Genomic DNA, 84,139 nt, shown 5'->3' with positions numbered 1-84,139 from the left:
TCTCTTATAACGAGCTTATCATGCGCTTCTATCGCGCATTGCGGCGCGCGGGCGTTTCGATCGACATCGGTCCGCCGACGGCCGAAACCGTCGCTGATCGCAAGCTCATTCTGCTGCCGGGGCTATTTACAGCCGGTGAGTCCCTCGTCGAAGGGCTATCGAACAGCGCGGCGGTGATCCTCGCCGGGCCGCGCGCCGGCTCCAAAACCGAGCATTTCAACATCCCGGCCGCCCTGCCGCCCGGCGCCCTTCAGAGCCTGATCGACTTGCGCGTCCGGCGTGTCGAAAGCTTACGGCCGGGCGCAATCATCCCGATGAGCGACGGACATCCGGGGCATTTCGAACGCTGGCGGGAGTTTCTGGTCCTGGGCGACGAGGCGGCGATCGCCATGGCGTCGCGCGACGGGGAATGCGCCCTCGCGCAATGCGGGCACCATTATTATCTCGCCGGTTGGCCGGATGAAACGCTTGCTGACGCTGTCGTCTCCCGCCTCCTGGTCGAAGCAGGCGTCGAAACGTCGAGATTGCCGCAAGACATCCGGATTCGCGATAACGGCGGCTTGCGTTATGTTTTCAACTATGGTCCCGAGACGGCGGATATATCTTCACTCGTTAGCGACGCGGGGCTGCTGCTTGGCGAAACGAAGCTGCCACCCTGCGGCGTTGCCGCCTTTCGTAAGGACTCGTTGACGGAAAAGTAGGCGTGACCCTTTTCGGGCATCATACGCGATCCGCTTGGTTGGTTCGCTCTCATTCCCGACGCTCGCGCAGCGAGTGATCGGGAATCCAGAGCAACCACTGCTATTTTGGCTCTGGATTCCCGGTCGGGCTTTCAGCCCGCCGGGAATGACCGGACCCCAATGCGAGCTATCTAAACGGAAATCTTAGCCGTCATGAAAAACAGCGCCTTTTGCATCCTTCTCGCCGCCCTGCTGCACGCATCGGCCGCTTCGGCGGAATGGCGGCTCGTATCGCAGGACGGCTTGTCCAAGATCTATCTCGACCCCGCGTCTCGCCAGAAAACGCCAGAGGGCGCCGTTTTCGCGCGCGCCCTCACCGATTACGATGCGCAATCTCCCGAGGCGGCGGCTTTCAAGCTTTCACAAAAGGGATTGTCCGAGATCGAGCGCGTGACGATCGACTGCGCGAAACACGCCTACCGCTCGGAAGGCGGAAGCTGGTTCGACGGGCATATGGCGACAGGCGCCCGCCGCAGCGATTATCCGGCGCAATCGACCTGGTCCAAAGTCCCGGCTTACTACCTCGGCCTCTCCAAAAAACTTTGCGAGACGGAGTGAGGCCCGCGCGTCATCTCAATACTCGTGCTCTATGCCAATGCCGAGCGAGGTCGCGCCGCTCATGCTGGTCTCGCTTTGCAGGCGCACGCCGCGCGTCACGTCGACGCCCACATTGACCGAGCTTTGCTGCGGGTTGGCGCCCGTCTTCACGCCGACGTTCACGCCATTGGCGATATAGCGCGACGCGCCCACCGTCGGCCCATTGCCGCCGCCCGCGTCGAGATCGAGCGAATCGACGCCGAGCGCCTTGCGCATTTTCTCGAAAGCGTCGACTCCCGCGCCTGCGCCGGAGAGCTGCGCGAGCGCCGCCGCGAGCTGCACGGCCTGAAAGGGCGTGAGCGCGCCTGAGGCCTTGGCGAAAAGCAGGCGCGAGAGCACTTCGTCCTGCGGCATCTCCGGCGTTGACGAGAAAGCGAAGGAGGGCGACGCCGCCGGCCCGGTGACGTCGATCTTCGCCGTGATGTCGGAGGCCGTGGTCTCCGCCTCGAAGTCGAGCGCCGGCGTCAGCCCGCCGGCGAAAGTGAGCTTGCCGCGCGTAAGATCGATGCGCTGCGTGAGGAGCTGCATCTTGCCGCGCCGCAGCTCGAAGCCGCCCTGCACATTGGGCTTCTGGATCGTGCCCGAGATTTTCAGACCGCCGCCGAATTCTGCATCGATGCCGCGCCCACGCACGAAAATCTTATTGGGCGCCGAAAGCGCGAGATCGAGCGCCGCGTCGAATCCGGATTTGTGCGCGGCCTTTTCCCGCTGCTTCTTTTCGAGCGCCAGCATTTGCGCAGCGAAGCCCTTGGCGTCGATGTGCGTCGAGCCCGGCAGCGGCTTCAGATTGGCCGGCAGGCGATCGGGAACGCTGACGTCCATCGAGTCGAGATTGACCTTGCCGGAGATTTTGGGATTGCGGGCCAGCGCGCCGCTGATCGTGAGATCGAGATCGCCGGTCGACGAGACGATGTCCGTCGACGCGAGCTGCGCGTTGTTGGCGCCGATGCGAATGGAGCCGGGCATACCGGCGTCGGGCGCGACCGTCACTTTGCCTGCGACGGCGATCCGCCCGCCGTTCTTCGTCTGCGCGGTGAGGCCGTCGATTGTGAGCTCCCGGCCGCGGCCTTCGATCTTTCCACTGATCTTCGTGAGGCTCACGCCGTTGAGCGGATCGTTGAAGGCTGCGTCGGCGATCGTGACCGCGCCGCCGATGATCGGGCTCGCCGCCGGGCCAGTGAGGCGCAGATCGACATTGGCTTTGCCGGCCGCCGTCTGGCCGTTCGCCGCGAGCACCGTATTGGCGAGCGCGGCGTCGAGCGCGCCTTTGACGGCGAGATCGAGCGCGCCCTCGCCGAGCGGCGCCGAGCCCGTGATCTTCAGCTTGCTCGACGCGCCGAGCCCGACGTCGGCGTCGAGGGTCGTGCGCTTATTGGCGAGGCGGCCATTGGCGGCGACATCGACGCTGGGGAGGCCGTTGGAGCGCAGTTGCGGCGCGCTGACCTTGGCCAGTTTCACGCGCCAGTCGCCCTCCGGCGCGGCTTTTGTTCCGGTGACGCGCGCCTCGGCGTCGAGCACGCCGTCGAGGCCAAGAGACGGATCAACGATCGAGGCGATCGAGAGCGGCACGGCGCGCGCCTTGGCGGCGATGTCGAGACGCTCCCCGGCGACGCCGTCTATGTCGAGGCGGCCGGAGCCGAGCGCGAGGGCAAGGCCTTTGAGCGCCACCGCGCCACGCTGCAGGGTGACGACGGCGGGCTGCGCCAGCGCGATTTTCTTACCGGCGCGTTGCGCGGAAAATTGCGCAATGTCGAGCCGGGTCGCCTCCCCCGGCGTGAGCGTCCCCCGGCTGGCGATGTTGAAACCGCGTGCCTCCAAGGTGAGATCGAGCGCCGCCGCGCCATCTGCGGCGGGCCGCGCGAGCAGACGCGCCTTGCTGATCGTCTCCTTGCCCAAACGCGCGTTATCGATAGAGACATCCCCGTCGAGCGCGGGCCGGCGCAGGACGTCGCGGGCCGAAAATTTTGCCGCGAGTTTCCCGACTGCGGCGCCTGCCGCCTCTATGCCGGCGCCCTGCGCGTCGATCGACGCGTTCTGCCCGCCGTTCGAAGCTTCCAGCAAAATATCGGCGTCGAGGCGTCCACCGAGCTTTTGTAAAGCGAGCGCCGAGAGATCGTCGAGGCTCGGCGCCGCGATGCGCAGGCGCCCGTTCGTGAGCCCGGCGCCGTCTATCGCGAGCCCGCCCTTCGCCGTCGCGCCGCCAATGGCGACATCGACATCGTCGAGCGTCCAACCCGCGTCCGTCCGGGCGAGAGAAAGGCGGCCGCGCGCGGGCTTGCGATCGACGACGCCGTCGAGCGTCGCGAGCGCCGTGAGACGGCCGAGCACATCATGCGCCTCGCCTTGCAGGGTGAGCTTGGGGATCGGACGGCCATTGGCGCTGGCGTCTTCGAGCGTCGCAAGAAGCGTCGCGTCGGGCTTTTCGAGACTTCCCGTCACCGACGCCGCAATATTGGCGCGGCCGGTGAGCGGCAGGCCGGCGTAGCGTAACTCCGGCAGGTCGATCTTGGCGTCGATAGCGGCTTTTTCTGTCATCGCGGTGCCATCGACAACGGCGGAGAGATGCTCGCCCGTAAGGGCAAGCTTGTCGAACGCAAATCCGCCGCCGGGAAGCATTGCGACCTTGCCCGTCAGACGCAGACGCTCGCCCGCAAGCCCATCCACGGCCGAAACGCCGGAGGCGAGCGACGTCACAGCGCCGTCGAGCGCCGCCTCCATCGCGCCGTCGAGCGGCGCCCCGGCGACATCTGCGGAAAGATCGAGGGCGCCGCGCAATTGGCGGCCGGCGAGGCGTGAGAAAGGAGCGAGATCGGCGGCCGCGAGATTGACCTTGCCAACCGCTTTGCCGTCGACGCCCATCCGGCCGGCGCCGTCGAGCTTGAAAGCCGAAGCCGCGAGCGCGAGGCGGTCGAGCGTCTTAGCGCCGTCGTCGGAGATATGCGCCGTTGTTTCGAGCTTCGTGGCGTCGGCGAAAAGCGATGCGAGGTCTTGCGGCAGGAGATCGGCAAGCCGCGCCGCGAGATCTAGGTCGAAACGGCGCGCGGCGCCCTCGCGCGTGATGCGGGCCGCGCCCTCGGCGCCCGCTTCGCCCGCCTTGGCGGCGATCTTCGCGACGAAAGCGTCGAGCGGGCCTTCGCCATCTATGGAGGCCTCCACCGGCGGCAGGCCAGGAATTTTGGCGACGCGCGCGATCAGGCCGTCGCCGGGCTCGGAGGCCGCGAATTTGAGGCGCAGCCTGTCGCCTTGCGCCGCATAAGCGGCATCGACGCCAATCGACCCCGGCGCATCGAGCCGTTGCGCCTCCAGCCGCACGCTCGCTGCGGACCCGGTGAGCTCGGCGCCCGCGTGAATTGAGAGCGCGGCGGCGGCGTTCAACACCGGCTCGGCGAGAACGAGCTTGGCCAGCGCTAGCTCGCCCAGCCGAACACCGATGGGCAGCTTCGGAGGGAAGGTTCCGCCGTCGCTGTTTTGTTCGGGCTTCTTTTCCGCAGCCGCAACCGGCGCGCGCAGCACGTCTGCTTCGCCGATGTCGATTTGGTCGACATCGAGCTTCATGCCAAGCAACGCGAGACGCGACCATTTGGCGGCGACGCGGTCGATCTTCAGCCAGGGACCGTCGCGGTCGGAGATGACGATGTCGCGCACGGACGGCGCCGCCGACAGAACGCCGTCGATCGCGCCGATCTCGATCTTCAAGTCGGGCGTAGAGGCCGCCTCGGAAACGATGCGCGCCAGCGAGCGTCCGCCCGAGGCGCTGTTGATCGAATAGACGCCGGCGCCGGCGGCGAGAATCACACTGGCCGCGAGGCCGCCGGCGATCACAAGGCCGCGAGAAGGCTTGCGCATATCAGAAGCTTTCTCCGATGCCGAGGAAGATGGCGAGGCGACTGTCCTGCGGCCTCGGGTTGAGCGGCGTCGCGACATCGAAACGAATCGGACCAATGCCCGTATAGTAGCGAAGGCCAACGCCAGCCGCTAAGCGCATTGTCGAGCTGAAATTCGGCACAGAGGACGAATAGGCCGCGCCGGCGTCGAGGAAGGGGACAATGCCGATTTCCTGCGTCACCTTCAGGCGCGCTTCGGCGGAGGCTTCGAAAAGGCTCAGGCCGCCGGTCGGAAAGCCGAAGCCATTGTCGGGGCTGATCGACCGATAGCGATAGCCGCGCACGGAGCCGCCGCCACCGGCGAAGAAACGGCGATTGGCCGGGACGTCTGCAATCGACGGACCGACGATGGAGCCGGCGGCGATACGCCCCGCGAGAATATACCAGGCGTCTTCATCGAGCGCGTGATAGGCCGACAATTGCCCCTTCGATTCCAGCATGCCGACGCCGTTGGAAAAAGCCTTCACATAAGGCGCGACGCGGGCCGTGGCGCGTATGCCGCGCGTCGGCGCGAGCGCATTGTCGGTGCTGTCATAGGCGCCCGAAACCGGGAACCCGAGCAGCGCGTAATTGTGCAGGCCGAAGACGTCGTTGAACTGGCCGCCTTCGACTTCGACGCCAGCCTGGATCGACGCCGTGTCGCTGAAACGATGGCGGATCGCGCCGTTGAAATTGCCATAGGAGGCCCAGTAGTAAACGGTGCGCTCGCGCACCGCCGCGGCGTCGAGCAGAAGGTCGTTGCGCGAGCCGAAGAGTGCGGGCTTCAAGAAGCTTACGCGCGCGGAGCCCACCAGATTGCTGGCCTTGAGCTCCGGAAAGGAGAGGAAGGCGGACGAATTATTGTAATAGGCGAGGCCGCCGTCGAGATCGAAGCGCAGGCGCTCGCCGCCGCCGAAGAGATTGCGATCGACCCAATAGGTGCGCAACGTCGGGCCGTTGATGTTGGAGAACATCGCCGAAGCGCCGATCGCATGGCGCTTGCGCTCGGTCGTCTCGATGAAGAGCGGCAGATTGCCGTTCTTGTCGAGATGGGCGCCGTCTTCGATCTTCACGCCGCCGAGCGCCTCGATGCGGGCGATGGATTTGCGCGTGTCGGCGATTTTCCTGGGGCTATAGGGCTCGCCCTCCTCCAGATAGATGAAGGAGCGGATAACATCGGGATCGACGCCCGGCGCGCCGGAGAGATGCACCTCGCCGATTCCGGCCTTTGGCCCCAGATCGATCGTGACCGCCACGTCCATCACATGGAGATCATGCAGGATCACCGGACGCGCGGAGACGACCTTGGCGAGCGGATAGGATTTCTCGCGCAGCGCATCGATCCACTCGGCCTCGCGCGCCCGTAGCGCGGCGGCGCGGGCGGGATCGTCCGGGTCCTGATCGAAGGCCTTGCGCGGGAAAAGCGCCGGATCGATCGGCGCATTGGCGCGCGCGTCATAGACGACGACGTGGCGCAGCTTGAATAGCGGGCCGGGGTCGATCTCGAAGACGACCGGCGCGAGGGAAGCGCCGCGATGGCGCTCGGCGGCGGCGGCGGCCGCGTCGGCTCCATTGCCCTCCGGCGAGACGGTTACGCCGGCGACGCTCGCGCGCACGGTTGCGTTGAAATAGCCGCTCGCCCAGAGCGCCTCGGTCAGGCGCGGATAGTCCGCGATCACCCGACGCGCCAGGCCGACCCCCGCCGCGGGCGACTCCAGGCGCAGCCGCCAGCTATTCGACGCGTCCTTCAGGGTCTGCTCGAGCTTATCGTCGTCGATCCCCTTGAAGATCACCTCATAGGCGACCGCGCCGGGGGTCGGCTCGGCCTTTTCCGGCGCGCCGAACAGGCCAAAAAAGTCGAAGGCGCGCGCGGACGACATTTCGCCACACGCGATACTGCAACAGATAAGCGCACTTACGAAAAGCCGCATCGGCGTCACGATGAAATCTCACGGATATCCTTGAACTAAACTATAAAATTAAACCGTAAGGGCGTCCATTCCATTAAGCTTAGCGAACCCTTCTTGGTTAATAACGCGTTGAAATAAAAAGCTCCGACCGGTCTTTACGGTGGCGTCGGCCGCCAAAAATCGAATAGCGACGCCGCGTTACTTGCGCGCCTCCTCCAGGAAGAACAAGGCCGAGCCCCGGAGCCGTTCAAATTGTTGACAATTCGGTAACTGTTTGCGCACAGCCGCTCGTCTATGCCGCCGACCAACGGTCCAGCTTAACTTTTATGGCACGAGCCGGCGCTAGGATGGCAGCCACTTGACGGCTGAAGCGCACTTCCGCCCGACCATTAACTTTTCGAGGCAAATATGGGTATTCAGCATCAGCAATTTTCTTATTTCGAAGCGGAGACGCAGCAGCGGCTGCAAATCACTTTCGAAGGTCGCTACATGCTGCTCAAGTCCAACGAGGAGTATCCTTGTCGGACTATTGAAATCTCATCTCATTCCGCGCGGCTTTGGGCGCCGGTCGCGATTCTGCCCGGCGAGAAGGTCGCGCTTTGCCTCAATGAGCTGGGCCGTTTCGCGGGCGTTGTCCTGCAGCCGACGCCAAACGGCTTCGACATGCGTTTTCATCTCATGCCGAAAAAACGCGAGAGGCTCGCCCGCCAATTGGAGTGGTACGCCAACCGCTCCGCCGCCTATAGCGAGGGGCGTCACGGTCGTGTCGTCATTCCTTTCATGGATCTCACGGTTCTACGGCTGACCTGCGGCGAAGAACAAATCGTGCGCATCAAGAGCCTGTCGAACTCGGCCGTCGTGCTGGAAGCCGATCGCGCGATCCCAATCGGCGCCGAGGTGGCGGTAGGGAATACGCCGGCGAAAGTCGTCGGAATTCTCGACGACGGCGTCGCCTGCGAATTTCTCAAGCCTTTCCGTCCAGGGGAGATCGACGAAACGACGCGCCTTTGAGGCGCGCCGACGGCGTCTATCGCTCGAGCCTTATCCAGGCGACGACTGCGCCTCCCGGCTCCGCCAGCACCGCCATGCGGCCGACGCCCGGAATGTCGAAGGGCTCCTTGCAAGTTTTTGCGCCGGCCTCGACCGCCTTCTTCAGACGCGCATCTATGTCGTCGACGGCGATGTAGGTCAGCCAATGCTCCGGCACGCCGTCGAATTGCGCGCCTTTCATCTCGAACATGCCGCCGACCCGCGCCTCGCCGGAGAAGATGATCCAGTAGGTCATATCCGGCGCAGCCATGGCCTCGAAGCGCCAGCCGAGCGTCTCGGCGTAAAATTTCTGCGCGCGCGCAATATCGCGGACGGCAAGTTCGCTCCAGCAAACGACGCCATGCGGGGCGGTCATTTCATTCGCCATTGCCGTCTCCGTCAGAATAGTGGACGCGAAGCTTGTCGCGCGTCTCGTGGAAGCCCAAACGACGCGCCACGAGCCAATCTACAAATCGCGCCGGCAGCAGGCTTGGCAAGGTGTGACCGATCCCATTGGCGACGGGGATGCGCGCGGGCGGGCGCGGCGCAGTAAGGGCGCGCAGCACGGCTTTGGCCACCAGCTCGGGCCCCGGCGCGGCGCGCCCGCCGTCGACGGCCCATTTCCGCATGCGACGCGCCGCAGGCCCGTAGATGGTCGCGTCGAAAGGGCTGAAATCGCGGCTGTCCGCCTTGTCCCAGATCGGCGTCGCAATCATGCCGGGCTGGATCACGATCAGGTCGACGCCATAGACCATCAATTCGCGGCGCAGCGCGTCGGACATGCCCTCCAGCGCGAATTTGGAGGCATTGTAGGCGCCCAGAAACGGCGAGGCGAAACGGCCGGCGACCGAGCTCATATTGACGATCCGCCCCGGCGCGCCCCGCTGCGGCGCGCGCGCGCCGAGCAGCGCCGCAAAGGCCTGCGTCACCTGTAGCTGGCCGATGAGATTTGTCTCGAGCTGATGCCGGAGATCGGCGATAGATAGATGCAGCAGCGGGCCGGGCACGGCGACGCCAGCATTATTGACGAGCCCCGCGAGCGTCGCGCCGCCGAGCCGGGCGTCGACCTCTTGCGCGGCGCGCGCGACGGCGCCCGCATCCGTGACATCGAAGAGAAGCGGTGAGAAATCGTCGCCGAATCGCGACTGCAAACGCTCGGCGTCCGCACGCTTGCGGACCGACCCAAAGACGAAGAAGCCTTTTTTCGTAAGAATTTCCACACAGGCGAGACCGATGCCCGTCGAAGCGCCGGTGACGACGACGGCGCGCTTTGCAATGGCCACGTAAAACTCCTTCAGGGCAAAAGACGTGTCAGAATGTCTATGGTCGAGGCGTCGGCGCGCCCGTCGACCCGCGCTGGCCGCCAATGACGCTGAAACGCCGCGACCGCCGACGCCGTATCTTCATCATAGACGCCGGTCTCACTGACTTTATAGCCGAAGGCGGCGAGCTGCCGTTGCAGCCGCGCGACCGCTTCGCCCGCGGCGGCGCATTCGAGCGCCGGGCCGTCGTCGGGCGGCAAGGGTTCGACATAACGGCCAACGCCGGCGGCGGCGAGGCGCGCCCAGGGAAAGAACTCGCCGGGGTCCATCTTGCGGCGCGGCGCGATGTCGGAATGGGCAAGCACGCGCTCGGGCGCGATCTTGTGACGCGCGCAAATGTCACGCGACAGTGCGATGACGGCCTCGATCTGCGCTGGCGGAAAATCATGCGGATCGATATGGCCCGGATGGACAATCTCGACGCCGATGGAAGCCGAATTCATGTCGGTTTCGCCCGCCCAATAGCTGGCGCCCGCATGCCAGGCGCGGCGCGACTCGGGCACGAGCTGCAGGATGCGGCCGTCTTCCTCGACGAAATAATGCGCCGAGACTTCCGCGATCGGCGAGCATAAAAGCTCGAGCGCGCCCTCCGCCGCCGGCATGCCGGTATAATGCAACACCAGCGCCGAGACCGCGCGCGCGCGGGGGCCGTGGTTGGGCGAGGGGAAGACTTTCGCGCCCGCGAAATCCGGGGGAAACGCGCGCGTCAGCTCCGGCGAATCGCGCCATGGCGCTGTCGTCGCCACCCATTCGACCGCCCGCGATTCCGGATCGCGGGCGCGCAGAACATCGGTGACGACGCAGGCGCTGTCGGCGCCCGCCGCCAGCGCGAGGCAGGCGCGGGCCGGCGTGAGGCCGCCAATGGCGACGAGCGGGATGTCGCCGATGCGCTTCTTCCAGGCGCCGAGCTTTTCGAGGCCCTGCGGCGCGAATTTCATTTCCTTGAGCAGCGTCGGCCAAACGGGCCCGAGCGCCACATAATCGGGCGAGATCGACAATGCGCGGTCGAGCTCGGCGTCGTCATGAGTGGAAACGCCGATTCGCACCTCGTGGCGGCGCAGGGCGTCGAGATCCGCGCCGTCGAGATCTTCCTGCCCGAGATGCACGAAATCGCAGCCGGCGTCGATCGCGAGCTTCCAATAGTCATTGACGACGAGCTGCGCGCCCGCGGTGCGGCAGAGATCGCGCGCACGGAGGATTTCGGCGCGCACCTCGGATTCCGGACGATCCTTGACCCGCAATTGCACGAGTCGCACGCCGAGCGGCAGCAGCCGGGTCAGCCAGTCGGCGTTATCGACGATGAGGTAGAAGGGGTCGAGCGTGAGTGTCGGCATAGGCGGCGGTTTATCATCTTTTCAACGACAGCGCGCCTGAAGGCGCGCGGTCCGAGAGGCCCCCAAGGACCGCGCGCCTTCAGGCGCGCAAAAACGAAAAAAGATTATCAGAGCATGTCCTCGAACGGCCGCCCGATCACCGGCGTCGAGGGCTCCGCCATGTCGCGGGGCGTCATCGGCTTGGCGCGGAACGCCAGCCGTCCGGCCTCGGCTGCAAGCCCGAAAGCGCGCGCCATGGCGACAGGATCGCCCGCCCGCGAGACAGCCGTATTCAGCAACACGGCGTCATAGCCCATTTCCATCACCGTCACGGCATGAGACGGCGCGCCGAGCCCGGCGTCGACGACGAGCGGCGTCTCCGGAAAATGCGCCCGCAAGGCGCGCAGCGCAAAAGTGTTGTTGACGCCGCGTCCCGACCCGATCGGCGCCGCCCAGGGCATCAACACTTTGCAACCCGCGTCGAGCAGCTTTTCGGCGACGACGAGATCGTCGGTCGTATAGGGAAAGACCTTGAAGCCGTCGGCGACGAGCGCCTTGGCCGCTTCCACAAGCCCGAAGACATCGGGCTGCAACGTATCCTCCTCGCCGATGACTTCGAGCTTGATCCAGTCGGTTTCGAAGACCTCCCGCGCCATTTGCGCCGTCGCAATCGCCTCCTTGGCCGTGCGGCAGCCCGCCGTATTGGGAAGCACGCGCGCCCCCAGATCGCGAATAAGGCCCCAAAAACTCTCGCCGGCGCGCGAGCCGCCCGCCTCCCGCCGCAGCGACACCGTAACGATCTCGCAGCCCGAGGCGCGGATCGCGTCGGCAAGGATCGCCGGCGAGGGATAGCGCGCCGTCCCGAGCAGCAGCCGCGATCTTAACGTCGCGCCATAGAAGGTAAGCGGATCAGCTTCGGTCATGAGCTCTTGCATTCATCCGCCCTGCCGCGGCGTGACGATCTCCACCGCGTCGCCCTCCTGCAGCGTGGTCTTTTCGCGATCCCTGTCGCGCACGAATTCCTGGTTCAGCGCCGTGCCGACCTTCTGATGCTCATAGCCCAATTCGCGCAGCAGGGCCTCCAATGTGGTGGCGTCCACGTCACGCGGACGCCCGTTCACCCGAATCTGCATCCATCACCTCCGGAAAATAGGCGCCGCGAAGAACAACCTCTGCGGCGCGCCGCGCCAGCGCGGGGGCGAGCAGGAAACCATGCCTGTAGAGCCCGTTGATATAGATCGTCTTTCCAAGCTGCGTCAGGCGGGGAAGATTATCCGGATAGGCCGGCCGCACATCCGAGCCCGTCTCGACGATCTCCGCCTCGGCGAAGGCCGGGTGAATGGCGAAGGCGGAATTGACAAGCTCCACAACCGAGCGCGCCGTCACCCGCGCGCGCTCTTCATTCTCGATCATCGTCGCGCCGACCATGAACACGCCCTCCCCGCGCGGCACGACATAGACCGGCCGGCGCGGATGCAGCATGCGGATGGGGCGGGAGAGAGAAATCTCGTCGCTGCGCAAAACCAGCATCTCGCCTTTTACGCCGCGCAGCCGGGCGAGCGCATCGCGCGCGGCGAACCCACGGCAATCGACGGTCCAATCGGGAGATGTGGCAAGCGATTCCGCCACCGCGCCATAATGCCGCACGACATTCGGCATTTCGGCAAGCCTGTCGGCAAGCGCCTTCATCGCGGCGCGCGGATCGAGATGCGCCTCCTGCGCAAAATAAAGCGCGGCGTCGAAGCGCTCGGCGAGATCGGGCTCCAGCCCCGCGACGCCCGCGCCGTCGAGCCGCTCGAAGTGATCCGTCCGCCGGGCGAAATCGAAAAGCTCCGCGCCTTCGCGCGGCGCGGCGACGACAAGAGTCCCAGCGACAGTGGCGACAGGAACGTCGGCCGTCCAGAAGGCGAGCGCCTCCTGGCCAAGCTCGGCCACGAGCGGCTCGGCGCTCTCCAGCTCGCACCAGGGTGCGATCATGCCCCCCGCAAAACGCGAGCAGCCCTGGCCAGCCGTCGCCTGGCGCTCGACAAGCTCCACCTGCGCCCCGGCGCGCGCCAAGGCATAGGCGGCGCAAAGCCCGGCGACGCCGGCGCCGATGACGCGCGCTAGCATGGCGCGCCTGCAAAGTAACGAGAGTTGAACACCATCCCTCCGCCAGCATCTGAACTGGATCAGGTTCGAAGGGTCGCCGCGCCCCACGTTCGTTACGAACGCGCTTCCGCAGCCTCTCAGCCCCCTGGCGGCGCGATCCTTCCGCCGCCGGGCGGGGCTCCCCCGGCCCGCCAAGACTCGCGCAAAACAACCATCCGCGTCAAGCGGCGCGGCGGCGGCGCGTGACGTTTGTGTGGCAGGAAGCGGGCTTGCAAGACCGGCGCGGATCGCCCAAGCTCTGTTCATAAGAAATCGCGCCAGGGAACAAACCGGCGCGCCTGATCGGGAGTGAAATCATATGCGCCTCGTCTCTATGTCGGCTGGTCTTCGCGCGGCCGCCGCCGCCTTGTTCGTCGCCGGCGCCCTCGGCTTCGCTGCGCCCGCAAAAGCCGCCAAGCTCGGCCCCTATTTCCCGATTCCGAACGGCTTCAACCTCACAGGCGTCGCCAAAGACGCGCTGCTGAACATCCAGACGAGCTGGCTGAAGAACGGCCTCGACAATCTGGAGAAGGCGAAGAAAGAGACGGAAGCCGCTCTGGAAAAGGCTAAGGGCGGCGCGCAGGACCAGGTCGCGGCGCTGGAAGCAAAGGCCAAGGATCTGGACAAGCTGATCGACGACACCAAGGCCGAGATCGCCGTCGCAACCGACACGACCGCCTCCCAAGCGGTTCAGAAAGACCGCAAAAACAAGCTTCTTCTCAATCTCAATCAGTGGATCAACGAACTCAACCACATGGCGACCGAGCAGATGAAAATCGCCATCATGTCGGACGGCGCCGTGGCCATGACGGCGGAAAAGCTCAATCACCAATATTCGCAAAATGCCGACGATCTCGAACATGCAAAGCGCGACGCGAGCGTCGAAAACTGGGGCAAGTGATCGACCGCCGATAAGCGACTCCCTCTCGTCATTGCGAGGAGCGGAGCGACGAAGCAATCCAGGGCAGCCACGGCGGCCGTGGATTGCTGCGCTTCGCTCGCAATGACGGAATGAATCGCCCGATACGCGAGCGTCGGGAATACTTGGAAGCCCTTCCTCAGAACGGAAAATCATCGCTGACGGCCGGCTTCCGCAAGTCGGCCTCGAGCCGCTCCAGCCGTTTCGCCGCGTCGTCCACCGCCGCCACCGCGCGTTCTTCCAGCGCCACAGCGGCTTTTTTCACCGCGTCGAGCTCGGCGCGCAAAGCGGCGACGTCCGCCTCCAAAGCCTGCGCTTTGTTGCGCGCGTCGGCGGCCTCGTCGGCGATGCTCAACGCCGCCATCACCACCACGCGCTGCTCGCCGATCTCGCGGAAATTATCCTTCATCGAGAGTATCTTGCCCTCGACATAGCGCGCGAGCTCTTCGAGGCGCGGCTCTTCGCCGTCGTCGCAGGAGAGGCGGTAGGTGCGCCCGGCGATGCTGACGATGACGGCGGCCATGGCGCTATTCCCCGACCGGCGCGCCGCTCGCCTGCCCCAGCGCGGCGGCGACGTCGGCCCCGGCGTCATCCAAGCGGCGCAGCACTTCGTCGCGCGCTTTCTCCAGCGCGCTGACATGCGCGAGCGCAGCGTCGAGCTCCAGAGCGAGGCGACCGCGGTCGTCCTGCATGATGTCGAGCTCCTCCTCCAGCTCCGCAGCGGAAACATCGTCTTCCAGCTTCACAGCCATGCTTCGTTCCAGCCGGTCGAGAGCGGCGCCAAGGCGACCGAGCGCCTGATCGAGCCTTTCGGCGGATTTTCCAGCAGGCTTTTCGGAATGCGTCATCGCCGGGCTGCGCCCTATTTCTCGCGGGGAAAAGGTTGCGGCCGGCCTGCGCCGATTCGCCGTAACAGGTTGGTAGCATGAAACGGGCGAATCCCAATTAGACAGCACGATCCATGCCGCACGGCGGCGCGCCGCGTTGACAGGGGGGCGCGAGGTGCTATCACACCCTCGCCTCGCATCAGGCCCGGCGCGCGGCGCAAGAGACGCAGCCGGGTGAAAGCCGCTTTCCTCATGGAGCAAGCGGCGAGAAGGAGATTTTCCAAATGACCGTGAGAGTGGCCATCAACGGCTTCGGGCGCATCGGCCGCAACGTCCTTCGCTATATCGTCGAATCGGGCCGCACGGATATCGAGGTCGTGGCCATCAACGATCTGGGCCCGGTCGAAACCAACGCCCATCTCCTGCGCTACGACTCGGTGCATGGCCGCTTCCCGCATCAGGTGACGGTCGAGGGCGACACGATCGACGTCGGCCGCGGCCCGATCAAGGTCACCGCCATCAAGAACCCGGCGGAGCTCCCCTATAAGGAGTTCGGCGTCGACGTGGCGATGGAGTGCACCGGCCTCTTCACCGCGCGCGACAAAGCGAAGATGCTGCTCGAAGCGGGCGCCAAGCGCGTGCTCGTTTCGGCTCCCGGCGACGGCGCAGACCTCACGGTCGTCTTTGGCGTCAACCATGACCGACTGACCAAGGAGCATCTGGTCGTCTCCAACGCCTCCTGCACGACCAACTGCCTCGCGCCGGTCGCCAAGGTCCTCAACGACGCCATCGGCATCGAGAAGGGGATCATGACGACGATCCATTCCTATACCGGCGACCAGCCGACGCTCGACACCTTCCACAAGGACCTCTATCGCGCCCGCGCCGCGGCGCTTTCCATGATCCCGACCTCGACGGGCGCCGCCAAGGCCGTGGGCCTCGTGCTGCCGGAGCTCAACGGCAAGCTCGACGGCTATGCGATCCGCGTGCCGACGCCGAATGTCTCCGCCGTGGATCTGAAATTCATCGCCAAGCGGCCGACGACCAAGGACGAAATCCACGCGGCCATCAAGGCGGCGGCGGATGGTCCGATGAAGGGCGTGCTTGCTTACACGTCGGAGAAGCTCGTCTCCTGCGATTTCAACCACTGCCCGGCCTCGTCGACCTTCCATCTCGACCAGACCAAGGTGATGGACGGAAACCTTGTCTCCATCTTGAGCTGGTACGACAATGAATGGGGCTTCTCGGGCCGCATGACCGATACGGCGGCGGCGATGGGGAAGCTGATTTAAGGCGCAACCAATCGGGGAGCCTGGCATGACGACGGGTGAGACAGGCTCCTCGACCCCACCGAGTGAGGCGTCGGACATCGAGACGCCGACCGGGGAAAGCGCGCTTCCGAGCTGGGACTTGCGCTGGAAAAGGCTTTCGCGGACATCAAATGTCTGCGGTGTGGCAATGAGACTTTCTTCCTCGCCACCCCGGCCCAATATGTCTATGAAGGCGGAAACGCCTATGCCGCCGACGCTCGCCTCCATTGCTATGGAGGCCCTATGATCGAGACGGTCAATTTGATTTGCAAGCGGTGCGGCATGGTCGAGTCGCACGCATTAAATATTCTCAGAGATTTTGCTACGAAAGCCCTGCCGGAAGGTGCAAATGGCGAGTAGGAAACTCGATGTTGTTCCCGGAGGCAAAAGCGACGGCGGCGGCCCGGAGGATCCCATGCTCGAAGCGCGTGTTGATCGTCTTGAAGAAAAGGTTGACCGCATCGAAGGCCTCCTCGTCAGGCTGGAGCCCAAAATTTCCGAAATGCTCCAGACGGGCGCGAAACAAGCCGACCTTCTGCGTCTCCAGATGGACGTCGCCGAAATGAAGGGCCGCCTTGGTGGCATAGAAAGCAGGATCGCGGGCGTCGAAGGGCGCTTCAATCAGGTTCCCACCATCTGGGGCATGCTCGGTCTCATCGGAACGCTTCTCATCGGCATCGCCGGCCTCATGTTCACAGCAGGAAAGTACTTCCACTCATGACCTCCTTCCGCACCCTCGACAGCGTCGACGTCAAAGGCAAACGCGTGCTGCTGCGCGTCGATCTCAACGTGCCGATGGAGGAGGGGCGCGTCACCGACGCGACCCGCATCGAGCGCATTCTGCCGACAATCAACGAGATCGCCGGCAAGGGCGGCAAGGTCGTCCTGCTTTCGCATTTCGGCCGCCCGAAGGGCCAGCGCGTCGATGAAGACTCGCTGCGGCAGGTGCTCCCGACCCTCGAACATTATCTCAAGCGCCAGATTCCCTTCGCCGACGATTGCATTGGCGCAGCGGCCGAGACGGTCGTTTCGGCGATGAAGGACGGGGACGTCGTCCTTCTCGAAAACACCCGCTTTCACAAAGGCGAGGAGAAGAACGACCCGGCCTTCGTCGAGGACGTCGCGAAGCTCGGCGATATCTTCGTCAATGACGCCTTCTCCGCCGCGCATCGCGCCCACGCCACCACGGAAGGCCTCGCCCATAAGCTCCCCGCCATCGCCGGACGCACCATGCAGGCGGAGCTGGAGGCGCTCGAATCGGCGCTCGCCCATCCGGCGCGTCCGGTGATGGCGGTCGTCGGCGGGGCCAAGGTTTCCACCAAGCTCGAATTGCTCGGCAATCTCGTCGACAAGGTCGATTACCTCGTGATTGGTGGCGGCATGGCCAATACCTTCCTCGCCGCGCAGGGCAAGGCGGTCGGCAAGTCGCTTTGCGAGCACGATCTCGCCGATACGGCGCGCGCAATTCTCGAAAAGTCGAAGGCCGCCAATTGCACGATCGTTCTGCCGGTCGACGCCACTGTCGCGCAGAAATTCGAGGCTCATGCGCCATCGCATATCGTTTCGGTGGACCATGTCGGCGCGGATGACATGATCCTCGACGTCGGCCCCAAATCGGTCGCTCAGGTCGAATCCCTTCTCGCCCAATGCAAGACGCTCGTCTGGAACGGCCCCTTCGGCGCCTTCGAGCTGCCGCCCTTCGAGGAAGGCACCAACGCCGTCGCGCAAACAGCGGCGCGCCTGACGGTGGAAGGGAAGCTCCTGTCGGTCGCCGGCGGCGGCGACACGGTCGCGGCGCTCAATCAGGCGCACGCCGCCCAGGAGTTCTCTTACGTCTCGACGGCGGGCGGCGCCTTCCTCGAATGGCTCGAAGGCAAGACCCTCCCCGGTGTCGCCGCACTAAAGGCTTGATTTAACGCCACTATGATTGCTCTCTCTCGGCGCCGTTGACGGCGCCGAGGGCGCTGCGCTACCAAATGCTGCAGTAAAATCTGCGTTAAAGGCGTCGTAAGAATGCCGCGAGAGAGCATTGCCAAATTTGCGATCGGCCAGGTCGTGAAGCACCGCCGCTATCCATTCCGCGGCGTCATCTATGATGTCGACCCGGTGTTCGCCAACACCGAGGAATGGTGGCTGTCGATCCCAGAGGATTTGCGTCCGAGCAAGGACCAGCCCTTCTACCATCTCTTCGCGGAAAACGCGGAAACCGAATATGTCGCCTATGTGTCGGAGCAGAATTTGATGCCCGACACATCCGGCGAGCCCGTCCGCCATCCGCAGGTCGACGAGACGTTTGCGCGCGATGAAGACGGCGTCTATCGCATCCGCGAGGCCAAGCGGCACTAATTCCAGCTCCCGTCATTGCGAGCGTAGCGAAGCAATCCAGGGCCACCGTAGCTGCTCTGGGTCGCTTCGTCGCTTTCGCTCCTCGCGATGACGGCTCCGATGGAGCCGGTTATGATGGGAGCCGCAAGTAGAGCGGCGCGCTCTCCTCGGGAGGCCAGGATGGAGCAGGAACGTCTGGCGCGGATCAAGTCCGGCGTTGTGGAGGAGGGAAAGCAACTCCTCGCCATCTTTCTTTATCTCTGGGTGCTGCTGACCCTGTTCACTTTGCACAAGGCTTTCATTTTCAACGAGGATTTCCTGACCTACCAGCAGGGTCTGGCGCTCGTGAACGCGCTGGCGCTCGCCAAGATCATCCTCATCGGCCAAAAGCTGCATCTCGGCGAGGCGGGAAAAGACTCGCCCGTCGCCGCGCCCGCGCTGCTCAAATCCCTGCTCTTCGGCGTCCTGCTCGTCGCCTTCCATGTCGTCGAGGAAACGGCGATCGGCGTCTTCTTCCATGACAAGACGGTCGCCGATGCCGTTCCCAAGCTGGGCGACGGCTCGCTGCAGGCGATCTTGATGGCGGCGATCATTGCGAGCGTCGGGCTCATTCCCTTCTTCGCCTTCGTGGAGCTCGAACGCGTGCTGGGCACAGAGGAGCTGCGCACGATCCTCTTTGGGCGTCGCGCGAAAGCCGCGTCGGGCGAACATGTCGAGCGGCATTTTCTCAACTCCGAGACGGTGCGCGACGTCGTCATCGGCATGGCGGACGGCTTGACTGTCCCCTTTGCGCTCGCGGCGGGCATTACGGCGGCGATCGCCTCTACCCGCGTCGTGGTGACGGCGGGCCTCGCCGAGATTGTCGCGGGCGCGACCGCCATGGGACTGGGCGGCTATCTCGCGGCGCGCAGCGATCAGGAGCATTTCCACTCCGAAGAGAAGCGTGAATATGCCGAGGTCGAAAAGCTCCCCGAGCAGGAGAAAAAGGAGCTGCGCGAAATTTTCGGCGAATATGGGCTCGGCAAGCCCGAGGTCGATACTGTCGTGGCGGCGCTTTCGGCGGACAAGAAACGCTGGGTCGATTTCATGATGCGTTTCGAGCTCGGCCTCGAAAAGCCCGACCCCAAGCGCGCGCCGGTGAGCGCCGCAACCATCGCCACGGCCTATTTCGTGGGCGGGCTGATCCCGCTCGCGCCTTACATGATCGAGAGCGACATCAAAAAGGCGCTCATTTACTCGGCGGGGTTCACCGGCCTTGCTTTGATCGTCTTCGGCGGAGTGAAGGGCAAGCTCACGGGCGTCGATCCGTTCAAATCGGGCTTTCAGACCTTCCTCGTGGGCGGGCTTGCGGCGGGCGCCGCCTATTATCTCGCCTCGTTTTTCGGCTGAGAGACGGGCGGCCGGTTGCATGGCGCTTGCATCGGCGAGGCTGTATTGCAAAGCGCGCGCGACCATATGAGAAGCCTGGAGGCGGCATGCAGACCACGGATGTCATCGTTCTCGGCGCGGGCATGGTCGGCGTCTCGGCGGCGTTGAGCCTACAGGCGCGCGGGCGCGCGGTGGTCATGATCGACCGGCGCGGGGCGGGGCTCGAGACGAGTTTCGGCAACGCCGGCCTCATCGAGCGCTCCTCGATCTTTCCTTATGTCTTCCCGCGCGACCCGGCGCGGCTCGTCAAATATGCGCTGAACCTTCTCCCCGAGGCGCATTATCATTTGACGGCGCTGCCCGGCGTCGTCGGCCCCTGGCTCCTGCGCTATTGGCGCGAGAGCGCGCCCGAGCGCGTCGCAAAAAGCATCGCCGCGCGCCGGCCGCTGATCGAGCACAGTCTCAGCGAGCATGAAGCGCTCATCGCCCAGGCGGGCGCGGATGCGCTGCTGCGCCACACCGGATGGATCAAGCTCTTCCGCAGCGAAGCGACCTTCAGGGCCGGGATCGCGGACGCCGAGAGATTGGCGAAATATGATCTCCATATCGACATTCTGGATTCGGCGGATGTCGCCGTGCGCGAGCCGCATCTCGCGCCTGTCGCGGGCGCGGTGCATTATCTCGACACAGCCTCGGTGAGCGACCCTGGCGCCCTGGCGAAGGCCTACGCCGATCTCTTCCTCGCGCGCGGCGGGCGTTTCATTCACGGCGACGCCTCGAGCCTGACGCAGGAGGCGGATGGGCGCTGGAGCGTCGCGGGGCCGGAGGGGCGCATTCTCGCGCGCGACGCCGTCGTGGCGCTCGGCCCCTGGTCTGACCAGATTTTCAAGCCGCTCGGCTATGTCATGCCTTTCGGCTTCAAGCGCGGCTATCACATGCATTATGCGCCGGGAGAAGGCGCCAGGCTCAACCATCCCGTGCTCGACGCCGACAATGGTTATCTCCTTGCCCCCATGGCCAAGGGCGTCCGGCTCACGAGCGGCGCCGAATTCGCGCCTCGTGACGCGCCGCCGTCGCCCGTGCAGATCGAGCTGTGCGAGCCGATCGCGCGGCGCCTTTTCCCGCTCGGGAAAGCGCTCGATCCGGCGCCATGGAAAGGCGCGCGGCCCTGCCTGCCCGATATGCTCCCGGTCCTCGGCCCCGCCCCGCGCCACAAGGGGCTGTGGTTCGACTTCGGCCACGCCCATCACGGGCTGACCCTCGGGCCGGTCAGCGGGCGGTTGCTCGCGGAGATGATGACGGGCGAGACGCCTTTTACGGACCCGTCGCCCTATCGCGCGGATCGGTTTTAGGCCGCACATTGCTCGGCCCGTCATTGCGAGCGAAGCGAAGCAATTCAGCACAGCCGATGCAACCCTGGATTGCTTCGTCGCTTACGCTCCTCGCAATGACGGGAGCTGCTGAACCGCAGGCTTCACATTAGCGTCATGATCTGAAATTTTCGGGCCTACCCCGAATCGCGCCACCGGGCGCCTATGGATCAGACATGCGCGCGCCTGCCACGAGACTTGCCTATATCGACGGTTGGCGCGTGCTCGCGATTATGCTCGTCTTTCTCGATCATCTCGGCGCGAACCGCGAGATCGGCGCCTTTTACGAGGCGAGCCCGATCGGCTTCATCTCCCAATATGGCGAGACCGGCGTCTTCATCTTCTTTTTCATCAGCGGCTATGTCGTCAGCCGCGCCTGCCTCGCCGAGGTCGAAAGCTCCGGCGCGTTCTCCGCGCCCGCTTTTTATGTACGCCGCTTCTTCCGCATCGTCCCGCCGCTGATGCTCTATCTGGCCTTCTGCCTCGCTTTGGGCGCAGCCGGCTTCATAGACTTCTCTCCAGAAAACTTCCTGAGCGCCGCGCTTTATCTGTGCAACACCACAGCGCCGGACGTTTCCTGCAACTGGTATGTCGGCCATACGTGGACCCTCGCCTTCGAGGAGCAGTTCTACTGGCTCTTTCCGGTCGCTTTCGCCTATCTCGAATTAGGCAAGGCGCCCCGGCCGATCGCCGCCGCCGCCCTGCTCTTTGCTGCCGCTCCTTTCGCCTTCACCATCTGGTGGATCGGCAAGACAGGCTTCCTCATCGCCTATGCCCTCTTCTTCGCGGGCTACGCGGCGGCGAAACACGGCGAGCGTCTTATCGCGGCGTCGCAGGGCTGTCGCGTCCCGGCGCTGATCGCGGCGATGGTGATCGTCTTCCTGCCGCGCGGCGTCGTCGCCTCCTTCGGGCAAGACGAAGCCGCGCGTGCCGAGTTCATCGCCTATTACCGGCTGCTTTATATCGCCGCCATCCCGGCCATGGTCCTGCTTTCGGGCGCGACAGGCCCGTTCCGCAGCATGCTCTCCAACCGGGCGTTGTCCTATGTCGGCCGGGCGAGCTATTCGATCTATCTCTGGCAACAGCTCTGCAACGGCCCGGTCTTCAACGACTTAGAGGCGATTGCCGAACTCGCTTTGACGGCGGCGATGGTCGGATGTTGCCTGCTTCTCTTCCCACTGGAATTGAAGCTTGCCGGCTACGGCCATGCGCTCTCGAAGCGGCTTCAGGCCCGGCGGGGCGCCGCCGTCTCGGCGAGCGCTATCCCGCCGGCGGCGGCAGCCGTTCTGGAATGAGATCGCGCGTTAGCGGATAAGGCGCGCCAGATCGCCCGGCGAGAAGCCGAAATTAACGCCGAAACGAATGCCGTGCATGCCGCTGTGATCGCCCACAGGAAAGGCCCCCGGCGCAGCGCTGGAGGTATAGGCCGGATAATGGTGCTGGAGCTTGATGTAGAGATATTCGGCGTTGACGGAGATGTTCTGCGTCAGCGCGTAGCTCACGCCGCCGCCCACCGACCAGCCCGGCAGGAAGGCATGGTCGAGGCTCGCGCCAGTCGAATAGCCCGCGCCGACCACGTTGAAGCCGGCGTATCTCTTGGGCGCGATAATATGGCCATAGGCGAGACCGCCCGTGCCGTAGACCAGGATGCGGTCGAAGGCGTAGCCGAATTTGAGGCGCGCCGTGCCGATATAGCCCGGCCGGGAGCCGGAGACGGAGCCCTCGCCGTTGGATGAGCCGCCGATCGACGACCGGAATTGCGCGTCGGTCTCGAAGCCCACGACGATATTGGCCCAGATCGGCAGCATATAGCCGATCTTGAGACCGCCGGCGAAGGCCGCGCCGTTGAGCGGCACCGGATCGGCGAAAGAGCTGTTGCCGACGACCGAGCCGGCGGTGAAGCCGATCGTGGGACCGCCCCAGTTGAAGCTGGGCGCCTCCCCGCCCGGCGGGGGCGGCGGCGCGGGTTCGCCGGGCGGCGGGTTGGAGCCATGATCCGAGGGCGGCGGCGCGCCCTTGCAGGTGTTGTCGAAGCTCCAATCCTTCTTGCCGACCTTTTTAGGCTCGGAGACGTGGTTGGGCGTGACCGTGACGGTGGTGCAGGGCTTATCCAGCACGCGGCACTGAGCGCCCGACGCGTCGCAGACCTCGATCGCGCCGGCGTAGAGGACGGCGTCTGTCCGGCCTGAGCTCACCCGCACGCCGTAATTGGTGCCGCGCACGCCGATCGTCGCGGTGGGCGTTCGCACGTCATAGGGCTTGTGCTCGCCGGGGGCGGAGACGAAGCGAAAGGCGCCCTTGGCGGCGTTGAAAGTCGCGCCCGCGCCGCCCGCATAGACGAAACTGTCGAGCTTCACCCGCGACGAAGGGCCCATTTGCAGATCGGTGCGGTCCGAGAAGACGAACTTGCCGCGGCTTGCCGCGCCGGTGGTCAGCACCTCGTCGAAATAGACCTCGTCGCCCTTCGAAAGGCGCATGCTGCGCCCGCTGGAGAGGCCCTGCACGTCCTTCTCGATGGCGGCGGCGGAGCCGATCGTGTCCTCGGCGACGGCTGGGAGCGTCAAAGCGCAGAGAGCGGTTGTCGTGATCGCAGTTCTGCGCATGAAGATCCCCCGGAAATGCCAGAATTCAAAAAAACGGCAGCGACTGCCTTTAGTTATAAAAGCTATCTCAATACCGGAGCGGGGGCGCAACCGGCCCGGATCAACCCGGGAGCTAATTTCTAGTTAAGTGGCTTTTTCGTCACATTGCCGCCGCAACGGGGGCGGCGTCAGAATCGAAGCCTGTCGGAGATCTGTCCTTCCTCGAAATACTGGTCGAATTCGGCGACGAAGCCGCCGTCGAAGATGCGCCCGACCACGGCGGTCTTCACCCCGAGCGACACCCGATCTCCAATCGAGGCCTGCGCCGAGGTCTCGACGCTGATTCCCGAGCAGGAGACGTCGTTGATCCAGGCCGCATTTTCCTTGCCGCCCTGCAAGCAGATGGTCGTCCATGGCATCCTCGGGACGATACGCTTGTGCCGGCGCGCGTCCGGCAGACCGAAGGCGTCCCGATTGGCGAACCAAATGAGCTGCGCGGCAAGCTTGCGGCGCCGTGTGACGATCAGATCGAGTCCGATGGCGAAACCGCCGTCGCTCTGCCGCTCGACACGTCCCTCGAATCGGCCAAGCTCGGCGCTATGAATGAAAATCTTATCCCCGTAACAAGGCTCGGCCAGCGCCGAGAGCGCCATCTCGCCGGTCGAGGCCTCGACGATGCGGCAGGAATGCTCCGACCCGTCGGGCAATCTGAGACAGGCGTCGAGATCGACGCGCACGGTCGGGCCGTGAAGCGGCGTGCGAGCAATGTCGATGTGAAATCCGGCCTGTAGCTCCATGCTGCCCACCGCGCCGACGCGTTTCCCGAAGTCAGCGTATCGGAAAATCCTTACATATGGTTAACAGATTAACGGAAATTAATCCCTTCGCCAGCCTCCTACGGGCGAAGCGCCTTTGCGCCGCGGCCTGGGCTATGGCAGAAACGTCTCCACCTTCCGAAAAATGATGCTTTAGGGGACCACCATGGCGGCGGACGTCACTTTTCCAGCGGCTGCGGCGGCTGGGCTTCTGTCCTTCCTCTCCCCTTGCGTCCTGCCGCTGGTGCCTCCTTATCTGACCTATCTGGCCGGCGTCAGCATGGAGGATCTTGAGATGGAGTCGCGCTCGCGCGCACGGCGCGACGTCCTCCTGTCGGCTGTTCTTTTTGTTCTCGGCTTCTCGACCGTTTTCGTCGCGCTCGGCGCGACGGCGAGCGCCTTCGGCGCGGTGATCCGCGCCAATCTCCAGATTCTCTCCTGGGTCGCGGGGGCGATCATCATCCTGATGGGCCTCCACTTCGTCGGCCTGCTCAAGGTAAGCCTGCTCTACCGCGAGAAACGCGCCGAAATCACGAAGCCTATGGGACTCTTCGGCTCCTATGTGATGGGCCTCGCCTTCGCCTTCGGCTGGACCCCCTGCATCGGGCCGATTCTGGCGGCCATTCTCGCCGTCGCGGGAACGCAGGACACCGTCGCGCGCGGCGCCGCGCTGCTCGCCACCTATTCGCTGGGCCTGGGCCTGCCCTTCATCGTCGCAGGCTTCGCGCTCGGGCGCTTCCTGGCCTTCGTCGCCCGCTTCCGCCGGCATTTCGGCAAGGTGGAGAAGATCGTCGGGGTGCTGCTGATCTTTACCGGCGTCGCCTTCCTCACCGGCGGCGTGCAGGAGATGTCGTTCTGGCTTCTCGAACTGTTCCCGGGGCTCGCGACGTTGGGATGAGGGACGTTCCCAGCAAGCAGCTAGACGATACGCGCCTGCCGGAAATCGACCGGCTGCGCGGCCTCGTCATGGTCATCATGGCGCTGGACCATATGCGCGACTTCTTCGACGCCGACGCCCTGCGCTTCAGCCCCACCGATCTCGACCACACCTATCCCTTTCTGTTCTTCACCCGCTTCATCACCCACTTCTGCGCGCCGACATTCGCCGTCCTGGCGGGCGTTAGCGCATATCTTTACGGCGCGCGGCGGAGCCACAAAGAACTCACCCTTTTCCTCGCGACGCGGGGCGTCTGGCTCATCCTGCTCGAGATCGTCGTGATCAGCCCGACCTGGGGTGGGCCAGGACGCATCAGCCTCGGCACGCTTTGGGCGATCGGTTGCGGGCTGCTGGCGCTCTCGGTCCTGTCGCTCGCGCGGCCGGCGGTCGTTTTCGCCATCGGCGCCGCAATCCTCCTCGGCCACAATCTGCTCGACGGGATCAAAGCGGCGGACTTTGGCGCCCTGGCGCCATGGTGGCGGCTGCTTCATGAACCCGGCGCCTTGCCGTTCGATCTCCCCGGCCACCTGCTGTATCCGGCCCTTCCCTGGATCGGGGTCCTGGCGCTCGGCTATGGACTCGGGCCGCTGTTCAAACGCCCCGCCCAGGAGCGTGACGCCGTCCTGCGAAAGGCGGGGCTCGGCGCGCTGGCGCTTTTCATCGTCCTGCGGGCGACCAATTTCTACGGCGACCCGCGAGCCTTCACTTTGCGGGCCGACGAGATCGGCTCGGCGCTTTCCTTCCTCAACGTCACGAAATATCCGCCCTCGCTTCTCTATTTGCTGGTCACGCTCGGCGGCGCGGCGCTCGCCCTGCCCGCATTGGAGCGTCTTCGCGGGGCGGCCGGGCGCGCGCTCGTCGTATTCGGCCGCACGCCCCTGTTCTTTTACGTGTTGCATTTATACGCCGGCGCCGCCGGGGCCTTGGCGCTCGCGGCCTGGCGGGGCTACTCGCTCCAAGACATAAGCGCGGTCATCAAGTCCGGCGCGCCGCCGGCCGATTTCGGGACAGGCCTCGCCGGCGCCTATGTCGCCTGGATTCTCGTGGTCGTGGGACTTTACCCGCTCTGCCGTTGGTTCGCTGAAATCAAACGGCGCAGGAGCGACCTCTGGTGGCTGAGTTATCTGTAATCCTTAACGATCGCCCGCATTTTCCTGTCCCGGCGCCTTGGTGGGTCGGCCGCGCTCGCGTATAGAAGAATACAATAATTAGCGGTTATTCCGTTAGGCGAACGTCGCAAATGTGGTCCGGGGTCAGGTAATGTTGGAAAAACTGGTGGCCTTCTGTCTTCGCTGGCCCTGGACAGTGGTTCTTCTCACGCTGGCTCTCACGGGCGGAGGCGTTTACCTCACCGTCGAGCGTTTCGCGATAGATACGGACACCACAAATCTTTTTTCGCCGAACATGGCCTGGCGGAAAAACCAGACGGCGCTCTATCGCGCCTTCCCCCAGCTCGAGAATTCGATTGTCGCCGTCATCGACGCGAAGACCGGCGAAGCCGCCGACGACGCGGCGGCGCGGCTCACCGCCGCGCTCGCGGGCAAGCCGCTGATGCAGCGCGTCTGGCGCCCGGACGATCCGGCCTTCTTCATGAAAAATGGCTTGCTCTACCTCGACCTGCCCGAGGTGGAGCATACGGTCGGCATGATGCTCGGCCAGCGCGACGTGCTGACGCCGCTGGCCCAGGACCCGACCTTGCGCGGCCTCTCCACCGTCCTCGTCGCCAACCAGAAACGCGCCGCCGGCAGCGAGCGCGCGACGGCCATGTATCTCGCGGGTCTCGACGAATTCTCGCGCGCCTTCGAAGAGACGCTTGCGGGTCGCCAGACGCAGGTCGACTGGGAGAAGCTGCTCGCGGGCGGCAAGGCGGACGCCGCCCCGGCGGGTCCGCCGCTGGAGAAGCGCCGCATCGTGCTCATTACGCCGACGCTCGACTTCACCGCGCTGCAGCCCGCCGCCGACGCGATCGCGCTTGTCCGCAAGACCGCGGCCGAGCTCGGCGTCACCAAGGAGAACGGCTTCCTTTTCCGCCTGACCGGCGAGGCGCCGCTCGCGGATGAGGAATTCGCCACGCTCTCCGAGAACATGGCGCTGAACACCGCGGGCACGCTCGTCGTCGTCTCGTTCATCCTGCTCGCCGCGCTGCGGTCGCCCAAGCTTATCCTGGCGGTGCTGCTCACGCTGCTTGCCGGCCTCGCCATGACCTCCGGCGTCGGCGTGCTGCTGATCGGCCGCTTCAATCTGATTTCGGTCGCCTTCGCCGCGCTGTTCATCGGGCTGGGGGTGGATTTCGGGATTCAGTTCGCGACCCGCTACCGTGAGGAGCGCCACGGCCACGGCGATCTGGAGCGCGCCCTTCTCGCGGCGACGCGCGGCATCGGAGGATCGCTCACCCTCGCCGCCGTCTCGCTGCTCGCCGGCTTTTTCTGCTTCCTGCCGACGAAATTTCTGGGCGTCGCCGAGCTGGGGCTCATCGCCGGCGTCGGCATGATCATCGCCTATGTGGCGACGCTCAGCTTCCTGCCGGCGCTGATCAAGATTTTGCATCCGCCGGCCGAGCATGTGCCGATCGCCACCCATTCGCTGGCCACGGTCGATCACTGGATCGCCCACCACCGCAAGCTGGTCCTTTTTGGCACCGCCGCCGTCGTTCTCGCAGGAACGCCCTATCTTTTGCGGCTGCGTTTCGACTCCAACCCGATGAATCTGCGCGACCAGAAAGTCGAATCGGTCGCAACCTTCCTGGACTTGAACGCCGATCCCAAAACCGCCCCCAACAAGATCGAGACGCTGGCGTCTTCCTTCGAGGCCGCCCGCGAGCTGAAGCAGAAGATACTGGCCCTGCCCGAGGTCGATCATGTCGACTCGATCGAATCGCTCATCCCAGTGGATCAGGACGAGAAGCTCGCGCTGATCGAGCGCGCGTCGAAGGAGCTGCATGACGCGCTCTATCCCAAGGTGAGACCTGCCCCGAGCGACGCCGAGACGATCAAGGCCCTGACCAACGCCGCCAGAACGCTGCGCGCGGCGGTCGCCAAAGCGCCCTCCCCTCAGACGCTCCGCTTCGCCGCGGCGCTCGACGGCCTCGCCAAGGCGCGCCCCGAAATCCGCGAAAAGGCGCGCGCCGCCGCCTTCACGGGCTTCGAAAAGCTCATGGGCCAAATGCGCGACGCGCTGAAAGCGCAGCGCGTGACGCCCGACTCCTTGCCGGAGCAGCTCCGGTCGGACTGGATGACGCCCACCGGCGTCCTGCGCCTGGAGACGACGCCGAAGGGCGATGGCAACGATCTCGAGGTGATGACGAAATTCGCGGACGCCGTGCTTTCGGTCGCGCCAGAGTCGAGCGGCGCGCCGGTCATTATTTCGGAAGCCGGGAAAACCGTGACCCAAGCCTTTCTGCAAGCCGGAATCTACGCTTTCGTGGCCGTCTTCCTGATTCTGGCCATCGCCCTGCGCAACGCCAAGGACGTCGCGCTGACGCTCGGGCCGCTCGTGCTCGCCGGCGTGATGAGCCTTCAGGCGGCGGAAATATTGGGCGTGCCGCTCAATTTCGCCAATATTATCGCGCTGCCGTTGATGTTCGGCGTCGGCGTCGCCTTCCACATCTACTACGTCATCGCCTGGCGAAAGGGCGTCGTCGATATGCTGGCGTCGAGCCTGACGCGCGCCATATTCTTCAGCTCTCTGACTACGGGAACGGCTTTCGGCAGCCTTTTTCTGTCGAGCCATCCCGGCACGGCGAGCATGGGCGAATTTTTGACAATTTCCCTCTTCTTCACTCTGCTCGCGGCCTTCATCATCGTGCCGGCGTTCCTCGGACCGCCGCCGCATCCGGCCGAAGGCGAGGCTGATGCGGCTTGACGGCGCCGGCGTTCGGTTTTTCGCTGCGTGAGGACCGATATATTCTGCAAATGCGAATCAGGGGCCGGGCGTCATGAAGAGACTAATGCTGAGCATCCTCGCCGTGACGGCTTTTTGCGCGCCAGCTGCGGCTTCCGGCACGGACATTTATGGCGTTTGGGCGCGCGACGGCCATCCGACGGACAAGCTGGAATTCTTCGATTGCACAGGCAAGCTCTGCGCAAAGGGCATACTCCCCATGCGCGACGGCAGCCCGCCGCCGCTCATTCTGCGCTCCGCCGCGAAGACCGGCCCGAATAGCTGGAAGGGCGACCTCTACAACCCCGAGGACGGCAAAACCTACACGGGCAAAATTACGCTCGATTCGCCGGATCAGCTTACGTTGAGCGGCTGCCTCGTCGCCTTCCTTTGCCAGAGCGAGACATGGACGCGCATCTCGGGTCCGACCAAGACCATCGCCCCCGCCGACAAGACGGAAGCCAAGGGCGCCAAGGCGCCTGATTCCGCCAAATCCTCGGATAAAGACAAAGAAAAAGCCCCGCCGAAAGCGGCGGCTCAGGACGCCGCCAAGAGCGCGAAACCTGCGCTGCGGCCGAGCGACGCCAAACCGTCGCCCGCAAAGCCCGCGCCGGCAAAGGCGGCGGCTCCAGCAAAGCCGGCGGCGCCCAAATCGGGCGACGCCGAGGAGTGAGCGGCTTTCGCCGCAGGTTAAAGATAGGTAACTTGACGCTTGCTACGCCGTAGGCGAGCGTCACCGGACAAACCGGCGCGACCTTCGCCGGAGTGGTTTTGTCGTTCGAGCCTTGACTGGCTAAATCCCACATGTTCGATAGAGTTATCTTGACCGCGGCCTGTTTTTGGCGGACAGACCTCAGCGGAACAACAAGGACAAGCTTCCGTTGACGGCCGACGTCGTGTTCGCACTTGCTGGGAAAAAACGGAGCGCCGCGTTCAGCGCGGCGGCTGCGTTGTGCCTATCGTCCTGCAACCTCGATTGGGAGAAGCCGGACCTCGCGACGCCTCCGCCCGAGAGCTTCCGCGAGGCCAAACCGGCTTCCGCCAAGCCCATCGCGCGGGGCCCGGACTTCGCGGTCAAATTCGGCTCCAGGGAGCTGACGATGCTGGTGGAGCAGGCGGTCGGCGACAATCTCGACATCGCCGCCGCCGTGGCGCGCATTCAGCAGGCGGACGCCCAGGCGCGCGTCTCGAGCGCGGCGCTCTGGCCGAGCATCTCCATGCAGGACATCGCGCGCAGAACGCGCACGCCCGGCACGACGACCAACATCGGCTCGGCGAGCAGCGGCTTCACCCCGGCGACGACATCGTCTTCGACGACAACGTCTTCCTCGAACACCTTCAGCGCGCGCGAATTCAATTTCTTCCAGCTCGGCCTGACGGCGAGCTACGAGATCGACTTCTGGGGCAAGAACGAAGACGCCTCCTATGCCGCGCGGCTGCTGGCCAACGCCAGCCGCTTCAACCGCGACACGGTGGAAATCTCGACGATCGCCGCGGTGCTGAACGCCTATTTCCAGGTGCTGACCGCCCAGGACCGCTTGGCTATCGCCCATAACAACGTCGCCATCGCCGAGCGCGTCTACCGCGCCATTCAGGCGCGCTTCGAGGTCGGCGTCGCCAGCGTGCTCGACACGGCGCAGCAGGAGACCGTGGTCGCCCAGCAGCGGGCGAGCATCCCGCCGCTGGAGCAGACCCTGCGGCAAACGCGAAACCAGCTCGCCGTGCTCGTCGGCCAGACGCCCGAAAGCCTTTCCGTTAAGGGCGGATCGCTCACTAAGCTCTCCTATCCGAAAATCGCGCCGGGCATGCCGTCGGAGGTGCTGCTGCGCCGCCCGGACATTGCAAACGCCGAGGCCCAGCTCGCCTCGCAGGAATTCTCGGTGCTGCAAGCGCGGGCGATGTTCTTCCCCTCGATCACGCTCACCGGCCAATACGGGGTGCAGACCGCCTTGCTGCACAATCTTCTGCGCCCCGAGGCGATCGGCTGGCAAATCGCCTCGAATCTCGCCCAGCCGATTTTCGACGGCTATAATCTGCAGGGAAATTACGAGCTGCAGAAAGGCCGCTACGCCGAGCTTGGCGCGCTTTACAAAAAACAAATCCTGACGGCGCTCTCGGACGCGGAGAATGCGCTCATCGCCTCGAAGCAGACCGCGCAAGCGGTCAGGCTGCAGGGCCTCGCCGTCGCGGCCGCCCAGCGCGCGCTGACAGCCGCCGAGATGCGCCTGCAGGAAGGCACGATCGACATCGTTACGCTGTCGACGACGCAGAACACCCTGTTCCTGGCCCAGGATCAACTTGCTCTGGCCCGGCTGTCTTATTTTCAATCGGCGACGAGCCTATATCAGGCTCTCGGCGGCGGATGGTCACCCACCACGAGAGACGCCGAAATCGCTTCCGCAAACGCCGCCTATGAGGCGGACAAAGGGATCCATCCATGATACGCGCCGACCGGCGTATTCTCATGGCGCTCGGCGCGCTCGCAGTCGCCCTTGCCGCGGGCGGAGCCTATCGCGCCGGCGTGCTGCCGGGTTTTCCCGCCGCGGATAAACCCGCCGCCGACCAGCCCGACGGCAGACGCGGACGCGGCGACGCCATCGTCACCGTGACGACGGCGCAAACGCGCGTTCAGGACGTGCCGGTGACGATCGACGCCGTCGGCACGGTGCAGGCGCTCAACTCGGTCACGATCCGGACCCAGGTCGATGGAAGGCTGCTGCGCCTCGACTTCACCGAGGGCCAGGACGTCAAGAAAGGCGACGTCCTCGCCGAGATCGACCCGGCGCTCTACAAGGCGCAATATGATCAGGCCGTCGCCAAGAAAGCGCAGGACGAGGCCAATCTCGCCAATGCCCGCGTCGACATGGCGCGCTACGAAAAGCTCGTCGCCGGCAAGTTTCTGTCGCAGCAGCAGTATGCGACCCAGAAAGCCCAAGTGAGCCAGCTCGAGGCGCAAGTGCGCGCCGATCAGGCGGCGATCGACAACGCAAGGACGACGCTCGATTACGCCACGATCCGCTCGCCGATCGACGGACGCGTCGGCATCCGCCTCGTGGACGTCGGCAATATCCTTCACCCGTCCGATCAGAACGGCATCGTCATCATCACGCAGCTCAAGCCGATCTACGTCGTCTTCACGCTGCCGCAGCAGGCGCTGCCGGCGGTGCAGAAGGCGCAGGCCAACGGCGCCGCCACAGTGCGCGCGCTCGGCCCCGACAATGCGAGCGTGATCGAGACGGGCGAGCTGAAAGTGGTCGACAACCAGATCGACCAGCTCACCGGGACAGTGAAGCTGAAGGCCGTTTTCGCAAATGATAATCTGGCGCTTTGGCCGGGCCAGTTCGTCAACGTCCGCCTGATGCTCGACACGATCCACAATGCGATCGTCGCGCCGAGCCCCGCCGTGCAGCGCGGACCGAACGGCGCCTTCGTGTATACTCTTAGCGAAGACGGTCGTGCGAAAATGAAAAGCGTCACGACCGGACGGCAGGATGAGAATCTCGTCGTCGTCACGTCGGGGCTGGAGCCCGGGACGACGATCGTGACCAGCGGTTTCTCGCGCCTTTCCGAAGGCGCCAAGGTCCATGTGGTCAAAGCCGAGGAGCCCGTCGCCGCGGCGGCCGGCCCCGAAACCAAGCCAGAGCAGATCAATCGCCGCCAAGGCGGCGCAAAGGGAGAGGGCTCTCCCGGAAAGTAAACAGAAAGCGGCATGAATATTTCGGCGCCCTTCATCAACAGGCCGGTGGCGACCTCGCTCATGGCCTTCGCCGTCCTGCTGTTCGGCCTGCTGGGATATTCGCGTCTTTCCATCTCGCCGCTGCCGCAGGTCGATTTTCCGACCATTCAGGTTACGACGCAGCTTCCCGGCGCCAATCCCGACACGATCGCCTCGCTGGTGACGGCCTCGCTCGAGCGTCAATTCGGGCAGATTCCCTCGCTCGCCGGCATGTCGTCGCAAAGCTCCTTCGGCCTGTCTCAGGTCACGCTGCAATTCGCCCTCGACCGCGACATCGACGCCGCCGCGCAGGACGTGCAGGCGGCGATCAACGCCGCCGCCTCGACACTGCCGCGCGATCTCCCCTACCCGCCCGTCTACGCCAAAGTGAACCCGGCCGACACGCCGGTTCTGACCCTCACGCTGCGCTCCAAAACCGCGACGCTGCGCGATTTGAGCGATCTCGCCGACACGCTGATTGCGCCGCAGCTCTCTCAGGTCTCCGGCGTCGGCCGCGTGTCGGTGCAGGGCGGCGTGCGCCCCGCCGTGCGCATCGAGGCCGATCTCGCGCGGCTCGCCGCCAATCGCATCGGCATGGAGGATTTGCGCCAGGCGGTCGCGGCCGCCAACAACGCCGGCGCCAAGGGGTCGCTCGACGGCAAGCGGCAGTCCTACACGCTGGACGCCAACGACCAGATTCTTCAAGCCAAGCAGTATGAGACCATCATCGTCGCCTGGCGCAATAATTCGCCGGTGATGCTGCGCGACGTCGCCAAGGTCGCGGACGGACTCGAAAACGCCCGCGTCGGCGGCTGGTACAATGGCGAGCAGTCCATTGTGCTCGACGTGATGCGCCAGCCGGGCGCCAATATCATCGCGACTGTGGAGCTCGTCAAAGAGGCGCTGCCGAAGCTGCGCGGCGAGCTGCCGGCCGGCATGAGCCTCGACATCGTCAACGACCGAACCGATACGATCCGCGCCTCGATCCACGAAGTGGAGATGACGCTTTTCATCGCCGGCGGCCTCGTCGTCGCCGTCGTGCTGCTGTTCCTGGGCAGTTGGCGGGCGACGCTCATCGCCGGCGTCAGCCTGCCGCTGTCGATCATCGCCACTTTCTTCGTCATGTGGGGAATGGGCTTCTCGCTCGACAATCTCTCGCTGATGGCGCTCACCATCGGCACGGGCTTCATCGTCGACGACGCCATCGTGATGATCGAGAACATCGTGCGCAACATCGAGCACGGGAAGAAGCCGCTTCAGGCGGCGCTCGACGGCGCGCGCGAGATCGGCTTCACGGTGGTGTCGCTGACGGTCTCGCTCATCGCCGTATTTATCCCGCTTCTGTTCATGACCGGCATCGTCGGGCGCATGTTCCGGGAATTCGCGCTGACGCTCTCCATCGCCGTCGTCATCTCGGCGGTCATTTCGCTCACGCTGACGCCCATGCTCTGCGCGGTGCTGCTCAAAAGCGCGCCGACGCGCCCGCATTCGACATGGGAGATCGTGTCTCTGTGGCTCGACCGCCTCTATTATCGCTCGCTCGACTGGGCGCTGAAGCGCGAGACTTTCATGCTCGCGCTGACCGCCGGCACGCTCGCTTTGACGGTGGCGCTTTACATCGTCATTCCGAAAGGCTTCCTGCCGCGCCAGGACACGGGCGTGCTGAGCGTCGTCATGGAGGCTGCGCCCGACGCGTCCTTCGAGCGCATGAAAGCGCTGCAGGCGCAGGTGACGGACGTCTTCCGCAAAGACCCTGAAGTGACCGGCGTCACCTCCGTGCTCGGCGTCGGCCCGCTCAACGCCACGACGAATGTGGGCCGCCTCACCGTGACGCTACGCAGCCGCGAGATTCGCGACACGAGCGCCGACGCGATCGCCGATCGTTTGAAAACCGCCGGCGAGAAGGTTCCCGGCGTCTCGCTCTTCGTCGAGCCCGTTCAGGACATTCAAATCACGACGCGGCCGAGCCGCTCGCAATATCAATATACGCTGACCTCCGCCGACGCGGGCGAGCTTCTGCGCTGGTCCAATCGCCTCGTCGACGAATTGCGCGGGACGCCTGGGCTGAAGAACGTCGCCGCCGAGACGCAGGACGGCGGACTGCGCGCGCTGATGAAGATCGATCGCGAGAAGATGGGCCGGCTCGGCATTTCGGCGCAGGACGTCGATAATGTGCTGAACGACGCCTTCGGCCAGCGGCAGATTTCGACCATCTACACGCAGTCGAACCAATATCGCGTCATCCTGGAGGCCGCGCCGCAATATTTGCGCGACATGTCGGCGCTGGAGAAGCTGTATGTGGCGCCGATCGGCGGCGGGCCGCAGACGCCGGTCGCGACCTTCGTGCGCGTCGAGAACAAAGCCGCGCCGCTTTCCGTGGCGCATCAGGATCAGTTCCCCGCGTCCACCATCAGCTTCGATCTTGCCGACGGCGTCGCGCTCGGCGACGCGGTGAAGCTGGTGGCCCAGGCGCAGACGGCGATCGGCATGCCCTCGTCGATCATCGGCGTCTTCAGCGCCGACGCAGCCGAGTTCAACAAATCGCTCGCGAGCGAGCCCTGGCTCATTCTGGCGGCGATCATCGCCATCTATGTGGTGCTCGGCGTTCTGTACGAGAGCTTCGCCCATCCCTTCACCGTGCTCACCACTTTGCCGTCGGCGGGCGTCGGCGCGCTGCTTGCGCTGATGATCCTTCGCATCGATATGTCGATCGTGGCGCTGATCGGCATCGTGCTGCTCATGGGCATCGTGAAGAAGAACGCGATCATGATGATCGACTTCGCGCTCGAGGCGGAGCGCGACGAAGGGATGTCGCCCCGCGACTCCATCGTCCATGCCGCGCATATGCGTTTCCGGCCGATCATGATGACGACGCTCGCCGCGCTCTTTGGCGCGCTGCCGCTCGCCCTCGCGACCGGGCCGGGCAGCGAATTGCGCATTCCGCTCGGCGTCTCGATTATCGGCGGCCTGCTCCTCTCCCAGGCGCTGACGCTTTACACGACGCCGGTCATCTATCTGCAGGTCGACCGGCTGCGCCATCGCTTCATGAAGCCGCGGCAAGATGACGAAGCGGAGGCTTTCGAGGAAAGAGCGAGGGAGACCTTGCAGCGGCGGGAGGCGGCGGAATGAATGTTTCCGAGCCCTTCATCCGCCGGCCGGTCGGCACCACGCTCCTCGGCGCCGCGCTCTTCCTGGTTGGGGCCGTCGCCTATTTCTTCCTGCCGGTGGCAAGCCTGCCTGCCGTCGATTTCCCCGCGATCGGCATTGGCGCGTCGCGTCCCGGCGCCGATCCGGAGACGATGGCCGCCTCCGTCGCCGCGCCACTCGAAAGGCGCCTCTCCGGCATATCGGGCTTGAACGAGCTGACGTCGACGAGTTCGCTCGGCAGCACGCAGATCATCGCGCAATTCGACATCGACAAGAATATCGACGCCGCCGCCCGCGACGTTCAGGCGGCGATCAACGCCGCCCTCGTCGATCTACCGACCGACCTGCCCACTGCGCCGAGCTTTCGCAAAGCCAGCCAATCCACCATGCCCGTCCTGGTGCTGGCGCTGACGTCCGACACGCTGCCCACCAGCGCCATTTTCGACGCCACAGATTCGGTGATCGCTCAACGCATCTCGCAGGTGCCCGGCGTCGCCGAGGCGCGCATCGCCGGAGCGGAGCAGCCGGCCATTCGCGTGCAAGTGGATTCGGCTCGCTTGGCCGCAATGAATCTCGGCGTCAACGAGGTCGGCAAGGCGCTCTTCGCCGCCAACGCGCATGCCGCCGTCGGCGCGCTCTCGGGTGGATCGCAGGAGATCACCTTCGATACGACGGACCAGCTCTCGACGCCGGAAGACTATCGCAACATCGTCGTCGCGTCGCGCAATGGCGCGATCGTGAAGCTCGGCGACGTCGCCAGAGTGGAGCGGGGCGTGCGCAATCGCATGTCCGCCGGCTGGTTCAACGGCAAGCCCGCGGTCATCATCATCGTCACCAAGCAGCCGTCGGCGAATGTCATCGAGACCGTCGACCATATCAAGTCGCTGCTGCCGCAAATGCAGCAGTGGATTCCCGCCGGCATCAAAATCCACGTCTTCGCCGACCGCACCCAGACCATTCGCGCCAGCATTCACGACATCCAACTGACGCTCGCGATCTCGGTCGGGCTCGTCATGATGGTGGTGTTTTTCTTTCTGCGTCGCGCGACGCCCGTCATCGCCGCGGGAATCACAGTGCCGCTGTCACTCGTCGGCACTTGCGCCGCCATGTGGCTCGCCGGTTTCTCGATCGACAATCTGTCGCTGATGGCGCTCACCATCGCCGTCGGCTTCGTCGTCGACGACGCAATCGTGATGATCGAAAATATCGAGAGCTATCAGGAGCGCGGCCTCAACCGCTTACAGGCGGCGCTCGAAGGTTCGAAGCAAATCAGCTTCACGGTCGTCTCCATCAGCATGTCGCTCATCGCCGTCTTTATCCCGCTGCTCTTCATGGAAGGCGTGATCGGGCGGCTTTTGCGCGAATTCTCGGTGACGCTCACCTTCGCCATCCTGATTTCGACGGTGGTGTCGCTGACCGTCACGCCCATGATCTGCGCCTGGCTGCCGGCGCCGAAGCGCGATCACAAGACGCGCTTCGATCGCCTGGTCGAGAACGGGCTCGATGCAATTGTCTCCTTCTATGCGCGCACCTTGCGGCCCGTCGTGGACCATCCCTGGATCACGCTCGTCGTCATTCTGGTCTCCGTGCTCTGGACCGTGCAGCTCTACCGGACGATCCCGAAGGGCAATCTTCCCCAGGACGACATCGGCCTCATCAATGGCACGTCGGAAGCCGCGCCCGACGTCTCCTTCGAGGAGATGGTGCGGCTGCAAAGGCAGGTGAACGATGTCTTGATGAATGATCCGGACGTCGCCAATGTCGGCTCCTTCATCGGCGCCAACTCTCTCACCGCGTCGGGGAATCAGGGGCGCCTTTTCGTCGCCCTGAAGCCGATCAACGAACGCAAGTCGTCGAGCCGCGAAGTCGTCGACAGGCTGCGCGTATCCTTCGCAAAGATTGCGGGCGTCAGCGTCTATATGGTGCCGTCCCAGGATCTGCGCTCGGGCGGCCGCGTCAGCAAATCGCAATATCAGTTCACGTTGTCCGACGCCTCGCTCGACGAACTCGAGGAATGGCGCGTGAAGGTTCTCGCGCGGCTCAAGCAACTGCCCCAGCTCGCCGACGTCACCTCCGACAAAGAGGTCGGCGGGCTGCGCGCCCAGCTCATCATCGACCGCAACGCCGCCTCGCGCCTGAACGTGCCGATCGCCGCCATCGACAATGCGCTCAACAGCGCCTTCGGACAGCGGCAGGACACGATCATCTACACACAACGCAACCAGTACCGCGTGATTTTCGAGACGCCGCCGTCGCGTCAGCGCGACATCCGCGACCTCGCCGGGATCTATGTGTCGAGCGCCTCTGGCGCGCAAATTCCGCTGACGGCTCTCGCGCGCGTGGAACGCAGCTCGATGCCGCTCGTCGTGAATCATCAGGGCGTGCTGCCGGCCGTCACCATCTCCTACAATATCGCGCCGGGCGCCACCCTCGACGCCGCGACCGCTGCCGTCGAAAAAGCTGTCGAGGAGATGAACCCGCCGAGCGGCTTGCGTACCGGTTTTGCTGGGGACGCCGCAGACTTCCGCAAGGTGGCGCGCGGCATGGCGACGCTCATTCTCGCCGCGCTGCTCGCGGTCTACATCATCCTCGGCATTCTCTATGAAAGCCTCGTGCATCCCGTCACGATCATCTCGACCCTGCCTTCGGCGGGCCTGGGCGCGCTTCTGTCGCTCGAAGCCTTCGGCGTCGAATTCACCGTGATCGCCTTTATCGGCATTCTGCTGCTGATCGGCATCGTGAAAAAGAACGGCATCATGCTCGTCGACTTCGCGCTCCATGCCGAGCGCGAGCGCGGATTGTCCATCCACGACGCGGCGCTGGAGGCGGCGAAGGAACGCTTCCGCCCGATCCTGATGACGACGCTCGCCGCCATGTTCGGCGCGCTACCGCTCGCTTTTGCTGGGGGAATCGGCGCCGAGCTGCGCCGCCCGCTCGGCATTACGATCATCGGCGGGCTGCTGCTGAGCCAAGTGCTGACGCTCTATTCGACGCCGGTCATTTATCTCTTGATGAGCAAGCTGCGTCGCAAACCCCGCGAAGAATCATTTGCGCGCGAGCGGGCGGCGCCCGCAGAATAAAGCGGTCAATTGATTTACGTCATTCCCGATGCTCGCGCCGTTTGGAGACACAGGGAATCACCGCCGTCATTGCGAGGAGGCGGAGCCGACGACGCACCAGAGCCGCATCGCCGCCCTGGATTGCTTCGCTTCGCTCGCAATGACGGGCTCTGGGCAAAATCATGTCGGGCTTTCAGCCCGCGGGGAATGACATGGCCCAATGCGTGCTGTTCAAACGGAAGCGATGCGAGAGCGCGCGCTCAATGCGCCTCGGTCTCAGGCTGTTCGAAGAAAAAGCGCAGCACCTGCGCCTCGCCGCAATCCTCGACCGGCACGTGCCAGAACTTTGAATCCATGAAAGGGAAGCGCTCCATCGGCAGTTGGATCTGCGTGAGGCGCGCGTGATTGTCGAAGCCCCGTCGCATGGCGCGTTCGAGCAGCTTTATCAGCTCTTCCTCACATTCGGGCACTTCTGTCACGGTGAGGATCAAATTATTCGCAATGGGGAATGTTTTGTCGAAAAGCTGCTCGAATCGCGCCGTCGCCATCTTTGTGGTCTCCGCTGCTCATCACATGGAGCGTCGCGATTATCTTTCGGTTATTGCCGCGCTCCAATCAGCGTCGTTTCCGTCGCTTAAAGGTGCGGTTGACAGCCGAATGACCCTTCGCTGAAGGATTTATTACGGAAATTTAAGGCGCCTTTGTGAACGGACAAGGCGCTCCCCAGCGATCTTCGAAGACGAGGCTTTCGAGCGGCAGTCGCGACGCCCAGCGTTTCACTTCGAGCTCCGGGCGCCGATAGGCGCGCTCGATAAATCCCACGCAGAGATAGGCGACGACGGCAATCTCGTCCGGGATTCCCAAAATTGAGCGCAGCTCCTCCTCGCGCATGATGCTGACCCAACCGACGCCGACGCCTTCGACGCGCGCCGCAAGCCAGAGGTTTTGCACCGCGCAAGCCGTGCTCAAGAGATCGGTGTTGGGCTGTTGCGTGCGCCCCAGCCCGGTTGGGCCGTGGCGGTTGCGGTCGCATGTGACGCAGACATTGACCGGAGACTTCAAAATGCCTTCGAGCTTGAGATTGCGATAATGCGCGCGCCGCTCGGGATCGAGCATGTCGATCTCGGCCTGCGCGCCGCGCAGAAAGGCTTCATGCACCGCGCCGCGCACCGAATTGTCACGGATCACGATGAAATTCCACGGCTGCATGAAGCCGACGGAGGGCGCGTGGTGCGCCGCGTCGAGAATGCGAATCAGCAAATCCTGTGGGACGTCGTCCTCCAGGAATTCATTGCGCACGTCCCGGCGGGTATAGATCGCGCGATAAACCGCCGCGCGTTCGGCCTCGTCAAAAGGCGCGGCGGCGCCGATGTCGCGCTCGGCCTCGGCCGCGTCGAAAGGCGGCTTATCATGCGGATTGTCCGCCATTAGCCGGTCTCCAATGCGGCGTTTAACCGCGCCCAGGCCGCCTCACTCCCGGGGAGTCCGAACCGCAGCCAGATCGGCCGCTCGGGAAAGTCCCGCACAAGGACGCCCTTCTCGCACAGGCGCAAAAACCAATGTTGCGCCTTGCCGTGACGGACGAGTCGAAACAGCGACGCGCCGCCGAGGAGCTCAAACCCGGCGCGCGCCAGCGCCGCATCGAGACGCTCGGCCTCGGCCGCGCAGCCGGCGGCGGCGGCGGCGCGCCATCGCACATCGGCGAGCGCTTCAGCGCCAATCGCGAGCGCAGGGCCGGAGACCGCCCAGGGACCGAGCGCCGCGCGCAGAATCGCCGCGCGGGCGGGCGCGCATAGCGCGAAGCCGAGCCGCACGCCGGCAAGCCCATAGGCCTTTCCGAACGAACGCAACACGACCACGCCTTCCAGCAACGCGAGCGACGTCGCGCTGTGCTCAGGCGTGAAGTCCATGAAGGATTCGTCGATGACGAGCAATCCGCCCTTGCGCGTCATCTCTTGCGCCAGCGGGCCGAGGTCGCGCGGGAGAAGAATGCGGCCGTCAGGGTTATTCGGATTGACGATGACCGCGACGTCGAAACCCATGAGTGCTTCGATCGTCGCGACCGTCTCGACTTTCGCGCCGTTCGCGGCCCAGCAGGCGCCGTGCTCCGCATAGGTGAAGCCCAGCACGCCGACGCGATGGGCCGGAAACACGCGCGGCAGCAACTGAATGAAAGCCTGCGCGCCGGCGCCCGCGACGATCGCGCTATCTTGCGGGGCGCGGTAAGCCGCGCGCGCGGCGACGTCCAGATTTGCGAAAGCCGCCTCATCAGGGAGCCGCATCCAGGCTTCGGGCGCGATCACCGGCAAGAGGTAGGGATTGGGATTGATCCCTGTCGAGAGGTCGATCCACGGCTCGGGCGCATGTGGAAAAGCGCGGCGCGCAGCGTCGAGGCGCCCGCCATGCGCAATCGGGGACGAAAGCGGGGCATGCGCGCTCATCGCGCAATCTCCAACAAGGCGTCGAGATCGATATGCGTTTCGCAATGCGCCGCGAGCGCATCGAGTGTTTCCTCGATCATGTCCTCAAAATGCAGCGGCGACGCCTCGGCGCCGATCCATTGCAAGAACGCCGCGCGAAAGCTGTCGTCGGAAAAGAGCCCGTGCACATAGGCGCCCATGACGAGGCCATTGCGCGACATGGCGCCGTCGTGACGACCGTTATCGAAACGCAAGACCGACCGCGCGCAATCTTCTCCTGAGGTCTCGCCCACATGCATCTCATAGCCGCGAAAGGGCGCAGCGAAGGGGATCGCTTGGCCCACGACGCTTGTGAGCGTCTTCTTCTCCGTGAGCGTCGTCTCTATGTCGAGCAGGCCGAGCCCTGCCGCTTGCGCCACATCGCCTTCCATGCGCTGCGGATCGCAAATCATGCGGCCGAGCATTTGATAGCCCCCGCATATGCCGAAGACGCGCCCGCCGCGCCGCGCATGCGCAAGAAGGTCAATATCCCAGCCATTGGCGCGTAGCGCAGCGAGATCGGCGATCGTCGCCTTGGAGCCCGGAAGAATGACGAGCGCCGCCTCCGCGGGCAAAGGCGCGCCGGGCTGAATGAGACGCAGATCAACTCCCGGCTCCGCCTTCAACGGATCGAGATCGTCGAAATTTGCGATATGCGGCAACAGTGGAACGGCGACGACGACGCCATTGCTTTTGTTGCCGCGCGCGGCGCGCAAGCCGAAGGCGTCTTCGGCCGGCAGCCTTGTGGCGGCCTCGAAATAGGGAACGAGGCCCAGAGCCCGCCAGCCGGTGCGCGCCGCGATGAAATGCATGCCGTCATCGAACAGGGAGGCGTCGCCACGCATCTTATTCACGATGAAGCCCTGGACCATCGCCGCGTCTTGCGGATCGAGCACGGCCTTGCAGCCGACGAGCTGCGCAATGACGCCGCCACGGTCGATGTCGCCGACGAGAATGACGGGCGCATCGGCCTCGCGCGCAAAGCCCATATTGGCGATGTCGTTCTTGCGCAGATTGATCTCCGCCGCGCTGCCGGCGCCTTCGACAATGACGAGGTCGCTTTGCGCCTTGAGGCGCGCGAAGCTTTCCATCACCGCGGGCTTCAGGCGCGGCTTCCAGTCCTGATACTCGCGCGCCTTCGCCTGGCCTGCAATCACGCCGCGCACCACGATCTGAGAGCCATTCACGCCCTGCGGCTTCAACAGCACCGGATTCATGTCGACGGTGGGCGCCAGCCTTGCCGCGCGGGCCTGCAACGCCTGGGCGCGGCCGATCTCGCCGCCATCGGCCGTCACCGCGGCATTGTTCGACATGTTCTGCGGCTTGAAGGGCGCGACCCTGAGGCCGCGATTGACGAAGGCGCGCGCGAGCCCTGCGACGATGAGCGACTTGCCGACGTCGGAACCCGTCCCCTGAATCATCAACACCCGGCTCATGACGCGAGCAGCGCCATGACAGCGTCGATACTATGCGCGACGGCGACGCCCGCGCGCGGCGGCGGCTGGATCATAACGACAGGCAACCCAAGCGCGCGCGCCGCTTCGATCTTGGCGTAGGTGAGCGCGCCGCCGCTGTTCTTGCTGACGACGACATCGATGCGTTTTTCGCGCATGAGCGCGATTTCATCGGCGCGCGTGAACGGGCCGCGCGCGGACATCACCGCGCATTTAGGCGGAAGGTCGCTTGTTTCGGGCGGCTCGATCACACGCAGCAGATATGCATGCTGGGGCGCGGCGCGAAAATCCGCGACGCCCTGCCGGCCGATAGTGAGAAAGACGCGGCGGGGCGCAGCGCCGAGCGCTTGCGCCGCCGCTGCGTTGCTGTCGACTTCGATCCAGCGATCGCCGGCTATGGAACGCCAAGGCTCTCGCGCGTAGACGATCAGCGGCAGGCCGAGCGCGTCACAGGCGGCCTGTGCGTTCCCGGAGATTTGCGCGGCGAAAGGATGCGTGGCGTCGACGACATGCGTGATGCGCTCATCGACGAGATAACGCTTCAGCCCCTCTACCCCGCCAAAGCCGCCGACGCGCGTCGGCAAGGCGAGCGCGATGGGCGCGCTGGTGCGGCCGGCGAGCGACGCGATGGCCTCAAAGCGCGCCTCGGCCGCAATGCGCTCGGCGAGCGAACGCGCCTCGCTCGTGCCGGCCAGCAGAAGGATGCGGCGGCGACCCACGTCATTGCGAGCGAAGCGCGGCAATTCAGGGGCCGCGTCGTGGCGCTGGATTGCTTCGTCGCCTTCGGCTCCTCGCAATGACGGCGGGGATGTTCTCGGATTGCCAGCCAATTTCACTGCGGCTTTCACTCTGCGGCGAGCTTCACGGCGGCCGGGCTGCGGAACTCGGCGAGGAGCCTCTCGCGCTCGGCGTCGGCGGCCGCGATATGGCGCGCCTTCACATTGCCGAAGCCGCGGATTTTCTCCGGAACGCGGGCGAGCGCCACCGCGACGGCATGGTTCTCGGGCGTCAGCGCGGTCAGAAGCTCGTCGATCAGCGCTTCATATTCCGCCAGCAGCCGCCGCTCGACGATGCGATCATGATTGAAGCGCGTGAAGTCGAAGAAGGAGCCGCGCAGCCATTTGAGTCTGGCGAGAACCTGCATCACCTTGAACATCCAGGGGCCGAAGGTGATCTTGCGCGAACCGCCGAAGTCCGTCTTCCGCTGCAGGAAGGGGATCGGCGGCGCGAGATGCAGTTCGAGCTTGAGGTCGCCCTCGAAGGTCTCCGAAAGCTGGCGCTGGAAAGCTTCGGTCGTATAAAGGCGCGAGACTTCGAACTCGTCCTTGAAGGCCATGAGCTTGAAGAGATAGCGCGCGACGGCTTCGGTCAATTGCTGCGAACCGGGAACGCGCGCCTTTTCGAGCTGGGCGACCGCCGCGACACGGGCGCGGTAATGTTCGGCATAGGCCTCGTTCTGATAATCGGTGAGATAGGCGGCGCGGCGCTCGATCACCTCTTCGAGCGTCTTGGAACGCTCGCGCGTCTGCGTCGGACGTTGCAGCGATTCGACGACCGCCTCGACGCTCTTCATGTCATGCGCGGCGCGGCGGCCCCAGAGGAAAGCCGAATGATTCATCGGCACGGATTCGCCGTTAAGCTCGATCGCGCGCAGGATGGCGGCTTCCGAGAGCGGCAGATAACCTTTCTGCCAGGCGTAGCCGAGGATGAAGACGTTAGCGGCGATGGAGTCGCCGAGCAGTGTCTGGGCGAGCGCCGTCGTGTCGATGAAAGTGGCGTCGGGCCCGCCGGCGCGGCGGATCGCCTGCCTGACCTCCTCCGACGGTAGAATGAAATCGGGATTGCGCTCGATATCGCCGGGGAAGACCTCCGCGCTGTTGACGAGCACATGCGTTTTGCCCTGCTCCACGGTCGCCAATACGTGCTTGGCGCCGGCGACGACCAGATCGCAGCCGAGCAACAAATTCGCTTCGCCCGCGGCGATGCGGATGGCGTGCACCTCGGCGGGCGTGCGCCCGATCTTCACATGGCAATAGACGGCGCCGCCCTTTTGCGCGAGGCCGGCCATGTCGATGACGCCGACGCCCTTGCCTTCGAGATGCGCCGCCATGCCGAGAAGGGCGGAGATCGTCACGACGCCCGTGCCGCCGAGCCCCGCGATGAGAATGCCGTAAGGCGTCTCGCCGATGTCAGCGATCGTGGGCTCGGGAAGCGCCGGCTGGCCGCTCGCGTCTTCCTTGGTGGGCAGCGGCGCCTTCTTCATGCGCCCGCCATGCACGGTCACGAAGCTCGGGCAGAAGCCCTCCAGGCAGGAGAAATCCTTGTTGCAGACAGATTGGTCGATGCGGCGCTTGCGGCCGAATTCGGTCTCCACCGGCTGCACGGCGACGCAGTTCGACGCTGTGCCGCAATCGCCGCAGCCCTCGCACACCAGCTCATTGATGATGACGCGCGCGTCGGGATCGGGGAAGAGCCCGCGCTTGCGCAGCCGGCGCTTCTCGGTCGCGCAGGTCTGATCATAGATGAGGATCGTAACGCCCTCGGTCTGCGCCAGCTCGCGCTGCACCTCATTGAGGACGTTGCGATGGTGGATGGTGAGGCCCGGCGGCCAGGCGATGCTCGGCGGGTATTTTTCGGGCTCGTCGGACACGAGCGCGATTTTTTCCACGCCTTCCGCGGCGACCTGACTCACGATCGCCTCGACAGTCAGCTCGCCTTCGTGCTTCTGGCCGCCGGTCATGGCGACGACGCCATTGTAGAGAATCTTGAAAGTGATGTTGGTCTTGGCCGCGACGGCGAAGCGTATGGCGAGCGACCCCGAATGATTGTAGGTGCCGTCGCCCAAATTCTGGAACATATGCTTGCGCGTCGAGAAGGGCGCCTCGCCGATCCAATTGGCGCCCTCGCCGCCCATATGGGTGTAGCCCTCGGTGGAGCGGCCCATCCATTGCGCCATGTAATGGCAGCCAATGCCCGTATAGGCGCGCGCGCCTTCCGGCACATGGGTCGAGGTCGAATGCGGACAGCCGGCGCAGAAATGCGGCACGCGCAAGGTAACGTCGGTCATCGTCTTGCGCCGGTCCTGCAAGCGCTCCAGCCGCCGCACGCGCGCTTCAAGTTCTTCGGAGGGATGGTATTTCAGCAGCCGCCGGCCGATGGCGATGGCGATGTCATTGGCGTCGAGCGCGCCCTTTACGGGAAACAGCCACTCGCCGCGTTCGTCCTTCTTGCCGATGCAGACGGGCTGATGCGCCGAGCCGTATAGCTCCTCGCGCAGTTGCACCTCGATGAGCGAGCGTTTCTCCTCGACGACCATGATGAGGTCGAGGCCACGCGCGAAGTCGTGCAACCCCTTGGGTTCGAGCGGCCAGGGCGCGGCGATCTTATAGAGACGCAAGCCGAGATCATTGGCGCGCGCCTCGTCGATGCCGAGATCGTCGAGCGCTTGTCTTACGTCGAGATAGGACTTGCCGACGGTGATGACGCCGATCTTGGGATTAGCGCCGCCCGAGGTGATGATGCGATTGAGACGATTGGCGCGGATGAAGGCGAGCATGGCGTCGCGCTTGCTTTCCTGCAGCCGCTCCTCCTGCGCGAGCACGGGATCGCCCGGGCGGATGTTCAGCCCGCCGGGCGGCAGGACGAAATCCTCCGGGATGATCGGCTGCACGCGATCGAGAGACGCGTCGATCGAGGCGGTCGACTCCACCGTGTCCTTCAGAAGCTTCAAGCCGACCCACACGCCGGCGAAGCGCGACATCGCAAAGCCGTAAACGCCGTAATCCAATATCTCCTGCACGCCGGCGGGCGAGAGGATCGGCATCATCACATCGACAAAGTGAAAGTCCGATTGGTGCGCGGTCGTCGAAGATTCAGCGGTGTGATCGTCGCCCATGAGCGCCAGCGCGCCGCCAAAACGCGATGCGCCCGCGAGATTGACGTGGCGGAGCGCATCGCCGCTGCGGTCGACGCCCGGCCCCTTGCCGTACCAGATGGAAAAGACGCCGTCGTACTTGCCTTCGCCGCGCATCTCGGCCTGCTGCGCGCCCCAGACGGCGGTGACGGCGAGATCCTCGTTGAGGCCCGGCATGAAGAGAATGTCATTGGCGTCGAAGAGGGCTTTCGCCCTGTGCATCTGCGCGTCGACGCCGCCGAGCGGCGAGCCGCGATAGCCGGTGATGAAGCCCGCGGTATTGAGCCCGGCGCGGCGGTCGCGCTCCTTTTGCATCAACAGCAGGCGCACAATAGCCTGCGTGCCGGTGATCAGCACGCGGTCTCGGGCAAGGTCGAAACGGTCCGAGAGCCTAGCCTCGGCGAAGGCGGAGCCGGGGTTCAAGGCGCCGGCGACGTGATCCGCCATACAACAACTCTCCTGCGCGAAAGGGCGCGCGCTTGGCTTACGCGCGACGAACGCAATGACGACTAGGAACGAGCATAGAAGCCCTCTCTCCGAGAGCCCAATCGCAAGGCGCGAGCCGCCGCCTATCTCTCATCCAATGGCCATCCGCTGGCGCCCCAGGGAGGCGCGGCTCTCCATGCTCGTATTTTATGACAGAGCGAATAATGTTTTCAAGAACCCATATAGAGAGACGCACAGGCGCTGGCGCCGCGCCCTGTTTTCGCCGATTTCCGGCCCTAAGCAGCCATTCCGTTGGCGCCCAACGGAATGGCTGCTAGATTCTCATTGACCGGCAGGATTTCTATCGGAAATCGCATGGCGCTTTTCCGAAATCCCGCTCAGTCGGAACAGACATGAAGCCCCTCAAAATCTCGATCCTTTCCGCTTTGGCCCTGGCCTGGGTCGCCGTGGCGCAAGCCCACCCGCATGTCTGGGTCGCCGTCCGCAGCGAGACGGTCTTCGGCCCCGAGGGGAAGATTCTCGGCGTGCGCCACGCCTGGGAATTCGACGAAATGTATTCGGCCTTCGCCGTCCAGGGGCTCGGCAAGGACGGCAAGCCGCCCACACGGGAGGAGCTTGCGCCGCTCGCCAAGACCAATGTCGAGTCGCTCGCCGAATTCGACTATTTCACCTATGCGAAGCAGAACGGCGCCAAGGCCGCCTTCAAGCCGCCGGAGGGCGTCTATCTGGAGGCGAACGACAAGAAGATCGTGACGCTGCATTTCTTCTTGCCGCTCGAGACGCCTGTCCCCGCGAAAAAACCCTTCTCTTTTCAGGTCTATGACCCGACCTATTTCGTCGCCTTCGCCTTTGAGAAGAAAGACCCCGTCAAGCTCGCGCAAGCGCCGAGCGGCTGTTCGATCAGCCTCGTCGAGCCAGCGCCGCTCGTCGCGACGGATAATCAGAAGCTGAGTGAAGCCTTTTTCCAGAACATGTCGCCCGGCGCCGATTTCGGCGTGAAGCTCGCGACCCGCGCCATCGTGGCCTGCCCGTGACGCCGCGGCGGTTGGGGTTCCTTGCGGCGGCTGTCCTGGCGCTCGCGGTCTGCGCGATCGAGCCCGCGGCCGCCCAGCGCCATCCCTTCGCCATTGGCGCCGGCGAGACGGCCTGCGGCGCCGGGGGCTTCGCTGGCCTCATGCTCGCATGGCAAGGCAAGTTCAACGCCGAGCTGCAGGCGGCCGCGCGCGCGCTGAAAACCGACCCCGGCGCCTTTCTCGCCCTCGCCGCGGCAAGCTTCGCCTATGGCGTCTTTCACGCCGCCGGACCCGGCCACGGCAAGGCCGTGCTGACCTCCTATATGGTCGCCAAGGAAGTGCAACTGAAGCGCGGGCTGACGCTGGCCGCCCTCGCCGCTTTGCTGCAGGGCGTGGTGGCGATTGCGCTGGTTCTCGTCGCGGCGGTCGTCTTTCGCGCCACCGCGGGGCAGATGACCAACGCCGCGCGCGTCATCGAAATCGCGAGCTATCTCGCCATCGCCGCGCTCGGCGCGAAGCTCCTATGGTCCAAAGGCTCTGGCCTTCTCGCCGCTCTGCGCCAACCGGCCGTGGCCGTCGCCGCTGCGAGCGGCTCCAGCCGGTTCCTGTGCGAAGCGATCGACGATCCCAGCCACACGCATGGTCCAAGCTGCGGCTGCGCGCCTGATCCAGCGACGCTGTCCGGCCCGGGCTTTCGTTGGGGAGACGCTCTTGCGACCGTGTTCGCGGCGGGATTGCGGCCCTGCTCCGGCGCGATTCTTATTCTGGTCTTCACGCTGTCGCAGGAGACGCTCGCGGCAGGCGCCGGCGCGGTTCTGGCGATGTCGGCGGGCACAGCCGTGACGACCGGCGCGCTCGCCGCCGTCGCCGTCTACGCCAAGGATCTGGCGCTGCGCGTCAGCGGCGGCGGCGCGCGGCGCATGGCGATCGTGGCGCGCACGGCCGAGCTTCTCGCCGCGCTTCTGGTATTTGGCCTCGGCCTCGCATTGCTCGCCGGCATGGGCGCTTCTTGCAGCGCATCGTAAATTTCGTGCGCCGCAGCACAATTCTCGCGGCTCGGTCGCCGTTAAACGCCTGACACACGCGCTATTTTGATTGCAGAAAACGATTCGGCGCCAGACCGTTCGAATTGCCAGATTCCTTTTTCGAGGGTGGAAAATGACGAGCCCAGAGCAACAGCACGACCCCTATGCGACGCGGCCCTGGCTCGCTTCCTATCCGGCGGGCGTTCCGGCCACGATCGACCCAGGCCGTTCGACCCTCGTCGATCTCCTGCGCAAAAGCGCCGCCGCCTATGCCGATCGCCCCGCGATGGAAAGCTTCGGCGCACGGCTCAGCTATCGCGAATTGACCCGCGCCGCCGAAGCCGTCGCGTCCTGGCTGCAAAGACAAGGGCTGGAGAAAGGCGATCGCGTCGCGATCATGTCGCCCAATGTTCTCGCCTATCCGGCGATCCTCTTCGGCGTTTTATTGGCGGGCGGCGTGGTCGTGAACGTCAATCCGCTCTATACGCCGAGCGAACTCGAATTCCAGATCAACGACGCGGGCGCGCGTTTCCTCTTCGTTTTCGAAAATTTCGCACATACCGCGCAAGCCGCCTGGCCGCGCATGAAAGTCGAACGGGCGATCATCGTCGCGCCCGGCGATCTCATGGGGCTGAAAGGCTTCCTGGTGAATTTCGTCTCGCGGCAGATCAAGCGGGCGGTTCCCGCCTATGCAATTGCGGAAAGCCTGTCCTTCGCCGAGGTTTTGCGCGAAGGCGGCAAGCGTCCGTTCACGCCGGCCCAAATCGCGCCCGAGGACGTCGCCTTTCTGCAATATACGGGCGGCACCACCGGCGTGGCCAAGGGCGCAATTTTGCTCCACCGCAACGTCGCCGCCAATGTCGAGCAGACCTGGGCCTGGCTCGACTCCTATCTCGGGCCGACCGGCCCGCATGTGATGGTGACGGCGCTGCCGCTCTACCACATCTTCGCGCTCACGGCCTGCTGCATGCTGACGATGCGGGCGGGCGGCTGCTGCCTGCTCATCGCCAATCCGCGCGACCTCAAGGGGCTTATCGCGACGGTGCGCAACGCCCGCTTCACCGTCTTCTCGGGCGTGAACACCCTCTATGCAGCTCTCGCCGATCACCCGCGTATCAGGGATGTCGATTTCTCCAATCTCAAGATGAGCATCTCCGGCGGCATGTCGACACAGCAGGTCGTCGCGCAAAAATGGAAGGCGATAAGCGGAAAACCGATCGTCGAAGGCTACGGCCTCTCCGAGACGTCGCCGATCCTGACCGTCAACCGCGCAGACATTGCGGAGTTCACCGGCGCCATCGGCTACCCCCTTCCCTCGACCGAGATTACGCTGCGCGACGAGCATGGCGACGCGGCGCCCTTTGGCGAGCGCGGCGAGCTCTGGGCGCGCGGCCCGCAGGTGACGCCGGGCTATTGGCGCCGCCCCGACGAGACCGCCAAGGCCATGACCTCCGACGGCTTCTTCAAGACGGGCGACGTCGCCGTCATGCAGCCGGACGGCATGTTCAAGATCGTCGATCGCCTGAAGGACATTATTCTCGTCTCGGGATTCAACGTCTATCCCAATGAGGTGGAGGCGGCGCTCGCCGAACACCCGAAGGTGAAGGAAGTCGCCGTCATCGGCGTGCCCTTCGCCCATTCCGGCGAAGCGCCCATGGCCTTCGTCACGGCACGCGATCCGAGCCTTACAGCCGACGAGCTGCGCCGCTTCGCCCATGAGCGACTCACCGGCTACAAGGTGCCGCGCTTCTACGAGTTTCGTGATTCCTTGCCGAAAACCAATGTGGGGAAGATTTTGCGCCGCGCGCTGCGCGACGAATATTTCGCGCGGCCCAAGGCGCCTGCCAATGAGGAGCAGGCGTAGGCCCCCTCCCCAGCCCTCCCGCGGGAGAGGGAGCAGAGCGCGTCCTTCATCGACAACGCTGATCGTGAGCGTCCCCTCTCCCGCGAAAGCGGGGGAGGGACAGGGAGGGGGTCAACCTCCGAATTGGCGCGCCGCCTCGTCGATCCCCGCGTGAACAAGATCCAGCTCCTCGCCCGTCACGCAATAAGGCGGCAGCACATAGATTGTCGGCCCGAGCGGGCGCAGCAGCAATCCGCGCGCGTTGAAAAAGCGCATGAGATCGAGGCTGATGGTGGCGAGATAGCCGCTCTGCGCGACCGTCATATCGAGCGCCACGATCGTGCCGAGCTGACGCACTGACGAAAAGCGTGAGTCTTGCGCAAAACGCGCGGCGCGTTCGGCCTGCATGGCGCAGAGATTTGCGACGCGCGCGCGCGCGTCGGTCTTTTCCCATACTTCCAGATTGGCCAAAGCGGCGGCGCAGCCGATCGGATTGGCGGTATAGGAGCTCGAATGGAAAAAGGCGCGGGCGCGATCCCGCGCATAATGCGCTTCGTAAATCTCGCGCTTGCACATGGTGACGGCGAGCGGCACGGCGCCGCCAGTGAGGCCCTTCGAATAGCAGGCGATGTCGGGGACGATATCTGCCTGCTCGCAAGCGAAGAGCGTTCCGGTGCGGCCGAAGCCCGTCATCACTTCATCGGCGATGAAGAGCGTCCCATATGTTTCGCAGATGCGCTTCATCTCGCGCAGCACCTGCGCGCTGTAGGTCAACATGCCGCCGGCGCCGAGGATCAGCGGCTCCACGATAAAGGCCGCCGCGCCCTCGCGACAAAACTTCTCGAGCGCGTCGAGCGTTTCCTGCTCGGCCCCCGCATGCGGAAATGGCGCGCGCGCAACGTCGAAGAGCAAGGGCTCGTAAGGCGCGTTGAAGACCGAGCGCGCGCCGGCCGACATCGTACCGACCGTATCGCCGTGATAGGCGTGCTCCAGCGCGATCACGCGCGCGCGCGTCTCGCCGCGATGGCGCCAATAGCCGAGCGCCATTTTGATCGCCACCTCGACCGACGTCGAGCCACTGTCCGAGTAGAAGACGTAATCGAGCCCCGGCTGGGTGATCTCGACGAGGCGGCGCGCCAGCGCTTCCGCAGGCTCATGGGTGAAGCCCGCGAAGATGATCTGATCGAGCGTCTCGGTCTGCTTGCGGATCGCCGCCATGATCTCCGGGCGACGATGACCGTGGGTGATCACCCACCATGATGAGATGGCGTCGAGAAAGCGCGTTCCGTCTTCCGCCGTGAGCCACGCGCCTTCGGCATGCGCAATCTTATAGGCGCCCGGTTGCAAGGCGTGTTGCGTGAATGGGCGCCAGACAGGCGAATCGGTGACGATGCTCATCTATTCGAAATCCGTTCGCGAGAAGGCCGCGTCGAAAGCCGCGCGCAGCGATTCTTTCGACAAGACGGGAAGGCGCGGCAGGCGCCCGAGCGCCTTCACCTCGCCGATGCGCACGATCGTATCTTGCGCCGCCCGCTCTTCCTCGCCTACGAAGGCGACGCCATGAATGGCGATATCGCGATGGCGCAAGGCTTCGATCGTCAGGAGCGAATGATTGATCGTACCGAGCCGCGTGCGCGCCACCAAAATGACAGGCAGGCGCCAAAGCGTCATAACATCGATCGTCAGGATATTATCCGTAAGCGGAACCATCACGCCGCCTGCCGTCTCGATGACGAGAGGCCCCGCGACATCTGGCGGCGCGAGGTTTGCGGCGTAGATTTCCACGCCCTCGGCTCGCGCGGCGATATGCGGCGAGGCGGGAAGCCGTAAGCGCCAGGCTTCGGGAAGAATGCGCTCTTGCGGCGCGCCGGAGAGCCGCGCCACAGTCTGCGAATCCGTCTCCTCGTCGAGACCCGCCTGCACGGGCTTCCAATAAGAGGCGCCGAGCGCCTGCACGAGCCCGGCCGAGAAGATCGTCTTGCCGACGCCCGTATCCGTCCCCACGATCACGAAGCGGCGCGTCACGCCTTCGCCTTCGCGAGTTCTTCGGCAAGATCCGAGATCATTTGCGTGGTCTGCGCTGCGCTGACGTTGAGCGTCAGCGACAGCCGCAGACGCGCCGTCCCCTCCGGCACGGTCGGCGGGCGGATGGCGCGAATATCATAGCCACGCATGCGCATCCGCGCCGCGAGCGACATCGCCAAAGCGTCCGCGCCGACGATGACAGGCTGCACCTGCGAGCCAGACGGCGCGACGTCGCACAGACGCTGCAACTCGCGACCCGCAAGCGCGACGCGATCGCGCAAGGCCGCGCGGCGGTCGTCGGCGCCTTCGACAATCTTCAAGGCGCCGCGCACGCAAGCCGCGACAAGCGGCGAGGGCGCTGTCGCGAAGATGAAATTACGGCAGCGGTTGACCAGAAAATCACGCAGCGGCGCCGCAAGACAGACGAGCGCGCCCGAGGCGCCAAGCGCCTTGCCGCAGGTATGAACGGAAATCACATTTTCACGCCCCTCAAGGGCCGCAGCGAGGCCTCGCCCGCCGGGACCATAGACGCCGGTAGCATGGGCTTCGTCGATCAGCAGAAAGGCTTCATGGCGGTCGGCCAAGGCCATCAGCTCGTGGAGCGGCGCGATGTCGCCATCCATGCTGTAGAGGCTTTCGACGGCGATCCAGGGACGCCCCTTGCCGCCTTTCGCGCGCCAGCCAACAATCGCGTAGCCGAGCGCGCCGACGTCATTATGCGCGAAGGCGGCGCAGGGCGCGCGGGAGAGCCGCATGCCATCATGCGCGCTCGCATGAATGAGCGCGTCGTAGAAGATCATATCCTCGCGCTGCGGCAGCGTCGACAGCAGCGCCTCATTGGCCGAGAAGCCTGCGCCGAAGAACAGCGCGCTTTCGGCGTGGAAGAAGCGCGCAGCCTGCGCCTCCAGCGCCTCGTGCTCCGGGTGATTGCCGCGCAGCAGCCGCGAGCCGCCGGCGCCCACGGGAACGCCGCGCGCGACCGCAGCCGCCGCGGCGGCCGAGAGCTCGCGCGATTCGGCAAGCCCCAGATAGTCGTTGGAGGCGAAATCAAGCCCGGCGCGCGGCGCGAGCGTCCGCAGCCGGTCGCGCGCGGCAAGGCCGGCAAGGTCCGCCTTGTAAGGCTCGAGCGTCTCCGCCACGTGTCGCTCCCTGATTTCGAGGGGGTTGGTAAAGACTGGCGCGAATGGGGTCAATGGACCGCGCGCCTCGGGACCGCGAGCCTTCAGGCTCGCTCCAAGAATGCGGGCCTGAAGGCCCGCGGTCCAGGGGCGCTCCGGCTTGGGCGCGGGGTTGAAAATTCGGGCGCGTCTCGCGATGTTAGGGGCGCTCGGAGTTCCGATCATGCCCTCTCCCGACGCCCCGCCCGCCCGCGCGCCCTGGCCGCCGATCCTGATTGCGCTGACGATTCTCGCCGGTCTCGCGTTCGACCGCGCGAGCGGCGGCGCCTTGGTGGGGCTTGTCGCCTTCCCCGGCGCCCGGCTCCTCGGCGGCGTTATTATCGCGCTCGCGCTCGCCAATGATATTTGGTGCGCCCAAGCCTTTGCGCGTCACAAGACGACGATCCTGCCGCACCGCGCCGCCGCGCATCTCGTGACGGACGGTCCTTTCCGCTGGTCGCGCAACCCGATCTACATCTCGCATATCGCGGTCGTTCTGGGCGTCGGGCTTCTCATCGGCTCGCCCTTCACCGTGCTTTTGACGCCGCTTCTCGCCTTCGGGCTCCAGAAGCTCGCCGTCGAGCCGGAGGAGCGGCATCTCGCTGCAAAATTTGGAAACGATTACCAGGCCTATAGGGCGCGCACGCGTCGCTGGCTTTGAAGGAGGAATAGTTGAGCGCCGAGACGACGCGGTTCGATTTCAACGTGCGCGGCATGACTTGCGCCTCCTGTGTCTCCCATGTCGAGAAAGCCTTGACCGCCACGCCCGGCGTCGCCTCGGCGAGCGTCAATCTCGCGACCGAACGCGCCGATGTCGCGCTGGCGCCGGGCGCCGACCCCGCCGTGATCGCCAAATCGGTGGCCGACGCCGGCTATGAGCCGGTCATCGAGACGATCGAGCTCGGCGTCGGCGGCATGACCTGCGCCTCCTGCGTCGCCCATGTCGAAAAGGCGCTCAAAGGCGTTCCGGGCGTGTTGGAGGCGAGCGTCAATCTCGCGACGGAGCGCGCGAGCGTGCGCGCCCTCTCCGGCCCCGGCCTCGCCGAGCGCCTGCGTCGCGCCATTACGGAGGCTGGCTATGAGCCGCGCCGCATCGAGACCGACGCCGGCGCGACCGACCGCGAACGCGCGCGGCGCGAGGCGGAGATGAAGACGCTGCGCTTCAATCTCATCCTCTCCGCCGTACTGAGCGCGCCGCTGTTCATCGTCGAAATGGGCGGGCATCTCGTCCCCGCTTTTCATCATTGGACGATGATGACGATCGGCGAGGAGTTGGTGCGCCAATTCTCCTTCCTGCTCGCGACGCTCGTCCTCTTCGGGCCGGGCGCTGTCTTCTTCGTCAAAGGCGTTCCGGCGCTGCTGCGCGGCGCGCCGGATATGAATGCGCTCGTCGCGGTCGGCACGCTCAGCGCCTATCTCTATTCCTTCGTCGCGACCTTCCTGCCGCAGCTTCTGCCGGCCGGCGCGGTCTATGTCTATTACGAGGCCGCGACCGTCATCGTGACGCTGATCCTTTTCGGCCGGTTTCTCGAAGCGCGCGCCAAGGGCCGCACCTCGGAAGCCATTCGCGCGCTTGCAAAATTGCAGCCCAAGACCGCGCGCGTCGATCGCAACGGCGACACGGCCGATGTCGACATCGACGACGTGCGCGTCGGCGATATCGTGCTGGTGCGGCCGGGCGAGCGTATCCCCACCGACGGCGTCGTGACGGCAGGCTCATCCTATGTCGACGAATCCATGGTGACGGGCGAGCCCGCGCCCGTCGCGAAAACCATCGGCGCCACTGTCACGGGCGCGACGGTGAACGGCTCCGGCGCCTTCTCCTTCCGCGCAACGCGGGTTGGCGCCGATACGGTCCTCGCCGGCATCATCCGCATGGTGGAGCAGGCGCAGGGCGCGAAGCTTCCGATTCAGGCGATGGTCGACCGCGTCACCGCCGTCTTCGTGCCGGCGATCTTCGCCATCGCTGCGATCACCTTCGTCGTCTGGATGGCGATCGGCCCCGAGCCGCGGCTCACTTATGCGCTGGTCAGCGCCGTCGCCGTGCTCATCATCGCCTGCCCCTGCGCCATGGGGCTCGCGACGCCGGCCGCCATCATGACCGGCACTGGGCGCGCGGCGGAGCTGGGCGTGCTGTTCCGAAAGGGAGAAGCGCTGCAAACCTTGCAGGATGTGACGCTCATCGCCTTCGACAAGACCGGCACGCTGACCTTCGGCAAGCCGCGCCTCACCGATCTGATCCCGGCGCCCGGCGAAGACGAAGCGGCGCTGCTGCGGCTTGCAGCGAGCGTCGAGGCGCAATCGGAGCATCCCGTCGGCGCGGCGATCGTCGCCGCCGCGAAGGATCGTGGGCTAGCTGTACCAGCGGCCGAGCAGTTCGAGTCTGTTTCAGGCATGGGCGTCGCCGGCCTTGTCGATAAGCGGAAGGTCGCGATCGGCGCCGCGCGTTACATGGCCTCGCTGGGCCTCGATACGACGGCCTTCGAGACAGACGCCGCCGCGCTCTCCGACGAGGGCAAGACGCCTTTCTATCTCGCGGTGGAGGGCGAGACGCGGGCGATCCTCTGTGTCGCCGACGATTTGAAGCCCACCACCAAGCCCGCGATCGACGCGCTGCACGCCATCGGCGTCAAAACCGCCATGATCACCGGCGACGAGGCGCGCACCGCCAACGCCATTGCGCGGCGCCTCGGCATCGACGAAGTGATCGCGGGCGTGATGCCCGACGGCAAGGTCGCCGCGCTCGAACGGCTGCGCGAAACGGAAAAAATCGCTTTTGTCGGCGACGGCGTGAACGACGCCCCGGCGCTCGCCGCGGCGGACGCCGGCGTCGCCATCGGCACGGGCACGGACATCGCCATCGAAGCCGCCGACGTCGTGCTGATGTCGGGCGATCTCGCCAAAGTGCCGGCGGCGCTGGCGGTGTCGCGCGCGACGATGCGCAACATCAAGCAGAATCTCTTCTGGGCCTTCGGCTATAACGCGCTGCTCGTGCCTGTCGCGGCCGGCGCGCTCTATCCGGTGAATGGCGTGCAGCTCTCGCCCATGCTCGGCGCCGGCGCCATGGCGCTTTCGAGCGTCTTCGTGCTGACCAATGCGCTGCGCCTGCGCCGGTTCAAGCCGCCGGTCATCGCCGAGACGCCTCCCGGTCATCGCGAGGAGCGTAGCGACGACGCGACCCAGGAGACTCATCTCGGCTCTGGATTGCTTCGCTCCGCTCGCAATGACGAGGCGGCGGCTGCGCCCGTAAAACAGGACAACAAGGAGGAAAGAATGACGGCTTTCAATGTGCAAGACATGACCTGCAACATGTGCGTCAAACATGTCACCAAAGCGGTGCAGGCGGTCGAGCCCGGCGCGGATGTGAAGGTCGATCTCGCGACCGGCAGGGTCGACGTCTCCCCGGCGCCGAAGGACCCCGAGGCGCTGGCGAAAGCCATCACAGACGCCGGCTACCCGGCGCAAGTCGCGGCCTGACGGCTAAAGCCAATCGGCGTCTGAAATTTACACAGCGCCTGCATGCCGCGTTCGATATTTCGAACAAAAGCGGATATTATGCCGGCCGACTCAAAACAGGGAGCCGGCCGGGGCGGCGTGAACGCAATGGGCGTCGAAGGGAAAGAAAAACACAAGATTCTCGAAGCGGGCGCGCTGGCGCTCTCGGGTCAGCTCGGCGCCACCGTTCAGCGGCTACGCAAGGCCTATAATCTCTCGCTCTCGGAATTGTCTCAGCAGTCGGGCGTCGCCAAGTCGATCATCAGCCAGATCGAGCGAAACGAGACGAACCCGACGCTCGCCACCATCTGGCGCCTCGCCCAGGCGCTCGACGTCTCGATCGAGCGCGTGCTTCAAACGACGGAAGACGAGCCCTTCCTCGAAAAGACCAGCAAAGCCGATACGCCGATCCTCGTCTCCGACGACGGCAAATGCCGATTGGCGATCATCGGCTGGATCAAGACGGTCGAATGGCTGCAATCCTACGAGCTCTCCGCCGATCCGGGCGGGACGCTCGAATCGGACGCCCATCAGCGCGGCTCGGTCGAAAGCCTCTCGGTGCGCGAGGGCGAGCTGGAGGTGGAGGTCGCCGGCGTCAAGGAGACGGTGAAGGCCGGCGAGACGCTGCGCTATCGCTGCGACCGTCCGCACATCATCCGCAATATCGGCAAGGCGCAGGCGCAGGCGACTATGGTGTGCATTCTGAAAGCGGCGGTGATGGAGTAATATGGAAGCGTTTGATTGATACGCTCGCGAAGCGAGTGATCGGGAATCCAGAGCAAGGTTAGCGCTTGCTGCGCGATCTGGCGCGCGAGCCCGTGCTGAAGTGGCGCCCAGCGTCTCCGTCATTGCGAGGAGCGTAGCGACGAAGCAATCCAGAACAGCTATTGCGGCCCTGGATTGCTTCGCTACGCTCGCAATGACGGGGTGTCATTCCCGACGCTCGCTTGGGCGAGCGATCGGGAATCCAGAGCAACACCAGCGCTTTTTGGGCTCTGGATTCGGTCGGGCTTTCGGCCCGCCGTGACAAATCCCCGTCGAGCTGTTCAAATGGAAATGCGATAACGCCCGCGGCCCCGCCTCATTCCTTCTTCAAAATGGCGACGATCCGCCGATTGGTGGGGTCGACGACGCCGATCCGTTGTCCCGAGACGATGAATCGATAGCCGCGCAATACCGCCTCGCGCGCGACCAGCCGGCGCGGGAAAATGGCGAGATGGACGCCACGCGGAACGATAGCTCCGGCGGCGACGGCGAAAGACGCGTCTTTGACGCGCGCCGATCGCCAATCGCCGACAGTCGAAAAAATCTCCTGCTCCCGCTCCGGAGAAATCCCAAGGGATTGCCGGGCGTCGCCTGACGCCTCCTGATTGTTGCTATCGCTCGCAACGATGGCAGGCTTTTCCCTTGGTATTTCCCGAAAATCGGCGGGCGGAGGGAGCGGCGCCTCCGCTCTCTGGCGATCGAGCGCGGCCATTTGAGCCGGCGGCGAAGCGGGGGAATGCCGACTGAGTTTGGGCGACACGAAGCTCGCCAAATAGGCCGCCACGGCAAGAGCGGAAAGCTGGGCGGCGACGACGCCGAATTGCAGGACCGGCCCGTGACGGTCCTTTCCTACCGGCTCGGGCGCCGAAACTTCCGCGACGAGCGCCTGACGCGTCTGCGCCGCGCGCTTTGCGGTCTTCTGGGTCTCCGCCGCCGCGGCGGCGAAAGCGATCAGCGAATCCCGCGACGCCTGCTTTCCTGCGTCCGCGACGCGGCCGTCGAAGGTCAGATTGTCGTAGATCGACCGCACGCAGATTCGCCTGCGCATGAGATCGCGGATCACGTCCGTTATTTCAGCGTAGCTTTCGCCGAGGCAGCCGACTCCGCTGACGACGAGCGTGTCTCCCGCTTTGAGCTTGTCGTAGACAGGACGGCGCTCCGTGGGGGCGTCCGCCTCCTGCTCGGTGAAGGCCTGGTCGATCGCAAGGCCCACGGCTTCGGCGCGGCGCCATTGCGTCGCAAGCGATTGTCGCGATTGAGACGCGGGCGCGTCGTAAAGATAAGTGGTCACATCCGGTCCATGCGCGTCGGGAGCAAGACACATATTGTGCGCATGGAGCGTTTGGCAGCTCCGTATTATAAGAGATCCGCTCGCCCGGTTCGGCGCCATTCCCGACGCTCGCGCCGTTTGGGCACATATGTAATCGCCGTCATTGCGAGGAGGCGGAGCCGACGAAGCAATCCAGGGCCGCGTCGCTGCCCTGGATTGCTTCGCTTCGCTCGCAATGACGGGCTCTGGGCAAAACCAGCGCTCTTATGCTCTGGATTCCCGGACCCGAGAGACCCTTCACAGCCGCCGTGCTTGCGCCGGCGGCTACCCACGGGCCGCTTGCGCAAGAATTGCGTTAGGACGAAAGCCCGCCCATATGCTTCTGGCTGTAGAGCTGCACGCCGAGCTGCCGGATCAGCTCCTGCTGGGTCTCGAGGAAGTCGATATGTCCTTCCTCGCTCTTGATGATGCTCTCGAAAAGCTCCATCGACACGCGGTCGTCCACGGAGTCGCAATAAACGGCGGCCTCTATGTACAGCTTGCGAGCGTCCGACTCGGTGGCGAGATCGGCGGCGATGATCTCCTCGACGGTCTGGCCGATGCGCAGCGGGTCGAGCACCTGCATATTCGGGAAACCTTCGAGGAAAAGGATGCGCTTGGTGAAATGATCGGCGTGATACATCTCCTCGATCGATTCCTTACGCCATTTCTCGGCCAGCTCCTTGAAACCCCAATTGTCGAAAATGCGATAATGCAGCCAATATTGGTTGACCGCCGTCAGCTCGGCGCGAAGCCCGCGATTGAGATATTCGATAACCTTCGCGTCGCCGCGCATGCGCAATCCCTTTCCATGTTTCTTAAACTCACGCCGCCAAACCGTCGGCGCGGCAGCTATCACAATCGCTCGTTCCGCGACATTCGTCCAGTCTCGCCGTGGCGTGCTGATCGACAAGCGCGACGATGCTGCGCACGCAGCGTCCGCATTTCGCCTCACAGCCCATGCTGCGGAATACCGCCCCCACGGAGGGACGATCGGCGCGCGCGCTGAGAGATTCGCGCACGTCGCGGTCGGAGAGGACGTTGCAGGAGCAAACGATCATGGCTTCGCCCAGTTTGGAAAGATTGCAAACTACGTTTTACATCAGTAGCTTACAAAGCTTCCCTCGTTTTGCAACCCGTCAGTGTCGGTTTCCCGACATGGCTCTGGCGGTCACAGGCAAAATCGCAATCGACGTGCCGCCGATATGAAATTTGGAACTCTTCCACGCTAAGCAAAGATGGCGCAAAAAAAAGCCGCGACGAAACCGTCGCGGCCAGATTGCTGACAAAGTAGCGATAACGCCCCTCGTGCTTCGAGACGCCCGCTGCGCAGGCTCCTCAGCAAGAGGAGCTTCTGCACCTTCATCAAATACTTAGGCCTCATCCTGAGGAGCGAGCAAAGCTCGCGTCTCGAAGGACGAGGCCGCCTCGGAGCTTATCAACCAACTGAGCCGCGACGAAACCGTCGCGGCCTGTCTGTGCGTTTCTTTCGAAAGAAGCCTGTCCGGCTCAGTAGCCCGGCCCCCAGGGACGCGGATGCGGGCCGTAGACCGGGGGGCGCGGGCGCGGCCCATAGCCGTAGACCGGGGGACGCGGACGCGGTCCATAGCCATAGACTGGAGGACGCGGACGCGGTCCATAGCCGTAGACAACCGGGGGGCGCGGGCGCCAGCCATAACCATAACCCGGTCCGCCAGGGCGGCAGCCATAGGGCCCACACCAAACCTTTTCGACCTTTGGCCCGCCGCCGACGGCGACGCCAGGGTCCAGGGCCGGCATGGCCTGAGCCGACGAAAGGCCGAAGGCCAGCCCGCCGGCGACGGCCAGTCCAGCGAGCGTTTTGACGGTAACCAATTTCATGAGGCATTCTCCTGGAGCCAAAAGGGCGCCTCGCCCAGCTAAGGTGCGAGAGAGTGGCGCAGCAGTCTTGAACTAAGCATTAAGCGGCCGTTCAGCAAGGATTCAGAAAGGCGCTCCATGCGGCGATTCATCGGCGCGATCGACCAGGGCACGACCAGCACGCGCTTCACGGTCATCGACGCGGCAGGCGAAATTCTCGCCTTCGACCAGCGTGAACATGCGCAAATTTATCCGCGCCCGGGCTGGGTGGAGCATGATGCGGCCGAGATTCGCGCCAACGCCTGTCTCGCAATCGAAGGGGCGCTGGAAAAGGCCGGGCTCTCGCCCGACAACCTCGCCGCCGTCGGCGTCACCAATCAGCGCGAGACCTGTCTGTTGTGGGACCGCGCGACGGGCGCGCCGCTCCATAACGCGCTGGTCTGGATGGATACGCGCACGCAGCCGCTCGTCGATAAATATCTGGCGCAAGGCGTCGGCGAGCTGGTGCGGATGAAAACCGGTCTGCCGCTCGCGACCTATTTCTCGGCGCTGAAGCTCGTGTGGCTCCTGGAGAATGTCCCCGGCGCGCGCGCAAAGGCCGAGCGCGGCGAGGCCCTTTTCGGGACGATGGATAGTTGGCTCATGTGGAGCTTGACCGGCCGCCACATCACCGACGCCACAAACGCCGCCCGAACGCAGCTCGTGAACCTTACGACCCTGCAATGGGACACGGAGCTGCTCGCGCTCTTCGGCGTTCCGCGCGCCTGCCTGCCGCAGATATGCTCGTCGAGCGAGGTTTACGGCGATTGCGCAGGGCCGCTCGCGGGCGTTCCGCTGGCGGGAGCGCTCGGCGATCAGCACGCGGCGCTTCTGGGGCAGGCCTGTATCGAACCCGGCGACGCCAAGAACACCTATGGCACTGGCTGCTTCCTGCTGATGAACACGGGCGAGACCCCGCATGTTTCGACCGCCGGCCTGCTGACGACGCTCGCCTATCAGCTCGGCGACGCCAAGCCGGTCTATGCGCTCGAAGGCTCCATCGCCATCGCTGGCGCGCTGGTGCAATGGCTGCGCGACAATCTCGGCCTCATCGAGAAGAGCCACGAAATCGAGGCGCTGGCGAAAACCGTTCCCGACAATGGCGACGTCTATTTCGTGCCGGCCTTCTCCGGCCTCTACGCCCCGCGCTGGCGCGGCGACGCGCGCGGGATCATCGCCGGCCTCACCCGCTTTTCCAATAAGGGCCATATCGCCCGCGCCGCGCTGGAGGCCGCCGCCTATCAGACGCGCGAGGTTCTCGCCGCAATGACGGCGGACTCCGGCGTGGCGATTGGGGAGCTGAAAGTCGACGGCGGCATGGCGGCGAATGATCTGCTGATGCAGTTTCAGGCCGATATTCTCGACGCCCCGGTGGTGCGGCCGCGCCATTTGGAGACGACCTCGCTCGGCGCGGCCTATGCGGCCGGCCTCGCCGTCGGCGTCTTCAAGAGCCTGGAGGATATTGCCGCCCATTGGCGCGCCTCGCAGCGCTTCGAGCCGGCGATGTCGGGTGAAGAGCGGGCGCGGCTCGTCGCCTCATGGGAGAAGGCGGTCGAGCGCTCGCTGGGGTGGGCTGGCCAGTGATACGAGATCCGCTTGATTGGCTCGGTGTCATTCCCGACGCTCGCGCAGCGAGCGATCGGGAATCCAGAGCCAATCAAGCGCTTTTGTGGCCCTGGATTCCCGATCGGGCCTTCGGCCCGTCGGGAATGACAAGCCCCAATGCGAGCTGTTCAAACGGAAATGGTATGACCCCCGCAGCTAGAGCGCATTCCGCAGAAGTTGACAGACTTTTGCGAAAAGAATGCGCTCCTTTTTTGAATCGGCGCGCTTTATTAACTCGCATGATTCCACGCGAGCGGAAAGCGCGTTAGTCGAAATCCACGGTGAGCCCGTGCTTGGCGAGCTCCTTCTCCACCGCGTCGAGAATCCTCTGCAAATCGTCGATGGGAATTTCCTTGTCCTGGTCGGGGGCGTCCCATGTGTCGATCTCATCGAGACGCACGACGAAATCCGTCTCCTCGCCGGACTCGGCGTCGGGCGCCTCCGCGTGAATCGTCAGCGTGCGCCCGTCCTGATGGACGCGGATCGCGCCCTCCGTCATCTCGACCTTGATCTTCGCCCGCGCCATCAGCCGCGCCCCTAAAAAAACGGCGCATTCTTGTCGCAACAGTCTGTTTGCGGAATGCGCTCTAATCGTCGAAAAGCCCAGCCGCTGCGGCGGCCTTGCGCATGAGCGTGGGCAAGCCTTCCTTATCTAGATTGCGCCGCGCCGCCCAGCGGCAATCGGCGCCGAACCGAGGCGCCGCCTCGGTTCGCGCCACGAAAACAGTAGCCCTGAGCGCGAAATGTGTGAAGACATGGGCGACGGGCTCGGCGAGCGCGCGCCACTCCGCAGGGCATGGCGCGAAGTCGAGCCATTCGTCCGGGCCGACGTCCCGGCTAAAGGGCGTTGCGGGAAAGGCGCTCATGCCGCCGAAAAGCCCTTCGGGCGGGCGGCGCGCCAGCAGCGTCTCCTCTCCCCGCCTGAGAATGAAAATCGCGCCCCGCCGCTTCGGCTTTTCCGCCTTCTTCTCCTTGACGGGGTAATCCTCCTGCGCGCCCGCGCGACAAGCGGCGCAATTTTGCGCCCATGGGCAGAGCCCGCAAAGAGGACCGCGCGGCGTGCACACCATCGCGCCGAGATCCATCAGCGCCTGGGCGAAATCCCCCGCGCGGGCGGCGGGGAGAAGCGCCTGCGTCTTCTCCCGGATGAGCGGCTTTGCCTGGCGCACGGGGGTCTCGATCGCGTAAAGCCGCGTCATCACCCGCTCGACATTGCCGTCGATTGCGGCGCAGGGGGCGTCGAAGGCGATGGCGGCGACGGCCGCCGCCGTATAGGGCCCGACCCCGGGCAGGTCTAACAGCGCCGCCTCGCGCGCCGGAAACCGGCCGCCATGGTCGCGCGCCACTTTTCCCGCGCAGGCGTGAAGATTACGGGCGCGGGCGTAATAGCCGAGCCCCGCCCAGGCCGCGAGCACATCCTCCAGCGGCGCCTCGGCGAGCGCTTCGACCGTCGGCCAACGCACAAGAAATTTCTCGAAATAGCCCTTCACCGTCGCGACGGTCGTCTGCTGCAGCATAATTTCCGACAGCCAGACGGCGTAAGGGTCCGCCTGCCGTCCCGGCGGCGCGCGCCACGGCAGATCGCGGCGATGGGCGTCGTACCAGGCCAGCAGCGTTTCGGCCGGCGCCGCGCCCTCGGGCCGCTTTCGCCGTTTGGCTTGAGGCTTTATCATCGAGACAGAGCCATTGGCGCCGCCGCTGCGCCGAAGCAAGGGAGAAGACCGCGCATGAGCGCCGCGCCGCGCAAGAAAGGCGTCTTCGCCCGCCCGCTCGCCGAATATGTGCTCAAGCAGGTCGATCCGCTCGTGGCCAAAAAGGGCTTCGGCGAGGCGTCGCTGCTGATGCAATGGCGCGAGATCGTCGGCGCGCGCATCGCCGACATATGCGCGCCCGAGCGCCTGCAATGGCCGGCCCGGGGCCGCAAGCCCTCCCCCGACAAGGCGCAGGAGCCGGCGACGCTCATTCTGCGCGTCGAACCGGGTTTCAGCCTCGAGATCCAGCATATGGCTCCGGCCATCATCGACCGGATCAACGCCCATCTCGGCTGGCGCTGCGTCTCCAGGGTGACGTTCCGGCAGCAGGCGCTGGCGCAACGGGCGGCGCAAACCCGCCCCAAAATGGCGCCCGCGGACCCCGCCGTACGGGCGCGGGCGGCCGAGGCGACGGAGGGCGTCGCCGAAGAATCGCTGCGCGCCGCGCTGGTGAGGCTGGGAGAAAGGGCGCTCACGCCGCGCCGCAGCCGCTAACCGCCTGGCCTCACGGCCAATTACGCGACGTGATTGCAGGAGCGCTTGCAATCCCCGCCGTGAGCGAATAGGTTCGCGCCGCTTCGGGCCGCCATAGCTCAGTTGGTTAGAGCACCAGATTGTGGATCTGGGGGTCCCCCGTTCGAGCCGGGGTGGCGGTACCATGCTTCCAAACGCGCGCCCTGTATGGCCGGCGACGCGCAGGGCATCCCGCCAAGCGTCGTCGTTCCGATCGCGCGCATGCAGCGCGGCGATCTGCGGCAGGGCGGCTTTTTCATCCTCTGAAGGCCGCGCCATCCAGACAGACGCCCTCCCAAGGTCATAGGAGAGCCGCTCGATTGGTTCGGCGCCATCCCCGACGCTCGCGCCGGACACACAGGGACTCACCGCCGTCATTGCGAGGAGGCGGAGCCGACGAAGCAATCCAGCGCCGCATCGCGGCCCTGGATTGTTTCGCTTCGCTCGCAATGACGGGCTCTGGGCAAAACCAGCGCTCTTGAGGGGGCTTTCAGTCCGCCGGGAATGACACGCGCCGATGCGAGCTGTTTAAACGGAAATGGTATCCGTCCCGCGACCGCGGTCACTCGAAGCCTATTTCGAGCTCATATCGAAATGCCGATTGACGCCGGCGTGGACGACATTGCCGTCGAACTTGGTCTGGCTGAGCACGCCATAACCATAGAACCCGCTCGGGTGGAATACCGGGGCCATGGCTGTCGCCGTTCCGAGGTCGTAATGGAGATATTCCGCCTTCGCGCTCCAATTCGGCGAGAGCGCCCATTCGAGCCCGCCCCCGGCCGTCCACCCAATGCGCGTCTCCTGATTCAGCGGATTGCCTTGGGTTATTGTAAAGCCGCCCACCCGGTAGGTAAAAAGCGCAGCATTGGAGGTGACGCCGCCATAAGCGAGGCCGCCTGTTCCATAAAGCAGCACCGAAGGCGTCGCGAGATAGCCGAGACGGCCGCGGGCAGTGCCGAGAAAATTCAAGGTCGCCGAGCGCACGCCGTAATTGACGAAAGTGTTGCCGATCGACCAGGCTTTTGTCGCCTGGTCCTTCCTGTCGGTATTTCCGCTGACGCCATGTAAATCCGTTTCGAGGCCAGCGACGACATTGGTTTTGAATTTCCGGTTCCACCCAATTTGCCCGCCGCCGAGAAATCCCGAGAGTTCGAAATTGGTCGGGAGCATATTCGACGTCGCCGCGACAGGCAGGCTCGGCTGCGCTCTGCTGATCGGCCCAACAGAAACCGTTGATCTCGGGCTCGACCAGGCCCCGCCGCCATTGAGCCCGACATAGAAATCGCGCCACGTCGGCGTAGCCAGGCTCGATGGTTCAGCGCGGAAAATCCCGGCGACATCCTGGGCGGGATTGCTCGTGATCGGCTGACCGTCGCCGAAAGCGTTCGCCGTCGCTTCGAGATAGAAGAAGTCGGTCGGCTGCGCGGTCAGACCGTTTGTCGTGGTGGTTTGCCCGCGAAAGGATTGCGGAAAATAGGTCTGTGCAACAACGGGCGGCCCGAAGCTCGACGGAAAAGAGCCCGGCCAGAAGCGGGCGTAGCTCGCGGTCAGATTGATGTATTGCGACAGCTTGTAGCGCACGCGAACGTCCACTTCGGAACCCAGGTAGCCGCCTCTATTGCCGAGCGGCGCATAGAGATTGGCGCGGTCCCATGCGGCGGCCGTGCTCGCGAGCCAGAAACCGCCGAAAGCCGTGTCGATTTGAAGATTCTTTGTCGGCGTGAACTCTAGGCGGATTTTCGGCGCTTTGACGTTGTTCCAGGCGAAATAGTCGTTCCGCGAGAAGGGCTGATTGAAGCCGTAGAGAATGTCAAGCGTCTGATTGGCGTTGTCGTAGGGACTCTTGTCGCCGGAGCCATAGGCGTAATTGACGCTTATTCGTGGCTTCCAGGGATGATCGACATAGGTGTAGCCCGCCTCGAAGGCATAGGCGATGGCGTCGAGGCGCACGCTCTTCAGCAAGGACGTGCCGCCAAACGGCTGATACTCGCCGATCTGCCCGAACTGTTTGGTGACGTCGACATCATAGTCGAAGTTGCCGAGGACGCCGTAGAGGCGCAGTCCCGGCGAATATGTCTCGCGGCTCACTCTACTCGCCGCCGAGGCGCTCGACGGGTCGCCATATTGTTTACGCCCGATGAAATAAGGCTGGATCGTCGCGAACTCCGACCACCGGCGCACGCTCAGCACGCTGCCGTAAACCCAGTTCTGCCAATCGGGGCGGTCGAATTCATAGGGTAAGCGGACCACCGGCCGCATCGCGAAATTATCGAGGTCCCAATCATTGTCGCGTTTGCCGATCTTGATGCGAAGCCCATCGAATGTGTTTGTGGTGTTGCGAAATTCGTTTTCGGCGATCAAGCGGCGATCGACGAGCTCGAGATGGAAACGGCCCGCGCGCACCGACAGCGGACGGTCATTTCCGCGGTCGTCCCCGCCGAAAGCGTCCTTGAAATAAAGTTCGCCATAACCCGAGATGAGGTCCGTTTCGTTGATTTCCTGTCCCTGCAGCTCATAGATGCTGTTGAAGGCGCGCGAATCCTGAAATTCCACGACGAAGCGGAAGGGATCGAGGATGTCCTTGACGCCGATATAGGCGCGTGTGCGCAGCAGCCACAGAGAGTTCGGGAAATATCGTCGTTTGGACGACGCCGGATTCGTCGACGTGTCGGTCCAAGGTCGATAATCATTTTTGCGATATTCGAATCTCGTGCGCGAATCGAGACCGACGTTCAGCCAGTCGATGCCTTCGAATTGCTTATATGTCTTGCCGAGATTTCGCACATAGGGCGGGATGTCCGGCTGCGGCTCCAATCGATAACCGCGTGTGGGCATGTAATAGCTTTTTTTCTCCTCTACGGGCGCAGGGCCGGCCTTTGAGGCAGGCGGAGCCGTCTTTACCACGGCTTGGGGAGCGCGTTTCGTGGCGCCCTTCGCAGGGTCGTTACTTTGGGATTTCGACGGCGCGGCTTCACTTCCAGCAGACGCCGCCGACGCGCCCGAGGAGGCAGACGCCAATACGACACCCAATGCAACCGACTTCATCCACAGGCAGGAATTACGCGACGCCATGACGACAGGCCTTTTTCAGATTCGAGGTAATGAGCTGCAATCAAAGTTTCGAAAGCAATGGCGGATTCCAATTGAAATAGTAATTGACGCCAGCGCGAATAATATTACCGCTATAATGCGTATGTGATTTAGCCGTAAGGTAGGTGTATGGGTAAACCATGTCCCAGTCCGCAGGGACAAGAATCAAATAATTTGGATCATACGCGCCACTTGTTGCAATAAGTGATGATCCAATTGAGCCAATATCGTAATGGAGATACTCCATTTTCACGGACAAATTCTGCCAGAACATCCACTCGCCCCCAGCGCCGGCGGTCCAGCCGAAACGCGTCGAGCTGGCGGCGCCGGTCCCGACGCCGCCAATCACCCCTTGGGCGGGTTGAAAGATCGACATGCTCGAGGACGCGCCGCCATAAGCCGCGCCTCCGGTCGCATAAAGGAGGAAGTCGGAGGTCAAGAGATAGCCTAGGCGGGCGCGAACGGTTCCGAGATAGTCGAGCCGTGAGGCGGGATGGAGCTGCGTGGTCGCATTCGAGACGAACGCGCTGCCCGTGGCGCCGAGAACGCCCTGGAAGTCCGCTTCGACGCCAGCGACTATATGAGGCGTTATCAAAGCGTCGTAGCCAAGCTGTCCGCCGCCGATAAATCCCCCGCTTCTCACGCCTGCAATGGATCCGGAGGCGCCCAAGGCGAAGCGATCGGCCCACGCCACGGCGCCTTGCGGCGTAACGAGAGGTGGCGGAGGCAAGGGGAGGGACGAAATCTGGATGTTGGGATTATCGGCCCAAGCATAGCCGCCGTTTAGCCCAACATGAAATCCAGCCCAGCTCGGCGGAGGAGGAGGCGGAAGAATTTGCGGGCCCTTGCGAATGAGATCGGCGGCGAGCGCCGGTCCTTGGTTCAAAGCAAGGGCGCAAAGCAAAGCGGCAAGTTTTTTCATCTGTTCCCCTCACTGAGAACTCGGGACTGGAAAGGTAAGAGGCCCTCGAGCGACCGTGGTCGCCCATCTCCTCGATGGCGCGATTGGGAGCGAAAAGATCGAAAGCCACTGCGTGATGAGGTGGCCGCCGCCAGTAGCACCGGCGGCGGCCAATGCGATCGGCTACAATGTCAATGAGTAGCAGTAGGATTTGATGATGTTCGTTCCTGATGTATTGGCGGTTATGAAGTTGACGAAGTTGGTGAGCGCCGTGTCGTCTGCTGAAGTGCGGGCTGAATTGACGATTTTGATGCCGTATTGAGAGATTTGGCTGTGCGGGTACGTTGTGTCATTGTACGGATAGGTATGGTGGTATCCGCCCGGCTGGGTGAAGGTTTTCACGCCGCCCACGAGCTTGCAGATGGCGGATTGGTGCACGAAGCCATAGGCGTAGGCGCCGTCGTTGATCGCTGAATATGTTTGGCCGATATTTGATTTCGTGAATACATGGGCCGTGCCTGACGGAGGGTAGGCGCTTCCGGGCGTCCATGTAATGGACCACGGGCTCGCGCTGAGCACTTGTGCCGCAGCGGTTCCATAAGGCGCCTTGTTCGGATCAGCGAGCACAATATCCACCGGGATCGGGCTTGGCAGACCAGCGCTAATATCGACTGTCTTGGACCAAAGCTCGAGCTCGCCGACGGAGTAGAGAAACGGGCTTCCGATCACGAGCGAGGGATAGCTCGTCGCGAGCGTCTGCGGGCGCGACTGATCAGCCGACAAGAACAAATCATATGCGACCGTGTGATTGATGATCTGAGTCTGCAGATTGCCAGATGAATCAGACGCATACGTTACAGAGACACTTGGATATAACTGCGTGAATACATTGATGAGTTGCGCCAATGTCGCGGTGAAGTTGGCCGCGACCGCCACTTTGATGCTTGCCGCATGTGCGTAAGGACTCGCCAGAGTCGTAAAAACGAAAGCGGATAGCGCCGCCGCCTTGAGCTTCATTGAGGACATAACTGTTTTCCTTCTCAGCAATTCGGAATGAGACGTTCTTGGTGAATAGGGCTCTCGATGAGATGGTCGCTCCCATCTCTTTCTGTGCCCTACACTCTTCTTATTGGGCGGCGCTCGGCAGTTTGTAGCAATGATCTTGAAGGGCTTTTGCCTGTGCGCTGGTCAGAAAATTGACGAAGGCGGTCAGCGCGGTTTCCTGATCGGCGCTGCGCGTGCGTGCGATCTTGATGCCCGCCAACACGATGTCGGTCACATAATTCTGCCCAAGCACATATTCGTGATGGAAGCTGCCTGGCTCATATGCTTCGACGCCCGTAGCGGCGGTGCAGATTTGGGATTTTCCGGTAAAGCCGTAAGCCGTTCCCATATATTCGACCCGCGCATAGGAACCGCCCGCGTCGGCCGTTTTAATGGGCAGTTTTTTGGAAAGCGCATAAAGATATTCGGCTCCCATGGCTTGAACCGCAGCCACGCCATAAGGATCCAGAGTGGCGGGGTCCGGCAAGGAAAATGCCTGGAGCTGAAGAGGAATACCGCCACTGATATCGACGGTCGTCGAATAAAGGACGAGCGTATCCTTCGCGAAGGGAAAGGGGTCCCCTGAGACGAGGGTGGGATGAAGGTATTTCAAACCCGCAGGAACGAGATAGGACTGGGCCAACAACAGATCATACGGGCCCGCGGCGCCGCCGGCGACAATAGCGTCCTTCGAGAGACTATCCGGCGCGCCGACGACGGCGACGTTATACGTCGGGTTTGCATTTACGAAATCTGCGACGAGATCGACGATGGCGGTTGCCGCCGTCGGCGTCACAGCGACTGTGATCGTCGTCGCTGCTTTGGCGTTGGCGCAGGACAAGGCGAAAGCGGCGGCGCCAATTGCGAGGCGTACGAGTTTTTCTTTCAGCATCAACATATCCTTCAAATTTTCACGCCCGAGTTTGCAGTTCGACGCTGGCGTCGAACGCCGATCGACGGACGCGATCGTCCGTCACAACAAACGGCCGCCTCGGATCGAAGCGCTCGCGTGTCGATAGTTGAAACGCAAAGTGTTGGGGCATCGGAATGCCGTCGGCCGGGAGTTGGCGGCTACCTGAGAGGCGCCGATCCCAGCGCACAGTAGAGCACGCCTATCCTATTGGTTTTGCTACCCTGCACTCATCTCACAGCCCCCTAAATCGCGCGCGCCCTCACACAGCAATAATGTGCACGCCGCCATCGCGATCGACCTGCAGTTATATCTTAACATTATATAACGAACGGCAGTGATCAAGATCGAAAATTGTGCTGCAACTGCGTACGGCGCGAGCCTGACCGCAAAAATTATAGGCTTTGCAGATAACTTTTCTGTCGATATATATTTTTGTTATATCGCTAGCAACCCGCTAAGCTGTTGTTTTGTCATTTGGAGTTTCAGATGACCCGTTCCGTCGCCGCTCGATGCGCGGCCATCCAAATGTTCCGGGCATCCTCGAGTGGAAGAGCGTCGCTATCGGCGCAGCGCCGGAGACGATTGCTTTTCTCCACGGCTGCGGCGTGCGCGCTGACGACCGCTCCTCACGCCGCTCTTGCCAATCCTCTCGACGGGCAAGTCGTATCAGGGCAGGTCGATATTGCCTCTGCGGGCAATCTGATGACCATCAATCAGTATACGCTCGCCGCGATCGTCAATTGGCGCAGCTTCTCCATCGCGCCCGGCGAGATCGTGAACTTCAATCAACCCACGCCCTATTCGACAATTCTCAATCGTGTGGTGGGCAACGAAAGAAGCGTCATCGAAGGCGCAATGCACGCTAACGGCCAGGTCTTCATCGTCAATTCCGCAGGGATTCTTTTTTCGAAGGACGCACAGGTCAATGTCGGCGGACTCGTCGCCTCGACGCTCGACATTTCCAACGCCGACTTCAATGCCGGCAAATATGTCTTCGCCGGTAGCTCCAAGGAATCGGTCATCAATCAGGGGGCGATCACCGCCAATCCGGGCGGCTATGTCGCGCTGCTTGGAAACAACGTCTCGAACGAGGGTGTGATCGAAGCGACGCTCGGAACAGTGGCCCTCGCTTCGGGCGATAATGTCACACTCAATTTTGGCGGCAATTCGCTTGTGGACGTCACAGTCAACAAAGGGACGTTGAACGCGCTTGTCGAAAACAAGGGCGTCATCAAAGCCGACGGCGGGCGCGTCGTGCTCACCGCGCGCGCCGCGGACGCTTTGCTCTCCGCGCAGGTCAACAACACCGGGGTGATTCAGGCGCGTACGATGGCGGGCCTCATGGGCGGGCCGTCGCGCACCGGCGTCATCAAGCTTGCCGCGATCGGCGGGAAGGTTCGCGTCAGCGGTCGCCTGGACGCCTCGGCGCCACAGGGCGGCAATGGCGGAAAGATCGTGACCAAGGGCAACAAAGTAACGGTTGCGCCAGACGCCGACGTCACGACGAGCGCGCCATCGGGCCGGGCCGGGGATTGGATCATCAAATCGCACGGGTTCACGATCGGACAGAATGGCGACATCGGCGGAACGCAGCTCGCGACCCTGTTGGGGCTGAATAATGTTACGATTCGTTCCGTCGGCACGGGAAGTGAGGGAGACATCAGCGTCTCGGACGCCGTCGCATGGTCGGCCTCGACAAATCTCACGTTAGACGCCGCGAGAAACATCGACATCGCCTCGTCGCTCACGGCGACAGGCGCTTCAGCAAATCTCGCGCTGCAATTTGGCGGAGATTATGTTTTCAAAAACGCCGCTAGCGCCATTTCGCTCACCGGGCAGAACGCCGGGCTGACGATTAATGGGCAATCATACCAGTTGATCAACACAATCGCCGAGCTGGCGGCCTTGGCGGATAATCCGGACGCCGTTGCGTCAGGGTTCTATGCGCTCAATGGCGACATCGACGCGGGAAGCAGAGTTTTCGGCGGGCCTGTGATTTACACGCTGAGCGGCACGCTTGCCGGGATGGGCCATTCGATCCGCAATCTGACAATCGCCGATGATAGCGGCAACAATCCCAACGCTTTAATCGGGACGGCCAACGACTCGGCGGTGGTACGTGATCTGACGCTCGTCAATACCAATGTCCTAGTTGGCCTTGCAGACCCGCGAGCCGCCGGCAATGCGGCCGCGCTCGTCTCTTGGAACCAGGGCCTGATCAGCAATTCCTACGCCTACGGCGGATATATTTCGGGTTCGTCCCGCGTCGGTGGACTGGTCTCTTCGAATTTCGGTTCTATCATCAATTCCGGAACGGATATCTCCGTTGCCGGAAGGGATTCTATCGGCGGTTTGGTCGCCAACAATTTCATGTTCGGCATTATCAATAATTCTTTCGCAAACGGATTTATTTTCGCGGGCTCGCCTTCGACCACATTTGGGGGGTTGGTCAATGCAGGAGACGCGGGCGGCCTCGTTGGCATCAACGCCGGCGCCATCTCGGATTCGCGCGCTAATGTCGCGATAACGACCTATAACGCCCAACACATCGGCGGGCTCGTCGGATACAACATGAACTTCGGTTTTGGGTTGCCGGGCGGCGAAATCAAAAACTCGTCGGCAACCGGTTGGATAAACGCAACCTGGCAATACCCGCTTGGCGGCGACTCGCATACCGCTATCGGGGGGCTGGTCGGGTACAACTGGGGCGGCGTTATTAGCGACGGCTTCGCAAAAGTCGATATTACTCTGAATAGTATTGCTGGATCGCCTTTCCCTATCAGCGCCGTAGGCGGGCTCGTCGGCGTAAATGATTTCGCCCTAGACGAGACTGGCGGCGTCATCACCAGATCAGTTTCGCTGTCCAATATCTACAACGACGGATGGGTCAATAACATTGGCGGGCTCGTTGGAGTTGCACTCGCCGGCTCCATTACCGACAATTACGCTGCGGGACAGGTCACGTCCGGCGTAGATGTCTTTTCCCTCGGCGCCGGCGGCTTGGTCGGAGGCACGGGGGGAGTTGCGACTTTCAGCGGCAATAGCTGGGATATCGCCGCCACCGGGCAGACCTCTGGCTTCGCAGGACTCCCCGCGCAGCAGCCGACTTCCGGCGCCACCGGGCTCGGCGATCCCAATTCCGCGCCGCCCTGGGCGATTGCAACGCCCGGCTCTCCGACCATATCGACTCAGGTCGCGCTCAACGCCGAGCAGCTCGGAACCGTCATCTCGACGACGAATACTGCGCGGCAGGCGGCCTCGCCCCCTTCCCGCGGGATGGCCGCCGCCGGCGTCGCCGCCGTCAGCTCGATGGCGTCTCCCGCATTGGATAGCCAAGTCGACATCAAGGAAACGCCGCGCGAGGCGCCGTCGCAATCGACGTCACGCGCGCCCGCGAGAGTCTCGTCGCTCGGTAGCGGCGCGAGAGCCGCGTCACGTGGATCCGCCGCCGCGGAAGACGCGCGGGCGCATCGACAGGCGGGTCCGCAAACGGCGGCGAAACCGGCCGCATCGAAGCCGAAGGCCGCCGATTACGGCGCAGCGATCCAGAGCATCGAAGTCGACGGCAAGCGGTTCAATCTCCAGGACCGCGCCCCCGGCGCCCCGGACAAGCCCGCGCAGCAGCGTTAATTTCTATCAGGCGTATCGAGAAAATGAGAAGAGTTCTTCAGCTTGCAAGCGCCATTGGCGCACTCCAGACCGCCTTTGGCTCCCTCTCGGTCGCACAAGCGCAGGAGGCCGGCCCCTTCATTCCCTATACGCTCGGCGACGCGGTGCGCTCGGCTGAATCCGCCCGGCGCGAGGCCCCGCCGCCCCATCGGCCGGACATCGAGACGCCCGAGACCGCAGAGCCTCGTTTCACCATGCGGGACGGCGCCACGATCTTTATTCGGCGCATTACGATCGACGGTCCCGATCTGGTGGGCGCGCAGAATATTCGCGACGCCCTGGAGCGCTATGAAAATCGCAAATTGACGCTTGGACAGATTTACGAAGCCGCAGACAAAATCACCAATCTCTACAGGGCCAAGGGATATATCGTCGCAAAAACCTACGTGCCGGAGCAGGACGCGCGCAATGGCCAATTGAAATTGAAAGTGATCCCCGGCCGCTATGGCGCGGTCAAAGTCGACAACAACTCGCTGGTGCGAACCGATTATCTGCAAACCATGATCGATCGCGCGCTAGCCGGGTCGCCTTTCATTCGCAAGGAAGAACTCGAACGGGCGATGCTGCTGAACGCCGACCTCCCTGGCGCCGGCGCGCCGCGGATTTCGATTGCCCCGGGACAACAGCCGGAAACCTCCGACTTTATCTTCAGCCCGCCGGAGGACCGCCAGATCGAAGGCTACCTTCTTGCCGATAATTACGGTTCTCCTTACACAGGGCGAATCCGAACCAGCGGCGCTGTCACGCTGAATTCGCCAACGGGATATGGCGATCGATTATCGGCTTTCGGCATCGTGTCGGAACGCGGAGGATTGGTGAACGGGCGGCTGGCCTATGCGCCGCCGCCGGCCTTTGGCGGCCTGCGCGGCGAAGTCAGCGTTTTCGAGACAGTCTATAAGCTCGGCGGCGTTTACAACAATGCGCAGGCCTGGGGCGAAGCGAATGGCGTCGCGGCGAATCTCGTTTATCCGCTCAAGCGCCAGAGGGACGAGAGCATTTATCTATTCTCGAACTTCACGCACAAATATCTTAACGACAAGGTGCTCGGCGTCTCGACGGCCTACCGCTACATCGAGGTTGGGACGATCGGCGTCAATCATGACATGTTCGGCTCCTTTCTCGACTTGCCCTATGTGACCAACGCGTCGCTCTCGGGTTCTTTCGGCTTCGTGCGTTTCCCCAACACCGAGGAGCGCCGCGCCAATCAGGCTGGCATCGGCACGGCGGGCTCCTATGGTCGCATAAATCTCAGCGTCAACGGCACGCTGGCGATAACGCCGCTTGTATCGGCGTCCCTCGCGTTTCGGGCGCAAAAAGCCATCGGCCGGAATCTTGATTCCAGCGAGAAACTGAGCTTGACCGGCTATTTCGGCGTCAGATCTTTCGACGAAGGCATGGCGGGAGACAGCGGTTTCGTCACCACACCCGAGGTCAGATATGCTTTGCCGACGATCGAGCGCTACCAACACTCGATCGGAGCCTTCTCGGATATTGGCGTGGTATGGCTCGAAAACCCATCCTACACGATCACGCAGAAGGCCTGTTCGCCGTTGAACGACGTCGGAGCCGGCTATTACGGCTCATATGATTTGCCGAGCTTCGATGAAGCCTCGCCCCTGCGCACTCTGTTTTTGAAGGCGCAGGTCGCGCATTCCCTTGGCTGGAACGAGATCGCGCCCAGCTACAACAGATACACAAAAGGCTTGTTTCAAGTTGGCGTGACCTTCTGAAAAACTCGTTTCGTCGTTAGATTTGCAACCGCATGACTGGACCAAAATGGACATCGAACTCATCTCCAAACTCGTCGACGTCGGCGTCATCGGATTGCTTGCGGCGCTGAGCGTGACCATCGTCGCCATCGGGCTGGAGCGCTTCTTCTATTTTCGGGCTATTCGCCTCGAGACATTCCGCAATGCAAAGGCGCTGGAGCTGGCGCTGACGCAGCGATTGCACATCGTGGGCCTCGTCGCCGCGAATGCGCCCTATATCGGGCTGCTCGGCACTGTCCTCGGGATCATGGCGACATTCTACAGCATGGGCCTCGACGGGTCCGCTGACGCGAATAAAATCATGGCGAGCCTCGGCCTTGCGCTAAAGGCCACCGCGGCCGGACTCGTTGTCGCGCTTATCGCGGTTACTCTCCACAATGCGCTGACCCGCCGCGTCAAAGTCCTAACGATCGAGTGGGAGATCGCCAATGGATGACAAATCGTTCGAAACGATCAATGTGGTTCCGTTGGTCGACATCATGCTCGTGCTTTTGACGATCGTTCTGACCACCGCATCCTTCATCTCAGCCGGGCGAATTCCTGTCTCCTTGCCTCAGGCGTCGAAACCCGACTACGAAAAGCGCAAGGATACGATTATCGAAATCGCGTCTGGCGGCGAAATATATTTCGAGGGCGAAGCCGTTTCGGCCGCCACTCTTGAATCGCGTCTCGCCGACAAAGGGAGCCAGACGCCCGTTCTTGTGCGCGCCGACCGTGGATCAAAGTTCCAGAGCTTCGTCGATGTCGCCGATGTTCTGAAGCGGCTCAAAATTACCAGGGTCGGGATTCAGACCGAAAACAACGCCAGATAAAATTCCGAAATCATCTTTTTCCTGATTGTCACAAGATCTGAAAATGGCAAACCACGCGCAATTCAGCATCTTTCACGGAATCGCAGGATCGCTGGCGGTTCATTCCTTCGCTTTGCTCGTTCTATGGGGCGCCGTTGGACAGGCGTCCCCCGAGATAGACGATACATTGCTGGTCGAATTCAATGGCGTCGACTCCGACGTTCAGGCCGAAGAGAAACACAAGCGGCAGAATGCGGGATCTGGCGGCGCGGTCGAAGCGCAGAACGCCAAGCAGGAGAAGACGGAAGAGAAAGCCGAGAAAAAAGTTGAAGACGACGAAGCGCTTCCGGAGCGGATAAAAGACGCGGTTCCGGACAAGATAAAAAAGGAGGAGGAGCAGGCCGCAGCCGCCGCCAAAGCGAGTGCTTCCGCTCAGCAAGCCGGTCGCGACGTGGAAGGGATCGAAAACGAGCAACATGCGCAAATCATCCAACGACGCACCGACGCCGAGATGAATGTGCTGAAAGCCTATATCCGAAACCTGTCGAAAAAGATTCAAACGAAACTTCTTTATCCGAAAGAAGCCCGGCATTCCGGTTTGCAGGGCGTGACGACTGTTTCTTTCAGGATCAAGGGGGATGGGACGATGCATCCGGATTCACTGAAGATCGTCGCCAGCAGCGGACGAGCGGAGCTCGATATCAGCGCGCTCGATACTGTTCGCGCTTGCGCGCCATTCTCCGCGCCCCCAAAGGATGTCACGGTTACAATGGCGGTGACTTACGCGCGCAAGCGTTGATCTGATTGCCTTGTCATTCCCGACGGGCCGAAGGCCCGATCGGGAATCCAGAGCCCGAAAAGCGTTGGCCTGGCTTCCGGATCGCACGCTGCGCGAGCGTCGGGACGATCAATGCGGGGCGCCACACCGCGTTGGGCGGGCCGGACTAGCGCTGCTCGCGCCGAGCGACCCCTTCACGAGAAATTAACGAATGGATTTCTGTTTAGTCTTATTTTCAGGGGAAGGCCCGGGTCAAACAATCGGAAAGGGAGCTATGGCGGAGCGACGAGAGCCGGCCCCGGGCGCGACAAATTGCGTCCTCTGGATCTCCTTCTTTACCGTTCTCGCGGGCTTGTTCTGGCCGGGCGCCCTTGGCGCCGTCTCCATGGGGCTTGCATATGCCGGCGCGCTTCACCTCGCCGTGCTCGCTTATGAGGACATCGCCGGGGCGAAGTTCCACGAGACCATGAGCCCGGAGGAGTTCGAACATTATTGCGCCTGCGTCCTTCGCGAGCGGAAATGGGACGCCCGCGTCACGCAATTCAGCGGCGATCAAGGCGTCGACATCGTAGCGGAGAAGCGCGGCATGCGCATTGTGCTCCAATGCAAGAAATACGCGAAGCCGGTCGGCAATCGGGCGGTCCAAGAGGTCGTCGCGGGCATCGCGCATCAAAATGCTCAAAGAGGCGTCGTCGTCACGACCAGCGGTTACACCTCCTCCGCGCTGAAGCTGGCGGCCTCGAACCAGGTGCTGCTGCTCCACCATACGGATCTTCCAAGGATCGACAGGCTATTGGTTGGATGAGACCCCAGATGCGCGCAACGCGTGCGGAACAAGAGAGACAAAATAATTATCGCGTCGCTCGACAGGAGCCGTTCACGATCTAACTGGCGAGGTCTCAAAGCGCGTGTAGGAGGCCCAAATGTATTGCTCGAGATCACGGAACCTGACGGCGGCCCTTTGCGCCGCAGCCGCTGTTTCTGCCGCGCCAGCGCCGTCATTCGCCGGCGTCATGAGCGTCACCGGCAAAGACGCGATAAGCCTCTCGCAACCTGCGGAACAGATCCACTGGCGCGCATATCAACACCGGCATCACCGCTGGCATATGGGCTGGCGCTATGGCGGGCCGCGTTATCGCTACGGCATGTATCCCGGGTGGACGACGGCGCCGGCGGCGTATGGCTCGGCATACCCCGCGGGAATGTATGGGTCCGCATACCCCGGCTGTGCGACGCCTGGATATTACGGCTATGCGGGCGACGGCCTGTTCGGCCTCGGCGCTCCTGGCGGCGGCTTGTTCGGCTTGGGCCTCGGCCCGCTTTGAGCGGCGCCTGACGCAAGCGCGCGCTCCGTCTTATGAGATCCGTTTGATGGGCTCGGCGTCATTCCCGACGCTCGCAAAGCGAGCGATCGGGAATCCAGAGCAAAACCGGCGCTTTTGTGGCTCTGGATTCCCGGTCGGGCTTTCAGCCCGCCGGGAATGATAAATCCCTATCGAGCTGTTCAAATGGAAATGGCGTCAGACAGAAACGCCCCGCCGTCAAATCGAGTCGGGGCGTTCGCCGCGACGCCCGAACTCCCGCCGCGAGAAGAGAAGCTCCGGAAGCTCGCCGAACTCGCGCGCGAGACGCCGGAACGCGAGGTAGGGCAGCAGCGCCAGAAACATCAACACGGCGGTGGCGGCGGCCTGGGCGATGGCGCCGCCGGCAATTTCGCTCAGAGGCGCTTTCGCGCCGCGTGCGTGGAGATAGCCCACGATCAACCCTTCCGCGACGGACAACAGAAAAAGCGCGAGAGCGAAATAAAGCGCCTTTTTCGCCGTCCAGGCCAGGAGCGTCTCGCCGCTGGCGTCGCGCTGCGCGGAATTCAGCGTCAGCATCAATTTGCCGAGGATCAACGCCTTTGCCACGGCGACGCCAAAGGCCGCGAATTCTATCCCCCCGCCGCGCAAAACGGTCGCCCTATAAATCAAGACCGCGCAAAACCAGACCAGCAGATAGCCGGATATGGCCAGATAGGAAATCAGCTCCGGGTGGGAGCGCCACGCGCGGCTCGCTGGCGCCTTGCCGCCGCCTTGCCCAGCGCCTTGCGCTGTCGCCGCGAATTGCGGCAGGCCGCGCGCGTCGGTCCATTCGGGCATGCCGGGCGCCCAGACGAGAAGCGGCTGCCGTTTCGCCTTGCCGAGGCGTGCGGCAATCTCCCTTGCGCCGACCGGCCCGAAGGTTTCGCCGCCATCCGCGTAATACCATATGTCCGCCATACGCCGCCTCGCCGCTTTTGCTCGTCACCTATCTAGCGACAAGGCCACGGTCGACCACAAATGCGGCTAATCTTTTGGCGTTGCCCCAGCCTGCGGGGGAAAATCCAAAATCCCGCTGGTGTAGGTCTCGTGGACTTCGGAGAAGGGCTTCTGATCCTGCCCGTATAGGACCGCTGTGTGTTCGAAGATGTCGTGCGGCAGCGGCAGCGCGCCCTCTCCAGATTGGGCGCGATGCGGCGTCAGTTCCCAGCCCTCGGGCAAGGGCGACCAGCGCATCTTCATGTCGATCGTGCGGCGAAAAGGCTGCAAAGGCGCGACAGCCTTTCCAAAGGGCGTATCCGTCGTCTCGAGCGTCCTGTTCATTTCCTGGGACAGACGGCCAGGCACATACCAATTATCCGCCTCCGAGAGCACATGGGCGCCGCAGCTCAATTGAACGCGCCGGTATTTGACCGGCTCCGACAGATCGACGCGCAGCCGCTGGCGCGTCTCGTCGCTCGGCGGCTTGTCGGCGCCAGAGACGCGTGTCGCGACGATTTTGGGCTCGAGGGCCATTTTGTGGTCCGCGCACCATCTCTCCAGGGTCATCGTGGCGCTGCGGCTCGCGAGCAAGGAGGCGTTCAGCGTCTGGATCAGGGCGAGAACCTCGACGCGCGATAAAAAGCCCTCGGGCCAGCGCTGCTCGGCCCCGGCGACTGGGCTAACAAGGAGCGCCGCGGCCAGCGCCATCGATCTTGAAAAAATACGTTCGGCCATCCCGCCGCCCTCTTTGTCGTCGGGCGGATTTTACAAGGCAATCCCGGAAAAGTTGACCTGCCTTATGCTGGAGGTCGAAAGGCGCTCATCCTGCGCCTTGGGCGGTCGCATCCAACCCCAGCAAGGCGGAGAGTTCCGCGAGCGTGGATTTCTCCTTTTCGCTCATCCTGATGCCGCCAAAGCCGAGGAAAGTGTCTTCGAGACCCGCTTCCGCCACCACGCGCGCGATCTTGATCAGCCACTCCTTGAAAGGCCTCGCATGCTCGCCAGCCTTCGCGTCGAGTATCGCCCTCGTATCCTTCAAGGCGTCGAGCGCACGGTGCTTTATATCTTCGAGCGCGGCGCCTTGCGCGACCGTGCGCACCCCTTCGCGCGCGTCGGCGCGGCCGTTCGCGGTCAAAAGCTCCTCGGCGACCGCCTTTATCAGCTCGTCACCCGGCTGCGTTCTTGCCTCGGCGAGAGAGCGCGCGGCGGCGAATGCCTCCTGGAGCAAGCCGACAAAGCCGCTGGGGTCGGCCGCGCTGACCGCGTAGCCTGCGAGCAAGGGAGCCTGCACCAGCTTTTTCCATTCGACAGGCGCGAAATCCGACTTGCTCGTCATTGGCCTTGCTCCGCTCTTCGCTTCTCCCAGATAGAACGCGCGCCTCGTGCGACAATCGCGCTTTCAAGCGAAACAGGCGGTGAAGCGGCCTTCCGCTATTGGCGCGCGACAGTCAAGCCGGCGTCGCGCGCAGGCGACGCCGATCCCTGCGCCTTGGGCTTCCCCGACTCCGCCCGATGGATTGTCGGCACTTCCATGAGCATCAGCGTGGCTCCGGCCGCAAGCGAGGCGAAGAGTATCGACAGGATGATGGCGTTGGAAATTTGAGGGCGGATCATTCCTCAGATTTGAGCGAGAGACGCGCCACTTGCAATCGACCACTTTGACGCACCCTCGCGCCGCCGTCTCGAAGATCGTTTTTCAGGCTTGTATCCATGCGTAGAAACTCGATGCGCAAGCTTCGTCAGGGTGGCGCCATCGAAAGCGCCATCGCGTGGTTCTTTCCCTCCGTCGGCTTTACCCAGAAAATGCCTCAACCGTCTGGCATGAAATAAGCACACAGCAGCGCCGCGAAGCGACGTAAGGGAGAATCCCCATGGTCCGCAAGGTTGGGGCCGACGACCCCATCATGGTCGTCTCTGAAAACGCGCGCGCCCGCAAGCCCGCGCCTTTGCGACAATATCCGCAAGCCGTTGTGGTCTCTGCATTTGCGTCGGACAGACGCGCCGGCTGGAGCAATCCGAGACGCTCGGCTCGTCTGATCGATCTCGAGCGGCGTGCAAGATTCGCACGTATCGAAAGCGTTTAAAATGCGCACATGCGGCGCCGAAACGCAAAGCAGGCTGCGCAGGAATGCGTCACAGAGACGACGAGCACGTCACACATCGAGATCGCGATAGACCGCCACCTCGCGTTCGCGCGCGATGCGCGCGTCTTCCCCCGCCCGCACGCCCCGCCACACGTCGAACATCATGATAAGGGTCGTGAGGAGTCCGGTCGTCTTGCCGATAATGAAGCCGAAGGGGAAAATAATGCGCTCTGGCGCCAGGATGAACTGCGCGCCAAGGAAGATCGTTGCAGCGTCCAGGAAATAGGCGGGCCGGTAGAGTGATTTCTCCTTCCAGGCGCTGCGCGCGTAATGGCGGGAATGCTTTTTCACGGCCTTGTTATATTCCGGGTTCGAGAAGAAGCCCCAGAAACGCCGCTTCGGCGGCAGCGCATTCGGTCCGGCAATAAGCGCCTTCAGCAGCGACTTGATCTCGAAATGCGCAACGGCGACGAGCAGGACATTTGTGGCGACGAGAGCAACCTTCAACTGCGGGGCTGAAATGTAAAGCTGCGCCCCGATGTCGACGAAGAGAAGCTGCGTCGCCGCATTCAGCACGAAAGCCGAGCGATGGAAGGCGGCGCGATTGATGCTCTGAATCTTCTCGTCGAAGAAGGCGAGGCCCGGCTTGCTCCTGACGAGAATATGGAGCGTCAGCCGCTCCTCCTCGTCGAGCGCCCAGCGCTTGCCGAGCTCATCGATCGTCTCCCCCGGCGAGCCGCCCTTGGGGATTTTGAAGGTGACCTTCGCGACAAAGGCCGACAGGCGGGACAGAAAGCCCCGCGCCGCCGCGTAATGCGACGTCACTGCGCCAAGAAGCTTCTCGGGTTCGGACGCCATCTTGCCCTTTCCAGCGCGGCAACGCGCAGCCGGGGCCGGATGCGCAAGTCGCTGGAAATTTATGCGGCTTCACAGGTGTTCCGCAAGAGCGGGATCGCCCCGGCTCAGTGTCCGCCGGAGTCCGCCGCCCGCGCCGCCTCGAACAGGAACC

Annotated in this window: 71 protein-coding genes and 1 tRNA gene (2 of these 72 running past the window's edge); 34 read left to right on the top strand and 38 right to left on the bottom strand. The window is 63.8% G+C overall.

Going from position 1 to position 84,139, the window contains the following annotated elements; genetic code table 11:
- On the top strand, positions 1-701 hold the end of the coding sequence (locus QMG84_RS02530; protein WP_281930260.1) for a beta-galactosidase. The gene continues 1,276 nt to the left of window position 1, outside the view; only the last 701 of its 1,977 coding nucleotides appear in the window; its start codon lies beyond the left edge, outside the window; it ends in the stop codon at positions 699-701.
- A gap of 192 nt (positions 702-893) precedes the next feature.
- On the top strand, positions 894-1,298 hold the full coding sequence (locus QMG84_RS02525; RefSeq protein ID WP_281930259.1) for a surface-adhesin E family protein: 405 nt from the start codon (positions 894-896) through the stop codon (positions 1,296-1,298).
- Positions 1,299-1,313: 15 nt separating this feature from the next.
- Here QMG84_RS02525 and QMG84_RS02520 read toward each other — a convergent pair whose 3' ends face one another.
- Positions 1,314-5,183 (bottom strand): translocation/assembly module TamB domain-containing protein, encoded by a 3,870-nt coding sequence (locus tag QMG84_RS02520; protein WP_281930257.1) that lies wholly within the window; start codon positions 5,181-5,183, stop codon positions 1,314-1,316.
- Position 5,184: 1 nt separating this feature from the next.
- Complete coding sequence (locus QMG84_RS02515; protein WP_281930255.1) at positions 5,185-7,080, bottom strand: autotransporter assembly complex protein TamA; 1,896 nt, start codon at positions 7,078-7,080, stop codon at positions 5,185-5,187.
- Between the two features lie 438 nt (positions 7,081-7,518).
- On the opposite strand from QMG84_RS02515, the gene QMG84_RS02510 reads away from it, so the two are divergent.
- The gene (locus QMG84_RS02510) at positions 7,519-8,121 is read left to right on the top strand and encodes a PilZ domain-containing protein (protein WP_281930253.1); all 603 of its coding nucleotides are present in this window, start codon (positions 7,519-7,521) and stop codon (positions 8,119-8,121) included.
- A 16-nt stretch (positions 8,122-8,137) separates the two neighbouring features.
- Here QMG84_RS02510 and QMG84_RS02505 read toward each other — a convergent pair whose 3' ends face one another.
- From QMG84_RS02505 to QMG84_RS02475, 6 genes are all read right to left on the bottom strand, one after another.
- Positions 8,138-8,527: a VOC family protein gene (locus tag QMG84_RS02505; RefSeq protein WP_202070656.1), complete on the bottom strand. Its 390-nt coding sequence runs from the start codon at positions 8,525-8,527 to the stop codon at positions 8,138-8,140.
- Positions 8,517-9,422 carry an SDR family oxidoreductase gene (locus tag QMG84_RS02500; RefSeq protein WP_281930250.1) on the bottom strand — a complete coding sequence of 302 codons (906 nt, stop codon included), beginning with the start codon at positions 9,420-9,422 and terminating at the stop codon, positions 8,517-8,519. Before QMG84_RS02500 ends, QMG84_RS02505 begins: the two co-directional genes overlap by 11 nt.
- 11 nt (positions 9,423-9,433) lie before the next feature.
- Complete coding sequence (locus tag QMG84_RS21365) at positions 9,434-10,795, bottom strand: thiamine phosphate synthase (protein ID WP_350356502.1); 1,362 nt, start codon at positions 10,793-10,795, stop codon at positions 9,434-9,436.
- A 107-nt stretch (positions 10,796-10,902) separates the two neighbouring features.
- Complete coding sequence (locus tag QMG84_RS02485; RefSeq protein WP_281930248.1) at positions 10,903-11,709, bottom strand: thiazole synthase; 807 nt, start codon at positions 11,707-11,709, stop codon at positions 10,903-10,905.
- Entirely contained in the window at positions 11,710-11,907 is a 198-nt protein-coding gene (thiS, locus tag QMG84_RS02480; protein WP_202070658.1) for a sulfur carrier protein ThiS, read from the bottom strand.
- Positions 11,876-12,886, bottom strand: a complete 1,011-nt coding sequence (locus tag QMG84_RS02475) for an FAD-dependent oxidoreductase (RefSeq protein WP_281930245.1) — start codon at positions 12,884-12,886, stop codon at positions 11,876-11,878. The genes thiS and QMG84_RS02475 overlap by 32 nt, the downstream gene beginning before the upstream one ends.
- A 337-nt stretch (positions 12,887-13,223) precedes the next feature.
- On the opposite strand from QMG84_RS02475, the gene QMG84_RS02470 reads away from it, so the two are divergent.
- Positions 13,224-13,805 (top strand): hypothetical protein, encoded by a 582-nt coding sequence (locus tag QMG84_RS02470; protein ID WP_281930243.1) that lies wholly within the window; start codon positions 13,224-13,226, stop codon positions 13,803-13,805.
- A gap of 157 nt (positions 13,806-13,962) precedes the next feature.
- On the opposite strand, the gene QMG84_RS02465 is transcribed toward QMG84_RS02470, so the two are convergent.
- Positions 13,963-14,346, bottom strand: a complete 384-nt coding sequence (locus tag QMG84_RS02465) for a cell division protein ZapA (RefSeq protein WP_281930241.1) — start codon at positions 14,344-14,346, stop codon at positions 13,963-13,965.
- Positions 14,347-14,350: 4 nt separating this feature from the next.
- A complete protein-coding gene (locus tag QMG84_RS02460; RefSeq protein WP_281930239.1) occupies positions 14,351-14,671 on the bottom strand; it encodes a DUF4164 family protein in 321 nt (106 codons plus the stop codon).
- Between the two features lie 263 nt (positions 14,672-14,934).
- Between QMG84_RS02460 and gap the strand changes: the two genes are divergently transcribed.
- Complete coding sequence (gene gap, locus QMG84_RS02455; protein ID WP_281930237.1) at positions 14,935-15,942, top strand: type I glyceraldehyde-3-phosphate dehydrogenase; 1,008 nt, start codon at positions 14,935-14,937, stop codon at positions 15,940-15,942.
- 340 nt (positions 15,943-16,282) lie between these two features.
- Here gap and QMG84_RS02450 read toward each other — a convergent pair whose 3' ends face one another.
- Complete coding sequence (locus tag QMG84_RS02450; RefSeq protein WP_281930235.1) at positions 16,283-16,675, bottom strand: hypothetical protein; 393 nt, start codon at positions 16,673-16,675, stop codon at positions 16,283-16,285.
- Positions 16,676-16,677: 2 nt separating this feature from the next.
- Here QMG84_RS02450 and QMG84_RS02445 point away from each other — a divergent pair, with 2 nt between their 5' ends.
- The 5 genes from QMG84_RS02445 (at position 16,678) to QMG84_RS02425 (ending at position 22,318) form a co-directional block, all read left to right on the top strand.
- Positions 16,678-17,871, top strand: a complete 1,194-nt coding sequence (locus QMG84_RS02445; RefSeq protein WP_281930233.1) for a phosphoglycerate kinase — start codon at positions 16,678-16,680, stop codon at positions 17,869-17,871.
- A 102-nt stretch (positions 17,872-17,973) separates the two neighbouring features.
- The gene (gene hspQ / locus QMG84_RS02440) at positions 17,974-18,306 is read left to right on the top strand and encodes a heat shock protein HspQ (protein WP_202070666.1); all 333 of its coding nucleotides are present in this window, start codon (positions 17,974-17,976) and stop codon (positions 18,304-18,306) included.
- 741 nt (positions 18,307-19,047) lie between these two features.
- The gene (locus QMG84_RS02435) at positions 19,048-19,674 is read left to right on the top strand and encodes a VIT1/CCC1 transporter family protein (RefSeq protein ID WP_281932079.1); all 627 of its coding nucleotides are present in this window, start codon (positions 19,048-19,050) and stop codon (positions 19,672-19,674) included.
- A gap of 86 nt (positions 19,675-19,760) precedes the next feature.
- A complete protein-coding gene (locus QMG84_RS02430; protein ID WP_281930231.1) occupies positions 19,761-21,005 on the top strand; it encodes an NAD(P)/FAD-dependent oxidoreductase in 1,245 nt (414 codons plus the stop codon).
- Positions 21,006-21,199: 194 nt separating this feature from the next.
- On the top strand, positions 21,200-22,318 hold the full coding sequence (locus QMG84_RS02425; RefSeq protein ID WP_281930229.1) for an acyltransferase family protein: 1,119 nt from the start codon (positions 21,200-21,202) through the stop codon (positions 22,316-22,318).
- 9 nt (positions 22,319-22,327) lie between these two features.
- Here the strand turns inward: QMG84_RS02425 and QMG84_RS02420 are convergent, their stop codons facing one another.
- Positions 22,328-23,626, bottom strand: coding sequence for a FecR domain-containing protein (locus QMG84_RS02420; protein ID WP_281930227.1), 1,299 nt, complete (start codon positions 23,624-23,626; stop codon positions 22,328-22,330).
- A 167-nt stretch (positions 23,627-23,793) separates the two neighbouring features.
- The gene (locus tag QMG84_RS02415; protein WP_281930225.1) at positions 23,794-24,402 is read right to left on the bottom strand and encodes a PilZ domain-containing protein; all 609 of its coding nucleotides are present in this window, start codon (positions 24,400-24,402) and stop codon (positions 23,794-23,796) included.
- Positions 24,403-24,586: 184 nt separating this feature from the next.
- Here QMG84_RS02415 and QMG84_RS02410 point away from each other — a divergent pair, with 184 nt between their 5' ends.
- The 8 genes from QMG84_RS02410 (at position 24,587) to QMG84_RS02375 (ending at position 39,178) form a co-directional block, all read left to right on the top strand.
- Positions 24,587-25,318 (top strand): cytochrome c biogenesis CcdA family protein, encoded by a 732-nt coding sequence (locus QMG84_RS02410; protein ID WP_281930223.1) that lies wholly within the window; start codon positions 24,587-24,589, stop codon positions 25,316-25,318.
- Complete coding sequence (locus QMG84_RS02405) at positions 25,315-26,487, top strand: acetyltransferase domain-containing protein (protein ID WP_281930221.1); 1,173 nt, start codon at positions 25,315-25,317, stop codon at positions 26,485-26,487. Before QMG84_RS02410 ends, QMG84_RS02405 begins: the two co-directional genes overlap by 4 nt.
- A gap of 145 nt (positions 26,488-26,632) precedes the next feature.
- Positions 26,633-29,218: an MMPL family transporter gene (locus QMG84_RS02400; RefSeq protein WP_281930219.1), complete on the top strand. Its 2,586-nt coding sequence runs from the start codon at positions 26,633-26,635 to the stop codon at positions 29,216-29,218.
- A 73-nt stretch (positions 29,219-29,291) separates the two neighbouring features.
- Positions 29,292-29,909 carry a DUF2147 domain-containing protein gene (locus QMG84_RS02395; RefSeq protein ID WP_281930217.1) on the top strand — a complete coding sequence of 206 codons (618 nt, stop codon included), beginning with the start codon at positions 29,292-29,294 and terminating at the stop codon, positions 29,907-29,909.
- A 208-nt stretch (positions 29,910-30,117) separates the two neighbouring features.
- Positions 30,118-31,677: an efflux transporter outer membrane subunit gene (locus QMG84_RS02390; protein ID WP_281930215.1), complete on the top strand. Its 1,560-nt coding sequence runs from the start codon at positions 30,118-30,120 to the stop codon at positions 31,675-31,677.
- The gene (locus QMG84_RS02385) at positions 31,674-32,933 is read left to right on the top strand and encodes an efflux RND transporter periplasmic adaptor subunit (RefSeq protein ID WP_281930213.1); all 1,260 of its coding nucleotides are present in this window, start codon (positions 31,674-31,676) and stop codon (positions 32,931-32,933) included. Before QMG84_RS02390 ends, QMG84_RS02385 begins: the two co-directional genes overlap by 4 nt.
- Positions 32,934-32,945: 12 nt before the next feature.
- Entirely contained in the window at positions 32,946-36,080 is a 3,135-nt protein-coding gene (locus QMG84_RS02380; protein ID WP_281930211.1) for an efflux RND transporter permease subunit, read from the top strand.
- Positions 36,077-39,178, top strand: a complete 3,102-nt coding sequence (locus tag QMG84_RS02375) for an efflux RND transporter permease subunit (protein WP_281930209.1) — start codon at positions 36,077-36,079, stop codon at positions 39,176-39,178. Before QMG84_RS02380 ends, QMG84_RS02375 begins: the two co-directional genes overlap by 4 nt.
- 239 nt (positions 39,179-39,417) lie before the next feature.
- Here QMG84_RS02375 and QMG84_RS02370 read toward each other — a convergent pair whose 3' ends face one another.
- The 6 genes from QMG84_RS02370 to QMG84_RS02345 form a co-directional block, all read right to left on the bottom strand.
- Positions 39,418-39,705: a hypothetical protein gene (locus tag QMG84_RS02370; RefSeq protein ID WP_202070678.1), complete on the bottom strand. Its 288-nt coding sequence runs from the start codon at positions 39,703-39,705 to the stop codon at positions 39,418-39,420.
- 142 nt (positions 39,706-39,847) lie between these two features.
- Entirely contained in the window at positions 39,848-40,585 is a 738-nt protein-coding gene (bluB, locus tag QMG84_RS02365) for a 5,6-dimethylbenzimidazole synthase (RefSeq protein WP_281930206.1), read from the bottom strand.
- Positions 40,585-41,598, bottom strand: coding sequence for a threonine-phosphate decarboxylase CobD (gene cobD, locus QMG84_RS02360; RefSeq protein ID WP_281930204.1), 1,014 nt, complete (start codon positions 41,596-41,598; stop codon positions 40,585-40,587). The genes bluB and cobD overlap by 1 nt, the downstream gene beginning before the upstream one ends.
- Positions 41,595-43,052 (bottom strand): cobyric acid synthase, encoded by a 1,458-nt coding sequence (locus tag QMG84_RS02355; RefSeq protein WP_281930202.1) that lies wholly within the window; start codon positions 43,050-43,052, stop codon positions 41,595-41,597. The genes cobD and QMG84_RS02355 overlap by 4 nt, the downstream gene beginning before the upstream one ends.
- The gene (locus QMG84_RS02350; RefSeq protein ID WP_281930200.1) at positions 43,049-43,813 is read right to left on the bottom strand and encodes a cobalt-precorrin-6A reductase; all 765 of its coding nucleotides are present in this window, start codon (positions 43,811-43,813) and stop codon (positions 43,049-43,051) included. Before QMG84_RS02350 ends, QMG84_RS02355 begins: the two co-directional genes overlap by 4 nt.
- A 101-nt stretch (positions 43,814-43,914) precedes the next feature.
- Positions 43,915-47,430, bottom strand: coding sequence for an indolepyruvate ferredoxin oxidoreductase family protein (locus QMG84_RS02345; RefSeq protein ID WP_281930198.1), 3,516 nt, complete (start codon positions 47,428-47,430; stop codon positions 43,915-43,917).
- A gap of 392 nt (positions 47,431-47,822) precedes the next feature.
- Here QMG84_RS02345 and QMG84_RS02340 point away from each other — a divergent pair, with 392 nt between their 5' ends.
- From QMG84_RS02340 to QMG84_RS02330, 3 genes are all read left to right on the top strand, one after another.
- On the top strand, positions 47,823-48,464 hold the full coding sequence (locus QMG84_RS02340) for a DUF1007 family protein (RefSeq protein WP_281930196.1): 642 nt from the start codon (positions 47,823-47,825) through the stop codon (positions 48,462-48,464).
- A complete protein-coding gene (locus QMG84_RS02335) occupies positions 48,461-49,468 on the top strand; it encodes a nickel/cobalt transporter (protein WP_281930194.1) in 1,008 nt (335 codons plus the stop codon). The genes QMG84_RS02340 and QMG84_RS02335 overlap by 4 nt, the downstream gene beginning before the upstream one ends.
- Before the next feature lie 133 nt (positions 49,469-49,601).
- Entirely contained in the window at positions 49,602-51,332 is a 1,731-nt protein-coding gene (locus tag QMG84_RS02330; RefSeq protein WP_281930192.1) for an AMP-binding protein, read from the top strand.
- Positions 51,333-51,443: 111 nt separating this feature from the next.
- On the opposite strand, the gene QMG84_RS02325 is transcribed toward QMG84_RS02330, so the two are convergent.
- Genes QMG84_RS02325 through QMG84_RS02315 form a run of 3 tightly spaced genes read right to left on the bottom strand, consistent with a single transcriptional unit; the run spans position 51,444 to position 54,475 of the window.
- Positions 51,444-52,709, bottom strand: coding sequence for an adenosylmethionine--8-amino-7-oxononanoate transaminase (locus tag QMG84_RS02325; RefSeq protein WP_281930190.1), 1,266 nt, complete (start codon positions 52,707-52,709; stop codon positions 51,444-51,446).
- Positions 52,710-53,336, bottom strand: coding sequence for a dethiobiotin synthase (gene bioD, locus QMG84_RS02320; protein ID WP_281930188.1), 627 nt, complete (start codon positions 53,334-53,336; stop codon positions 52,710-52,712).
- A complete protein-coding gene (locus tag QMG84_RS02315; RefSeq protein WP_281930186.1) occupies positions 53,333-54,475 on the bottom strand; it encodes an 8-amino-7-oxononanoate synthase in 1,143 nt (380 codons plus the stop codon). The genes bioD and QMG84_RS02315 overlap by 4 nt, the downstream gene beginning before the upstream one ends.
- Before the next feature lie 202 nt (positions 54,476-54,677).
- Here QMG84_RS02315 and QMG84_RS02310 point away from each other — a divergent pair, with 202 nt between their 5' ends.
- The 3 genes from QMG84_RS02310 (at position 54,678) to QMG84_RS02300 (ending at position 58,714) form a co-directional block, all read left to right on the top strand.
- Complete coding sequence (locus QMG84_RS02310; protein WP_281930184.1) at positions 54,678-55,154, top strand: methyltransferase family protein; 477 nt, start codon at positions 54,678-54,680, stop codon at positions 55,152-55,154.
- Between the two features lie 53 nt (positions 55,155-55,207).
- Positions 55,208-57,970, top strand: coding sequence for a heavy metal translocating P-type ATPase (locus tag QMG84_RS02305; RefSeq protein WP_281932078.1), 2,763 nt, complete (start codon positions 55,208-55,210; stop codon positions 57,968-57,970).
- 126 nt (positions 57,971-58,096) lie between these two features.
- A complete protein-coding gene (locus tag QMG84_RS02300; protein ID WP_281932077.1) occupies positions 58,097-58,714 on the top strand; it encodes a helix-turn-helix domain-containing protein in 618 nt (205 codons plus the stop codon).
- 355 nt (positions 58,715-59,069) lie between these two features.
- Here QMG84_RS02300 and QMG84_RS02295 read toward each other — a convergent pair whose 3' ends face one another.
- The 4 genes from QMG84_RS02295 to QMG84_RS02280 form a co-directional block, all read right to left on the bottom strand.
- Positions 59,070-60,044 carry a DUF1236 domain-containing protein gene (locus tag QMG84_RS02295; RefSeq protein WP_281930182.1) on the bottom strand — a complete coding sequence of 325 codons (975 nt, stop codon included), beginning with the start codon at positions 60,042-60,044 and terminating at the stop codon, positions 59,070-59,072.
- A 334-nt stretch (positions 60,045-60,378) separates the two neighbouring features.
- The gene (gene bfr / locus QMG84_RS02290) at positions 60,379-60,858 is read right to left on the bottom strand and encodes a bacterioferritin (protein WP_202070690.1); all 480 of its coding nucleotides are present in this window, start codon (positions 60,856-60,858) and stop codon (positions 60,379-60,381) included.
- 28 nt (positions 60,859-60,886) lie between these two features.
- Positions 60,887-61,123 (bottom strand): (2Fe-2S)-binding protein, encoded by a 237-nt coding sequence (locus QMG84_RS02285; protein ID WP_202070691.1) that lies wholly within the window; start codon positions 61,121-61,123, stop codon positions 60,887-60,889.
- Between the two features lie 448 nt (positions 61,124-61,571).
- Positions 61,572-61,922 (bottom strand): hypothetical protein, encoded by a 351-nt coding sequence (locus QMG84_RS02280; protein ID WP_202070692.1) that lies wholly within the window; start codon positions 61,920-61,922, stop codon positions 61,572-61,574.
- Between the two features lie 117 nt (positions 61,923-62,039).
- Between QMG84_RS02280 and glpK the strand changes: the two genes are divergently transcribed.
- On the top strand, positions 62,040-63,524 hold the full coding sequence (gene glpK, locus QMG84_RS02275; RefSeq protein WP_281930178.1) for a glycerol kinase GlpK: 1,485 nt from the start codon (positions 62,040-62,042) through the stop codon (positions 63,522-63,524).
- Positions 63,525-63,810: 286 nt separating this feature from the next.
- Here the strand turns inward: glpK and QMG84_RS02270 are convergent, their stop codons facing one another.
- Complete coding sequence (locus tag QMG84_RS02270) at positions 63,811-64,071, bottom strand: Imm74 family immunity protein (protein ID WP_165052061.1); 261 nt, start codon at positions 64,069-64,071, stop codon at positions 63,811-63,813.
- A 61-nt stretch (positions 64,072-64,132) separates the two neighbouring features.
- The gene (gene mutY / locus QMG84_RS02265; RefSeq protein WP_281930176.1) at positions 64,133-65,218 is read right to left on the bottom strand and encodes an A/G-specific adenine glycosylase; all 1,086 of its coding nucleotides are present in this window, start codon (positions 65,216-65,218) and stop codon (positions 64,133-64,135) included.
- Between the two features lie 54 nt (positions 65,219-65,272).
- Here mutY and QMG84_RS02260 point away from each other — a divergent pair, with 54 nt between their 5' ends.
- Positions 65,273-65,791 (top strand): DUF721 domain-containing protein, encoded by a 519-nt coding sequence (locus QMG84_RS02260; protein WP_281930175.1) that lies wholly within the window; start codon positions 65,273-65,275, stop codon positions 65,789-65,791.
- Between the two features lie 87 nt (positions 65,792-65,878).
- A tRNA-His gene (locus QMG84_RS02255) sits at positions 65,879-65,955 on the top strand.
- 427 nt (positions 65,956-66,382) lie between these two features.
- On the opposite strand, the gene QMG84_RS02250 is transcribed toward QMG84_RS02255, so the two are convergent.
- The 4 genes from QMG84_RS02250 to QMG84_RS02235 all read right to left on the bottom strand — a co-directional run bounded on the left by QMG84_RS02250 (position 66,383) and on the right by QMG84_RS02235 (position 71,736).
- Entirely contained in the window at positions 66,383-68,644 is a 2,262-nt protein-coding gene (locus QMG84_RS02250) for an alginate export family protein (protein ID WP_281930174.1), read from the bottom strand.
- A gap of 277 nt (positions 68,645-68,921) precedes the next feature.
- Positions 68,922-69,821 carry an outer membrane protein gene (locus QMG84_RS02245; RefSeq protein ID WP_281930173.1) on the bottom strand — a complete coding sequence of 300 codons (900 nt, stop codon included), beginning with the start codon at positions 69,819-69,821 and terminating at the stop codon, positions 68,922-68,924.
- 162 nt (positions 69,822-69,983) lie between these two features.
- The gene (modA, locus tag QMG84_RS02240; protein WP_281930171.1) at positions 69,984-70,826 is read right to left on the bottom strand and encodes a molybdate ABC transporter substrate-binding protein; all 843 of its coding nucleotides are present in this window, start codon (positions 70,824-70,826) and stop codon (positions 69,984-69,986) included.
- Positions 70,827-70,926: 100 nt separating this feature from the next.
- Positions 70,927-71,736, bottom strand: a complete 810-nt coding sequence (locus QMG84_RS02235) for a molybdate ABC transporter substrate-binding protein (RefSeq protein WP_281930169.1) — start codon at positions 71,734-71,736, stop codon at positions 70,927-70,929.
- A gap of 603 nt (positions 71,737-72,339) precedes the next feature.
- Here QMG84_RS02235 and QMG84_RS02230 point away from each other — a divergent pair.
- From QMG84_RS02230 to QMG84_RS02200, 7 genes are all read left to right on the top strand, one after another.
- Positions 72,340-75,387, top strand: coding sequence for a two-partner secretion domain-containing protein (locus QMG84_RS02230; RefSeq protein WP_281930168.1), 3,048 nt, complete (start codon positions 72,340-72,342; stop codon positions 75,385-75,387).
- A gap of 23 nt (positions 75,388-75,410) precedes the next feature.
- Positions 75,411-77,156: a ShlB/FhaC/HecB family hemolysin secretion/activation protein gene (locus QMG84_RS02225; protein WP_281930167.1), complete on the top strand. Its 1,746-nt coding sequence runs from the start codon at positions 75,411-75,413 to the stop codon at positions 77,154-77,156.
- A 46-nt stretch (positions 77,157-77,202) separates the two neighbouring features.
- Positions 77,203-77,631 carry a MotA/TolQ/ExbB proton channel family protein gene (locus tag QMG84_RS02220; RefSeq protein WP_281930165.1) on the top strand — a complete coding sequence of 143 codons (429 nt, stop codon included), beginning with the start codon at positions 77,203-77,205 and terminating at the stop codon, positions 77,629-77,631.
- Positions 77,624-78,007: an ExbD/TolR family protein gene (locus QMG84_RS02215; protein WP_281930164.1), complete on the top strand. Its 384-nt coding sequence runs from the start codon at positions 77,624-77,626 to the stop codon at positions 78,005-78,007. The genes QMG84_RS02220 and QMG84_RS02215 overlap by 8 nt, the downstream gene beginning before the upstream one ends.
- A 43-nt stretch (positions 78,008-78,050) precedes the next feature.
- Entirely contained in the window at positions 78,051-78,785 is a 735-nt protein-coding gene (locus QMG84_RS02210) for a TonB family protein (RefSeq protein WP_281930162.1), read from the top strand.
- 253 nt (positions 78,786-79,038) lie between these two features.
- The gene (locus QMG84_RS02205; protein WP_281930160.1) at positions 79,039-79,569 is read left to right on the top strand and encodes a restriction endonuclease; all 531 of its coding nucleotides are present in this window, start codon (positions 79,039-79,041) and stop codon (positions 79,567-79,569) included.
- A 118-nt stretch (positions 79,570-79,687) separates the two neighbouring features.
- Positions 79,688-80,089 carry a hypothetical protein gene (locus QMG84_RS02200; protein WP_281930158.1) on the top strand — a complete coding sequence of 134 codons (402 nt, stop codon included), beginning with the start codon at positions 79,688-79,690 and terminating at the stop codon, positions 80,087-80,089.
- A 216-nt stretch (positions 80,090-80,305) separates the two neighbouring features.
- Here the strand turns inward: QMG84_RS02200 and QMG84_RS02195 are convergent, their stop codons facing one another.
- From QMG84_RS02195 to QMG84_RS02170, 6 genes are all read right to left on the bottom strand, one after another.
- Positions 80,306-81,025, bottom strand: a complete 720-nt coding sequence (locus tag QMG84_RS02195; RefSeq protein ID WP_281930156.1) for a DUF4339 domain-containing protein — start codon at positions 81,023-81,025, stop codon at positions 80,306-80,308.
- A gap of 66 nt (positions 81,026-81,091) precedes the next feature.
- Positions 81,092-81,781 (bottom strand): hypothetical protein, encoded by a 690-nt coding sequence (locus QMG84_RS02190; protein WP_281930154.1) that lies wholly within the window; start codon positions 81,779-81,781, stop codon positions 81,092-81,094.
- 85 nt (positions 81,782-81,866) lie between these two features.
- On the bottom strand, positions 81,867-82,382 hold the full coding sequence (locus tag QMG84_RS02185; protein ID WP_281930152.1) for a hypothetical protein: 516 nt from the start codon (positions 82,380-82,382) through the stop codon (positions 81,867-81,869).
- A 95-nt stretch (positions 82,383-82,477) separates the two neighbouring features.
- On the bottom strand, positions 82,478-82,660 hold the full coding sequence (locus tag QMG84_RS02180) for a hypothetical protein (RefSeq protein WP_281930150.1): 183 nt from the start codon (positions 82,658-82,660) through the stop codon (positions 82,478-82,480).
- Between the two features lie 539 nt (positions 82,661-83,199).
- Positions 83,200-83,988, bottom strand: coding sequence for a hypothetical protein (locus QMG84_RS02175; protein WP_281930149.1), 789 nt, complete (start codon positions 83,986-83,988; stop codon positions 83,200-83,202).
- 104 nt (positions 83,989-84,092) lie between these two features.
- Positions 84,093-84,139: the final stretch of a Dps family protein gene (locus QMG84_RS02170; protein ID WP_281930148.1), read on the bottom strand. Its footprint extends 490 nt past the window's final position; 47 of the gene's 537 nt are visible here — the last part of the coding sequence; the start codon falls outside the window, past its right edge; the stop codon is at positions 84,093-84,095.

This window comes from Methylocystis iwaonis, from assembly GCF_027925385.1.
GTDB lineage: Bacteria > Pseudomonadota > Alphaproteobacteria > Rhizobiales > Beijerinckiaceae > Methylocystis > Methylocystis iwaonis.
Note: the sequence above shows the minus strand (reverse complement) of the source record. Positions and strands in the feature narration are given on the sequence as shown.

Excerpts from the sequence above, each read along its gene's own strand:
- QMG84_RS02305 (WP_281932078.1), top strand. The coding sequence starts at position 55,208 with ATGACTTGCGCCTCCTGTGTCTCCCATGTCGAGAAAGCCTTGACCGCC.
- QMG84_RS02405 (WP_281930221.1), top strand. The coding sequence starts at position 25,315 with ATGAGGGACGTTCCCAGCAAGCAGCTAGACGATACGCGCCTGCCGGAA.
- QMG84_RS02445 (WP_281930233.1), top strand. The coding sequence starts at position 16,678 with ATGACCTCCTTCCGCACCCTCGACAGCGTCGACGTCAAAGGCAAACGC.
- QMG84_RS02380 (WP_281930211.1), top strand. The coding sequence starts at position 32,946 with ATGAATATTTCGGCGCCCTTCATCAACAGGCCGGTGGCGACCTCGCTC.
- QMG84_RS02190 (WP_281930154.1), bottom strand. The coding sequence starts at position 81,781 with ATGGCCGAACGTATTTTTTCAAGATCGATGGCGCTGGCCGCGGCGCTC.
- QMG84_RS02505 (WP_202070656.1), bottom strand. The coding sequence starts at position 8,527 with ATGGCGAATGAAATGACCGCCCCGCATGGCGTCGTTTGCTGGAGCGAA.
- QMG84_RS02280 (WP_202070692.1), bottom strand. The coding sequence starts at position 61,922 with ATGAAATTGGTTACCGTCAAAACGCTCGCTGGACTGGCCGTCGCCGGC.
- modA (WP_281930171.1), bottom strand. The coding sequence starts at position 70,826 with ATGTCCTCAATGAAGCTCAAGGCGGCGGCGCTATCCGCTTTCGTTTTT.
- QMG84_RS02195 (WP_281930156.1), bottom strand. The coding sequence starts at position 81,025 with ATGGCGGACATATGGTATTACGCGGATGGCGGCGAAACCTTCGGGCCG.
- QMG84_RS02375 (WP_281930209.1), top strand. The coding sequence starts at position 36,077 with ATGAATGTTTCCGAGCCCTTCATCCGCCGGCCGGTCGGCACCACGCTC.
- QMG84_RS02180 (WP_281930150.1), bottom strand. The coding sequence starts at position 82,660 with ATGATCCGCCCTCAAATTTCCAACGCCATCATCCTGTCGATACTCTTC.
- QMG84_RS02465 (WP_281930241.1), bottom strand. The coding sequence starts at position 14,346 with ATGGCCGCCGTCATCGTCAGCATCGCCGGGCGCACCTACCGCCTCTCC.
- QMG84_RS02300 (WP_281932077.1), top strand. The coding sequence starts at position 58,097 with ATGGGCGTCGAAGGGAAAGAAAAACACAAGATTCTCGAAGCGGGCGCG.
- mutY (WP_281930176.1), bottom strand. The coding sequence starts at position 65,218 with ATGATAAAGCCTCAAGCCAAACGGCGAAAGCGGCCCGAGGGCGCGGCG.
- QMG84_RS02220 (WP_281930165.1), top strand. The coding sequence starts at position 77,203 with ATGGACATCGAACTCATCTCCAAACTCGTCGACGTCGGCGTCATCGGA.
- QMG84_RS21365 (WP_350356502.1), bottom strand. The coding sequence starts at position 10,795 with ATGCCGACACTCACGCTCGACCCCTTCTACCTCATCGTCGATAACGCC.
- QMG84_RS02250 (WP_281930174.1), bottom strand. The coding sequence starts at position 68,644 with ATGCCCACACGCGGTTATCGATTGGAGCCGCAGCCGGACATCCCGCCC.
- QMG84_RS02430 (WP_281930231.1), top strand. The coding sequence starts at position 19,761 with ATGCAGACCACGGATGTCATCGTTCTCGGCGCGGGCATGGTCGGCGTC.
- QMG84_RS02410 (WP_281930223.1), top strand. The coding sequence starts at position 24,587 with ATGGCGGCGGACGTCACTTTTCCAGCGGCTGCGGCGGCTGGGCTTCTG.
- glpK (WP_281930178.1), top strand. The coding sequence starts at position 62,040 with ATGCGGCGATTCATCGGCGCGATCGACCAGGGCACGACCAGCACGCGC.
- QMG84_RS02260 (WP_281930175.1), top strand. The coding sequence starts at position 65,273 with ATGAGCGCCGCGCCGCGCAAGAAAGGCGTCTTCGCCCGCCCGCTCGCC.
- QMG84_RS02210 (WP_281930162.1), top strand. The coding sequence starts at position 78,051 with ATGGCAAACCACGCGCAATTCAGCATCTTTCACGGAATCGCAGGATCG.
- QMG84_RS02520 (WP_281930257.1), bottom strand. The coding sequence starts at position 5,183 with ATGCGCAAGCCTTCTCGCGGCCTTGTGATCGCCGGCGGCCTCGCGGCC.
- QMG84_RS02395 (WP_281930217.1), top strand. The coding sequence starts at position 29,292 with ATGAAGAGACTAATGCTGAGCATCCTCGCCGTGACGGCTTTTTGCGCG.
- QMG84_RS02340 (WP_281930196.1), top strand. The coding sequence starts at position 47,823 with ATGAAGCCCCTCAAAATCTCGATCCTTTCCGCTTTGGCCCTGGCCTGG.
- QMG84_RS02175 (WP_281930149.1), bottom strand. The coding sequence starts at position 83,988 with ATGGCGTCCGAACCCGAGAAGCTTCTTGGCGCAGTGACGTCGCATTAC.
- QMG84_RS02420 (WP_281930227.1), bottom strand. The coding sequence starts at position 23,626 with ATGCGCAGAACTGCGATCACGACAACCGCTCTCTGCGCTTTGACGCTC.
- QMG84_RS02235 (WP_281930169.1), bottom strand. The coding sequence starts at position 71,736 with ATGCTGAAAGAAAAACTCGTACGCCTCGCAATTGGCGCCGCCGCTTTC.
- bluB (WP_281930206.1), bottom strand. The coding sequence starts at position 40,585 with ATGGCGGACAATCCGCATGATAAGCCGCCTTTCGACGCGGCCGAGGCC.
- cobD (WP_281930204.1), bottom strand. The coding sequence starts at position 41,598 with ATGAGCGCGCATGCCCCGCTTTCGTCCCCGATTGCGCATGGCGGGCGC.
- QMG84_RS02475 (WP_281930245.1), bottom strand. The coding sequence starts at position 12,886 with ATGCTAGCGCGCGTCATCGGCGCCGGCGTCGCCGGGCTTTGCGCCGCC.
- QMG84_RS02470 (WP_281930243.1), top strand. The coding sequence starts at position 13,224 with ATGCGCCTCGTCTCTATGTCGGCTGGTCTTCGCGCGGCCGCCGCCGCC.
- hspQ (WP_202070666.1), top strand. The coding sequence starts at position 17,974 with ATGCCGCGAGAGAGCATTGCCAAATTTGCGATCGGCCAGGTCGTGAAG.
- QMG84_RS02435 (WP_281932079.1), top strand. The coding sequence starts at position 19,048 with ATGGCGGACGGCTTGACTGTCCCCTTTGCGCTCGCGGCGGGCATTACG.
- QMG84_RS02270 (WP_165052061.1), bottom strand. The coding sequence starts at position 64,071 with ATGGCGCGGGCGAAGATCAAGGTCGAGATGACGGAGGGCGCGATCCGC.
- QMG84_RS02345 (WP_281930198.1), bottom strand. The coding sequence starts at position 47,430 with ATGGCGGATCACGTCGCCGGCGCCTTGAACCCCGGCTCCGCCTTCGCC.
- QMG84_RS02205 (WP_281930160.1), top strand. The coding sequence starts at position 79,039 with ATGGCGGAGCGACGAGAGCCGGCCCCGGGCGCGACAAATTGCGTCCTC.
- QMG84_RS02460 (WP_281930239.1), bottom strand. The coding sequence starts at position 14,671 with ATGACGCATTCCGAAAAGCCTGCTGGAAAATCCGCCGAAAGGCTCGAT.
- QMG84_RS02200 (WP_281930158.1), top strand. The coding sequence starts at position 79,688 with ATGTATTGCTCGAGATCACGGAACCTGACGGCGGCCCTTTGCGCCGCA.
- bfr (WP_202070690.1), bottom strand. The coding sequence starts at position 60,858 with ATGCGCGGCGACGCGAAGGTTATCGAATATCTCAATCGCGGGCTTCGC.
- thiS (WP_202070658.1), bottom strand. The coding sequence starts at position 11,907 with ATGCAGATTCGGGTGAACGGGCGTCCGCGTGACGTGGACGCCACCACA.
- QMG84_RS02385 (WP_281930213.1), top strand. The coding sequence starts at position 31,674 with ATGATACGCGCCGACCGGCGTATTCTCATGGCGCTCGGCGCGCTCGCA.
- QMG84_RS02325 (WP_281930190.1), bottom strand. The coding sequence starts at position 52,709 with ATGAGCATCGTCACCGATTCGCCTGTCTGGCGCCCATTCACGCAACAC.
- QMG84_RS02515 (WP_281930255.1), bottom strand. The coding sequence starts at position 7,080 with ATGTCGTCCGCGCGCGCCTTCGACTTTTTTGGCCTGTTCGGCGCGCCG.
- QMG84_RS02330 (WP_281930192.1), top strand. The coding sequence starts at position 49,602 with ATGACGAGCCCAGAGCAACAGCACGACCCCTATGCGACGCGGCCCTGG.
- QMG84_RS02310 (WP_281930184.1), top strand. The coding sequence starts at position 54,678 with ATGCCCTCTCCCGACGCCCCGCCCGCCCGCGCGCCCTGGCCGCCGATC.
- QMG84_RS02425 (WP_281930229.1), top strand. The coding sequence starts at position 21,200 with ATGCGCGCGCCTGCCACGAGACTTGCCTATATCGACGGTTGGCGCGTG.
- QMG84_RS02245 (WP_281930173.1), bottom strand. The coding sequence starts at position 69,821 with ATGAAAAAACTTGCCGCTTTGCTTTGCGCCCTTGCTTTGAACCAAGGA.
- QMG84_RS02415 (WP_281930225.1), bottom strand. The coding sequence starts at position 24,402 with ATGGAGCTACAGGCCGGATTTCACATCGACATTGCTCGCACGCCGCTT.
- QMG84_RS02355 (WP_281930202.1), bottom strand. The coding sequence starts at position 43,052 with ATGAGCCGGGTGTTGATGATTCAGGGGACGGGTTCCGACGTCGGCAAG.
- QMG84_RS02225 (WP_281930167.1), top strand. The coding sequence starts at position 75,411 with ATGAGAAGAGTTCTTCAGCTTGCAAGCGCCATTGGCGCACTCCAGACC.
- QMG84_RS02510 (WP_281930253.1), top strand. The coding sequence starts at position 7,519 with ATGGGTATTCAGCATCAGCAATTTTCTTATTTCGAAGCGGAGACGCAG.
- QMG84_RS02485 (WP_281930248.1), bottom strand. The coding sequence starts at position 11,709 with ATGCAAGAGCTCATGACCGAAGCTGATCCGCTTACCTTCTATGGCGCG.
- QMG84_RS02525 (WP_281930259.1), top strand. The coding sequence starts at position 894 with ATGAAAAACAGCGCCTTTTGCATCCTTCTCGCCGCCCTGCTGCACGCA.
- QMG84_RS02370 (WP_202070678.1), bottom strand. The coding sequence starts at position 39,705 with ATGGCGACGGCGCGATTCGAGCAGCTTTTCGACAAAACATTCCCCATT.
- gap (WP_281930237.1), top strand. The coding sequence starts at position 14,935 with ATGACCGTGAGAGTGGCCATCAACGGCTTCGGGCGCATCGGCCGCAAC.
- QMG84_RS02185 (WP_281930152.1), bottom strand. The coding sequence starts at position 82,382 with ATGACGAGCAAGTCGGATTTCGCGCCTGTCGAATGGAAAAAGCTGGTG.
- QMG84_RS02285 (WP_202070691.1), bottom strand. The coding sequence starts at position 61,123 with ATGATCGTTTGCTCCTGCAACGTCCTCTCCGACCGCGACGTGCGCGAA.
- QMG84_RS02215 (WP_281930164.1), top strand. The coding sequence starts at position 77,624 with ATGGATGACAAATCGTTCGAAACGATCAATGTGGTTCCGTTGGTCGAC.